Annotated in this window: 114 protein-coding genes and 1 tRNA gene (2 of these 115 only partly in view); 60 read left to right on the top strand and 55 right to left on the bottom strand. The window is 66.9% G+C overall.

What is annotated here, in order from left to right:
- The 3 genes from FHU31_RS29970 to FHU31_RS29960 all read left to right on the top strand — a co-directional run.
- On the top strand, positions 1-321 hold the 3' portion of the coding sequence (locus FHU31_RS29970) for a hypothetical protein (protein WP_234901747.1). The gene continues 138 nt to the left of window position 1, outside the view; only the last 321 of its 459 coding nucleotides appear in the window; its start codon lies off the left edge, out of view; the stop codon is at positions 319-321.
- Positions 318-710, top strand: a complete 393-nt coding sequence (locus FHU31_RS29965; protein ID WP_167164856.1) for an MmpS family transport accessory protein — start codon at positions 318-320, stop codon at positions 708-710. Before FHU31_RS29970 ends, FHU31_RS29965 begins: the two co-directional genes overlap by 4 nt.
- Before the next feature lie 105 nt (positions 711-815).
- Positions 816-1346: a hypothetical protein gene (locus FHU31_RS29960; protein WP_167165172.1), complete on the top strand. Its 531-nt coding sequence runs from the start codon at positions 816-818 to the stop codon at positions 1344-1346.
- 32 nt (positions 1347-1378) lie between these two features.
- Here FHU31_RS29960 and FHU31_RS29955 read toward each other — a convergent pair whose 3' ends face one another.
- Genes FHU31_RS29955 through FHU31_RS29935 form a run of 5 tightly spaced genes read right to left on the bottom strand, consistent with a single transcriptional unit; the run spans position 1379 to position 5933 of the window.
- Positions 1379-2089, bottom strand: coding sequence for an anti-sigma factor (locus FHU31_RS29955; RefSeq protein ID WP_167164850.1), 711 nt, complete (start codon positions 2087-2089; stop codon positions 1379-1381).
- Positions 2086-2670, bottom strand: coding sequence for a sigma-70 family RNA polymerase sigma factor (locus FHU31_RS29950; RefSeq protein WP_167165170.1), 585 nt, complete (start codon positions 2668-2670; stop codon positions 2086-2088). Before FHU31_RS29950 ends, FHU31_RS29955 begins: the two co-directional genes overlap by 4 nt.
- On the bottom strand, positions 2667-3938 hold the full coding sequence (locus tag FHU31_RS29945; RefSeq protein ID WP_167165168.1) for a class I SAM-dependent methyltransferase: 1272 nt from the start codon (positions 3936-3938) through the stop codon (positions 2667-2669). The genes FHU31_RS29950 and FHU31_RS29945 overlap by 4 nt, the downstream gene beginning before the upstream one ends.
- The gene (locus FHU31_RS29940; RefSeq protein WP_167164848.1) at positions 3934-4671 is read right to left on the bottom strand and encodes a DUF1365 domain-containing protein; all 738 of its coding nucleotides are present in this window, start codon (positions 4669-4671) and stop codon (positions 3934-3936) included. Before FHU31_RS29940 ends, FHU31_RS29945 begins: the two co-directional genes overlap by 5 nt.
- Positions 4665-5933: an NAD(P)/FAD-dependent oxidoreductase gene (locus FHU31_RS29935; protein ID WP_263987985.1), complete on the bottom strand. Its 1269-nt coding sequence runs from the start codon at positions 5931-5933 to the stop codon at positions 4665-4667. The genes FHU31_RS29940 and FHU31_RS29935 overlap by 7 nt, the downstream gene beginning before the upstream one ends.
- A gap of 362 nt (positions 5934-6295) precedes the next feature.
- Between FHU31_RS29935 and chvE the strand changes: the two genes are divergently transcribed.
- The 5 genes from chvE to galK are packed head-to-tail and all read left to right on the top strand — an operon-like array spanning position 6296 to position 12502.
- Positions 6296-7384 (top strand): multiple monosaccharide ABC transporter substrate-binding protein, encoded by a 1089-nt coding sequence (gene chvE, locus FHU31_RS29930; RefSeq protein WP_167164844.1) that lies wholly within the window; start codon positions 6296-6298, stop codon positions 7382-7384.
- A 20-nt stretch (positions 7385-7404) separates the two neighbouring features.
- A complete protein-coding gene (mmsA, locus tag FHU31_RS29925) occupies positions 7405-8913 on the top strand; it encodes a multiple monosaccharide ABC transporter ATP-binding protein (RefSeq protein WP_167165166.1) in 1509 nt (502 codons plus the stop codon).
- Entirely contained in the window at positions 8910-10145 is a 1236-nt protein-coding gene (mmsB, locus tag FHU31_RS29920; protein ID WP_409371218.1) for a multiple monosaccharide ABC transporter permease, read from the top strand. The genes mmsA and mmsB overlap by 4 nt, the downstream gene beginning before the upstream one ends.
- A 3-nt stretch (positions 10146-10148) precedes the next feature.
- Positions 10149-11288, top strand: a complete 1140-nt coding sequence (gene galT, locus FHU31_RS29915; RefSeq protein ID WP_263987978.1) for a galactose-1-phosphate uridylyltransferase — start codon at positions 10149-10151, stop codon at positions 11286-11288.
- On the top strand, positions 11285-12502 hold the full coding sequence (gene galK / locus FHU31_RS29910) for a galactokinase (RefSeq protein WP_308206730.1): 1218 nt from the start codon (positions 11285-11287) through the stop codon (positions 12500-12502). Before galT ends, galK begins: the two co-directional genes overlap by 4 nt.
- Here galK and FHU31_RS29905 read toward each other — a convergent pair.
- Genes FHU31_RS29905 through FHU31_RS29880 form a run of 6 tightly spaced genes read right to left on the bottom strand, consistent with a single transcriptional unit; the run spans position 12496 to position 19001 of the window.
- Entirely contained in the window at positions 12496-13428 is a 933-nt protein-coding gene (locus FHU31_RS29905; RefSeq protein ID WP_167164842.1) for an aldose 1-epimerase family protein, read from the bottom strand. The genes galK and FHU31_RS29905 overlap by 7 nt on opposite strands.
- Entirely contained in the window at positions 13429-14433 is a 1005-nt protein-coding gene (locus tag FHU31_RS29900) for a LacI family DNA-binding transcriptional regulator (protein WP_167164840.1), read from the bottom strand.
- Between the two features lie 20 nt (positions 14434-14453).
- Positions 14454-15437, bottom strand: coding sequence for an ABC transporter permease subunit (locus FHU31_RS29895; protein ID WP_167164838.1), 984 nt, complete (start codon positions 15435-15437; stop codon positions 14454-14456).
- Positions 15434-16498 (bottom strand): ABC transporter permease, encoded by a 1065-nt coding sequence (locus FHU31_RS29890; protein ID WP_167164836.1) that lies wholly within the window; start codon positions 16496-16498, stop codon positions 15434-15436. Before FHU31_RS29890 ends, FHU31_RS29895 begins: the two co-directional genes overlap by 4 nt.
- Positions 16495-18006: a sugar ABC transporter ATP-binding protein gene (locus FHU31_RS29885; RefSeq protein WP_234901746.1), complete on the bottom strand. Its 1512-nt coding sequence runs from the start codon at positions 18004-18006 to the stop codon at positions 16495-16497. Before FHU31_RS29885 ends, FHU31_RS29890 begins: the two co-directional genes overlap by 4 nt.
- An 11-nt stretch (positions 18007-18017) precedes the next feature.
- Positions 18018-19001, bottom strand: coding sequence for an ABC transporter substrate-binding protein (locus tag FHU31_RS29880; protein WP_167164834.1), 984 nt, complete (start codon positions 18999-19001; stop codon positions 18018-18020).
- A gap of 341 nt (positions 19002-19342) precedes the next feature.
- On the opposite strand from FHU31_RS29880, the gene araB reads away from it, so the two are divergent.
- Genes araB through araA form a run of 3 tightly spaced genes read left to right on the top strand, consistent with a single transcriptional unit; the run spans position 19343 to position 23222 of the window.
- A complete protein-coding gene (gene araB / locus FHU31_RS29875) occupies positions 19343-21025 on the top strand; it encodes a ribulokinase (protein ID WP_167164832.1) in 1683 nt (560 codons plus the stop codon).
- Complete coding sequence (locus tag FHU31_RS29870; protein ID WP_167164830.1) at positions 21022-21705, top strand: L-ribulose-5-phosphate 4-epimerase; 684 nt, start codon at positions 21022-21024, stop codon at positions 21703-21705. The genes araB and FHU31_RS29870 overlap by 4 nt, the downstream gene beginning before the upstream one ends.
- Positions 21705-23222: an L-arabinose isomerase gene (gene araA / locus FHU31_RS29865; protein WP_234901745.1), complete on the top strand. Its 1518-nt coding sequence runs from the start codon at positions 21705-21707 to the stop codon at positions 23220-23222. The genes FHU31_RS29870 and araA overlap by 1 nt, the downstream gene beginning before the upstream one ends.
- A 3-nt stretch (positions 23223-23225) precedes the next feature.
- Here the strand turns inward: araA and FHU31_RS29860 are convergent, their stop codons facing one another.
- The 9 genes from FHU31_RS29860 to FHU31_RS29820 all read right to left on the bottom strand — a co-directional run bounded on the left by FHU31_RS29860 (position 23226) and on the right by FHU31_RS29820 (position 30187).
- On the bottom strand, positions 23226-24020 hold the full coding sequence (locus tag FHU31_RS29860) for a TIGR03621 family F420-dependent LLM class oxidoreductase (RefSeq protein ID WP_167164828.1): 795 nt from the start codon (positions 24018-24020) through the stop codon (positions 23226-23228).
- A gap of 48 nt (positions 24021-24068) precedes the next feature.
- Positions 24069-25139, bottom strand: a complete 1071-nt coding sequence (locus FHU31_RS29855) for a poly-gamma-glutamate hydrolase family protein (RefSeq protein WP_167164826.1) — start codon at positions 25137-25139, stop codon at positions 24069-24071.
- Positions 25140-26366 (bottom strand): Nramp family divalent metal transporter, encoded by a 1227-nt coding sequence (locus FHU31_RS29850; RefSeq protein ID WP_167164824.1) that lies wholly within the window; start codon positions 26364-26366, stop codon positions 25140-25142. It lies immediately after the preceding gene.
- An 81-nt stretch (positions 26367-26447) separates the two neighbouring features.
- A complete protein-coding gene (locus FHU31_RS29845) occupies positions 26448-26687 on the bottom strand; it encodes a hypothetical protein (RefSeq protein ID WP_167164822.1) in 240 nt (79 codons plus the stop codon).
- A gap of 8 nt (positions 26688-26695) precedes the next feature.
- Positions 26696-26989, bottom strand: coding sequence for a hypothetical protein (locus FHU31_RS29840; RefSeq protein ID WP_234901744.1), 294 nt, complete (start codon positions 26987-26989; stop codon positions 26696-26698).
- Positions 26990-27027: 38 nt separating this feature from the next.
- Positions 27028-28104 (bottom strand): NAD(P)H-dependent amine dehydrogenase family protein, encoded by a 1077-nt coding sequence (locus FHU31_RS29835; RefSeq protein ID WP_090354844.1) that lies wholly within the window; start codon positions 28102-28104, stop codon positions 27028-27030.
- Positions 28105-28117: 13 nt separating this feature from the next.
- Positions 28118-28909: an SDR family oxidoreductase gene (locus FHU31_RS29830; RefSeq protein WP_167164820.1), complete on the bottom strand. Its 792-nt coding sequence runs from the start codon at positions 28907-28909 to the stop codon at positions 28118-28120.
- Positions 28910-29071: 162 nt separating this feature from the next.
- Complete coding sequence (gene ku, locus FHU31_RS29825) at positions 29072-29956, bottom strand: non-homologous end joining protein Ku (RefSeq protein ID WP_167164818.1); 885 nt, start codon at positions 29954-29956, stop codon at positions 29072-29074.
- Between the two features lie 3 nt (positions 29957-29959).
- A complete protein-coding gene (locus FHU31_RS29820; protein WP_208411590.1) occupies positions 29960-30187 on the bottom strand; it encodes a hypothetical protein in 228 nt (75 codons plus the stop codon).
- Between the two features lie 55 nt (positions 30188-30242).
- Between FHU31_RS29820 and FHU31_RS29815 the strand changes: the two genes are divergently transcribed.
- Both FHU31_RS29815 and FHU31_RS29810 read left to right on the top strand, forming a co-directional pair.
- Positions 30243-32507: an ATP-dependent DNA ligase gene (locus FHU31_RS29815; protein ID WP_167164816.1), complete on the top strand. Its 2265-nt coding sequence runs from the start codon at positions 30243-30245 to the stop codon at positions 32505-32507.
- 172 nt (positions 32508-32679) lie between these two features.
- Entirely contained in the window at positions 32680-33633 is a 954-nt protein-coding gene (locus FHU31_RS29810) for a hypothetical protein (protein ID WP_167164814.1), read from the top strand.
- Between the two features lie 57 nt (positions 33634-33690).
- On the opposite strand, the gene rnhA is transcribed toward FHU31_RS29810, so the two are convergent.
- Together rnhA and FHU31_RS29800 are read right to left on the bottom strand one after the other, a co-directional pair.
- Positions 33691-34143 (bottom strand): ribonuclease HI, encoded by a 453-nt coding sequence (rnhA, locus tag FHU31_RS29805; RefSeq protein WP_167164812.1) that lies wholly within the window; start codon positions 34141-34143, stop codon positions 33691-33693.
- Entirely contained in the window at positions 34140-34772 is a 633-nt protein-coding gene (locus FHU31_RS29800) for a VOC family protein (protein WP_167164809.1), read from the bottom strand. Before FHU31_RS29800 ends, rnhA begins: the two co-directional genes overlap by 4 nt.
- A 43-nt stretch (positions 34773-34815) precedes the next feature.
- Between FHU31_RS29800 and FHU31_RS29795 the strand changes: the two genes are divergently transcribed.
- Complete coding sequence (locus FHU31_RS29795; protein ID WP_167164807.1) at positions 34816-35616, top strand: alpha/beta fold hydrolase; 801 nt, start codon at positions 34816-34818, stop codon at positions 35614-35616.
- A complete protein-coding gene (locus tag FHU31_RS29790) occupies positions 35613-36773 on the top strand; it encodes a PP2C family protein-serine/threonine phosphatase (RefSeq protein WP_167164805.1) in 1161 nt (386 codons plus the stop codon). The genes FHU31_RS29795 and FHU31_RS29790 overlap by 4 nt, the downstream gene beginning before the upstream one ends.
- Positions 36774-36788: 15 nt before the next feature.
- Here FHU31_RS29790 and FHU31_RS29785 read toward each other — a convergent pair whose 3' ends face one another.
- Both FHU31_RS29785 and FHU31_RS29780 read right to left on the bottom strand, forming a co-directional pair.
- Positions 36789-37928 carry a fatty acid desaturase family protein gene (locus FHU31_RS29785; protein WP_167164803.1) on the bottom strand — a complete coding sequence of 380 codons (1140 nt, stop codon included), beginning with the start codon at positions 37926-37928 and terminating at the stop codon, positions 36789-36791.
- Positions 37929-37953: 25 nt separating this feature from the next.
- Positions 37954-39027: a ferredoxin reductase gene (locus FHU31_RS29780; protein ID WP_167164801.1), complete on the bottom strand. Its 1074-nt coding sequence runs from the start codon at positions 39025-39027 to the stop codon at positions 37954-37956.
- Positions 39028-39143: 116 nt separating this feature from the next.
- Here FHU31_RS29780 and FHU31_RS29775 point away from each other — a divergent pair, with 116 nt between their 5' ends.
- The 3 genes from FHU31_RS29775 (at position 39144) to FHU31_RS29770 (ending at position 40985) form a co-directional block, all read left to right on the top strand.
- Entirely contained in the window at positions 39144-40334 is a 1191-nt protein-coding gene (locus FHU31_RS29775) for a PucR family transcriptional regulator (protein WP_263987980.1), read from the top strand.
- On the top strand, positions 40331-40453 hold the full coding sequence (locus FHU31_RS31965; protein WP_263987981.1) for a hypothetical protein: 123 nt from the start codon (positions 40331-40333) through the stop codon (positions 40451-40453). The genes FHU31_RS29775 and FHU31_RS31965 overlap by 4 nt, the downstream gene beginning before the upstream one ends.
- Before the next feature lie 130 nt (positions 40454-40583).
- Positions 40584-40985 (top strand): DUF5709 domain-containing protein, encoded by a 402-nt coding sequence (locus FHU31_RS29770; protein ID WP_167164799.1) that lies wholly within the window; start codon positions 40584-40586, stop codon positions 40983-40985.
- A 31-nt stretch (positions 40986-41016) separates the two neighbouring features.
- Here FHU31_RS29770 and FHU31_RS29765 read toward each other — a convergent pair whose 3' ends face one another.
- Positions 41017-42225 (bottom strand): MFS transporter, encoded by a 1209-nt coding sequence (locus FHU31_RS29765; protein WP_167164797.1) that lies wholly within the window; start codon positions 42223-42225, stop codon positions 41017-41019.
- A gap of 98 nt (positions 42226-42323) precedes the next feature.
- Between FHU31_RS29765 and FHU31_RS29760 the strand changes: the two genes are divergently transcribed.
- On the top strand, positions 42324-43481 hold the full coding sequence (locus tag FHU31_RS29760; RefSeq protein WP_167164795.1) for an ROK family protein: 1158 nt from the start codon (positions 42324-42326) through the stop codon (positions 43479-43481).
- Here the strand turns inward: FHU31_RS29760 and FHU31_RS29755 are convergent.
- Positions 43474-44352, bottom strand: a complete 879-nt coding sequence (locus FHU31_RS29755) for an LLM class flavin-dependent oxidoreductase (protein ID WP_090354871.1) — start codon at positions 44350-44352, stop codon at positions 43474-43476. The genes FHU31_RS29760 and FHU31_RS29755 overlap by 8 nt on opposite strands.
- 62 nt (positions 44353-44414) lie before the next feature.
- Here FHU31_RS29755 and FHU31_RS29750 point away from each other — a divergent pair, with 62 nt between their 5' ends.
- Positions 44415-45596: an MFS transporter gene (locus tag FHU31_RS29750; protein WP_167164793.1), complete on the top strand. Its 1182-nt coding sequence runs from the start codon at positions 44415-44417 to the stop codon at positions 45594-45596.
- Here FHU31_RS29750 and FHU31_RS29745 read toward each other — a convergent pair.
- From FHU31_RS29745 to FHU31_RS29735, 3 genes are all read right to left on the bottom strand, one after another.
- The gene (locus FHU31_RS29745) at positions 45554-46759 is read right to left on the bottom strand and encodes a diiron oxygenase (RefSeq protein WP_167164791.1); all 1206 of its coding nucleotides are present in this window, start codon (positions 46757-46759) and stop codon (positions 45554-45556) included. The genes FHU31_RS29750 and FHU31_RS29745 overlap by 43 nt on opposite strands.
- Positions 46760-46939: 180 nt before the next feature.
- Positions 46940-47410: a DUF5078 domain-containing protein gene (locus FHU31_RS29740; RefSeq protein WP_167165152.1), complete on the bottom strand. Its 471-nt coding sequence runs from the start codon at positions 47408-47410 to the stop codon at positions 46940-46942.
- 16 nt (positions 47411-47426) lie between these two features.
- Positions 47427-47780: a DUF732 domain-containing protein gene (locus FHU31_RS29735; protein ID WP_167164789.1), complete on the bottom strand. Its 354-nt coding sequence runs from the start codon at positions 47778-47780 to the stop codon at positions 47427-47429.
- A 285-nt stretch (positions 47781-48065) separates the two neighbouring features.
- Here FHU31_RS29735 and FHU31_RS29730 point away from each other — a divergent pair, with 285 nt between their 5' ends.
- The 7 genes from FHU31_RS29730 (at position 48066) to FHU31_RS29700 (ending at position 54392) form a co-directional block, all read left to right on the top strand.
- Entirely contained in the window at positions 48066-48497 is a 432-nt protein-coding gene (locus FHU31_RS29730) for an MmpS family transport accessory protein (RefSeq protein WP_167164787.1), read from the top strand.
- A complete protein-coding gene (locus tag FHU31_RS29725; protein WP_167164785.1) occupies positions 48494-51379 on the top strand; it encodes an MMPL/RND family transporter in 2886 nt (961 codons plus the stop codon). The genes FHU31_RS29730 and FHU31_RS29725 overlap by 4 nt, the downstream gene beginning before the upstream one ends.
- 35 nt (positions 51380-51414) lie before the next feature.
- The gene (locus tag FHU31_RS29720) at positions 51415-51921 is read left to right on the top strand and encodes a MarR family winged helix-turn-helix transcriptional regulator (RefSeq protein WP_167164782.1); all 507 of its coding nucleotides are present in this window, start codon (positions 51415-51417) and stop codon (positions 51919-51921) included.
- A gap of 14 nt (positions 51922-51935) precedes the next feature.
- Positions 51936-52586 carry a TetR/AcrR family transcriptional regulator gene (locus FHU31_RS29715; protein ID WP_167164780.1) on the top strand — a complete coding sequence of 217 codons (651 nt, stop codon included), beginning with the start codon at positions 51936-51938 and terminating at the stop codon, positions 52584-52586.
- Positions 52587-52650: 64 nt separating this feature from the next.
- Entirely contained in the window at positions 52651-53394 is a 744-nt protein-coding gene (gene cobF / locus FHU31_RS29710) for a precorrin-6A synthase (deacetylating) (protein ID WP_090354876.1), read from the top strand.
- 17 nt (positions 53395-53411) lie between these two features.
- Positions 53412-53792 carry a phage holin family protein gene (locus tag FHU31_RS29705; protein WP_090354877.1) on the top strand — a complete coding sequence of 127 codons (381 nt, stop codon included), beginning with the start codon at positions 53412-53414 and terminating at the stop codon, positions 53790-53792.
- A 132-nt stretch (positions 53793-53924) separates the two neighbouring features.
- Positions 53925-54392 (top strand): nuclear transport factor 2 family protein, encoded by a 468-nt coding sequence (locus FHU31_RS29700; protein WP_167164778.1) that lies wholly within the window; start codon positions 53925-53927, stop codon positions 54390-54392.
- A 31-nt stretch (positions 54393-54423) separates the two neighbouring features.
- Here FHU31_RS29700 and FHU31_RS29695 read toward each other — a convergent pair whose 3' ends face one another.
- Both FHU31_RS29695 and FHU31_RS29690 read right to left on the bottom strand, forming a co-directional pair.
- Positions 54424-54834: an ester cyclase gene (locus FHU31_RS29695; RefSeq protein ID WP_167164777.1), complete on the bottom strand. Its 411-nt coding sequence runs from the start codon at positions 54832-54834 to the stop codon at positions 54424-54426.
- 86 nt (positions 54835-54920) lie between these two features.
- Positions 54921-56507, bottom strand: coding sequence for an FUSC family protein (locus tag FHU31_RS29690; protein WP_308206767.1), 1587 nt, complete (start codon positions 56505-56507; stop codon positions 54921-54923).
- 97 nt (positions 56508-56604) lie between these two features.
- Between FHU31_RS29690 and FHU31_RS29685 the strand changes: the two genes are divergently transcribed.
- The 3 genes from FHU31_RS29685 to FHU31_RS31315 all read left to right on the top strand — a co-directional run bounded on the left by FHU31_RS29685 (position 56605) and on the right by FHU31_RS31315 (position 58651).
- Complete coding sequence (locus FHU31_RS29685; protein ID WP_167164775.1) at positions 56605-57486, top strand: Fpg/Nei family DNA glycosylase; 882 nt, start codon at positions 56605-56607, stop codon at positions 57484-57486.
- 48 nt (positions 57487-57534) lie between these two features.
- Positions 57535-58284 carry an SDR family oxidoreductase gene (locus FHU31_RS29680; protein WP_167164773.1) on the top strand — a complete coding sequence of 250 codons (750 nt, stop codon included), beginning with the start codon at positions 57535-57537 and terminating at the stop codon, positions 58282-58284.
- A 67-nt stretch (positions 58285-58351) separates the two neighbouring features.
- A complete protein-coding gene (locus FHU31_RS31315) occupies positions 58352-58651 on the top strand; it encodes a hypothetical protein (RefSeq protein WP_208411589.1) in 300 nt (99 codons plus the stop codon).
- Positions 58652-58719: 68 nt separating this feature from the next.
- Here the strand turns inward: FHU31_RS31315 and pgi are convergent, their stop codons facing one another.
- Positions 58720-60369 carry a glucose-6-phosphate isomerase gene (gene pgi, locus FHU31_RS29670; protein WP_167164771.1) on the bottom strand — a complete coding sequence of 550 codons (1650 nt, stop codon included), beginning with the start codon at positions 60367-60369 and terminating at the stop codon, positions 58720-58722.
- Between the two features lie 50 nt (positions 60370-60419).
- Between pgi and FHU31_RS29665 the strand changes: the two genes are divergently transcribed.
- The 3 genes from FHU31_RS29665 (at position 60420) to modA (ending at position 63125) form a co-directional block, all read left to right on the top strand.
- A complete protein-coding gene (locus FHU31_RS29665; RefSeq protein WP_167164768.1) occupies positions 60420-61877 on the top strand; it encodes an NAD-dependent succinate-semialdehyde dehydrogenase in 1458 nt (485 codons plus the stop codon).
- A gap of 70 nt (positions 61878-61947) precedes the next feature.
- A complete protein-coding gene (locus tag FHU31_RS29660) occupies positions 61948-62352 on the top strand; it encodes a TOBE domain-containing protein (protein WP_090354890.1) in 405 nt (134 codons plus the stop codon).
- An 8-nt stretch (positions 62353-62360) separates the two neighbouring features.
- Complete coding sequence (gene modA, locus FHU31_RS29655; protein ID WP_208411624.1) at positions 62361-63125, top strand: molybdate ABC transporter substrate-binding protein; 765 nt, start codon at positions 62361-62363, stop codon at positions 63123-63125.
- Here modA and FHU31_RS29650 read toward each other — a convergent pair.
- The gene (locus tag FHU31_RS29650; protein ID WP_090354893.1) at positions 63122-63418 is read right to left on the bottom strand and encodes a chorismate mutase; all 297 of its coding nucleotides are present in this window, start codon (positions 63416-63418) and stop codon (positions 63122-63124) included. The genes modA and FHU31_RS29650 overlap by 4 nt on opposite strands.
- Positions 63419-63618: 200 nt before the next feature.
- Between FHU31_RS29650 and pcrA the strand changes: the two genes are divergently transcribed.
- Positions 63619-65916, top strand: coding sequence for a DNA helicase PcrA (gene pcrA / locus FHU31_RS29645; protein ID WP_167164764.1), 2298 nt, complete (start codon positions 63619-63621; stop codon positions 65914-65916).
- A 10-nt stretch (positions 65917-65926) separates the two neighbouring features.
- On the opposite strand, the gene FHU31_RS29640 is transcribed toward pcrA, so the two are convergent.
- Together FHU31_RS29640 and FHU31_RS29635 are read right to left on the bottom strand one after the other, a co-directional pair.
- On the bottom strand, positions 65927-66490 hold the full coding sequence (locus FHU31_RS29640; RefSeq protein WP_167164762.1) for a hypothetical protein: 564 nt from the start codon (positions 66488-66490) through the stop codon (positions 65927-65929).
- Positions 66483-67553 carry a M23 family metallopeptidase gene (locus FHU31_RS29635; RefSeq protein ID WP_167164760.1) on the bottom strand — a complete coding sequence of 357 codons (1071 nt, stop codon included), beginning with the start codon at positions 67551-67553 and terminating at the stop codon, positions 66483-66485. The genes FHU31_RS29640 and FHU31_RS29635 overlap by 8 nt, the downstream gene beginning before the upstream one ends.
- Before the next feature lie 270 nt (positions 67554-67823).
- Here FHU31_RS29635 and sucC point away from each other — a divergent pair, with 270 nt between their 5' ends.
- Both sucC and sucD read left to right on the top strand, forming a co-directional pair.
- On the top strand, positions 67824-68987 hold the full coding sequence (gene sucC / locus FHU31_RS29630) for an ADP-forming succinate--CoA ligase subunit beta (RefSeq protein WP_167164757.1): 1164 nt from the start codon (positions 67824-67826) through the stop codon (positions 68985-68987).
- 14 nt (positions 68988-69001) lie between these two features.
- Positions 69002-69904 carry a succinate--CoA ligase subunit alpha gene (sucD, locus tag FHU31_RS29625; protein WP_167164755.1) on the top strand — a complete coding sequence of 301 codons (903 nt, stop codon included), beginning with the start codon at positions 69002-69004 and terminating at the stop codon, positions 69902-69904.
- 86 nt (positions 69905-69990) lie between these two features.
- On the opposite strand, the gene FHU31_RS29620 is transcribed toward sucD, so the two are convergent.
- The 3 genes from FHU31_RS29620 to FHU31_RS29610 form a co-directional block, all read right to left on the bottom strand.
- Positions 69991-71070 (bottom strand): MarR family transcriptional regulator, encoded by a 1080-nt coding sequence (locus FHU31_RS29620; protein WP_167164753.1) that lies wholly within the window; start codon positions 71068-71070, stop codon positions 69991-69993.
- Between the two features lie 4 nt (positions 71071-71074).
- Complete coding sequence (locus FHU31_RS29615) at positions 71075-72190, bottom strand: ATP-binding protein (RefSeq protein ID WP_167165148.1); 1116 nt, start codon at positions 72188-72190, stop codon at positions 71075-71077.
- A 91-nt stretch (positions 72191-72281) separates the two neighbouring features.
- Complete coding sequence (locus FHU31_RS29610; protein WP_167164751.1) at positions 72282-72464, bottom strand: hypothetical protein; 183 nt, start codon at positions 72462-72464, stop codon at positions 72282-72284.
- 104 nt (positions 72465-72568) lie between these two features.
- Between FHU31_RS29610 and FHU31_RS29605 the strand changes: the two genes are divergently transcribed.
- Positions 72569-74095 carry an acetyl-CoA acetyltransferase gene (locus tag FHU31_RS29605; RefSeq protein WP_167164749.1) on the top strand — a complete coding sequence of 509 codons (1527 nt, stop codon included), beginning with the start codon at positions 72569-72571 and terminating at the stop codon, positions 74093-74095.
- Between the two features lie 35 nt (positions 74096-74130).
- Here the strand turns inward: FHU31_RS29605 and FHU31_RS29600 are convergent, their stop codons facing one another.
- On the bottom strand, positions 74131-74442 hold the full coding sequence (locus FHU31_RS29600; protein ID WP_167164747.1) for a hypothetical protein: 312 nt from the start codon (positions 74440-74442) through the stop codon (positions 74131-74133).
- A gap of 117 nt (positions 74443-74559) precedes the next feature.
- Entirely contained in the window at positions 74560-75408 is an 849-nt protein-coding gene (locus FHU31_RS29595) for an LLM class F420-dependent oxidoreductase (protein WP_167164745.1), read from the bottom strand.
- 113 nt (positions 75409-75521) lie between these two features.
- Between FHU31_RS29595 and sfnG the strand changes: the two genes are divergently transcribed.
- The 5 genes from sfnG to purH all read left to right on the top strand — a co-directional run bounded on the left by sfnG (position 75522) and on the right by purH (position 81220).
- Positions 75522-76655, top strand: a complete 1134-nt coding sequence (sfnG, locus tag FHU31_RS29590) for a dimethylsulfone monooxygenase SfnG (protein WP_167164743.1) — start codon at positions 75522-75524, stop codon at positions 76653-76655.
- A 60-nt stretch (positions 76656-76715) separates the two neighbouring features.
- Positions 76716-77564 (top strand): DUF5336 domain-containing protein, encoded by an 849-nt coding sequence (locus FHU31_RS29585; RefSeq protein WP_167164741.1) that lies wholly within the window; start codon positions 76716-76718, stop codon positions 77562-77564.
- Between the two features lie 72 nt (positions 77565-77636).
- Entirely contained in the window at positions 77637-78992 is a 1356-nt protein-coding gene (locus FHU31_RS29580; protein ID WP_167164739.1) for a cell division protein PerM, read from the top strand.
- A gap of 10 nt (positions 78993-79002) precedes the next feature.
- The gene (purN, locus tag FHU31_RS29575; protein ID WP_167164737.1) at positions 79003-79635 is read left to right on the top strand and encodes a phosphoribosylglycinamide formyltransferase; all 633 of its coding nucleotides are present in this window, start codon (positions 79003-79005) and stop codon (positions 79633-79635) included.
- A gap of 10 nt (positions 79636-79645) precedes the next feature.
- Positions 79646-81220, top strand: coding sequence for a bifunctional phosphoribosylaminoimidazolecarboxamide formyltransferase/IMP cyclohydrolase (purH, locus tag FHU31_RS29570; protein ID WP_167164735.1), 1575 nt, complete (start codon positions 79646-79648; stop codon positions 81218-81220).
- A 14-nt stretch (positions 81221-81234) separates the two neighbouring features.
- Here the strand turns inward: purH and FHU31_RS29565 are convergent, their stop codons facing one another.
- Positions 81235-82113, bottom strand: coding sequence for an endonuclease domain-containing protein (locus FHU31_RS29565; protein ID WP_167164733.1), 879 nt, complete (start codon positions 82111-82113; stop codon positions 81235-81237).
- A gap of 150 nt (positions 82114-82263) precedes the next feature.
- Positions 82264-83277 carry an alpha/beta hydrolase gene (locus FHU31_RS29560; RefSeq protein WP_167164731.1) on the bottom strand — a complete coding sequence of 338 codons (1014 nt, stop codon included), beginning with the start codon at positions 83275-83277 and terminating at the stop codon, positions 82264-82266.
- A 79-nt stretch (positions 83278-83356) separates the two neighbouring features.
- Here FHU31_RS29560 and FHU31_RS29555 point away from each other — a divergent pair, with 79 nt between their 5' ends.
- The gene (locus FHU31_RS29555) at positions 83357-84742 is read left to right on the top strand and encodes a sigma 54-interacting transcriptional regulator (RefSeq protein ID WP_263988160.1); all 1386 of its coding nucleotides are present in this window, start codon (positions 83357-83359) and stop codon (positions 84740-84742) included.
- A complete protein-coding gene (locus FHU31_RS29550; protein WP_167164727.1) occupies positions 84735-86705 on the top strand; it encodes a VWA domain-containing protein in 1971 nt (656 codons plus the stop codon). The genes FHU31_RS29555 and FHU31_RS29550 overlap by 8 nt, the downstream gene beginning before the upstream one ends.
- Positions 86706-86723: 18 nt before the next feature.
- On the opposite strand, the gene FHU31_RS29545 is transcribed toward FHU31_RS29550, so the two are convergent.
- From FHU31_RS29545 to FHU31_RS29515, 7 genes are all read right to left on the bottom strand, one after another.
- Positions 86724-87317 (bottom strand): DUF1707 SHOCT-like domain-containing protein, encoded by a 594-nt coding sequence (locus FHU31_RS29545; RefSeq protein WP_167164725.1) that lies wholly within the window; start codon positions 87315-87317, stop codon positions 86724-86726.
- Between the two features lie 126 nt (positions 87318-87443).
- Positions 87444-88214: an enoyl-CoA hydratase family protein gene (locus tag FHU31_RS29540; RefSeq protein ID WP_167164723.1), complete on the bottom strand. Its 771-nt coding sequence runs from the start codon at positions 88212-88214 to the stop codon at positions 87444-87446.
- Entirely contained in the window at positions 88214-89371 is a 1158-nt protein-coding gene (locus FHU31_RS29535; protein WP_167164721.1) for an acyl-CoA dehydrogenase family protein, read from the bottom strand. Before FHU31_RS29535 ends, FHU31_RS29540 begins: the two co-directional genes overlap by 1 nt.
- The gene (locus tag FHU31_RS29530) at positions 89368-91335 is read right to left on the bottom strand and encodes an ATP-binding protein (RefSeq protein WP_167164719.1); all 1968 of its coding nucleotides are present in this window, start codon (positions 91333-91335) and stop codon (positions 89368-89370) included. Before FHU31_RS29530 ends, FHU31_RS29535 begins: the two co-directional genes overlap by 4 nt.
- Before the next feature lie 37 nt (positions 91336-91372).
- The gene (locus FHU31_RS29525; RefSeq protein ID WP_167164717.1) at positions 91373-92968 is read right to left on the bottom strand and encodes an acyl-CoA carboxylase subunit beta; all 1596 of its coding nucleotides are present in this window, start codon (positions 92966-92968) and stop codon (positions 91373-91375) included.
- Positions 92965-94116 carry an acyl-CoA dehydrogenase family protein gene (locus FHU31_RS29520; protein WP_263988161.1) on the bottom strand — a complete coding sequence of 384 codons (1152 nt, stop codon included), beginning with the start codon at positions 94114-94116 and terminating at the stop codon, positions 92965-92967. Before FHU31_RS29520 ends, FHU31_RS29525 begins: the two co-directional genes overlap by 4 nt.
- On the bottom strand, positions 94113-95825 hold the full coding sequence (locus FHU31_RS29515) for an acyclic terpene utilization AtuA family protein (protein ID WP_263988162.1): 1713 nt from the start codon (positions 95823-95825) through the stop codon (positions 94113-94115). The genes FHU31_RS29520 and FHU31_RS29515 overlap by 4 nt, the downstream gene beginning before the upstream one ends.
- A gap of 315 nt (positions 95826-96140) precedes the next feature.
- Between FHU31_RS29515 and rpmF the strand changes: the two genes are divergently transcribed.
- From rpmF to FHU31_RS29480, 7 genes are all read left to right on the top strand, one after another.
- The gene (gene rpmF / locus FHU31_RS29510; RefSeq protein WP_024453127.1) at positions 96141-96314 is read left to right on the top strand and encodes a 50S ribosomal protein L32; all 174 of its coding nucleotides are present in this window, start codon (positions 96141-96143) and stop codon (positions 96312-96314) included.
- Between the two features lie 68 nt (positions 96315-96382).
- Positions 96383-97069 (top strand): response regulator transcription factor, encoded by a 687-nt coding sequence (locus FHU31_RS29505; RefSeq protein WP_090354937.1) that lies wholly within the window; start codon positions 96383-96385, stop codon positions 97067-97069.
- Between the two features lie 11 nt (positions 97070-97080).
- Positions 97081-98574 carry a HAMP domain-containing sensor histidine kinase gene (locus tag FHU31_RS29500; RefSeq protein WP_167164711.1) on the top strand — a complete coding sequence of 498 codons (1494 nt, stop codon included), beginning with the start codon at positions 97081-97083 and terminating at the stop codon, positions 98572-98574.
- 173 nt (positions 98575-98747) lie between these two features.
- Positions 98748-100088: a S1C family serine protease gene (locus FHU31_RS29495; RefSeq protein ID WP_167164709.1), complete on the top strand. Its 1341-nt coding sequence runs from the start codon at positions 98748-98750 to the stop codon at positions 100086-100088.
- A 68-nt stretch (positions 100089-100156) separates the two neighbouring features.
- Positions 100157-100651: a MogA/MoaB family molybdenum cofactor biosynthesis protein gene (locus FHU31_RS29490; protein WP_208411586.1), complete on the top strand. Its 495-nt coding sequence runs from the start codon at positions 100157-100159 to the stop codon at positions 100649-100651.
- 668 nt (positions 100652-101319) lie between these two features.
- On the top strand, positions 101320-101943 hold the full coding sequence (locus tag FHU31_RS29485; protein WP_167164705.1) for a porin MspA: 624 nt from the start codon (positions 101320-101322) through the stop codon (positions 101941-101943).
- Between the two features lie 97 nt (positions 101944-102040).
- Positions 102041-102664: a porin MspA gene (locus tag FHU31_RS29480; RefSeq protein ID WP_167164705.1), complete on the top strand. Its 624-nt coding sequence runs from the start codon at positions 102041-102043 to the stop codon at positions 102662-102664.
- Between the two features lie 57 nt (positions 102665-102721).
- On the opposite strand, the gene mscL is transcribed toward FHU31_RS29480, so the two are convergent.
- The 4 genes from mscL to FHU31_RS29460 form a co-directional block, all read right to left on the bottom strand.
- The gene (mscL, locus tag FHU31_RS29475) at positions 102722-103114 is read right to left on the bottom strand and encodes a large-conductance mechanosensitive channel protein MscL (RefSeq protein WP_167164703.1); all 393 of its coding nucleotides are present in this window, start codon (positions 103112-103114) and stop codon (positions 102722-102724) included.
- Between the two features lie 72 nt (positions 103115-103186).
- Complete coding sequence (locus tag FHU31_RS29470; protein WP_167164701.1) at positions 103187-103846, bottom strand: SAF domain-containing protein; 660 nt, start codon at positions 103844-103846, stop codon at positions 103187-103189.
- A 62-nt stretch (positions 103847-103908) separates the two neighbouring features.
- Positions 103909-104259 carry an FmdB family zinc ribbon protein gene (locus FHU31_RS29465; protein ID WP_167164699.1) on the bottom strand — a complete coding sequence of 117 codons (351 nt, stop codon included), beginning with the start codon at positions 104257-104259 and terminating at the stop codon, positions 103909-103911.
- A 73-nt stretch (positions 104260-104332) separates the two neighbouring features.
- The gene (locus tag FHU31_RS29460; protein ID WP_167164697.1) at positions 104333-104923 is read right to left on the bottom strand and encodes a 5-formyltetrahydrofolate cyclo-ligase; all 591 of its coding nucleotides are present in this window, start codon (positions 104921-104923) and stop codon (positions 104333-104335) included.
- A 53-nt stretch (positions 104924-104976) separates the two neighbouring features.
- Between FHU31_RS29460 and FHU31_RS29455 the strand changes: the two genes are divergently transcribed.
- The 6 genes from FHU31_RS29455 (at position 104977) to FHU31_RS29430 (ending at position 110548) form a co-directional block, all read left to right on the top strand.
- Complete coding sequence (locus tag FHU31_RS29455; protein ID WP_167164695.1) at positions 104977-105888, top strand: UTP--glucose-1-phosphate uridylyltransferase; 912 nt, start codon at positions 104977-104979, stop codon at positions 105886-105888.
- Between the two features lie 39 nt (positions 105889-105927).
- Positions 105928-107181 (top strand): molybdotransferase-like divisome protein Glp, encoded by a 1254-nt coding sequence (gene glp, locus FHU31_RS29450; protein WP_090362265.1) that lies wholly within the window; start codon positions 105928-105930, stop codon positions 107179-107181.
- Positions 107182-107252: 71 nt separating this feature from the next.
- Positions 107253-107906 (top strand): GNAT family N-acetyltransferase, encoded by a 654-nt coding sequence (locus tag FHU31_RS29445; RefSeq protein ID WP_167164693.1) that lies wholly within the window; start codon positions 107253-107255, stop codon positions 107904-107906.
- Between the two features lie 208 nt (positions 107907-108114).
- Positions 108115-109188 carry a divisome protein SepX/GlpR gene (sepX, locus tag FHU31_RS29440; RefSeq protein ID WP_167164691.1) on the top strand — a complete coding sequence of 358 codons (1074 nt, stop codon included), beginning with the start codon at positions 108115-108117 and terminating at the stop codon, positions 109186-109188.
- 62 nt (positions 109189-109250) lie between these two features.
- Positions 109251-109326 (top strand) — tRNA-Ala (locus FHU31_RS29435).
- 73 nt (positions 109327-109399) lie between these two features.
- Entirely contained in the window at positions 109400-110548 is a 1149-nt protein-coding gene (locus FHU31_RS29430) for a tyrosine-type recombinase/integrase (protein ID WP_167164689.1), read from the top strand.
- 1 nt (position 110549) lies between these two features.
- Here FHU31_RS29430 and FHU31_RS29425 read toward each other — a convergent pair whose 3' ends face one another.
- Positions 110550-111053, bottom strand: a complete 504-nt coding sequence (locus FHU31_RS29425) for a hypothetical protein (protein ID WP_167164686.1) — start codon at positions 111051-111053, stop codon at positions 110550-110552.
- A gap of 440 nt (positions 111054-111493) precedes the next feature.
- Positions 111494-112318, bottom strand: coding sequence for a helix-turn-helix domain-containing protein (locus tag FHU31_RS29420; protein WP_167164684.1), 825 nt, complete (start codon positions 112316-112318; stop codon positions 111494-111496).
- A 112-nt stretch (positions 112319-112430) separates the two neighbouring features.
- On the opposite strand from FHU31_RS29420, the gene FHU31_RS29415 reads away from it, so the two are divergent.
- The 3 genes in view from FHU31_RS29415 to FHU31_RS32100 are tightly spaced (at most 60 nt apart) and all read left to right on the top strand, a layout consistent with a single transcriptional unit that may run on beyond the window.
- Positions 112431-112736 (top strand): helix-turn-helix domain-containing protein, encoded by a 306-nt coding sequence (locus FHU31_RS29415; protein WP_167164682.1) that lies wholly within the window; start codon positions 112431-112433, stop codon positions 112734-112736.
- Positions 112736-113140, top strand: coding sequence for a GIY-YIG nuclease family protein (locus FHU31_RS29410; RefSeq protein WP_234901762.1), 405 nt, complete (start codon positions 112736-112738; stop codon positions 113138-113140). Before FHU31_RS29415 ends, FHU31_RS29410 begins: the two co-directional genes overlap by 1 nt.
- 60 nt (positions 113141-113200) lie before the next feature.
- On the top strand, positions 113201-113601 hold the start of the coding sequence (locus FHU31_RS32100) for a BRO family protein (protein ID WP_263988175.1). It continues 406 nt past the right edge of the window; 401 of the gene's 807 nt are visible here — the first part of the coding sequence; it begins with the start codon at positions 113201-113203; the stop codon falls past the right edge of the window.

The following is a 113601-nucleotide window of genomic DNA, read 5'->3' as shown; positions in this document are numbered from 1 at the left end:
CTGAACTACAACCCGACGGTCGAGCACGCGGCCGACATCGTCAACCGTTCCACCTTCACCTATCTCGATCACTCTGCCCAGAATGTGCCGGCCGACGGACCGCATCCGACCGCGATCCTCAGGGACCTGGGCATCGACACCGGGAAAGCAATATCTCTTCAAGGCGCGGCGCACGATGAGGCTGACGCGATCAGAGGGCTGCTCCTGGAGGGCCGTGACGTGATCCCTGATTGCTCCTACACAGATTTCGGTGTCAGCCATCTGTACGAGCCGGGTTCGGGTTACCACTTGGCGGTCGCGGTGCTGGTGGGAACGTCATGAACCGCGTAACGCGGGGACAATGCGGCGCGGTGATCTGTGCGGCGGTGAATATCGCTGCGTTCGCTCATCCGGGGTCGGCTGCGGCCGACGAGGTTGTCACCTACGAGGTCGTCTCCGACACCGTTGCCGTGGCGAACATCGAGTACCAGGACGCGACGGGACGCCGGACGGTCGAAGGTGCCACGCTGCCCTGGCGGATTGACGCGCCGGCGCGCGCCGTGCTGGACCCGCCGCCGATGGGCAGCCAAGTGCGGGCTGACTGGCGTCCCAGTGCAGCTCCCACCCGGTGGGTCAGTGTGCGCATCGTCTATCGGGGAAAAGTCATCTGCCAGAACACCTTGGACGTCGGTGACGCCGCGTGCTATGGCGCGACACCTCGAATCACGTAGCGCAAAAAGATGGTTCGTCTCATTCGCGAGGCTATCCGGGTGCGGCGAGAAGAACTCATGTGAGGGTGTGAACGAGTGGTTCGACTACGTGGGGTCATCCCGGCAATGGGCGCGCTGATCGTGGCAATCGTCAGCGCGGCACCGGCGGGAGCCGAGCCGGAGCCTGCGCCGGGTGCGCCGGACCCGTTCCCGGATATCCGCTACTACGATGAACTCGATGCGGGCAGCTTCGCGCAGCCCGGTGGCGTATGGTTCACCGCTCCGGGCGGGCAGAACTGCGGTATCTGGGGTCTGGGCAGCTTCGGCTGTGCGGGAGACATTCCCGGAGCGCCGGCCGGCGTCGACCACATCGGTTGGATAGACGGTGACCGGGCGGTCCACTACGACTGGTCGATGGCGGTGCGATTCCCCGATACACAAGCGCAACGCGTGCTCGATCCGCGTAGCAAGATCACGCACGAGGGCACCACCTGTGCCGCAACACCCGACGGTCGCGCCTACTGCGAGCGTGGCCCGATGCGATTCGTCCTCGAACCCACTAAGACCTGGCTGTCTGCGCCATGGATGGACCTCAGTTGGCGGGAACTGGGGCCCGCCTCATGCGCGCCACCGGGCGGCGGTCCCTGCTACGGGTGAGTCGTGCCCGCGAGCGTCCCCCCCGCATGCTGCTACGTCAGCGGTAGCTCGGCGAAGATCGGTGCGGTCGGCGCGGTCGAGCCCTTGCCCGGCTCCACCGTGAACGCCAGCGCGGTCGCATCCCCGAGATCGGGCAGTACGGCGGTGGTGGACGGTGCCACGGCTGCCTGATCCATGGTGCCCGCCGACTGCGGACCGGTATCGCGCAGCAGCCACATCTGGTAGACGGTGCCGGTGGCCGGCGGGGCGACGTTGTTCATGACCAGCACGCCGGCGTTGCGTTCCCGGGAGAACACCACGGTGGCGGTACCGCCGGTGGGGATCGGGCCGGACACGGTGCGCACATCGGGTGCGGCGAACACCTGCTGCGCGGTCGAGGGAGTCGGTGCAGGGGTCGTCGGCCGCAGTACGGTCCCCACCCCGACACCGGCGGCGGCCACGACGACGGCCGCCGCCGCGGCCAGCGCGGCCGTCCGCCAGCGCTTGGGCCGGAGCTGGTGCACCTGACCTGGTGTCTCGACGGCGGCCAGGATCCGGTCCCGAAGGTAAGCCGGCGGCTCCAATGCGGTCGCGGCCGAAACCCGCGCCATCGACTCGCGCACCGCGGTGACCTCGGCGGCGAACTCCTGGGCGACCGCGGGCGGCGCGTCGGCCAGATGGCGTTCGACCTCGCCGTCATCGACGGCGTGCAACGCGTACGGCGTCGCCAGCGTCATCACCTCGTGCTCGACGGGCCCGGTCATGCGGCACCCAGACAGTGACGCAGCGCGCGCAGGCCGTCGCGCATCCGCGACTTGACGGTGGCGAGATTTGCCGAAAGGCGTTCCGAGACTTGCCGGTAGGTGAGTCCGCCGTAGTAGGCCAAGTCGATGCACTCACGCTGCACGTCGGTCAACGAGCCGAGGCACTCGACGACGCGGCGATGCTCGTCGAGGGTGATCACCGAATCCGCGACGTGGTCGGTGGGGGTGTCCACGCTGGCCGCGCCGTAGCGGGACTCGCGCTGGCTCGCCGACTGCTCGGAACGCACCCGGTCCACCGCGCGGCGATGCGCCAGTGTCATCAGCCAGGCCAGCGGTGACCCCGCTGCCGGGTCGTAGCCTCCGGCGTTGTGCCACACCTGCAGGTAGATCTCCTGGGTGGTTTCCTCGCTGTAGCCGGGATCGCGCAGCACCCGGGTGACCAGGCCGAACACCCTGGCTTTGGTGTGGTCGTAGAACTGGGCGAAGGCCTCGGCGTCACGGCGCGCGACCCGGCGCAACAGGACGTCGAGGTCGGTGGTCACGAGCCGTAGCCTAGCGGCCGGCCGGACCTGTGTGGTCATGTCGGCCGCGATGTCGGTGCGAATGTCCACTGCAGCACGTCGAGGTAGCCCGAGCGGAAGCCGGCCTCGGAGTACGCCAGGTACAGCTCCCACATCCGCACGAACACCTCGTCGAACCCCAAGGCGTGCACTGCCTCGCCGCGGTGCAGGAACCGCTCCCGCCACAGCCGCAGCGTCTCGGCGTAGTGCGACCCCATCCATGACACGTCCACGGTCCGCAACCCGGTGTGTTGCGCGGTGATATCGGCGATCGCGTCTTCGGAGGGCAGCAGTCCACCGGGGAAGATGTACTTCTGGATCCAGGTGTAGGTGTCGCGGCTGGCCAGCATGCGGTCATGCGGCATGGTGATCGCCTGGATCGTGACGCGGCCGTGCGGACGCACCAGCCGCTCCAGCGTCTGGAAATAGGTCGGCCAGAACTGATAGCCGACGGCCTCGATCATCTCCACCGAGACCACGGCGTCGTACTGTCCCTGCACCGAGCGGTAGTCCAGTAGTTCGATACTCACCCGGTCGGAGAGCCCCGCCGCGGCCACCCGCTGTTGTGCGAGGCGCTGCTGCTCGACCGACAGCGTGACCGAGCGGACGTAGGCGCCGCGGCGGGCGGCCCGGATGCACAGCTCGCCCCATCCGGTACCGATCTCGAGCACCTCGCTGCCCACGTGGACGCCCGACGCGTCGAGAAGCCGGTCGATCTTGTTGTGCTGTGCGGCGGACAGTTCGGCCCAGGTGGCCGGCAGGTGATCGAACAGTGCGCTGGAGTAGGTCATCGTCTCATCGAGGAACTCGGCGAACAGTTCGTTGGACAGGTCGTAGTGCGCGGACACGTTCTCCCGTGCCTGGGTGGGGTGGTTGCGTTGCGAGCGTGGCGCCCGAACCACCGCGAACCGCCGAAACCGTTGCAGGGCAGGAGGTATGAGATCAGCCAAGGATCGTCCGAACTCGGTGAGCAGTCCTGCGAGGTCAGCGGAATCCCAGTCCCCGGCCATGTAGGACTCGCCGAAGCCGATCAATCCGTACCGGCCGATCCGGCGGGTCAGTGCCTCCGGCCGATGAATCACCATGGTGGGCAGGGTCGGATCCGCGGCGCCCACCACCGAACCGTCGGGGTAGACCAGCCTTACCGGCAGCCGGGTGACCGCTCGCCGGAGCAGCCGGTCGGCGATCGCCGCCGAGACGGTGTTGAGTGGACCGGACGGTACGGTCGCCACGTCCGGCCAGCGAACCGAATCAACGACGTGGTCGGCTTCGAAACCTTCGACATCAATGCTCACGGGCAGGTATTCCTTCGCGGGTGACGGTGTGGGGCCGGGGAGTCAGGGGAACGCGGCGTAGCCACAGGTAGATGCCATGCATGCGGATCGCCAGCGCCCCGGTCAGCGGTGCCAGCGGCGCGGCGAACTGCAGGCGCACCACCTCGGCGACCGTGACCCGTCGTCGCATGCCGTGCAAGGTGGCCACGAATGTCGGATGGCCCTCGCGGTGCAAGGAGATCGCCACGTCCAGCAGTGGTCCCGGCAGGGGTGCCCGCACTCGGTAGTGGCCGTCCATCCCGTTGAACGGGGATACGTACATCTGTTTGTCGACCGGCTCCGAGCTGTCCGGATCCAGCAGGTAGGCGTGCCGATCGCCGTAGGTGTTGTGGACTTCGGCGATGACGCAGCGTAGGGCGCCGTGCCGATCGTGGCACCAGAACAGGCTCAGCGGATTGAACACGTAGCCCAGCACCCTGGCCTGCAACAGCGCGGTGATCGTGCCACCCTGCAGATCGATGCCCTGCTCATCCAGAAAGGCGTCGACCCGTTGCCGCAGTGAATCTTTCGGGCCGCCCCGCAGGTGGTCGCGCGCGTCGAACCGGGCGAACGGCGCCAGCCAGCGCGGCAGCCGCGGCGGCTGATCGATATCGATGTACCAGCTGTAGCCGCGGTGTTCGAAGAAGTGGTGCACGGGCGCCCGGCGCACATGGGTCACCCTGGTGCGGTATAGGGCGGGCGTCAGCATGTGAGTGCCTTTTCGGTGGCTCCGGTCGGCCAGCCGGCACCGAGTCGCTGCGCGGCCCGTAGCCCCGCCGCTGCGCCGTCCTCGTGGAATCCCCAGCCGTGGTAGGCCCCGGCGAACACCACGCGGTCGTCGTTGAGGGTCGGGAGAAGGGCCTGGGCAGCAACGGATTCCGTGGTGTAGGTCGGGTGGCTGTACATCATCTCGGCCAGTACGCAAGACGGGTCGACGCGGCCGTGCCCACCGAGGGTGACCAGGTAGCGCTTCTGGCCGCCCAGGCGCATCAGCCGGGTGATGTCGTAGGTCACCGTGACGGACTCGTGGTCCGGCCCGGTCAGATAGTTCCAGGACGCCCGGGCTCGCGGATGCTTGGGCAGGATGGACGTATCGGTGTGCAGCTGGGCCTGATTCAGGCTGTACGGGATGGCGCCCAGCACGGCCCGCTCCGCTGCGGTGGGTGCGGCCAGCATCAGCAGGGCCTGGTCGGGGTGGGTGGCGATGACGACGGCGTCGAACAGGCGCGCCGGCCCGTCTGCCGCGGTGAGGAGCACCCCGTCGTCCCTGCGGAGCACCGACACGATCGGCGCATTGGTCAGCGGCTCGTCGACGCGCGCCACGATCGCCTCGACATAGGTGGCCGAACCGCCGGTGACAGTCCGCCACACCGGGGAACCGAACACCGACAGCATTCCGTGGTGCTGCAGGAAGACGAACAGGTAGCGGGCCGGGTAGCGCAGTGCGTCGCCTGGCGGGCAGGACCAGACCGCCGCAATGAGTGGCTTCATGAAGTGCTCGGTGAAGTAACGGGAAAAGCGGTGCCGCTCGAGGAACGCGCCGACGGTCTCGCCGGTGTCGTCGGCGTCCAGCAGCTCGGTGGCCGATCGGTGAAACCGCCTGACCTCGGTCAACATCCGCAGGTATTGCGGCCGGGTCAGGTTGGACCACGACGGGAACAGTCCGCCGAGACCGCGCGCCCCGGCGTACTCCAGCCCGCTGGCGTCATCCCGGACCGACATCGACATATCGGTGTCCTGGACCGCGATGCCGAGCTCGCCGAACAGCCGGCACAGCGTCGGGTAGGTGCGGTCGTTGTGCACCAGGAAGGCGGTGTCGACTGCGACGGTGCCGCCCGCACCGTCGTCGACGTACTGCGTGTGGGCATGTCCACCGAAGCGGGCATCGGCTTCGAACAGGGTGACGTTGTCCCGGTCGGACAGTACGTAGGCGGCGGTGAGTCCTGCCACGCCGCTGCCGATGACCGCGATGGACCGGCCACCTGGAGGTATGTGTGTCACATCCGGTATTCGGACCCGGACACTGCGTGGATGGGACGCTGCCCGGCGCATTGCGGATATCACATGCGGATCAGCCCCGGGGTCGCGGCGGCGCCCGAAGTGTCGCGATGTTAATGATCACATCGTGGTTCGAACGGTAGGGCCGCCGCCCCGGTGGTTTGACCCCAAAAAATTCGCGCTCACCTGGGTAATTGGTGCGGCAGTGCAGCATCCCATTGACATCGAGTGAACTGGCTCACATACTTTCGGTGGAGTGTTAATGTTCACATTTGGAGAGAACGCGGGAATGGCTGGGTCTCGGAACCCCCGCCCGCGTGTCGGCAGGAGGAAAGATGCGGTTGCTGAGATGGTGTGTCGCCCTGTTGGTGATGGCCACCGTGGTGTTGGTCGGCTGCGGCCGGTCCACCGAGGCCGCCAAGGGTGGCAGCCCCGAGAAAGGCACGATCGGTATCGCGATGCCGACCAAGTCCTCGGAGCGATGGGTCGGCGACGGCCAGAACATGGTGAACCAGTTCCAGGCATTGGGATACAAGACCGACCTGCAGTACGGCGATGATGTCGTGCAGAACCAGGTCTCGCAGATCGAGAACATGATCACCAAGGGCGTCCAGCTCCTGGTGATCGCACCGATCGACGGTTCCTCGCTGACCAATACGCTGCAGCGCGCCGCCGATGCCAAGATCCCGGTCATCAGCTACGACCGGTTGATCAAGGGCACCCCGAACGTGAACTACTACGCCACCTTCGACAACTTCAAAGTCGGAGTGCTCCAGGCCAACTACATCGTCGACAAGCTCAAACTCGCCAGTGGCGCCGGACCGTTCAACATCGAACTGTTCGCCGGATCGCCCGACGACAACAACGCCACCTTCTTCTACGACGGCGCGATGAGCGTGCTGAAGCCCTACATCGACAGCGGGAAGCTGGTGGTGCGCAGCGGGCAGACCACCTTCGACCAGGTCGCCACGCTGCGCTGGGACGGCGGACTGGCTCAGTCCCGGACCGACAACCTGCTCAGCCAGGCCTACACCACGGCCCGCCTGGACGCCGTGCTCTCGCCGTATGACGGCATCTCCCGCGGGGTGCTCTCGGCGCTCAAGAGCGCCGGCTACGGCAACGCGGCCAAACCGCTGCCCATCGTCACCGGCCAAGACGCCGAACTCGCCTCGGTGCAGTCGATCGTCTCCGGTGAGCAGACCCAGACCGTCTTCAAGGACACCCGCGAACTCGCCAAGGCGGCAGTCCAGGAGTCCGACGCCGTGCTGACCGGTGGTACCCCGATGGTCAACGACACCAAGACCTACAACAACGGGGACAAGATCGTGCCGTCCTATCTGCTGGACCCGGTGAGCGTCGACAAGTCCAATTACCAGAAGGTCCTGATCGATTCGGGCTACTACACGCCGGACCAGGTGAAGTGACCGCGACACCGCTGTTGGAGATGCGGGGAATCACCAAGGAGTTTCCCGGTGTCAAAGCGCTGTCCGGAGTGGACCTCACGGTGCAGGCCGGTGCCATCCACGCCATCTGTGGCGAGAACGGGGCCGGCAAGTCGACGCTGATGAAGATCCTCAGCGGCGTGTACCCGCACGGCAGTTACGACGGGGAGATCCGATTCAGCGGGCAGCTGTGCGCATTTCGGGATATCCGGTCCAGCGAGCGGTGTGGTATCGCGATCATCCACCAGGAGCTCGCCCTGGTGCCCTACCTCTCGATCGCCGAGAACATGTTCCTCGGCAACGAGATCTCACGCCGCGGGGTGATCTCCTGGGACCGGACGCTGCAGAAGGCGCAGACACTGCTGGATCGAGTGGGTCTGCGCGAAAGCCCGCAGACCCGGGTCTCCGATATCGGCGTCGGTAAACAGCAACTCGTCGAGATCGCCAAGGCGCTGTCCAAGGATGTCCGCTTGCTCATCCTGGACGAACCGACCGCGGCACTCAACGATTCGGACAGCAAGCACCTGCTCGAGCTGATCGTCGGCCTGCGTGAGCAGGGCATCACCTCGATCATCATCTCGCACAAGCTCAATGAGGTGCTGCAGGTCGCCGACACCGTCACCACCTTGCGGGATGGTCGCACCATCGACACCGTGCCGGTCGACGAGAACCTCACCGAGGACGCCATCGTGCGGGCGATGGTCGGCCGTGACCTGTCCGACCGGTTCCCGTCCCGGCAGGGCTGCGAGATTGGCGATGTGGTGTTCTCGGTGGCCAACTGGACCGTGCTGCACCCCATCGACCAACACCGCAAGGTGGTCGACGATGTCACGCTGAACGTCCGAGCCGGGGAGATCGTCGGAATCGCCGGGCTGATGGGCGCCGGTCGTACCGAGCTCGCGATGAGCGTGTTCGGGCGATCGTACGGGCGCTACGAGAACGGCAAGGTGTTCAAGGCCGGCCGCGAGATCGACACCAGCACGGTGCCACGCGCCATCGGCAACGGAATCGCCTACGCCACCGAGGATCGCAAGAGCCTGGGGCTCAACCTGATGGACAGCATCGCCACCAGTATCAGCCTGGCCTCCCTGGACAAGGTCAGCCACCACTCGGTCATCGACCACCACGAGGAGACCCGGATCGGGGAACAGTTCCGGGCCTCGATGCGAATCAAGACCGCGTCGGTGCAGACCGCCACCGGAAAACTGTCCGGTGGCAACCAGCAGAAGGTGGTGCTCAGCAAGTGGCTGTTCACCGACCCCGATGTGCTGATCCTCGACGAACCGACCCGCGGTATCGACGTCGGCGCCAAGCACGAGATCTACGTCCTCATCAACGAGCTCGCCGCCCGTGGCAAGGCCGTCCTCGTCATCTCCTCCGAATTGCCTGAGCTGCTCGGGCTTTGCGATCGCATCTACACCCTCAGTCAGGGCCGGTTGACCGGAGAGGTGCCGCGCGCCGACGCGACACAAGAGACCCTGATGCACCACATGATGAAAGGATCCGCGTGACCATCACCGCGAAACAGCCGGCGCCCGATATCAACAAGGGCGGAACGCCGCCGTCCGGACGCGGCGGCAACGCGGTGACGCGGTTCCTGATGTCGCACGTGCGTCAGTCCGGAATGGTGGTCGCGCTGATCGCGATCTTGCTGCTGTTCCAGGTGTGGACCGGCGGTATCGTCCTCAAACCACTCAACGTCACCAACATCATCCAGCAGAACGGCTACATCCTGGTCCTGGCGATCGGGATGGTCATCGTGATCATCAACGGTCACATCGACCTGTCGGTGGGCTCGGTGGCGGCCTTCACCGGGGCGATGGCCGGCGTCCTGATGGTGCGCAACGATATGCCGTGGCTCCTGGCCGTGCTGCTGTGCATCGGGATGGGCGCGCTCATCGGCGCATGGCAGGGCTTCTGGATCGCCTACGTGGGGATTCCGTCGTTCATCGTGACGCTCGGCGGCATGCTGGTGTTCCGCGGCGCCACCCAGTACGTGCTCGAAGGACAATCGATCGCGCCGATGCCCCGCGGGCTGGAGCAGGTCAGCAGTGGCTTTCTGCCCGAACTCGGCAATGCCGCGCTCTACCACTGGCCGACGGTGATCCTCGGCGGCATTGCCGTGGTCGCCACCGTGATCATGCAGATCCGGCGCAGACGCGCACAACTGCAGTACGGCCAGGAGGTCTCCAGCCGAGCCCTGTTCATCGCCAAGTGCGCAGGGATCGTGGTGGCGCTGGGCGCGGTGACCCTCTTGCTGGCCAGCTACCGCGGTGTGCCGATCGTCGGCATCATCCTCGTCGTGCTCACCCTGGTCTACGCATTCCTGATGCGTAACACCGTGTTCGGGCGCCAGGTGTATGCCGTCGGCGGCAACGCCGCGGCCGCCAGCCTGTCCGGTGTCCGCAACAAACGGGTCACCCTGCTGGTGTTCGTCAACATGGGGATGCTGGCCGCGGTCGCCGGGCTGCTGTTCGCCGCGCGGCTGAATTCGGCCACCCCGCAGGCCGGGATCAACTTCGAGCTGGAGGCGATCGCCGCGGCCTTCATCGGCGGAGCATCCTCCAGCGGAGGCGTGGGCACCGTGTTCGGCGCCATCATCGGCGGTCTGGTGCTCGGTGTGCTGAACAACGGGATGTCGATCGTCGGCATCGGCAGCGACGTGCAACAGGTCATCAAAGGTCTCGTGTTGCTCGCGGCCGTCGGCTTCGACATCTACAACAAGCGCAGGGGCGGTCGCTGACCCGTGCCCACACCGCCTACCGTCACGCCCACCACCGTCCGCAAGACCGTCACCACCCTGGCAGACGGCCGCCGGCTCATCTACTTCGACGAACTCGACAGCGGAGGGCGGATGCGGCGGACCGGAGGGCTCACCGACACCAGGCCGCTGGAGCCTGCGGTGTCGGAATCGCAGCTGCGCTATGACGTGCTCACCGGCGAATGGGTCACCATCGCCGCGCACCGCATGGACCGGACATTCCTGCCGGGCCCGGACGAATCGCCACTGGCGCCGACCCGGCCGGGCCGGCCGGCCACCGAGATACCCGCCGCCGACTACGACGTCGTCGTCTTCGAAAACCGTTTCCCCGCATTGTCCTCCCGTGCAGCGGCGACCGACACCCACGTCGACGGTGAGCCGCTGTGGCCGCAGATACCGGGTACGGGCAGCTGTGAGGTGGTGTGCTTCACCAGCGATCCCGATGCCAGCTTCGCCACCCTGGGGCATCGGCGGGCGCGCACCGTCATCGAGGCGTGGGCGGACCGCACCGCCGAACTGTCGGCGGTACCCGGTGCGCAACAGGTGTTCTGCTTCGAGAATCGCGGTCGCGAGATCGGGGTGACGCTCACCCATCCGCACGGCCAGATCTATGCCTATCCGTTCCTGCCGCAGCGGACCCAGGCAATGGTTCGGCAGGCCCGCCGCCACGCCGCCACCACCGGTCGCAACCTGTACGACGACATCCTTGGCGCGGAACGCGATTCGGGCCGCCGGCTGCTGGTGGCCGCGGAGCACTGGACCGCGTTCGTCCCCGCCGCGGCGCGCTGGCCGCTGGAGATACACCTTATGCCACATCGTGATGTCCCGGATTTCCCCGCGCTGACCGATGCCGAACGGGACGAGCTGGCCACGATATATCTGCAGTTGCTCGGCAGGGTCGACCGCTTCTTCGACGGGGTGGACCAGACGCCGTACATCGCGGCATGGCACCAGGCGCCGGTCGGACCCGACCGTGCCCACGGACGGCTGCACCTTCAGTTGTTCTCCCTCATGCGGGCACCCGGCCGGATGAAGTATCTGGCCGGTTCGGAATCCGCGATGGGGGCATGGGTCAACGACACCACTCCGGAACACATCGCCGACCGGCTTCGGGAGATCGCATGAGGGCACCGACGATGAACAACCTTGATCTGGTGGCTCCAGCTGCGCCCGACGAACTCTGCGGCCGGGTCGACGACCTGTTCCGGCAGCGCTTCGGCGGGGCACCGGACGGGGTGTGGATGGCGCCGGGCCGGGTCAACCTGATCGGCGAGCATATCGACTACATCGGCGCCTCGGTCATGCCCTTCGCGCTGCCCTACGCCACCGCCGTCGCGGTCCGGGTACACAACGAGGACCGGGTCCGGCTGGCATCGACCGGTCACCAGGACCACTGGGAGGGCGGCGGTGCGGATATCGGGCCACACCGGCCGAACGGCTGGGCCGGGTACGTCGCCGGGGTGCCGTGGGCGATGACCTACCACGACACCATCGCCCGGATACCGGGTCTGGATATCGCCGTGCACTCGTCGGTGCCGCAGGGCGCCGGCCTGTCGAGCTCGGCCGCGCTGGAAACGGCGACCGCGCTGGCGATCGCCGAGTTGTTCGGTGCCGCTACCGACGATTCCGGGCGCCGCACGCTGGCCCGCGATTGCATCACCGCCGAGAACGTCGTGGTCGGTGCCGCCACCGGTGGCATGGATCAGTCCGCCGCGCTGCGTGCCCGCGCCGGCCATGTGATGCTCCTGGACTGCAACACCTTTGGTGTGGAACACCTGAAACTCGACTGCCGGCCTGCGGGAGTGGTCTTTCTGGTGATCAACACCAACGCACCGCACCGGCTGGTCGAAGGATCCTATGGGCTGCGGCGGTCTCGGGTGGAGCGGGTGTGCGCGCGCATCGGCCGTTCGGCCCTGCTGCACACCGACGATGTCGACGCGGTGTTGAACTGCGCCAGAACCGACGACCCGCCGCTGCGGCGCGCGTTGCGGCATGTCCTGACCGAGATCCGTCGGGTCAGCGCGGTCGCCGATCTGCTGCGCGCGGACGAGATCGCGGCCATCGGACCACATCTGAGTGCCTCGCACGCGTCACTGCGCGATGATCTGGTGGTCAGTTCGCCGGAGCTGGACACCGCGGTGGACGCCGCCCTGGATGCGGGTGCACTGGGTGCGCGGATGATCGGCGGCGGGTTCGGCGGTTCGGCGCTGGCGTTGGTCAGGACCGAACGACTGCCGGACGTCATCGAAGCCGTCGGCCGGGCCGCCCTGGACCACCGGCTACCGAAACCGGATTTCCTGTGCGGTATCCCCAGCGGGGCGGCGCGCCGCGTCTACTGAACGGTGCCGCGGTACCGGATCGACCAGGATGCCGACCAGTCCTGGCCGGGCTCAAGCCACCGCAGGCCGGCCCCACTGTTGAGGGCGTCGGCCGGAGCGGTCATCGGTTCCACCGCGATCGCGGTGACGAACCCGTCACCGACCGGGTAGCGGCGGGTGGTGAACACCTGGAGATAGCCGAATTGTTCATCGGCCCACAGGGATAACGTCCGACCGTCGGGTGCGCTCAAGGTGTGTGTGCTACCGCCGTCGCTCATGTGCAGACCCGTCCAGGCATCGTCCAGGTCAAGATCGGCCACCAGACGCCCGGCCCGCAGATCCCAGTAGCCGCCGCGCACCGGGCTGACCCCGACGGGGTTGAGGCGGTCGTCGACGTCGATGTGGTCATCGGCGGCGACAGTCAATGTCAGTGCGGCCGTGGGCACATCGCCGATGCACAGGAACGGGTGGGTGCCGATGCCGACGGGTGCGGTCTGCGGTCCGGTGTTCGCGACGGTGTGCGTGACGTGCAGACCGTCGTCGACCAGGGCATAGCGGACCCGGGTGTCCAGCTGAAAGGGGTACCCGTGTTGCGGAAAGACCTGCGCCCCGAGGACCGCACACGAATCTGTGTGCTCCAGCAGCCGGTACTCGGTGAAGCACAGGAGTCCGTGCAGGGCGTTGGCGCGCCGCGGTTCGGTGATATCGAGATACTGGGTGACACCACGGTGAGTCCAGCGGCCGTCGCGCACCCGATTGGGCCATGGCATCAGCACCGTGCCCGAGTAGAACGGCCGCAGTACATCGGGCCGGTAGCCCGGGGTGAGATCGACACCGTCCACCGACAGCTCCCGGATCGCCGCTCCCACCCCGGTGAGCACCGCGCGCACCGTTCCGCCCAAGAGCTCGTATTCGAGGCCGTGGGCGGTGACCTCGGCGGTACGCACCTAAGCCGTCCTCGGCGGGGGCGCCGTGCTGTCCCGCACCACGAGATCCGCGCCCAGCAGCGCCGTCTCGCATTCGGTATCGGACAGTTGAGCTTTCACCAGGGCAATGGCGCGATGGCCGACCGCGGCGAAGTCCTGGCGGATGGTGGTCAGCGCGGGGATGAGATAGGGCGCTTCGGGGATGTCGTCGAAACCCACCACACTGACCTCGTCGGGTACCCGGCGGCCGGCCTCGGCCAGCGCGTGCAGCACCCCGATGGCCATGTGGTCGTTGGCGACGAAGATCCCGGTGATATCGGGATCGGCGGCGATCTGCTTGCCGAGCTCGTACCCACGCCCCGCGCTCCAGTCACCGCGCCACTGTGGGCGCGGCGCCAATCGCGCGGCGAGCATCGCGTCGAGGTACCCCTTGGTGCGCGCCGTCGCCTCCGGCCAGCCATCCGGGCCACTGACATGGGCTATCTCGGTGTGGCCGAGATCGATCAGATGCTGCGTAGCCGTGCGGGCGGCACCGATCTGGTCGACCCCGACCGACAACCCGGACCCGGACAGATCACCTTCCACCACGATCACCGGCACCCCGAAATCCTCGGAGCTCACCACGTTGAGGGCGTCCTGCTGTGCCACGATCATCACGATGGCTTCCACCGCCAGCCGCGACAGATGATCCAGCGCGCTGCGAATCTCCTGTCGTGTCAACGATGCCAGTGTCACCGAGCTTGAGAAGAAACCCGCCTCCCGGGCCGACTCCTCCACCGAGCGTTGGGTGCTCGCAGGACCGTACTGGGCGGTGCTGCTGCCGATGATCCCGATGATGCCCGACCTGCTCGTGACCAGCGCGCGGGCCACGCTGTTGGGGCGGTAGCCGAGTTGGGCGATGGCGTGCTCCACCCGTTCCCGGGTGGCGGGCCGGATGCTGGGGGAGCCGTTGATCACCCGCGACACCGTCTGATGGGACACCCCGGCGAGCCGGGCAACGTCGGACATGACTGGCTTGCGGCTCATCGACCTATTATTGCCGGGGCTCATGACGTCGGCCGCACCAAGACACGCTGGACCAGAACGAATATCAGCAACAGCGCGCCGGTCATGATGCGGGTCCAGTAGGAATCGAGATTGGCCGCGGTGACGAACGTCTCGATGGTGCCCAGCACCAGCACCCCGATCAGGGCGCCCGCGACGTAGCCCACGCCTCCGGCCAGGATGACACCGCCGATCACCGCCGCGGCGATGGCGTCCAACTCCAGCCCGATTCCGTTGTTGCTGTAGCCCGAGAGCTTCTGCACGGCCAGCAGAACGCCCGCCAGCGATGCACAGAATCCGCTGATGACGTACACCGATATTCGGGTCGCCGCCGCGTCCAAACCCATCAGCTGGGCGGACTGCCGGTTACCGCCGACCGCGTACACGGTTCTGCCGAACCGGGTCAGGTGCAGGACGTACAGCGCGACCACCACCACGACGAGCGCGATGACCACCGGCCAACGGATGAACTTGTCGTCGTAGAGGTACAGGTAGTCCAGACCCAGGGTGCGCACCGCCGGATCCTTGATGGGCAGCGAATCGACGCTGACGACATAACACATCCCGCGCGCCAGAAACATGCCGGCCAATGTCGCGACGAACGGCTGGACGTCGAAGCGTTCGATCATCACGCCCATCACCAGTCCCAGTGCGGGACCGACGAGCATGACAGTGATGATGGCGACGGAGGTGGGCCAGCCCTGTTGCAGGGTCTTGGCCAGGATGACCGTCGACAGCGCGACCACCGACCCGACGCTCAGATCGATACCGCCGGTGAGGATCACGAAGGTCATCCCGACGGCCAGCACGATGAGATACGAGTTGTCGACGAACAGATTGAGGAAAACCTGTGTGGGGCTGGCAAAATCGTAACGATTGAGGACGCCGCCGAACATCACGGCGAACAGTGCCAACGTGGCCAGCGGTCCGGTGTATTTTCCGGTCGCGAGCTTACGGATCCGGGGTGGGGCGAGGGTTGTCGTCATGCGAGCACCTTCGGCTCGGTCCGGCGGGCACGTGTCGGTGCGGTCGGGGACCCGGACGGGGGACGTCGGCGGCCGCGGGTGAAGGACCCGCGGAACTTCGCCGACTGCATGAGACAGACCGCGACCACCACAACGGATTTGAACACCAGCGTGACCTCAGGTCGGATACCCAGGGTGTAGACGGTGGTGGTCAGTGCCTGAATGATCAAGGCGCCGAGCAGGGTCCCGGTGAGGCTGTAGCGGCCGCCGAGCAGTGAGGTGCCGCCGATCACGACCGCCAGGATGGCATCCATCTCGATCCACAGCCCGGCGTTGTTGGCGTCGGCGGCGGAGATGTTCGAGGCGATCATCAGGCCGGCGATGCCGGCGCACAGCGCGCAGAACAGATACACCGCGAAAACGATGGTCCGGCTGCGTACCCCGGCCAGCCTGCCTGCCTCGGGATTGATCCCGACGGCCTCCAGCAGCATGCCCAGCGCCGTGCGGCGGGTGAGCAGGCCGATCAGCACGAATATCGACAGACTCACCAGGATCGCGACCGGCAGGCCCAGAAAGTAGCCCGCCCCCAGCATCTTGAACGGGGCGCTGGTGACGGTGACGATCTGGCCTTCGGTGACGAACAGGGCGATACCGCGACCCGCGGTCATCAGGACCAGCGTGGCGATGATGGGTTGGATACCCAGCACCGCCACCAGGGTGGCGTTCCACAGGCCCAGCACGGCGGCCGCCAGGACGGCCAAGGCCATCGCCGTCAGCACCGTGGCGACGCTGTCGGGCTGGGGTGAGCCGGCGATGTGGGCGCACACCACGGCGCCGGCGATCGCCACCACCGCGCCGACGGACAGATCGATGCCGCGGGAGGCGATCACCAGCGTCATGCCCAGTGCGACGAGGAGCGTCGGCGCACCGTTGCGCAGGATGTCGATGAGGCTGCCGTACAGGTGTCCGTTCTGAACGCGCACACTGAGAAAGCCGGGGGACAGCACGGCGTTCGCGGCGAGCAGTGCGATGAGCGCCAATGCGGGCCAGAACAATTGGTGTGCGGCGATCCGTCTGGTCATGACGGGCTCGCCGCGATCAGTTCGTGCAGGTCGGGCTGCTGGTCGGTGTCGACCTGGGCGACGTTGCGACGGTCCCGCATCACCGCGATGCGATGGGACACCCGGGTCACCTCCTCAAGCTCGGCGGAAATGAACAGCACCGCCATCCCGCCAGCGGCCAACTCCGTGACAAGTTTTTGGATCTGGGTTTTCGCGCCGATGTCGATACCCCGGGTGGGCTCGTCGAGGATGAACAGCTGCGGCTCGGTGATGAGCCAGCGGGCCAGCAGCACCTTCTGCTGATTGCCGCCGCTCAGGTTCTTCATCAGGGCATCGGGCCGGCGCGGCCGGATGTCGAAGGCCTCCATGTACTTGTCGACCAGTTCGTCCTTGGCTCTGGCCGACAACGGCCGGGCGAAGCCGCGGCGGGCCTGCAGCGCGAGCACCAGGTTGTCCCGCACGGTGAGCTCCCCGAAAACACCGTCTTCCTTGCGGTTCTCGGAGGTGAACGCGAACCGGTGATCGATGGCGGTGCGCGGCGTCCGCATGATCACGCGTGTGCCGTCGACACACAGCTGACCGGCGGTGGCGCGGTCGGCCCCGAAGATCAGCCGGGCCAGTTCGGTGCGGCCCGATCCCAGCAGCCCCGCCAGCCCGATGATCTCTCCGCGGCGGATATCGAGGGTGACCGGTTCCACCGCGGGCACCCGGCCCAAACCCTGCAGTGACACCACCGGCGTGCCGGTCACCTCGATTGCCGCCGTAGTATCGGCGACCTCGTCGAGAGCGTCGACCGCGCGGCCCAGCATGGCGGTGACCAGGCCGACTCGGGGTAGCTCGGTGGTCAGGTACTCTCCGACCAGTTTTCCGTTGCGTAGCACCGTGATCCGGTCGGAGATCGCATAAACCTGATCCAGGAAGTGCGAGACGAACAGGATCGCCGTCCCGGCGTCGCGCAGCCGGCGGATGACACCGAACAGTTCGCTGACCTCACCGGCGTCCAGGCTGGAGGTGGGTTCGTCGAGGATGAGTACCGCCGACCGCATGGCGGTGGCCCGCGTGATCGCCACCAACTGCTGCACCGCGATGGGATGGGCGCCCAGCCGCGATCGGGAGTCGATGTCGAGTTCGAGCTGGGCGAGGAGTTCGCCGGCCCGACGGTGCAGGGCGCGGTAGTCGATATGCCCCCACCGTCGCGGTTCTCTGCCGAGCAGGATGTTCTCGCCGACCGAGAGGTTCGGGCACAGGTTCACCTCCTGGTAGACGGTGCTGATCCCGGCCTCCTGGGATTGGCGCGGCCCCGTGAAGGACCGTGGCGTGCCGTCGACGATGATCTGCCCGGAGTCGACGGGATACACCCCGGTCAACGCCTTGATCAGGGTGGACTTGCCGGCGCCGTTCTCGCCCATCAGGGCGTGCACCTCGCCGGGCAGTAACCGGAAGTCCACGGCATCAAGCGCTTTGACCCCGGGGAACTCGACACAGATGTCCCGCATCTCGACGACGGGTACGGGCTCCTTCGAGGTCATATCCCCGCCGCTCAGTACTGACGTCCGGGCAGCGCTTTGATGGCCTGCTGCTGATCGAAGGCTTCGTCGGGAACGACGACCCGGGCCGGTACCTGCTCACCCGCGGCCACCTGCTTCACCAGATCCATGAGTTTCGGCCCGAGCAGTGGGTTGCACTCGACGATGTAGTTGAACTTGCCGTCGGCCAGCGCCTGCATCCCGTCGTGGGTGGCGTCGACCGCGACGATCTTGATGTCCTTGCCGGGGACCTTGCCGGCGGCCTCGATGGCCTCCATGGCACCCAGGCCCATATCGTCGTTCTGCGCGAACACCACATCGATCTTCGGGGTCGATTTCAGCAGGGCTTCCATGACCTGCTTGCCGCCGGAGCGGGTGAAATCACCGGTCTGCGAGGCCACGATCCGCAGGTTCGGGTTCGACGAAATGCCTTGCTTGAAACCGGTGTCGCGGTCGATGGCCGGGTCGGCGCCGGTGGTGCCCTCCAGTTGAACGATGTTGACCTGTCCCGGTGCGCCGGCGTACTGATCGGCCACCCACGTGCCGGCCCGCTTGCCTTCCTCGACGAAATCGGCGCCGATGAACGTCTTGTAGACGTCCTTCTCCTGGGTGTCGATCGCCCGATCGGTGAGAATCACCGGGATCTTGGAGTTCTTGGCCTCCAGAAGCACTGCGTCCCAACCGGTGCGAACCACCGGGCTGAAGGCGATGACATCGACGCCCTGCTGGATGAATGAGCGGATGGCCGAGATCTGCTTCTCCTGTTCGCCATTGGCATCGGCGAACTTCAAGTCGATGCCGGCGGCCTGCGCGGCGGTCTTGATAGACTGGGTGTTGGCGGTACGCCAACCGCTTTCGGCGCCGACCTGGGCGAAGCCCAGCGTGGTCGCGCCGCCGGCGCCACCGCCACCGCCTTCGGGGGCCTTCCCGCTCCCGCAGGCCGCCACGGCGGCGGTGACGGCGGCGATGCCGATGACGGCCGCAAAGGTTCTCTTCACACCTGACTCCTGTTCGTTCCCGGGTTCTGCCGCTCGGCCGCGCGCCGATGGCCGGCATCGCCGGCAGGGGCGAAAGTGGCCGGCATCACATTTTGGATGTTAACGATCACCTAGCGGCGGGTCAACCCCGCTTCGGCGCTGGTGTGAGTGGTGCCAGTCGCTGGTCTCAGCCCACATGAGCAGCACGCACGGCCGCGCCCGTGGGGGGTGGTGACGACATAAATCGTGCGTTGACCGATCGCGAATGTTCACGTTAACATTCGTAGTGTGATGCAGGGCACAAGATCGGTAGGGGTGGTCGTGATGGTCCGTCTCCGCACCATGACGGAGAGGGTGGCTCGATGACCACGAGTAGGTATGTCGTCGGTATCGACTTCGGGACGTTGTCCGGGCGTGCCTTGGTGGTGCGCGTCTCCGACGGGCAGGAACTGGCGTTCGCCGACCACGTGTACCGCCACGGTGTGATCACCGAGGCGCTACCGGGCGTTGCCGACGTCCGGCTCCCACCGGACTATGCGCTGCAGGTGCCCGAGGACTATGTCGACGTGCTGCGGTTTGCGGTGCCGGAGGCGGTCGCCGCAGCGGGTATCGACCCCGCCGACGTCATCGGAGTGGGCACCGATTTCACCGCCTGCACTATGGTGCCCACCCGTGTCGACGGCACTCCGCTGTGTCAGCTCGCCGAATTCGCCGACCGCCCACACGCTTACGCGAAACTGTGGCGTCACCACGCCGCGCAACCGCAGGCCGACCGCATCAATACCCTGGCCGCCGTGCGGGGAGAGACCTGGCTTCCGCGGTACGGCGGATTCATCTCCAGCGAATGGGAATTCGCGAAGGGCCTGCAGATCCTGGAGGAGGACCCGCAGGTCTATGCCGCCATCGACCGATGGGTGGAGGGCGCCGACTGGATCGTCTGGCAGCTCACCGGAACCTATGTGCGCAATGTCAGCACCGCGGGCTACAAGGCGATCCGCCAGGACGGCGCCTATCCGTCCAGGGATTTCCTGGCCGCGCTCAATCCGGACTTCGTCGATTTCGTCGCCGACAAGATCGAACAACCGATCGCCGCGCTCGGTGCTTCGGCCGGTCACCTGACCGCGCAGGCTTCGGCATGGACCGGGTTGCCCGCCGGAATCCCGGTGGCCGTGGGCAATATCGATGCCCATGTCACCGTGGCCGCTGCAGATGCCGCCGAGCCTGGTCGCCTGGTCGCGATCATGGGTACCTCCACGTGCCACGTGATGAACGCCCGTGAGGTCCGCGACGTACCGGGCATGTGCGGAGTGGTCGACGGCGGCATCACCATGGGGCTCTGGGGCTACGAAGCGGGGCAGTCCGGCGTCGGCGACATCTTTGCCTGGTTCACCAAATCCAGTGTGCCCGAGCCGTACACGCGGGAAGCGCAGCAGCGCGGTATATCGGTACACGAACACCTGTCGGAGTTGGCCGCCCAGCAGGAGATCGGTCAACACGGACTGGTCGCCTTGGACTGGCACAGCGGTAACCGCTCGGTGCTGGTCGACCATCACCTGTCGGGGGTGATCGTCGGGCAGAGCCTGGACACCACCTGTGTCGACCAGTACCGCGCACTGCTGGAGGCAACCGCATACGGCACCCGGATGATCGTCGAGACGTTCAACCGCGCGGGAGTCCCGGTCGAGGAGCTCGTCGTCGCCGGCGGGTTGATCAAAAACCGTCTGCTGATGCAGATCTACGCCGATATCACCGGATTACCGCTGTCCTGTGTGACCTCGGCGCAAGGGCCCGCCCTCGGTGCCGCCATCCATGCGGCAACCGCGGCCGGTATCTACCCCGATGTGCCCACCGCGTCGGCCCAGATGGGCGGACGCACCCGAAGTGCATTCCTGCCGATCCCGGAGAACGTCGAACGCTACAACGCCCTCTACGCCGAGTACGTGGCGCTGCACGACTGGTTCGGTCGGGGAAACCCGATGATGCGCAGGCTGCGGGCGATCCGCGCGGCGGCCGGCCAACCCGATATGGCAAGGATTGCCCAGTGACCGTGACATCGGAAGTGTCCCAAGTGATTACCCAGCTTCGGCGACAGGTGTGCGAACTGCACGCCGAGCTGACCCGCTACCAGCTGGTGATCTGGACCGCGGGCAACGTCTCCGCCCGCGTTCCCGACCGGGAACTCATGGTCATCAAACCGTCCGGTGTCTCCTATGATTCGATGACACCGGAGCAGATGGTGGTCTGCGACCTGCACGGTGAACTGGTCGACGGGGAACTCGCGCCATCCTCGGACACCGCGGCGCACGCCTACGTCTACCGGCATATGCCGGAGGTCGGGGGCGTGGTGCACACCCACTCGACCTATGCCACTGCCTGGGCGGCGGTCGGGGAGCCCATCCCGTGCATCCTGACGATGATCGCCGACGAGTTCGGCGGTGAGATACCCGTCGGCCCGTTCGCCCGCATCGGGGACGACTCGATCGGGCGCGGGATCGTGGAGACGCTGCGCGGCAGCCGTTCTGCGGCCGTGCTGATGGCCAATCACGGCCCCTTCACCATCGGACCGGACGCCCGGTCGGCCGTCAAGGCCGCGGTCATGCTTGAAGACGTCGCGCGCACCGCCTACCTCAGTCGCCAGCTCGGCCGCCCGGCGGAACTCTCGGCCGGCGATGTCACCGCGCTCTACGAGCGCTACCAGAACGTCTACGGACAGAAAGAGGGCTGATGTCCAAGATCATGGAAAGTCCTGCCAGAAAAGAGATCTGGTTCGTCACCGGCAGCCAGTCGCTGTACGGTCAGGAGATCCTGGACCAGGTTGCCGAGCAATCACGGATCATCGCCGACCGGCTGGACGCCAGTGCGGACCTGCCGGTCCCGGTGGTGTGGAAGCCCGTCGTCACCACCGGTGATTCCATCTACCGATTGCTCAGCGAGGCGGGCACCAGCGATGAGTGCGTGGGTGTGATCGCCTGGATGCACACCTTCTCGCCGGCCAAGATGTGGATCCGGGGGCTGAACGCGCTGCGCCAGCCGCTGCTGCACTTCCACACCCAGTTCGGTGTCGAGATCCCTTGGGACACCATCGACATGGACTTCATGAACCTCAACCAGGCGGCGCATGGGGATCGCGAGTTCGGCTATATCCAGACGCGGCTATCTGTGCCGCGCACCACGATCGCCGGCCATGTCGGTAATCCCGATACCACCGCGCGGATCGGTTCGTGGGCACGGTCCGCGCTGGCCGCCGCGGACCTGCGCGGCCTGCGGCTTGCCCGGTTCGGCGACAACATGCGGGATGTCGCGGTGACCGAAGGCGACAAGGTGGAAGCCGAATCCCGGTTCGGCATCTCGGTGAACTCGTACTCGGTCAACGATCTGGTGGCCTCGGTCAACAGCGCCGCCGATACCGATATCGACAAGCTGGTGCAGGAGTACCAGGACCGATACGTCGTCGCCATGGAGCTGCGCCCCGGCAACGAGCGACACGACACCCTGCGCGAGGCCGCACGCATCGAGATCGGTCTGCGGCAGTTCCTCGAAGAGGGTGGATTCAGCGCGTTCACCACCAACTTCGAGGATCTCGGTGGCCTACGCCAGCTGCCGGGCATCGCCGTGCAACGGTTGATGGCCGACGGCTACGGCTTCGGCGCGGAGGGTGACTGGAAGACCGCCGCCATGGTGCGTGCCGTCAAGACCATGGCTACCGGGCTGCCCGGTGGTACGTCGTTCATGGAGGACTACACCTACGACCTCACCCCCGGTGCGGAGTCGATCCTCGGGGCGCACATGCTCGAGGTGTGTCCCAGCATCGCCGCGCATACCCCGACCGTGGAAGCGCATCCACTCGGCATCGGTGGCCGGGAGGACCCGGTCCGGCTGCGTTTCACCGCCGCGCCCGGTGATGCCGTGGTGCTGGGTATCTGCGACGTCGGTGGACGGTTCCGCTTGGTGGCCAACGAAGTTCAGGTCATCGAGCCTCCTGCCGCCCTGCCGCGGCTGCCGGTCGCATGTGCGGTGTGGGAACCCCTGCCGTCATGGTCGACCTCGACCGAGACCTGGCTGATGGCCGGCGGGCCGCACCATACCGTGCTCACCACGGCGGTATCGGTGTCCGCCATTCGGGATCTGGCGCTGATCACCGGCACCGAACTCGTGACCATCGACGCCGGTACCGTCACCCATGACTTCCAGCGCGAACTGCGGTGGAATTCGGTGTACTACCACCTTGCCGACGGGCTGTGAGGCCTACCTGAGTTCGGCGATCACCTTCCCGAACGCCTCGGCATGCGCGGACTGCACCACGAAGTAGGTGACGCCGTGTTCGTCGCGCAGCCGGCGCAGCTTGTCGGCCTGGTCTGCGGGCGTCCCGGACAGCACGCCCGGGTTGTCGAGCAGTTCCTCGTCGGTCGCATCCGGTGCGAACCGGCGCGTCATCTTGAGGTCCGGAATCCCGGACCCGTCGGTCGGCACCGCGGTGATGGCCACGTTGAGTTCCAGCGCGTCGAAACGGTCGCCGGCGACGGTGCGCAGAAACGCGAGGCGATCGGCCAGATCGCCGGTGACACCGATGGTGGTGGCCCACCTGGCCGCCACGGTGAGCAGCCGGTCGCCGCCGCCGGCGATCACGATCGGCGCGTCCGGGACGTGCTCGGCCAGATAGGCGGTGACGTGTGCCAAGTAGTCGACGCGCTTCCCGGCGCTGGGGAACGGCAGCTCGGCGGCGTCGAACTCCTCCTTGACGTACCCCGCGCCCAGGCCGACCTCGAACCGGCCGCCTGAGATGTCGTGCAGGGTCTGCACATCGCGGGCCAGCAGGGCCGGCTTGTAGAAACAGGCATTGAGCACGAACGTCCCGAGGTGCAGCCGCTCGGTGGTGGTGGCCGCGGCGGTCAGCGCGGGAAACGGAGCGGCGATCCCCAGATGGTCGGGAACGAGCAGGACGTCGTAGCCGAGCTGCTCGGCGCGCCGGGCCTCGTCCTGGACGAACCCTGCGGAGGTGGCGTCGCGCATGCTGAAGCCGAACCGGAAGTCAGATGCCATACCGCGATCGTAAGCGCCGAGCCGGACAGCCCGGCGAAACGGCGAGGCTCAGCCCGTGCGTGGGGGCCAGGAGCGAGCGGCCGCGACCAGTCCGCGGACCAGGGCCACGGTGGCGGGGGTGAGTCCGTCGGGTCCCGCCATTCCGCTGCGCGGACTGAGTCCGCGCACGCGCGGCGGTAATTCGAGTTGAGTGCCGCCCTGCCGGGCGAGGTTCACCGGGTTCTGCGGATGCAGACCGCGCAGTTCGCGAGGCATCGCCTCGAGATCGGTCACGAGGTGATGGCCCGGTATCGACAGATGCCGGGCCAGGTGTGCGGCCAGCGCCCGGTTGCCGCCCCCGGCGAGCAGTTGGTTGCTCCGGCCGATGCGGCCGTAGCCGTGCAGGGACACCACGATGTCGACGTGGTCGAGAAATGCCGCAAGGTGTTCGGACTGCTCGGGCAGATACCGGGCGGAGGCCAGGTGGTGCGGGTATTCGGCGGGATGACGCACGACATAGGACGACGCCCCGCTGGCGTGGGCGGCGCGTTCGGCGATGACGTCGGTCATCCGCTCCAGCCCGCCGCCGTGGATGGCCAGGAAGCCGAACCGCGATCGCAGGGTCACCGCCTCGGACACCTCCGGGTGGGCCAGGAGCGCGGTGAGTGATTGCGGCGCCGACGCGTGCGCGCCGCGGTCACGGTGGGGCCAGCCGGCGGGGTCCCATCGGTGCAGGAAGTCGATCCACGTCTGTGGCAGCCCGTGGTGGACGGCGCCGGTGATGATCCGTTCCAGGTAGCCGGGCCGCGGCGGTCCGGGCTCGACGCGCGGGTCGATGTAGACCCAGGCGTCGCGCGGGCCGTCCTCGGTGAACACCACCCGGCGGTCGCGCCGGTACCGCACCGGGACTCCTTCGGCGCTGTCCAGGGTGGACAGATCACGGGGGCTGACCCGCCACAGCACACCGTGCACCAGTGCGCCGTCCAGCGGTTCTATCGTGGCCACGCCCCGTTCGTTGATCAACCAGTCGTGATCGGGCAGCGTCGCGGGCCGGGGGTCGGTGGCATCGGGGCAGCGTCGCGCCATCTGGTCCACGCACAGGTTGGACCCGTACGCGAAATAGATGTGCGACAACGTCATTCAGCCTCGCACAGTCAGGTAGATGAGCACGATATTGAGCACGGTGATGACGGCCGCCACCAGCCAGCCCAGTCCGGTGGTGATGCGGTGGTTCACGTCGGCGCCCATCAGGATGCGGTTGCTGGTCAGCCGGACCAGTGGGATGAGCGCGAACGGGATCCCGAACGACAGCACCACCTGGGAGATCACCAGGGCGCGGCTTGGGTCGACACCGATGCCCAGGATGACCAATGCCGGGATGAGCGTCACCAGCCGGCGCAGCAGCAGGGGATAGGTGCGGCGCAGCAGACCCGACATGATCATCGCGCCGGCGTAGGCGCCGACCGAGGTCGAGGCCAGGCCCGAGGCCAGCAACCCGATCGCGAAGAACAAGGCCACCACCGGTCCCAGGGTGTCGGCCACCGCGGCGTGCGCGCCTTCGATCGAGTCGGTGTTGGCCATGCCCTGCAGGTTGGTGGCCGCCACGAGCAGCATGGCGAGGTTCACCGCGCCGGCGATCAGCATCGCGATGCCGACGTCGACGCGTGTGATGCGGAGCAGGCGCCGCCGGGCCGGGCCGGCGGCCGGCTGGCCGTGCCGGTCGCGGGCCAGCCCGGAATGCAGATACACCGCGTGCGGCATGACGGTGGCGCCCAGCATGGCGGCGGCCAGCAGCACGCTCTCCGGGCCGTCGAACCGGGGAATCAGACCCGAGGCGACGTCTGCGGGTGCGGGTGGTTCGACGAACAGGCTGGTGAGAAATCCGATGGCGATGACCAGCAGCAGTCCGGTGATCACCCGCTCGAAGACCTGTTGTCCGCGGCGGTTCTGCACGGCGAGCAGCAGCATGGAGACAAGGCCGGTGATGATCCCGCCGACCAGCAGGGGCAGGTCGAAGAGCAGGTGCAGGGCGATGGCGCCGCCGACAACCTCGGCCAGGTCGGTGGCCATCGCGACCGTCTCGGCCTGCAACCAGAAGGCGATCCGGGTGGGAGTGCGGGTGTTGTCGGCGATCGCTTCCGGCAGCGAGCGGCCGGTGACCAGCCCGAGTTTGGCCGACAGGTACTGCACCAGCCCGGCCATGATGTTGGCCACCAGGATCACCCAGACCAGCAGGTAACCGAACTGGGCTCCGGCACTCACATTGGCCGCGACGTTGCCGGGATCGACGTAGGCGATGGAGGCGACGAAGGCGGGTCCGAGCAGATACCAGCCCGGCCGCACCCGTGCCTGCGTGTCCTGCAACAACTGACCCTCTCTTCTATCCGGGGCTGCGAATAAAGAAGTTAGGGTAGCCGAAACCTTGCGATCGCCACCAGTCGGGTCGGCTCAGCCGAGGCCGATGACGATCCCGCCGCCCCCATAGGGCCAACCGTAGAACGGGCCGTTGTTGGTGGCGGGAGGGGATGTGACGATCTGGGTGTGCCCGGGCGATGCGCATTGCGTCGTCATCGGGCCGGTGTGCACGCATTGGGGTGCGGCCGCCGCGAGCGGCGCAGAAAGCACTGCCGCCACCGGCGCGCCGAGCATCGCGGCGGCGAGCAGGGCCGGTATCACGGCGATGCGCATGTGGCCTCCTAGCGGTGACCGCCACCGCCGCCGTGGTAGCCACCCCCGCCGTCGCCACCGATGATCAGGGCGGGTCCGTAGAACTCGTCGTCCCAGGGGTACGGGTAGGTGGGCTCCGGCGGGGAGGCGTTGAGTTGAACGTTGCCGGGCGTGGCGCATTCGGTTGCGGCGCCGCCCATTTCGTTTCCGCCGACGCTGGTACACGACGGCAGGTTGGAATCGGACGTGGAGTCCGGGTCGGCTGCGGCGGCCGGTGCGAGCACCACGGCGGCCGCAGCAAGGAGTGAAGGCAGAACGAACATTGACCGCATCCGCGGGCCCCTCTCATCGAACTCCGGCGTCACGCGCCAGCGTACAGCCCTTTCCCCGTGATGAGAGGCAGGTCCAATGTGGTGACGATGCCCGCCGGCGCGGCCACCACGGCGGGAATGGCATTGACGACGCGGGCGGCCGTGGCCACCAGTCCGGCGTGGTTGTGGTCGCCCTTGCGGCTGCTCAGGCAGAGATCGAGGGCGTAAGACGGCTCGCCGGTCACTTCGACGCGGTAGGACCCACCCTCCTGTGCGGGCTGGGGCCATTCCGGGCACAGATCGTCGCGCAGCCGGGTGACATGTTCGAGGACGACGGCGGGATGACCTTTGACCATGCCGCGTACCTCGAACCGCATGGCCGCTGTGCTGCCCTTGGGGATGTGCCCCGAGGCGATGTCGAAGTCCTCCGGCGCGGGTACCCGCACGTGGGTCTCGGTGACCTCGTCGAGTTCGATGCCCAGGCCGGCGGCGAGCTGGCGCACCACCGACCCCCAGGCCAGGCTCAGGACCCCCGGCTGCAACAGCATCGGCAGCTCGTCGAGGGACTTGCCGAATCCCATCACGTCGAACATCACCGTGGGGCTGTCGTAGGTGGCGTAGTCGACGATCTCCATGCACCGGATCTGTTCGATGCTCTGACACGTACCGGCAAGAGCAAGGGGCAGAAGGTCATTGGCGAATCCGGGGTCGATCCCATTGATGAAAATGGACGAAGATCCCGCCCGTGCCGCCTCCTCGATGGGGCTGATCAGCTCGACGGGCAACACCTGCCACGGGTACTGCAGGAACACGGCCGCGCTGCCCACCACGTTGACGCCGGCGGCCAGGATCCGGCGGTAGTCCTCCAGGGCCTCGGGCAGCCGGTTGTCGGCCATCGCGGTGTAGACGACACATTCGGGTTCGGTGGCCAGCACGTCGCCGAGGTCGTTGGTGGCGATGACGCCGGTGGTGACGTCGAGACCGGCAAGCGTTCCCGCATCCTGGCCGGCCTTGGCGGCCGAGGACACCCACACGCCGGTGAGCTCGTAGGCCGGGTCGGTGATGAGCTGGCTCAGGGCGTGCCTGCCGACGTTTCCGGTGCCGATCGCGGCGACTTTGATGGCCATTCTTGCGTGCTCCTCAGAGATCCGGGATGGGCAGGTCGAGGTTCGGGAAAGTGAGGCCGCCGTCGACCTCGAGGGTCTTGCCCGTCAGGTAGGAACCGGCCGGCGATGCCAAATAGACTGCCGCAGCGGCAATATCGACGGGATCCCCGAGCCGGCGCATCGGGGTGGCCTTCTCCATCGGATCGCGCAACGCCTCGTTCGAGGCCACGATGTCCAGCGCCGAGGTGAGGATCGATCCCGGTGCGATGGCGTTGACCCGGATCCGCGGGCACAGGTCGAGCGCGGCCAGCCTGGTGTAGTGGGCAAGGGCGGCCTTGGCGGTGCCGTAGGCGACGAACGCGCGTCCGGCGAGCCGGCCCATCGTCGAGGTGATGTTGATGATCGACCCGCCGCCGGAGTGCTCCAGCATGAGCGGTACGGCCGCCTGGGTCAGCGCGTGTGCGGTCCCGACGTTGAACGTGAACGCATCCTTGAGGTCTTGGGTGGAGGTGTTCAACAGCGGGCCGGGCATGGTGCCGCCGACGTTGTTCACGACGATGTCTAGTTTCCCGAACGCGCCGACCGCCTGTTCCGCGAGCGCGGCGGTGGCCTCGGGGTGAGCGAGGTCGGCCACGACGATATGAGCCCTGCGGCCGGTGGCGGCGATCTGTGCCGCGACCTCCTCGAGTTGAGCCTGCGTACGCGACGCGATCAGCACGTCCGCACCGGCTTCCGCGAAGGCGACCGCGATCGCCGCGCCCAGTCCGCGTCCCGCTCCGGTGACCATCGCGACCTGATCGTCGAGCCGGAATCTGTCCAGAATCATGCCTGCCTCGTTTCTCTCTCCGGCGCCACGGTAGCAAGGCTGACTAAGCTTCGGAACCACTTTCTGAAACACGTTCTAATTTGTCGGGGACTGCCACATCGAGGCAGGTTTCGGCCACGGCGCGAGCCGGCGGTCCCGGGGTGAGGAACGGGATGCTCGCCGCTAGTTCTTGGCGGCGGCCTTCTTGGCCGGGGCTTTTTTGGCCGCCGGGGCCTTCTTGGCGGCAGCTTTCTTCGCGGGCGGCTTCTCGCCATCGCCTTGTCTGGCCTTCACGCTGGCCTCGAGTTTGGCCAGCAGGTCCGAGACATCCTCTGCCTCATCGAGGTTGGCCGGCTGCTCCTCCGTGGTGAAGGCCTCGCCACCCTCGAGTTTGGCCGTCACCAGCTCGCGGAGCTCGTCCTGATAGGTGTCGTGGAACTGTTCGGGGTGGAAATCGTCGGTCATCGACTCCACGACCTGCCCGGCCATCTTCAGTTCGGCGGGTTTGATCTCGACTTCCTTGTCCAGCACCGGAAAGTCCGGGTCGCGGATCTCGTCGGGCCACAGCAGGGTGTGCACCACCATGACCTGCCGCTTGCTGAAATCCTTGACCCGCAGCGCCGCCAGCCGCGTCTTGTTGCGCAGGGCGAAGTGGACGATGGCGACCCGGTCGGTCGATGCCAGCGTCTGTGCCAGCAGCACATAGGATTTCGACGATTTGGAATCGGGTTCCAGGTAGTAGCTCTTGTCGTACATCAGCGGGTCCAGCTGCTCGGCGGGAACGAACTCGACCACCTCGATCTCGCGGCTGCGTTCCTCCGGCAGGGTGGCGATGTCCTCGTCGGTGATCACCACCGTCTGCCCGTCGTCAGATTCGTAAGCGCGCGCGATATCCCGGTACTCGACCACCTCGCCGCACACCTCGCAGGTGCGCTTGTAGCGGATGCGCCCGTTGTCCTCCGCGTGCACCTGATGGAACTTGATGTCGTGGTCCTCGGTGGCGCTGTACACCTTCACCGGGACGTTCACCAGACCGAAGGCGACCGAGCCTTTCCAGATCGACCGCATCGGCTACACCGCCGGTACTTCGTCGGGCGTGAGACCTAGCGGTGTCTCGGGATTCGCGCCGGAGTGGTCGTGGGTGAAGACCTGCGACGGCGCCACCCGGCAATTGCTGTCCATCGGCGTCTGATCGCCCGAGCAGTACGGCACCAGGTCGGCCGGATCCGCGCCGGCGGCCGGGGCCCCGGCGGCCGCGGCCACGACCATCAGGCACGCCACGCAGAATCGCCTCACCATCCCAAGGTAACAGCGAGTAATGCTGTCGGGGGGTATGCGGGAATAACCTGAAGGGGTGGAGCGCTACGGCCGCGTCAAATTGACCAACCCCGACAAGGTGCTCTATCCGGCGACCGGCACCAGCAAAGCCGAAGTCTTCGAGTACTACCTGGCCGTCGCCGACGCGATGGTGCCGCATATCGCCGGCCGACCGGTGACCCGGAAACGGTGGCCCAACGGGGTCGACGAGGCCTCGTTCTTCGAGAAGCAACTGGCCTCCTCGGCGCCGGACTGGCTGGGCCGCGGGGCCATCGCGCACAAGTCGGCGACCACCGTGTACCCGATTATCGATAGCCGGGAAGGCCTGGCGTGGATAGCCCAGCAGGCGGCGCTGGAGGTACACGTCCCGCAGTGGAAGTTCGTCGCCCAGACGGTGGGGCCGGCCACCCGCATCGTGTTCGATCTCGACCCCGGAGACGGGGTGCAGATGGGCCAGTTGTGCGCGGTGGCCCGCGAGGTGCGCGATCTGATGGCCGATATCGGGTTGCCGACATTCCCGGTCACCAGCGGAAGCAAGGGTGTGCACCTGTATGTGCCGTTGACCGAACCGGTCAGCTCGCACGGCGCGTCGGTCCTGGCGCGCCGGGTGGCCCAGCAACTGGAGCAGGCGATGCCACAGCAGGTGACGGCCACCATGACCCGCAGCCTGCGCGCGGGAAAAGTGTTCCTGGACTGGAGCCAGAACAGTGCCGCCAAGACCACGGTGGCTCCGTACTCGCTGCGTGGCCGCGAGCACCCGACCGTTGCGGCGCCGCGGACCTGGGATGAGCTCGACGATCCGGCGTTGCGGCAGTTGAGTTTCGACGAGGTGCTGGCCCGCCTCGACCGCGACGGCGACCTGTTGGCCGGACTCGACGACACCGTGGTGCTGCCGGACAAACTCACCACCTACCGCAGCATGCGGGACCCGGGTAAGACGCCAGAGCCGGTGCCCAGCGCCCCGCCGGTGGTAGGGACCACCGCAGAAGGCCGCCTGGGTGGCTCCGGCGACCGGTTCGTCATCCAGGAGCACCACGCCCGGCGCCTGCACTACGACTTCCGGCTGGAACGCGATGGCGTGCTGGTCAGCTGGGCGGTGCCGAAGAACCTGCCCGGTGAGTCCTCGGTGAACCACCTCGCGGTGCACACCGAGGACCACCCGTTGGAGTACGCCACCTTCGAAGGCTCGATTCCCAAGGGTGAATACGGTGGCGGCGAGGTCCGGATCTGGGACTCCGGACGCTATGACACCGAGAAGTTCCGCGATGACGGCGATCCGAGCGGCAAGAAGGGTGAGGTGATCGTCAACCTGCACGGTTCGCGGATCTCCGGCCGCTACGTGCTGATCCAGACCGAGGGCAAGAACTGGATCGTGCAGCGCATGAAGGACCAGCCGGGCGAGATCGCGCCGATGCTGACCACACACGGCTCCGTCGCCGAACTCGATCCGTCGCTATGGGCGTTCGAAGGTAAGTGGGACGGCTACCGGCTGCTCGTCGACGCCGATCACGGTGTAGCGCAACTACGTTCGCGCAGCGGACGCGATGTCACGGCCGAATTCCCGCAGTTGCAGACCGTGGCCGCCGATCTGGCCGACCACCACGTGACCCTCGATGGCGAGGTCGTCGCGCTTGAGGGTGGGGTGCCCAGCTTCCAGGCCATGCAGAACCGCGGACCCGACACCCACATCGAGTTCTGGGCGTTCGACCTGCTGGCACTCGACGGCCGGATGCTGCTGCGCGCCACCTACCGGGATCGGCGGAAGTTGTTGGAAACTCTGGCCGCCGGCGGCGGGCTGATCGTTCCCGACCTGCTCCCGGGCGCCGATGCGCTGGACGAGGCGCGCCGGCGCGGGTTGGAAGGGGTGGTGGCTAAGAAATGGGACTCGACCTATCAGCCCGGCCGTCGGTCCACGGCCTGGATCAAGGACAAGTTCTGGAACACCCAGGAAGTGGTGATCGGCGGTTGGCGCGCGGGCGAGGGCGGGCGCACCAGCGGCATCGGGGCACTGTTGGTCGGTATTCCCGCCCAAGGTGGATTGCACTTCGCCGGCCGGGTCGGCACCGGCTTCACCGACAAGATGCTCAGCGATCTGCGGAAGACGCTGAAGCCGCTGGAAACCCGTGAATCACCCTTCAATGCAGAGCTTTCCACTCTCGACGGGCGTGGCGTGACGTTCGTTCGGCCGGAACTGGTGGGTGAGGTGCGCTACAGCGAACGCACATCGGACGGTCGATTGCGCCAGCCCAGCTGGCGGGGGCTGCGGCCGGACAAGATCCCTGCCGAGGTGGTCTGGGAGTAGGTCATCCCCGCTCGACGGTGTTGTGCCCGCCTGGTCCGGGAAAACCTGCCAATCCGCTGTGAAGTTAGTTCAGCTGTGCAAAATCACAGAAATTTGCTGGACGTCGTGATTTGCTCACCAGGCGGCAAACGCATGGTTGCTGACAATGTTGAATCCGACTGACGGGGGAAGAGTGGACGCTCTGATCGATATCCGTGAACGTATGACGCCGATGATGGCGTTGACCGGTGCCATGGCCATAGCGACCGCGGCGGTGGTGAGCGCACCGTCGGTGCAACACGCCGCAGAACGCGTGGTACCGCTGGCGGTGCACGAGGTGAAATCGCTGCCGTTGCAGCTGACCAGCGGCGTGGACTTCTTCGCGCCGTACTACTACCAACCGGCCGGCCCGTTGGGGACGGCGGTCACCGTTCCGCTCTACGTCGTGACCTATGCGGCGGACACTTTGGTGAAGGGCGTGACGCAGGTCCTCACCGGCCTTCACGTGGATAACCGGCTGGCTCAGCAGCCGAGCCTGTTGACCCAGGGACTCCTGTTTCCGATCGCCACCGGTGTGCAAGGTGCCTTGGCCAGCGCGCTGGACGGCACGTTCGTCCTGGGCAAATTCACTCCGGCCCAGGCCATCAACTTCGCCCTCAACGCCATCAAGACGGCCATCGAAGGGTTCATCGCCGCGGAGAAGGCACTGTTCACCCCGTCGCCGACGCTGGCGGTGACGACCAAGACCGATGCCAAGACCGATGCCAAGACCCAGGATGTGGCGTCCCCGGCGATCGCCGACTCGACTCCGACCGTGACGCTGTCGACGGCGAAGGTGGACACGGCGCCGAAGACGGTGCCCAAGCAGAAGGTGGCGGCTGCCACCGCGGACGGTGCCGCGGAGTCGTCGACGGACGCCGCCGGCGATACCAAGAAGGCAGACCCGGCCGACACCGTCACGGCGGCGAAGCCCGCGTGGAAGAAGCCGACGCTCAAGCTCCCCACGTTCAAGCTGCCGACCCTGAAGTTCTCCGTCCCGAAGAAGGCCACAGCGGGCGCCACGAAGCCGGATAGTGCATCGAGTTCCGATACCCCGAAGGCGTCCCACGAGTCGAACGACGGTGGCTCACAGGGTCCTTCGAAGTAGCGTGCGACCATCGGCTCGGGCGGCGGCGTCGACCGCTGCCCGAGCCGGGGCGACGACTCAGCCGGCCACGCCCATCGCTTCCTGCATCCCGCGGGTGGCCAGCACATCGGCCAGCTCGTTGTCGGCGACGCCGGCGTGGCCCTTCACCCAGAACCACTCGACCTCGTGCCGAGAGCACGCGGCCTGCAGGCGTTGCCACAGGTCGACGTTCTTCACCGGTTGCTTCGCGGCGGTCAGCCAGCCGTTGCGTTCCCAGCCCAACACCCACTTGGTGATGCCATTGCGTACATACGTGCTGTCGGTGTAGAGGTGCACCAGCACGGGCCGGGTGAGCGCCTCCAGCGCCATGATCGGCGCGGTCAGTTCCATCCGGTTGTTGCTCGTCTCGCCGGGCTCGCCACCGCACATCTCCCGGACGTGCTCGCGGTGGCGCAGTACCGCACCCCAGCCGCCGGGGCCGGGGTTGGGGCGACACCCACCGTCGGTATGGATGATCACAGGGTCGGTCATGCGCTGAGGATATGCGGCGAGATCAAGGCCGTCCGGACCGACATTCCGAGGGCCCGGTGATCGAGTGTCGTGATCCGGCGGCCGGGCTGCACCGCGTCCTTCACGGGCGTGCTGTGGTCAGCGAAGAACGCGGCGCTGGTATCGATGTCGGCGACGGTGTAGGTGATCCCCCACAGCGACGACGGACCCGCTCCGGCGACTCCGGGTGAACCGACCACCTCGATGATCACGTCCGCGAACCGGAAGAAGATCTGCCGGATCGCCCGGCCGCCGAGTTCGCCGTCGCGTTCCCGGCGCGGCCGCACGCCGGCTAAGGCCAGCGCCGCGACCGTCCGGTTCAGATCGGGTGACAGGAGCACGATGTGGTCGATCGCGGTGACGCCGTTGGCGTGCGTGCCCGGCGCCGCAGCCACCACGTCTGAGATCTTCGTCGGGATGCCGTCGAGTGCGCCGTCGACCCGCACGCCGTGCAACGACCACCCGAGGATGCCGGTGCCGCCGTCCCGCCCGACCAGACGGATGCCGACACCGCCGACGCGGCACACACCGTCGGCATCGACACCGAACCCGGCCCGCGTCCAGGCGTCCGCCGGATCGGCGACCTCAAGCTCGTCGACGGTCACGGTCATGGACGCGAGACTACTTCGATGTCGGGCCTCCTAAACTGACCCGGTGGATGTACGCACGCGCAACAACGTCACCGTCCTCGGTGCCGAGCGCGGGCCGGTGTTGTTCCTGGCGCATGGCTTCGGTTGCGATCAGAACCTGTGGCGCCCCGTTGTGCAACGACTGCAGTCCACGTTCCGGATCGTGTTGATCGACCACGTCGGCTCCGGAGCAGCGGACCCGGCGGCGTGGGACGAGATCAAGTACTCCGCGCTGAGCGGGTACGCCGAGGATGCCGTGGAGGTCGTGCGCGCCCTCGACCTGCGCGAGGTGGTGTTCGTCGGGCACTCGGTGTCGGCCATGATCGGCGTCCTGGCCACCATCGCCGACCCCACGCGGTTCGCCAAGCTGGTGATGGTCACCCCGTCGCCGCGGTACCTCGATGACGAGGATTACCGCGGTGGCTTCTCCCGAGCCGATATCGACGAGCTGCTGGAGTCGATGGAACTGAACTACCTGGGCTGGTCGGCAGCGATGGCGCCACAGATCATGGGTAACGCCGAGCGTCCCGAACTCGCCGAGGAACTCGAAGCGTCGTTCTGCCGCACCGACCCGGCGCACGCCCGCGTCTTCGCCCGGACCACCTTCCTGTCCGACAACCGCGCAGACCTGGCGCACGTCACGGTGCCCACCCTGGTCATCGAATGCGCGCATGACGCCATCGCGCCGACCGGCGTGGGCGCCTACGTGCACAGCCAGATCGCGGGCAGCCGATTGGTGACCCTCGACGCCACCGGGCACTGCCCGCACGTCAGCCACCCCGAAGCCACCGCCGCCGCGATCACGACGTTCGTCACCGCGCCGTGAGCCCCCTCGACGTCGACGATCTCTGGGAGCACGCGCCGTGCGGGCACATCGTCACCGACGGCGCAGGCCGAATCCTGCGCGTGAACGCCACCGTCCTGGCGTGGCTGGGTCATGAGCACGACGCGCTGCGCGGCACCCTGATCACCGACCTGTTGAGCGTCGGTGGGCGTATTCACTACGAGACGCACTTCGCGCCCCTGCTGGCGATGACCGGTGACCTGCAGGGTGTCACGGTCGACATGGTCGGTGTGGACGGAACACGGCGACCGATGTTCTTGACCGCCAATGTGAAAACGGATGCGGAGGGGAATTTCGAGCTGCTGCGCATCACGGCGGTCGACGCCACGGACCGGCGGGCCTACGAGCGCGAACTGCTGGCTGAACGCACCCGGGCCGAGGCCGAAAGTGCACGGGCCCGAGCGTTCGCCGAGACGCTGCGCCGTTCACTGCTGCCGCCGGTGCTGTCACCACCACCGGGGCTGGATGCCGCCGACTACTACTACGCCGCGTCCACCGATGACATCGGCGGCGACTTCTACGACCTGTTCCCGGTGAACCGGTCGACATGGGGCTTCTTTCTGGGCGACGTCATCGGTAAGGGCGTCGACGCAGCGGTGGTCACCGGGTTGACCCGCTACGTGCTGAGGTCGGCGGCCGTCTCGAACGAGGACCCGGTGGCGGTGCTCGGGAATCTGAACTCCGTTCTCGCCCAACACCTCGGCCTGGCGCCCAAGCGCACGCTGAGCACCCTGATCTACGGCAACATGGTCCGAGCCGGAGACGGGTTCGACATCGAATTGGCAAGCGGCGGCCACCTGCCGCCGTTGCTGCTCGGCGCCGATGGCAGCGCCTACTACGCCGACACCCTCGGGGGTCAGGCGGTCGGGATGGTGGAACGACCACGGTTCGTGGCGCACACCCTGCACCTGAATCCGGGCGACACGATGGTGCTCTACACCGACGGGCTCACCGAGGCCCTGACCGGAACCGGCCGGGAGCGCTTCGATGATGACGGCGCGCTGTTGGCGAGCGCGAAGGGGTGGGCACCGGCGAGCGCACAGGAGGCCGTCGACGAGATCCGCGCATTGCTCGACGGTCTGGGGTCCGGCGTCCAGGACGACGCCGCGGTGCTGGCGTTCGGGGTGCCGGTGACGTGAACTGTGGACAGTTCGTCAGGCCGCCACAGCCGCCGGTTGCCGCGGCGTGGACGAGCGCGAACCCAGCAGATCGTTGGGCAGCGAGAGCCGAATGACCTTGCCCCAGGCCGAGGCAACCTGCTTGATCAACGGGCCGCTGGTGTAGGTCAGCCCGTAGCGCTCGAAGATGTCGCGCACCTGCGGGGCGACCTCGGCGTACCGGTTGCTGGGCAGGTCGGGGAACAGGTGATGCTCGATCTGGAAGGACAGGTTGCCGCTCATCAGGTGCATGAGCCGGCTGCCGGTGATGTTCGCCGAGCCGAGCATCTGGCGCAGGTACCACTGGCCGCGGGTCTCGCCGTCGATGCTGTCGTAGGTGAAAGTCTGCACGCCCTCTGGGAAGTGGCCGCACATGATGACCGAGTGTGTCCACACGTTGCGCACGAGATTGGCGGTGAGGTTGGCGGTCAGGGTGGTGACCGCGCTGGGGCCCGACAGCAGCGGGTGCACGACGTAATCGCGTAGACCCTGCGTGCCGACCTTGCGCAGCGTGGCCTTCACCCGGGCCCGGAAATCGGGGTTGTTGCGGCGTTCCGCGGTCTTCAGGTTCTTGCCGAGCTTGAGGTCATACGCGGCGATCCCGTACTGAAAGATCAACGCGTTGATCGCATTCCATACCGGCTGGCCCAGGTGGAACGGGCTCCAGCGTTGTTCTTCGTCGACCCGCATGATCCCGTAGCCGAGGTCGCCGTCCTTGCCGAGCACGTTGGTGTAGGTGTGATGTTCCTCGTTGTGTGCATGCTTCCACTGCTCGGCGGTGGAGGCGTGATCCCACTCCCAGGTGGTGGAGTGAATCTTGGGATCGCGCATCCAATCCCATTGACCGTGCATGACGTTGTGCCCGATCTCCATGTTCTCCAGGATCTTGGCGGCCGACAACCCGGCGGTGCCCAGCCACCAGGCGGGCGGGAACAGCGAGAAGAGCAGTACCGCGCGGCTTCCCGCTTCCAGGCCGCGTTGGGTCTTGATGACGGTGCGGATGTAGCGGGCGTCGTCCGCGCCGCGGGCGTCCAGGACGCTCTGGCGGATGGCATCCAATTCGCGGCCGAGGTTCTCGATATCGTCGGCGCTCAAGTGGGCGACCGGGCTGGTGGACTGGTTCTGGATGGCGGTCATGATGTCTTCCCGTCGATGTGGGTGGTCAGATGTCGAGTTCGCAGGAGCCGGCGACGGTGGAGACGCAGGTCTGCACCAGGACGCCGGCGTCCGGGGCGCCGATGGTGACGGCGCCGTTGCGCACGTCACGGACCGCGCCGCTGCGCAGGGGCAGGACGCAGCCGAAGCAGACGCCCATCCGGCAGCCCGACGGCATGAGCACGCCGGCGCTCTCGCCGGCCTCCAAAAGCGTCGTCGCGGGGGCAGTGTCGGCGGTGATGCCGGTTCTGGTGAAGCTGACCGGCCCGCCGTCTCCGCCTTCGACCGACGGCATCGTGAAGCGTTCGGTGCGCAGTGCATCGGCGAGGTCATGGCGTGCCCAGTGCGCCTCGAGGTCGTCCAGCAGGCCCGCGGGCCCGCAGGCCCAGGTCTGCCGCTCGGCCCAGTCCGGCACCACGGCGCCGAGATCGGCGGCGGTCAGGCGCACCGATGTGCCGGTGTGGTGTTCGACGAGACGGATGGCACCCGAGTGGGCGAGACGGCGCAGTTCGGCGCCGAACACCACATCCTCGGGGGTGCGGGCGCTGTGCACCACGACGACGTCGCCGAGGTCGGCCAGATGACTGCGCAGCATCCCCATCACCGGGGTGATACCGCTGCCGGCGGTGACGAACAGCGTCTTGGCCGGGCGCGACCGCGGCAGGGTGAAGTCACCGGTGGCCTGGTCGAGATGCACGACGGTGCCTCGCTCGGCTTGGGACACAAAGAAATTCGAGACGATCCCGCCGTCGATCGCCTTGACCGTGATCGCGAGGCGGCGGGTCTGGGTGACCGGTGAGGTCAGGGAATAGGTACGCCACTGCCGGACGCCGTCGATGTCGACGCCGAGGCGGACGTACTGGCCGGCGAGGTGTCCCTGCCAGCCGCGCCCCACCCGGATGTGCACCGTCACCGTGTCGTCGGTCTCGGAGGTGACGGCGTCGATGCGGCCGCGCAGGTCACGCGAACTGCCGAGCGGGTCGACGAGGTCGAGAAAGTCCCGCGGCACTAGGGGAGTGGTCACCATGTGGGCGACAGCGCGCAGCGGTCCACGTCGGACCTTGGCGATGGCTGAAGTCATGTCTCCATCATGGTTGTAAAAATGCGCAGGTTCTCGACAGAATTGTGTGAAACTGGATGCCGATATTGTTCGAAAAGTACAAATAGAACGGCGGGCTGGTGGGCAAGGATGATCGGGTGGGGTGGGCACCGCTACCTGAAGCGGTGTCGGCCGCCATGCGGTCGGTACTGCCTGTCGTTGCCGAGCGGACCGTCGCCGCCGTGGTCAGCGATGTACCGAGCTACGCCGACGCCTTCAGCGGGCGGACCGGGCAGAACATCGAACGCGCCGTCCAGCAATCCCTGGCTGCCTTCTTGCAGCTGGTGTCCAAGGGGGACGACCCGGACACCTCGCCGTCGATCCAGCCGGCGCTCGACGGTGCCTTCGCCCTGGGTCAGGGCGAAGCTCGCCAGAACCGGTCCACCGATGTGCTGCTCGCCGCGTTCCGTAGCGGAGCCCGGACCGCGTGGCGCGAATGGAGCGCCGTCGCCGTCGCACACGAGGTACCGGGGGACCAGTTGGCGGTGTTCGCCGAGAAGGTGTTCGCGTATATCGATCGCCTCTCGGCCGCCAGCGTCGCCGGCCACGCCCACGAACTCGCCAAGTCCGGACTGGCCAGGCAGCGCCACCGGGAAACCCTTGCCCGCCAACTACTCCGCGGCGCACCCCTGGAAGATCTGCTGGCCTGCGCCGAACGCGCCGAGTGGCGTGCGCCCGCCACCTTGACGGCCGTCGCCGTACCGCGCGGGTCGGAACGCCGGGTGGCCGGTGTGCTCGCCGCCGCCAGCCTGGAAGTGCCTGAGGATGCGCTGCCCCCGCTCACCCGGCCGGTGACGGTGCTGTTGTGTACCGACGGCTCCGCGCTGCGCCGGCAGCTGGACATCCCCGGTGTGGTCATCGGGCCGGAGCGGCCGTGGGCGCGGGTGGCCCAATCCGTGGCCCGCGTACTGCGCGCGGTCGATCTCTGCGCTGACGACGCGGATCCGTTCGACACCGAGAAGAACCTCAAAGTCCTGGTCTTGCAGGCCGATCCGGACGCGCTCGCCGACCTGCGGGCCGCGGTGCTCGCACCGCTGGACTCGCAGCGCCCCGCGGTGCGGGACAAACTGGTCGAAACCCTGCGGGCATGGTTGCTCCATCAGGGCCGCCGCGACGATGTCGCCGCCGCGCTCTTCGTGCACCCGCAGACGGTCCGTTATCGCCTCGGGCAACTGCGCGAGCTGTACGGTGAGACGCTCACCGACCCCGACGTCGTCGAACAACTGGTCATCGCGCTGGCCGGTGATACCGCGCGGGCCCGCCGGCCGATTGCCGATCTCCGCACGTGATTCGCCTGCTGGCACTGCCCACCGCTGTCCTGGCTGCATTCGGGGCGAGTGCGCTCGCCACCGCCGAACCGCAGGCCGGCACCCCGGTGTTCGCGATCGGCAGGGCACCCGACTGGTGAACCCCGTTGTCGTGCACGCGTGGAATCCCCAGCCTGCCAAGGATGCCGCCTGCCCGGCCGATGTCCGGTACTTCAGCGATGTGCGGGCGAAGGGTGGCAGTCGGGCGCGGTCAGTGCCATCGTGGTGTCCATGAGTAGTCCGGATAGCCCCGAAGAGACCGCAGGCCTGTACAGCGTCGACGATGACGATCAGCTGACGCAGGAGGACACCCTGCTCGACCGCGGTGTCAACGATCTCCTGGACGAGGGCTACTCGCCGCCGGAGAAATGGCAGGAACCGCGCGATCACGACACGCTCGACGAGTTCCTGGCCGCGGAGGTCCCGGACCCCGCGATGCAACTGGACGAGGCCTTCGTCCCGGACGAACAGGCCGGAGACGACGAGGTGGGCGGTGTCCGGTCGGGCCGGTTGGTCGCACCCAACGGGGGCTCCGGCGAGGACGACGAATCGGATCTGATCGGTACCGATGTCGGCATCGACGGCGGGGCGGCTTCCGCGGAAGAAGCCGCCGTGCACGTCATCGACGAGTGATCCGGCGGGCAGGAGCGGAAGCGACCGGGGGTCAGCGGCGGCGCTGCAGCAGAACCGACAGCGTCAGCACCACCAGACCTGCCACCGCGAGCAGTGCACCGGCCACCGCCGGAGCGGTGTAGCCGTACCCTGCGGCGATCACCACCCCGCCGATCCAGGCTCCGGCGGCGTTGGCGATGTTCAGTGCGGAGTGGTTCAGCGCCGCGGCCAGCGTCTGGGCATCGTGCGCGACGTCCATCAGCCGGGTCTGCAGTGCCGGACCGATGGCGGCTCCCGCGGCCCCGATGAGGAACAGCCCCGGCAGCGCGGTCCACGGATTGTGGGCGGCCAGCACGAACAGGGCGAGCACCACGCCGAGCGCGCTGATCGACAGGTACAGCCCACGGACCACCGAGATGTCGGCCATCCGGCCCCCGGCCAGATTGCCGATCACCATGCCGAGGCCGAAGGCCATCAGCGCCAGCGGTACGAGGGCGCGCGGCAACCCGGCGACGTCGGTCATGGTGGTGGCCACGTAGGTGTAGACGGCGAACATGCCGCCGAAGCCGACCATTCCGACCAGCAGGGCCAGCCACACCTGCACCCGGCGCAGCGCTCCGAGTTCGGTGAGCGGGCTGGTGATGTGCATGCTGCGCAGGGTCGGCACCCAGAACCAGATGGCGGTCAGGGTGACCAGCCCGATGCCCACCACGAGGCCGAAGGCGCTGCGCCAGCCGAAATGCTGGCCCAGAGCCGAGGCGGCCGGGACGCCCACGACGGTGGCCACGGTGAGACCGGTGAGCACGTGTGCGACGGCCTTCGCGCGGTTCTGCGGGCCCATCAGGTGCGCGGCGATCAACGCGGCGATTCCGAAGAAGGCGCCGTGCGGGATACCCGCGACGAATCGGGCGGCCATCAGGGTGCCGTAGGTCGGGGCGAACACGCTGGCCAGATTGCCGAGTGTGAACAGCACCATGAGGGCGAGCACCAGGGTCTTGCGGTTCATCCGCGCGGTCAACGCCGCAATCAGCGGGGCGCCGATCACCACACCGAGGGCGTAGGCGGAGATGACATGCCCCGCGGTCGGCTCGGAGATGTGCAGGCTCGCGGCGATATCGGGCAGCAGCCCCATCGCCACGAACTCGGTGGTACCGATCGCGAAACCACCCAGGGCCAGCGCGAACACCGCCAGCCAGCGCACGGTCGGGTCGGGCGCGACGACGGAGTGGGGCCGGTGTGGCCGGGCAAGGGTGGGGGTCACCTGATCAGCCTAGAACCACTTACGCCTACTGGCCACCTAACTTTTGTCCAAATCCGGTCAAAGTGGCGGAACTTACGTTTTCGGTGTTCAATCGGGGCATGGCCACCGCCGGCGATGTGTTCACCCAGATCAGGGAGCGCGGGGAAACCACGCGCGCCGACATCGCCACCGCGACGGGGCTGTCCCGGACCGCCGTGGCGGCGCGCATCGCGGCGCTCACGGCAGCCGGTCTGGTACTCGAAGGTGAGCAGGTGCCCTCGACCGGTGGGCGACCGGCGACCCCGGTGAGCTTCAATGTCGACGCGGGCGTCGTGCTGTCGGTCTCCGTCGGTATCAGCCGGACCCGGCTGGCGGTCTGTGACCTGGCGGGCACCGTCCTGCGGCTGTCGGATATCGACCAAGAGGTGGCCCTGGGTCCCGACGACCTGATGCCCGATGTCGCCAAGCGTCTCGACGCTCTGCTCGAGGAGTACCCCGATGCCGAGGTGTTCGGTATCGGGTTGAGCCTGCCCGGCCCGGTGGATCGCGAACGGGGTTGCAGCCGGGATTCGCCGATCCTGCGCGGCTGGGACGGGGTGGCGCTGCGCCCGTATTTCGACGACGTGATCCGGCTGGGCAACGTCCCGGTGATCCTGGACAACGACGCCAACGCGATCGCACTCGCCGAGCGCGGCGGAGAGCTCGAGGGGCACAGCGACCTGTTGGTGCTCAAGGCCTCGACCGGTCTGGGCGCGGGCATCATCGCCGGTGGTGCGCTGCAGCGGGGGGCCTCCGGGGCCGCGGGCGAGTTCGGCCACAACAAGATCGCCGTCGCGGCCGGTCGCGCTTGCCGGTGCGGCGACACCGGATGCCTGGAGACCGTCGCCGGCGGCTGGGCGATCGTGCACGAACTGCAGCAGCAGGGCTACGCCGTGCGGCATCTGCGCGATGTCGTCGAGTTGGCCAACGGCGGCGACCCCGAGACCCGCCGGATGATCCGCGACAGCGGGCGCTACGTCGGTGAAGGCATCTCACCCGCGGTGAACCTGCTCAACCCGAAGGTGCTCGTCATCACCGGCGATATGGCCGGTGCCTATGACATCTTCGTCGCGGGCTTGCGACAAGCGTTGTACGGCAACGCGACTGCGATGGCAACTCGCGAGCTGGAGGTGGTGGCCTCGGTGCACGGCGGTGCGGCGGCACCGGTGGGCGGTGCCGTCATGGCGCTGGACGAGGTGCTCAGCGCCCGCGCCGTCGACGCGCTACTGGCTACGTAGCTTTCGCGATGACGTTCTCGGCGAACCACTCCAGGTTGCGGATCTTGGCGTCCAGCGGCTCGGTATCGTCGCCCATGATGTAGGGGACCCGGAAGCCGACGATCACATCGGTGACCCCCTTGTCCTCCAGGCGTTTCACCCCGTCCAGGGAGAACCCGTCGATCGAGATGACGTGGACCTGGAATTCGTCGGCCAGCCCGATCCGCTCCTCGGTCTCGCGGTACTGCTGGAGCTTCTTCAATAGCGGGTCGAGTTCGTCGGGATCTCCGCCGCCGTGCATCCAGCCGTCATTGCGCGCGGCGCGTTTGAGCGCGGCGTCGGCGTGCCCGCCGACCAGGATGGGCACCGGCTTGGTCGGCGCGGGTGTCATCTTGATGCTGGGGATGTCGTAGAACTCGCCGTGATACTCGAAGTAGTCGCCCGAGGTGAGGCCGCGAATGACGTCGATGCACTCGTCGATCCGCTTGCCGCGCCGGGCGAACGGCACACCCATGATCTCGTAGTCCTCGGGCCACGGGCTGGTGCCGACGCCGAGGCCCAGCCGGTTGCCGAACAGTGCGGCCAGCGACCCGGCCTGTTTGGCGACCAGTGCCGGCGGCCGGATGGGCAGCTTCAGCACGAAGATGTTGAAGTGCAGCTTGGTGGTGACGGCCGATAGTGCGCCGATGAGCGAGAAGGACTCGATGAAGGATTTGCCGTCGAGGAATTCGCGGTTGCCGTCCGCGGTGTACAGATATTTGGAGTCCGACACCTCCGGGTACGCGATGCTGTCAGGAATGGTCATGGCGTGGTAACCGGCCTCATCGGCCGCCTTGGCGAGCGGGATGTAGTAGGTCGGGTCTGTCATCGCTTCCGCATAGGTGAACCGCATGCACCGATACTAGAACGTGTTCTAGTTCTGTGTGCCGGAATGGTTCGGAGGATGATGTCCGGATGGGCACCTGGCTGACGCGCAATGTCCGGGTGCTCTCCGCGGTGTCGTTCCTTCAGGACACCGCCAGTGAGCTGCTCTACCCGCTGTTGCCCATCTACCTGACCGCCGTGTTGGGCGCCCCACCCGCTGTCGTCGGCGCGATCGAGGGTGCCGCCGAGGGGGCGGCGTCGCTGACCAAACTCGCCTCGGGGCCGCTGGGCGACCGGTTCGCGCGACGCCCACTCATCGCCACCGGGTACGGGATGGCTGCCCTCGGCAAGGTGATCGTCGCCGCCGCGGGCGCCTGGCAGGGAGTTCTCGCAGGTCGGGTCGTCGACCGGCTGGGAAAGGGATTGCGCGGGGCCCCGCGTGACGCCCTCCTGGTCGCCGATATCGATGAGCGCCACCGCGGCCGGGTGTTCGGCTTCCATCGCGCCATGGACACCTTCGGCGCGGTCGTCGGGCCACTCCTGGGGCTGGCCGGGTACGAGCTGCTGGACCATCGGATCGCGCCGCTGCTGTGGGTGGCCGTCGTACCCGCCGTGCTCAGTGTCGCGCTGGTGTTCCTGTCCAAGGAGCGCAGACGTCCCGCACCCACGACGCGGCCACCGCTCTTCGCGCGCGTCAAGGACCTTCCGCGCCGGTACTGGCGCACCACGGGCATCCTCGTTGCGTTCGGAATCATCAATTTCCCCGACGCCCTGCTGCTGTTGCGGCTCAACGAGATCGGCTTCTCGGTCGTCGAGGTGATCCTGGCCTATGTCGGTTACAACGCGGTCTACGCGCTGAGCAGCTATCCGGCCGGGCTGCTGGCCGACCGGATCGGCCGGGTGCCGGTGTTCGGTATCGGGCTGATGTTCTTTGCCATCGGCTACACCGGGCTGGGGCTGACCACCGATCCGCTGGCCGCCTGGCTGCTGATCGGTGCGTACGGACTGTTCACCGGCTGCACCGACGGCGTCGGCAAGGCGTGGATCTCCACCCTGGTCGGTGCCGATCTGCAGGCCAGTGCGCAGGGTGTCTTCCAGGGTGCGAGCGGGTTCGCGATCCTGATCGCCGGCGTATGGGCCGGGCTGGCCTGGGGGAAGGACGGCACCGTGCCGCTGTTGATCTCCGGCAGTGTCGGTGCGGTGTTCGCGATCGCGATGCTGACGGCCGGCTACCTCAGGCGGAACGGCGGAGCCCCGGCCCCGGCGATCTGATAACCGCCCTGTTGGGTGCGCTCGGTGCACCGGCCCGTCACGGTATTGCCGTCGATGACGACCGGCACCGCGCCGCGTGGGGTCTCGGCCGGCGCGTCGAACACGGTGCCCTGCCAGTGGTACCTGCCGTCGATCGGATCGAGATGTCCTGTCAGCCGGACCCGTACCGCGTGGCCGTCCACGGTGGCGGGTCCGTCGTAGACGTCTTCTACGAAGGTTCCGCAGTCGTCATCCTCGGCGTGTGCGACGGCGGGACCCTTCGCGGGCAGAAACCCGGTGCGCCGCCAGACCCGCCTCGCGATCGGGCCCATCAGGCCGACCTCCTCGAGGAACGCGGCCAACGGGGCGAACCCGGCGATCTGCACCTCGCGCCGGTGCGCGGACGCGCGAGCCATCCTGCGCGCCGCCCGCGCCTCCAGGCCGACCCGGCGGTACTGCACCTTGTTGGTGAACAGGAATCGGAAGAACAGGCCGCCCGCGCCGTTGAGATTGCCGACCCAGAAGCGCTTCCAGCGCGACATCGACGGGGTGCGCTTGCGCAGGCCGTCGCGCGCGAACTGGATGTGGCGGGCCTCCTCGGTGACGTGAATCCGCATCAGCCGCTGCACCATCGGCTGCAGCTCGGGATCGTCCATCATCTGCCGTTGCAGCGAGTCGAAGATCTCCTCGCCGATCAGGGCTGCCACCCAGAGCACCGATCCGCGGAAGACGAACGGCAGCCCGTTGATGATGACGCGCTGGTACAGCCGGGGCAGGATCGGGTCCGCACCGACCTTCGCGATGGCCTTGCCGAACATCACCATGTGCCGGGTCTCGTCGCCCAGTTCGGTCAGCTCATAGTGCGTGGTGGCCGCGGTCGGGTCTTGATGCATCATCTTGCGCAGCAGCGACTGATTGAGGATGTTCTCGAACCAGATGCCGGCGGACAGCGTGTTCACCAGCTCCTGCCGGGACAGCTCGATCTGCTCGGCCCGGCTCATCGCCTCCCACAACGAGGTGCCGTAGAGCGAGACCACCTTGGGGGGCAGGAAGAATTTGTCCGCCTCCAGCGGGGCATCCCAGTCGATATCGACGATCGGGGCGTAGGACTTGCGTACCGACCCCTTCAGTAGCCGCTCGGCGAATTCCGCACGCGTGGTCTGGGATTTCAGCGAAGCCGTCATCGTCGCCACCTTTCGGGTCGGTGAACTCGAAGCTACGTCCGCCCCCGCAGGTAGTCAATACCCCTGGTACCGGATACCTGAGGTTTGGGGCGATGGCGAATTCGGGATTCTCGAGACGATGTGCCGCGACAATGCTCGGCGGAATCGCTGTTGGACGAAACGCGATTGGCCGGCTGAGCGTTAGTGCCAGTCCCAGACGGACATGTCGCCTGCCGGGTAGTTCTGGCAGATGTCGGTGGTGTGGGCGGCGACGCCTTTGTTGTTGAAGAACAGTTTGGCCCAGTTGGGCCAGCGCCAGGACATTTGTTCGTAGAAGGCGTTGGTGGCGGTGTCTTCGGAGTATTGCCGGCGGCCGGCGTAGTCCATGGAGAAGAACCAGTGGATGCGGTCTTGGGCGCCTTGTTGGTCGGCGGCGGGTTTGTTGTTGTAGTCGATCATGTAGCGCTCGTAGTAGACGGGTTCGACGTCGCGGGCGGCGGCCATGATCTGTTCGGCGGTGCACGGGGTGCGCAGGATGCGGTTGGGGATGGGGTAGTCGTCGGTGGCATCTGCTGAAGAGACTGCGGAGGTGGCGATGCCGGTGGTGATGGCGCCGGCCAGGGCGGCGGCGGCCAGGCCTATCCGGGCGGCGTTCCGAAAGTTGGTGCGCATCATGATGATTTCCCTCCTAGGCGGCGTGGTCGATGTCGCCGCGTTTTTCGGGGCAGTAGTAGTCGACGGCCAGCCCCACGAACTGCCACACCTGCTCGGTGCTGCTGTCGCGGTCCAGTTGATTCCGTACGAACGTCGCCGTCTGCGCCGCATCGGTGTCGACGTTGTTGTACATCCGCTTGCACATGATCTTGCCGATCCAGGCGTTGTAATCCTTCTGCCCGTAGATCCCCACGGTGTGCAGCTGATGGGCGAAGTTGGTGTCGGGATCCCGGTCGAACGACGGATCCGCGGCCGCCGGGGCCGCGCCCGCGGTGCCGACAACAAGTGCCGCCGCAACCAACCCGGTGGTGGTGATGGCGAGTTTCATTCTGACCTGCTCTCTTCTTGCAACCAGCCCGCCAAAAGTGCGGTGTTGACGCCGCCGTGATCACGAATTCCGCGCTGCCACTGCAGATTCGTGGTCACGGCCGGCGTCATTGTTAGTTGTGTTACACAAGTCTCTCGCCGTACCCCGTGGTGGCGAAACGGTGGTGTAGAGTCCTGCCCGTGCCTAGGCGGAACCGCGGTTCCGTCCAGGGGAATGATAACCGAATGTTCGGCCCCGTGTGCATCGGCGTGCGCGGTCGTCGTGAAGGTCCGAATGCAGAGGTGCATGGTGTACGCAGTACTGAAGCGGTTCTGGGTGCCGCTGCTCTTGACGGTGGTTGTTGCCATCGGCGCCTACGCGATAGTGCGGATCCGGGATTCGGGCCACCACACGCCTGCCGTCGCTGAGCAATCGGGGATCACCGCCAACTTCAACCCGAAACACATCACCTACGACGTCACCGGTTCGGGGGGAACGGTGACGGTCAACTATCTCGATGAGAACGGGCAACCGCATCTGATCGAGAATGCGCCCCTGCCATGGTCTTTCACCATCGTCACGACGCTGCCGTCGATGTCGGCCAACATCATGGCCCAGGGTGATCGCGACGTCAGCGATCTCAAGTGCCGAGTCACCGTGGACGGAAACGTGCGAGATGACCGGACGAGCACCGACACCGTCAAACCGTTCATCTACTGCTTGGTGAAATCCGTATGAGCACAGCACATTCAGCACCGCATCGCCCGCGCATCGCACACCTGATCCGGGTGCTGGCCATTCCGGTGATCCTGTTTTGGATCGCCCTCGCGGTCATCTTGGCTGTCGTAACACCGCCGCTGGACACCATCGCCGATCAGCATGCGGTGTCGTTGAGCCCCAAGGGCTCGGCGGCGTTTCAGTCGATGCTGAATATCGGCAAGAAGTTTCAGCAATTCGACTCCGACTCGACGGCGATGGTCGTGCTCGAAGGCCAGGACAAGCTGGGGGCCAGCGCCCACGACTATTACAACGAGATCGTCAAGAAACTCAACGCCGATCACCAGCACGTGCAGAACGTGCAGGATTACTGGAGTGATCCGCTGACCGCGGCGGGTTCGCAGAGTGTGGACGGTAAAGCTGCCTACGTTCAGCTCTTCCTCAGCGGTGCGCAGGGCACCACCCCGAGTCACGAGTCGGTGGCCGCGGTGCGCGACATCGTCAACTCGGTTGCCGCCCCGCCAGGGGTGAAGGCCTACGTGACAGGCAACACCGTCTTGGTCACCGACACTTCGGTTGCCGGGCATAAGAGTATGGCGGTGATGGCGCTGCTCTCGATCGCGGTGATCATCGTGATGTTGCTCATCATCTATCGCTCGATCGTGACGATGCTGCTGTCGCTGGTGATCATCGGTATCGAACTGTTCGCCGCCCAGGGTGTGGTGGCCACTGCGGGCAACCTGAACATCATCGGTTTGACCCCGTACGCGGTGAGCATGGTGGTGATGCTGACGATTGCGGCAGGTACGGACTATGTCATTTTCCTGCTGGGTCGCTACCACGAGGCCAGGTCGAACGGGCTGGACCGCGAAGACGCGTTTTACTGGGCCTACCATGGCGTTTCGCACGTCATCATCGGTTCCGGCCTGACCATCGTGGGTGCGACGATGTGCTTGTCGTTCACCACGCTGCCGTACTTCAACACCATGGGTCTGCCGTGTGCCATCGCCATCTTGACCGTCATCGCCGCCGCGCTGACGCTGGCTCCGGCGGTGCTTGCGGTGTCGTCGCGCTTCGGCCTGCTGGACCCCAAACGCCCCATAGACGCCCGTGGGTGGCGCAAAGTTGGCACCACCGTGGTGCGGTGGCCGATCCCGATCGTGGTGGTCACCACGGCCATCGCGATCATCGGCTTCCTGAGCCTGATGACCTATGTGCCCCAATACAACGACGACAAATTCACCCCGGCAGACATGCCGTCCAACCAGGCCATGGCTATCGCCGAGAAACACTTCTCCAAAGCGCGGATGAACCCAGAATTGCTGATGCTGGAAGCTGATCACGATCTGCGCAACCCCGCCGACATGCTGGTGATCGACCGCGTCGCCAAGGCTGTGGTGCATATGCGCGGTATCGATCGCGTACAGACCATCACCCGCCCCCTGGGCGCGCCGATCGAGCACAGCTCGCTGCCCTACCTCATGGGCGCCCAGAACGCCGGGACGCTGCAGGCTGCGCAGTTCAACAACGACAACTCGGCCCAGATGCTGGAGCAGGCCGACGAGATGAGCAAGACCATCGCCAGCATGCAACGCATGCTGACCATCACCACCGAACTGGTCGACACGACGCACACGATGGTCGGAGACACCCACGACCTGGTGTCCACGACACAGCAGTTACGGGACAACATCGCCGATTTCGACGACTTCTTCCGGCCGCTACGCAACTACTTCTATTGGGAACCGCACTGTTTCGACATCCCGATGTGCCATTCACTGCGATCCATCTTCGATGCGCTCGACGGTATCGACGCGCTGTCGGACAAGTTCGGCAACATGGCTGCGGATCTGGACAAGATGGACCAGTTGATGCCCCAGATGCTGCCGGTGCTGCGCTCGACCATCGACTCGATGACCAGGATGCGTGACTTCATGGTCGCCACCCACAGTGTGATGGCCGGAACCCAGGCCCAGCAACAGGAGCTGGCCAAGGGCGAAACCGAAATGGGTCTGTACTTCGACCAGGCCAAGAACGACGACTTCTTCTACCTGCCCCCGGACGTCTTCCAGAACCCCGACTTCCAGCGCGGCTTGAAGATGTTCGTCTCCCCGGACGGCAAAGCGGTGCGCTTCATCATCACCCATCAAGGTGATCCGGCATCGGTGGAGGGAATCAAGCACGTCCAGGATATGCGGGCCGTCGTCGCCGACGCCGTGAAAGGCACACCGCTGTCGAACGCCCAAGTGTCCCTTGCCGGTACCGCCTCGCTCTACAACGACATGCAAAACGGGGTGACCATCGACCTGGCGATCGCCGTCATCGCCGCGATGATCCTGATCTTCGCGATCATGTTGCTCATCACCCGCAGTGTGGTGGCAGCGTTGGTCATCGTGGGCACCGTGGCCGCCTCTTTGGGTACCGCCTGCGGGCTTTCGGTGCTGCTGTGGCAGGACATCCTGGGTCTGGGTGTGCAGTGGATCGTCATCCCGCTGTCCATGGTGATCCTGCTGGCGGTCGGCTCGGACTACAACCTCCTGGTCGTATCGCGACTGAAAGAGGAAATCCACGCCGGGCTGAACACCGGCATCATCCGCGGCATGGGCGCCACCGGACGCGTCGTCACCGCCGCTGGTCTGGTGTTCGCCTTCACCATGATGTCGATGATCGTTTCGGAGCTGCGCGTGGTCGGTCAGCTCGGCATGACGATCGGTATCGGGCTGATCGTCGACACACTGATCGTGCGCTCGTTCATGACCCCGTCCATCGCCGCCGCGCTGGGACGCTGGTTCTGGTGGCCACTGAACACCATCAAAATCACCCATCCGGCCGCCACACCGCCGGCAGGGCCCGATCCTGACGAACCCCACACCGCGCCCATCCCTGCGCCCAGCGCGCCGTGACACCGCTCGCGCACCCCAAGCCCGACCCAGCCGAAGTGGCCGAAGCGCTGCTGAGGGTCCTGACCAAGCTCTACGTCGCGTCACGGCACACCGACATGGCGCGGCGGGCGGCAGGGCAGCTCACCACGGCGCAGTATGAGGTGATGCAAATCGTCGTCGAACGAGGGCGTGCCCGAGTCTCGGAACTGGCGCAGGCCGCAGGTGTGACCCTGCCGACGATGTCGGTTGCCGTCAGTCGGCTGACGCGACGTGAGTTGATTTGCCGCACATCACCCACCGTCAGTCGGCGCAATTCCTACGTCGAGTTGACCGCTCGCGGTGCGCAGTCCTTCGACGCCTTCCTGGAGGCTCATCGGCGCGCCATTGAAAGCCGGTTGCAGTGTGTGAGCGGCGAAGACCAAGCGAAGTTGCGTGCAGCCGTCCCCGTACTCAGACGAATGGTCAGCGGGATCAGCGGCCCGGCCGACCGAATCACGCTGTCGATCACCGCGGGGGGTCACACCTCGACGACGCCGTCTGAGAAGCTGTGGGAAAACGGGTAGAAGGAAACGGGTAAGTGACCGAGCGCGAGTCGAAGCTTCGCCAGCGCACCGACGGGCGGTTGGATCGCTCGCGCGACCCGATCATTCTCGACGCCGCGCTGGCAGAATTGACCGAACACGGGTACGCCAAAACCAGCATGAATGACATCGCTGCACGCGCCGGTGTCGGCAAGGCGGCGATCTATCGCCGATGGTCGTCCAAGGCGGCGCTGATGACCGACGTCGTCGTCTACTGGCGACCCGAACTTCTGCACGACGACGTGCCGGACACCGGCACCCTGGAGGGCGACTTCGATGTCATCATCGAACGCGCAGCTCGCAACGACAACGAACTCGTCTCCAACGATCTGGTCTTGCGGGTCGCGCTGGAGGCCGCCCACGACCCCGAACTGGCTTCGGCATTCGACGAGTTGATGCTGTTCAAGGGGCGCCGTCTGGTCAGGGCCATCCTTGACCAGGCGGTAGAACGCGGCGATGTGGCCCAGCGGGACTGGTCCATCATCGCCGACACCCTCATCGCGATGGGGCTGATGCGCGTGATGAGCGGGCTCACTGTCGATGCCAGGTTCCTGCGAGAAGTGATCGACACGTTGATCCTCCCCGCTGTATACGCACCCAACGATGCGGCAGGCAATCGGCGCCAGGAGGGTAGTCGCCGCCACTGAGACGGATGCGGGCGCTTCACCGCTCTTGACCCGCGCTCCATGCCCGGTCGGCTAACCTTCTGCGGTGCGCACCCTTCATGTCATCGGTATCGGCGCGGGCGACCCCGACTACGTGACGACGCAGGCGATCTCGGCGCTCAACGACACCGATGTCTTCTTCGCGATGGACAAGGGCGAGACGAAAGACGACCTGGTCGCGCTGCGCCGCCTGATCTGCGACCGGTTCATCACCGAACCCGGCTACCGGTTCGTCGAACTGCCGGACCCCAAAAGGGCCGCCGCCGCCGACAGCGCGGCCTACCGGGACAATGTGAACGAATGGCACGCCGCCCGAGCCCGGCTGTGGGCCCAGGCCATCCAGGACGAACTCGGACCCGACGGTGTCGGCGCGTTTCTGGCCTGGGGTGACCCGTCGCTCTACGACAGCACGCTGCGCATCCTGGAGCGGGTGGCCGAGCACGTCGAGTTCGACTTCGACGTCGTCCCCGGGATCACCGCCATCCAGGCGCTGACCGCACGACATCGCATCGCGCTCAACGACATCGGTGCGCCCGTGCTGATCACCACCGGCCGCCAACTCCGGGAGAACGGCCTGGACACCGACGCCGTGGTGATGCTGGACGGCGAGTGCTCGTTCCTGAGCTGTCCGCCGGACACCCGGATCTGGTGGGGCGCCTACCTGGGGACGCCGGACGAACTGCTGGAGTCCGGCAGGGTGGGTGACGTCGGTGACCGGATCGTGGCGCGCCGGGCCGAAGCCCGGCAGCGGCACGGCTGGATCATGGACATCTATCTGCTGCGCGCCTGACCTGGCAGGATCACAGCATGGGATCATTTCTGCTGCGCGCCACCCTGACCGGCCTGGCGCTGTGGGTGGTGACGCTCTTCGTGCCGGGCATGACGTTCGTCGGCGGTGCCACGACCCTTCAGAAGGTCGGCATCATCTTCGTCGTCGCGGTCATCTTCGGACTGGTCAACGCCGTCATCAAACCGATCGTGCAGATCATCTCGATACCGCTCTACGTCCTGACCCTCGGCCTGTTCCACGTCGTGGTCAACGCACTCATGCTGTGGATCACGTCATGGATCACCGAACACACCACACACTGGGGGCTGTTCATCGACCACTTCTGGTGGACCGCGATCTGGGCGGCCATCATGCTGTCGATCGTCAGCTGGCTGCTCTCCCTGGTCGTTCGCTCCTGACGCCGAAGGCGTTGGGCATGATCGGTTTTCTTTTGCGCTCGAGCGCAGGCAACCTGGTGGAGGCGGCACAGAAGGTTCGTCGACAGGTTCGTCGACAGGTTCGTCGACGCGTACAGAGGGAGGTCCCATCCGATGGGTGCAGACGAGGAGCGTCCACCGCTACCACCGTTCGATCTGCAGTCGGCACTCCAGAAAGTCCAGGCCGCGGAGGACGCGTGGAACACCTGTGACCCCGAGCGGGTGAGCAAGGCGTACACGCGCGACAGCGTGTGGCGTAACCGGAACGTCTTCGTCACCGGCCGCGACGAGATCGTCGCATTCCTGACCGCCAAATGGCAGCGAGAACGGGACTACGCGCTGCGCAAGAGTCTCTGGGATTTCCACGGGAACCGCATCGCGGTGCGCTTCCAGTACGAGTGTCGCGACTCCGCGGGCCAGTGGTGGCGCAGCTACGGCAATGAACTGTGGGAATTCGACGACCACGGGCTGATGCGTCGACGGGAGGCGAGCATCAACGACCTCGCGATCGACGAATCCGAACGCCGCTACTTCGGGCCCCGAACCGACGCCGAACGCGGTCAGGACATACCACTGCAGTGACCTCGATCTGCCCTTCGGTTGACGCGGGGCGTCACTGCGTTTCGGTGGCCGTGATCTGTTCCAGCACCGCGTCCATATCGGTGATATCCCATACGTGGGTGAACTTGTCGCCTTCGACGCGATAGAGCGTGAATTCGGAGGTGACCACCCGACGGCCAGTCGCCGCGATCCCGCGAAAGTCACCGAAGTGGGTGCCTGCCACCGAGAAGTGCAGTGCGACAAGGTCTCCCTCGACGAGTTCGTGCCGCACCTCCCACCGCCAGTCGGGGAAGGCCGACACCAGGGGGACGAACTGCTCGGTGACCCTCGTGGGATCCGTGGGGGTGTCGTTGATGCTGATGGGCGACGCGTAGAACGTGCTCATCCGTGTGAAGTCGTGCTCGTTGCATGCCTCCAGATACGACTGATACAACGCGCGAAGCCGCTCCTGCTCACCACCCACCGAAGGGCCTCCCTTCACACGACGCCACGGTCGACCCTAGCAACACGGGCACTGCCGCGGCGTGTCGCCAAAGATAGTGGCAGCGGCTACTCTTGGCGCGGGCGCCGGTGCTCGGTCTGCCAGCAGGCGGCCAACGTGCGGTACGCGTCGTGCTCGGTGGCCGCCACTGTCGGCCACAGCCGTTCAGCGGCCTCGCGCTGGGAGGCTGATCCGCCGACGGCACCCTGGTACGCGTCGAGCATCGCCATCGCGTGCAGCTGCAGATCGCGGCGGTCGGCCCGGGCCTGCGCGGTGGTGACGGAGCCGGCCTCCAGATGTGTGGTGGTGGCCGCCATCGCCGCCAGGGTGGCATCGATGGCCTCGGTCACCGGTGCGGGACCGCGCGTACGGATCGCCGCCCGGTACACCAGAAGAGCTGCGGCGCATCCGATCACGGTGTCCAGTCCACGGGCCAGCAGCAGACGGCCCAGATCGTCCACCGGATGGCCGGCGGAGGCAATGGTCAGCGCGATCGGGGTGATGAACACGACGGCGATCGCATAGTTGCGCAGCACGAACATCTCAATGATGAACTGCAGCAAGGCGATCACCGCGACCAGCCACAGTCCCTGGGGGTGCCAGGCCAGGATGGCCCCGGCCAGCCCGAGCCCCAGCCACGTGCCCACCAGGCGCTCGACCCCACGCTGTACGGTGCGCGTCCAATCGAAACCCTGATACAGCACGAGCACCGCGGCTGCCATTGCCCAGTAGGCGTGATCGATGGACAACGCCGAGGCGACGGTGCCCGCCACGGCGACCGCGATACCGACCCGCACTGCCAGCCGCAGGGAGTCCGAGCCCGGTGTCAGGGCGCGCCGCAGCAACGTGAGATTCCCCGGACGGCCCAGGGGGATATCGGGGGCGGTGTCGGCGAACGACGGGTCGTCGATATCGGGTAGTGGCTCGCCGCGATCGACGGCAGCCATCGCCGCGGCGAAAACCCGGTGCAGGCGGTGGTTTTCGGCCCGCAGACGTTGCAACGTGCCGTCCCGACGGGGACGAGCCGGCTCGAAGTTGACCAGTGTCACCCACGCCTGGTGTAACGCCCGGGCCGCCTGGTGGCGGTCGGTGCCGTCGCCGGATTCGAGGTAGCGCAGGACAGCGGCGCGTGCGGCGCCCACCGCCGCATACTCCGGTGCGCGGGGCCGCCACAGCACCGCCACCATGTGCGCCAGCCACGCGAACACCCCGCCGGACAACACCAGGGCGCCGATATGCCACGGCGTCAGATGAGTGGCCGCCGTCGCGGTCCCCGCCGCGCAGCCCAGCATGAACATGTACGCCCCGGGCGGCCCGACGCTCAGCGCGTGGCACACCAGCACCGCCACCATCGCGATCGCCGTGATGGTCACCAGACCCAGCAGCGGGATCCGCGCCGCCCAATCACCGAGGGCCACCGCCGCGGCGAAGCTCAGCGCGATGATCGCCAGATAGCCCGCACGGTTGAGGTACGGGCGGCCGCTGCCGTACAAGGCGGTGAATCCGCCGATGGTCGCGATGAGCCCGGCCGCGGTATCGCCCGACAGCCAACCCGCCAGCACCGGCACCGCCATACAGATCCCGGCCCGCAGCGCGAACGGCCAGCGCCTCGGGGCCGGATTGAGGATGAGCAGGCGGCGCAGGAACGGCGGCACGTACCGACGATATCGGTGTGGCGGTTTCCCCCGTCGCTGCGCTCGCCCTGGTACTTTCCCCCGTCGCTGCGCTCGCCCTGGATGTCACACTGGACCCATGCCCGAACTGCCCGAGATCGAGGCACTCGCCGATCACCTGCGCCGGCATGCCGTCGGACGGCCGGTCACGCGGGTGGACGTGGCGGCCCTGTCGGTCCTCAAGACCTTCGATCCACCCGTCACCGCCCTGCACGGGCAGACCGTGACCGGGGCGTCGCGGTGGGGCAAGTACCTCGGTCTGCAGGTCGGTGAGCTGTTCTTGATCACGCATCTGTCCCGCGCCGGCTGGCTGCGTTGGTCCGACAAGCTGGCACCGACCCCGCTCAAACCCGGCAAAGGGCCGATCGCCCTGCGCGTGCACCTGGGAGCCGCCCCGGCGGCGACATCGGACGGGGGCGGCGTGGGTTTCGACCTCACCGAAGCCGGCACGCAGAAGCGGCTCGCGGTATGGGTGGTGTCAGATCCGCTGGCCGTCCCGCAGATCGCCGCGCTCGGGCCGGATGCGCTGTCACTCGGACCTGCCGAACTCGCCGAGGTGCTCGCCACCCAGACCGGCCGGATCAAGACCGTCCTCACCGACCAGAAGATCATCGCCGGTATCGGCAACGCGTACAGCGATGAAATCCTGCATGTGGCAAAGCTTTCCCCGTTCGCCACCGCTGCCAAGTTGACGCCCGATCAGCTCGGCGCCCTGCACGACGCAATGGTGTCGGTGCTCACCGATGCCGTGACGCGGTCGGTGGGGCAGGGGGCTGCCACCTTGAAAGGCGAGAAGCGTTCCGGTCTGCGGGTGCACGCGCGCACCGGACTGCCGTGCCCGGTGTGCGGGGACACCGTGGCCGAGGTGTCCTTCGCCGACAAGTCGTTCCAGTACTGCCCGACGTGCCAGACCGGTGGCAAGAAACTGGCGGACCGCAGGTTGTCCCGGCTGCTCAAGTAGCAACCTCAGGTTTCCGGTCAGTTATCTAACTGGGTTATTCTGCTCGGCATGACTCGCCAGAAGATCCTGATCACCGGCGCCAGTTCCGGACTGGGCGCCGGCATGGCCCGCGCTTTCGCCGCCAAGGGCCGTGACCTGGCCCTTTGTGCCCGCCGCACCGACCGGCTGGAGGAGCTCAAGGCGGAGATCGCCGCGAAGCACCCGCATGTGAAGGTGGCCGTGGCCGCGCTGGACGTCAACGACCATGAGGCCGTCCCCCGGGTCTTCGGTGAGCTGTCCGACGAGCTGGGCGGTATCGACCGGGTCATCGTCAACGCCGGTATCGGCAAGGGCTGGCCGCTGGGCGAGGGCAAGCCCTGGGCCAACAAGGCCACCATCGAGACCAACCTGGTCGCCGGGCTGGTGCAGATCGAGACGGCACTGGAGATGTTCAAGAAATCCGGGGGAGGGCACCTGGTGCTCATCTCGTCGGTGCTGGGCAACACCGGTGTTCCCGGTACGAAGGCCGCATACTGCGCCAGCAAGGCGGGGATGACCTCACTCGGTGAGTCGCTGCGCGCCGAGTACGACAAGGGACCGATCCGGGTCACCGTCATCGAACCCGGGTACATCGAATCCGAGATGACGGCCAAATCCGGGTCGACCCTGCTCATGGTCGACAACGAGACCGGGGTCCGCGCGATGGTCAACGCCATCGAGAAGGAGAAGGGCCGCGCCGTCGTGCCCGGGTGGCCGTGGGCGCCGTTGACGCAGATCATGCGGCTGCTGCCGCCGAAGTACACCAAGCGTTTTGCGTGATTTTTCGGATTGGCTGGTTTAACCCTGCGCAGCGGTCGGGTAGTCGAACCACATGATGGTGAAACTGATGAAGATGACGCCCCTACTGTTCGCAGGTGCTGCGGCTGCTGGAGCCATCGCACTTGCCCCGGCCGCGATGGCCGAGCCGGCCCCCGGCTGCTACAACCCGGACGGCACGCCGTGCACGCCGTCGGCGGGTCCGCAGGGCGCAGGTGCCGAGGTTCCCGGTGGTCCCGGTGCTCAGGCCAGCCCCGACGGCCACGTGTCGGCGCAGGTCCCCGGTGGTCCGTGGGCCGAAGCCGGTCCCGGCGGCGGGATCGCCTGCGTCCCGGGCGGTCCGTGCCGCACGATCCAGCTCCCGGGCTGATCCACGTTGGTGATTTCGGCGCGCTCACCTTCGCTCAGCGAGCGTGAACGCGCCGAAATCGCGGTGGCTCAGGCTGATCGACCGCGCTCGGTGCGGTAGCGGCGCACCAGGGCGTCGGTGGAGGTATCGGTCTGCTCAGCGGGTGACGCGTCGCTGGTGAGCACCGGCAGCAGTGCCTTGGCCTGAGTCTTGCCGAGTTCCACCCCCCACTGGTCGAACGAGTCGATACCCCAGATGACGCCCTCGGTGAAGACCTGGTGCTCGTAGAGCGCGATGAGCTGACCGACCACCGACGGTGTCAGTTTGGTGGCCAGGATCGACGTGGTGGGCCGGTTACCCGGCATCACCTTGTGCGGCACCACGTCGGCGGGTGTGCCTTCGGCTGCGATTTCCTGGGCGGTCTTACCGAACGCCAGCACCTGGGTCTGTGCGAAGAAGTTGCTCATCAGCAGGTCATGCATGCTGCCCGTGCCGTCGGCCGTCGGCAGATCGTCGGTGGGCTGGCTGAACCCGATGAAATCGGCGGGGATCAGCCGGGTGCCCTGATGCAGCAATTGGTAGAAGGCGTGCTGGCCGTTGGTTCCCGGTTCGCCCCAATAGATTTCACCGGTACTGGTGGTCACGGGTGAGCCGTCGGCCTGCACCGACTTGCCGTTGGACTCCATGGTGAGCTGCTGCAGATACGCGGCGAACCGGGACAGATCGTTGGAGTAGGGCAGCACGGCACGCGACTGGGCGCCGAAGAAGTTGTTGTACCAGAGGCCGATCAGGCCGAGCAGTGCCGGGGCGTTCTCGGCCAGGGGTGCGGTGCGGAAATGCTCGTCGACGAGGTGGAAGCCGGCCAGGAACTCCGCGAAGCGTTCCTTACCGATGACGGCCATCACCGACAGCCCGATCGCCGAGTCGACCGAGTAACGGCCCCCGACCCAGTCCCAGAACCCGAACATGTTCGCGGTGTCGATGCCGAACTCGTCGACCAGGCGCTTGTTGGTCGAGACCGCCACGAAATGCTTGGAGACCGCGGCATCGCCGAGCACGTTGGTGAGCCAGCGTCGGGCGGCGGTGGCATTGGTCAGCGTCTCCAGAGTGGAGAAGGTCTTGCTGGCAACGATGAAAAGCGTTGTGGCGGGATCGAGTCCGTCCAGCTTGGCCACCAGGTCGGCCGGATCGACATTGGAGACGAACCGCGCGGAGATGCCCGCGTCGGCGTAATGGCGCAGCGCGTCGTAGACCATCACCGGCCCCAGGTCCGAGCCGCCGATGCCGATGTTGACCACCGTGGTGATCCGCTTGCCGGTCGCGCCGGTCCACTCGCCAGAGCGCAACCGGTCGGTGAACGCACCCATCGCGTCGAGCACCTCGTGCACATCGGTGACGACGTTCTGGCCGTCGACGGTGAGTGCGGCACCGCGCGGCAGCCGCAGTGCGGTGTGCAGGACCGCGCGGTTCTCGGAGGTGTTGATGTGCTCGCCGGAGAACATGGCGTTCCGGCGGCCTTCCAGGTCAGCGGCTTTGGCGAGATCGACCAGCAAATCCAGGGTTTCGCGGGTGACGCGGTGCTTGCTGTAGTCGATGTAGAGGTCGCCGACGGTCAGTGTCAGTTCGGTGCCGCGGGCCGGATCCTCGGCGAAGATCTCCCGAAGATTCTTCGACGCGAGGGCGTCATGGTGGCGCGCCAGCGAATGCCATGCGGCCGTAGCGGTGATGTCAGCACTCATTCTTCAGACCTTAGTGCGGTATGCGTGTCGAGGGTGTACATGATGGATGTATGCGCACCGAACACTTGGCAGAGCTGATTTCATCCGTGCCCACCGGACTGTGGATCGGCGGCGAAGAGCGCGCCGGCTCGTCCACCTTCGAGGTGCACAATCCCGCGACCGACGAGGTGATCACCTCCGTCGCCGATGCCACGCCGGAAGACGGTATCGCCGCGCTGGACGCCGCGGTGGCCGTGCAGGCCGAGTGGGCTGCCACCGCACCCCGCGAGCGCGGCGAGATTCTCCGGTCGGTCTTCGAAACGCTCACTGCGCGTGCCGAAGACGTCGCCACGCTGATGACGCTGGAGATGGGCAAGGTCATCGCCGAGAGCCGCGGCGAGGTGAAGTACGGCTCCGAGTTCTTCCGCTGGTTCTCCGAGGAGGCCGTGCGCATCGGCGGCCGCTACACCCACAGCCCCGCCGGTACCGGCCGCATCGTCGTCACCAAGATGCCGGTCGGCCCGTGCTACGCCATCACGCCGTGGAACTTCCCGCTGGCGATGGGCACCCGCAAGATCGGCCCGGCCCTGGCCGCCGGCTGCACCATGCTGGTCAAGCCCGCGCAGGAGACCCCACTGACCATGTTGCTGCTGGCCAAGCTGATCGACGAGGCGGGCCTGCCCAAGGGTGTGCTCTCGGTGCTGCCCACCTCGAACCCCGGCGCGCTGACCACCGCGCTGATCGACGACGGCCGGCTGCGCAAGCTGACGTTCACCGGCTCCACCGGCGTGGGCAAGGCGCTGGTGAAGCAGTCCTCGGACAAACTGCTGCGCACATCGATGGAACTCGGCGGCAACGCCCCCTTCGTGGTGTTCGACGACGCCGATGTCGATGCCGCCGTCGAGGGCGCCCTGTTGGCCAAGATGCGTAACGGCGGCGAGGCCTGCACGGCGGCCAACCGGTTCCACGTCGCCAACGCGGTGCGCGCGGAATTCACCGAGAAGCTCGTCAAGCGGATGAGCGAGTACCAGCTGGGCAACGGGCTCGATGATGCGTCCACGCTGGGGCCGCTGATCTCACCGAAGCAGCTGGGCATCGTCAACGCGCTGGTGTCGGATGCGGTGGACCGCGGTGCAGAGGTCGCCGTCGGCGGGGAGGCCCCGGCCGGCCCCGGCAACTTCTTCCCGGCCACGGTGCTGGCCGGGGTGCCCGCCGATGCCCGCATCCTCAAGGAGGAGGTGTTCGGGCCCGTCGCGCCGATCGCCGGGTTCGACACCGAGGAAGAGGGCATCGCCGCGGCCAACGCCACCGAATACGGCTTGGCGTCCTACATCTACACCCAGTCCCTGGACCGTGCCCTACGGGTGGCCGAGGCGATCGAGTCGGGCATGGTCGGGGTGAACCGCGGGGTCATCTCGGATCCCGCCGCACCGTTCGGCGGCGTGAAGGAATCCGGGTTCGGCCGCGAGGGCGGCACCGAGGGTATCGAGGAGTATCTGGAGACGAAGTACATCGCCTTCACCCCGTAGCCTTCACCCCGTAGCCGCATCTTCGGTGCTATCTGTGTGAATTATCCGCAGATGCGGATACGATCCTGCCGTGCCGACACTCCGTATCCGCGAGGCCGCCGAGCTGCTCGGGGTCAGCGATGACACCGTCCGGCGCTGGATCGACGACGGCAGCATCGCGGCGAGTACGGACGAGTCGGGACGCAAGGTGCTCGACGGCGCCCAGCTGGCTGGCTTCGTCCGCGAGCATGCCGGCCGGGTGCCGCAGGATCCGGTCGCGATCGGCAGTTCCGCGCGCAACCGATTCGCCGGGCTGGTCACCAAGGTCGTCTCGGACACGGTGATGTCCCAGGTCGAGATGCAGTGCGGACCGTTCACCGTCGTCTCCCTGATGAGCACCGACGCCGTGCGCGATCTTCAGCTCGAGCCCGGCAGCGTCGCCGTGGCCGTCGTCAAGGCCACCACCGTCATCGTCGAGACCCCGGGAGACACGTAGTGAAGCGCATGAGGGCGTGGGCGGCTGCCGGACTGGCCACGGCGGCAGTGGTCAGCGGCTGCGGGTCGGACACGTCGCCCGGCGGCGCGGCGCCCGCGCAGCACCTCGTGGTGTTCGCCGCGGCCTCGCTGAAGCAGACCTTCACCCAGATCGGCGATCAGTTCAAGACCGACAATCCGGGGGCGACGGTGGAGTTCTCCTTCGCCGGATCCTCGGACCTGGTGACGCAGCTGACGCAGGGCGCCACCGCCGATGTGTTCGCCTCGGCAGACGCCAAGAACATGGACAAGGCGGCCGCGGCCGGGCTGCTGGCCGGGGACCCGGTGACCTTCGCGACGAACGTGCTGACCATCGCGGTGGCCCCCGGTAACCCCAAGGGCATCAAGACTTTCGGCGATCTGGCCAAACCCGGTCTGAACGTGGTGGTGTGCGCGCCGCAGGTGCCGTGCGGGTCAGCGACGAAGAAGGTCGAGGACACCACCAAGGTGACGCTGGCGCCGGTCAGCGAGGAAACCTCGGTGACCGATGTGCTGGGCAAGGTGTCCACCGGCCAGGCCGACGCGGGGCTGGTGTACGTCACCGATGTCGCGGGATCGGGCGGCAAGGTCGACGGCGTCGGGTTCCCGGAGTCCTCCGGTGCGGTGAACACCTACCCGATCGCCACCCTGAAGAGTGCCGCGAATGCGGACCTGGCCCACAAGTTCATCGACCTCGTGACCGGTGCGGCGGGTCAGAAGGTGCTGGAGCAGGCGGGCTTCGGTAGGCCGCGTTAGTGGCCGAGCCGGCCGCGGCCCATGCGCAGCAGCAGCATCGCGAGGTCCTTGCCCTCGGGACCCAGCTCGCTGTAGCGCTCGATCACCTTCATCTCGCGGCTGTGCACCAGGCGGGTGCCGCCGGAGGCCATCCGGATCTTGCCGATGGTCTGGGAGACCTCTTTGCGGCGTGCGATGGCGGCCAGGATCTCGGCGTCGAGGCGGTCGATCTCCAGGCGCAGATCGTCGATGTTCGGCAGCTCGCTGGTTTCGATGGTCATGGGTTCCTCGCTGTTGGTGGGTTTTGGTTTCATCCGGTTTCGGGCCTCACACAACAGACGAGCCCCGGATCCGGATGCGGACCGCGGGGCTCTGGGGAAGCAGCTAGACCACGGGCACCGCGGATCGGTACCCGTAAAAAAATCGTCGCTGCTGATGGAGCACAAATCGAGTGTGCCACTAACGGCCGGGCCAGCGCAAAGTGTCTGCCCGCGGTTGTAGGTTTGACTGCGATATGACTCTTGCTGCTGACACCGACAACTTGCTGGACGGCCTCAACCCGCAGCAGCGCCAGGCCGTGCTGCACGAAGGTTCGCCGCTGCTCATCGTGGCGGGCGCCGGCTCGGGTAAGACGGCGGTGCTCACCCGGCGGGTCGCCTACCTGCTGGCCGCCCGCGACGTCGGCGTCGGCCAGATCCTGGCCATCACCTTCACCAACAAGGCCGCCGCGGAGATGCGCGAACGGGTGGTGCAACTGGTCGGGCCCCGCGCGCGCAACATGTGGGTCTCGACGTTCCACTCCACATGTGTGCGCATCCTGCGCAACCAGGCCTCCCTGATGCCCGGGCTGAACTCGAACTTCTCCATCTACGACGCCGACGATTCCCGGCGGCTGCTGATGATGATCGCCAAGGACATGGGACTGGACACCAAGCGGTATTCACCGCGGGTGCTGTCCAATGGCATCTCCAATCTGAAGAACGAGCTGATCGACCCGGAGCGCGCGGTCGCCGAGCTGACCGATTCCTCCGATGACATGTCGCGCACCGTGGCCTCGGTGTTCGGCGAATACCAGCGGCGCCTGCGCGCGGCCAACGCCCTGGACTTCGATGACCTCATCGGTGAGACGGTCTATGTGCTGCAGGCGTTCCCACAGGTGGCGCAGTACTACCGCAGGCGCTTCCGGCACATCCTGGTCGACGAGTACCAGGACACCAACCACGCCCAGTACATGTTGGTGCGTGAGTTGGTGGGCCACGATCCTGACGATCAGGTGCCCCCGGGTGAGCTGTGTGTGGTCGGTGACGCCGACCAGTCCATCTACGCGTTCCGCGGCGCCACCATCCGCAACATCGAGGACTTCGAGCGCGACTACCCGAACGCGACAACCATTCTGCTGGAACAGAATTACCGCTCCACCCAGACCATCCTGAACGCTGCCAACGCGGTCATCTCCCGCAATGCCGGGCGGCGCGAGAAGCGGCTGTGGACCGATTCCGGCGAGGGTGAGCTGATCGTCGGTTTCGTCGCCGACAACGAGCATGACGAGGCGCGGTTCGTGGCGGGCGAGATCGACGCGCTGGGCGACCAGAACCAGATCAACTACAACGATGTGGCGGTCTTCTACCGCACCAACAACTCGTCGCGTGCGCTGGAGGAGGTGTTCATCCGCTCCGGCATCCCGTACAAGGTCGTCGGCGGCGTGCGGTTCTACGAGCGCAAGGAGATTCGCGATATCGTCGCCTACCTGCGGGTGCTGGACAACCCCGGCGACTCGGTGAGCATGCGGCGCATCCTCAACACCCCGCGCCGCGGCATCGGGGACCGGGCCGAGGCCTGTGTGGCGGTGTACGCGGAGAACACCGGCACCAACTTCAACGACGCGCTGCAGGTGGCCGCCGAGGGCAAGGTCCCGATGCTCAACACCCGCTCGGAGAAGGCTATCGCCTCCTTCGTGGGGCTGCTGGACTCGTTGCGGGCCGGGCTCGACGGTGAACTCGGCGATCTGGTCGAGGCGGTGCTCGACCGCACCGGATACCGCCGCGAACTCGAATCGTCGAACGACCCGCAAGATCTCGCGCGGCTGGACAACCTCAACGAATTGGTCAGCGTCGCACACGAATTCAGCATCGACCTGGCCAATGCGCATGCGCTGCGCGAGGAAGAGGACCTAGTCGACGAGGACATTCCCGACACCGGGGTGCTGGCCCAGTTCCTGGAGCGGGTGTCGCTGGTGGCCGACGCCGACGGCATCCCCGAAGAGGGTTCGGGTGTGGTCACCATGATGACCCTGCACACGGCCAAGGGCCTGGAATTCCCGGTGGTCTTCGTCACGGGCTGGGAGGACGGCATGTTCCCGCACATGCGCGCCCTCGGCGACCCGACGGAGCTGTCCGAGGAACGCCGGCTGGCTTATGTCGGTATCACCCGGGCCCGGCAACGGCTGTATCTGAGCCGCGCCAAGGTGCGGTCGTCCTGGGGACAGCCGATGCTGAACCCGGAGTCCCGGTTCCTGCGTGAGATCCCCGAAGACCTCATCAACTGGCGCCGCGTCGAGACGCCGGCATCAGTGCTGAGCGCCCCGCGCAGTGTGGGGCGGTTCGCCGACAGCGCACGCCCGGCGCCGGCCAAGGTGCGCAACCGCACGGTGATCACCCTGGAACCAGGCGACCGGGTGACCCATGACAAGTACGGGCTGGGCCGGGTCGAGGAGGTGTCCGGCGTCGGCGAATCGGCCATGTCGCTCATCGACTTCGGTAGCGCCGGCCGGGTCAAGCTGATGCACAACCACGCGCCGGTGAGCAAGCTCTGACCGGGACGGCCTAACCCTTCGCCCACCGCGCCGTCGCGGGCAGCAACGCCAGCACGATCGCGGCGACCGGTAACGCCGGCATCGCGTACACGACGGGGTGCAGCCGCGCGCCGGCGAGGAACAAGCAGCCGAAGATCAACAGGCCGATGGTGGCGCCGACGACGATCAGCAGCCGTCCCATCCGGCGCTGAAGCAGCAGCACGATCAAACCCCCGATGCCGGCGGCCGCCGAGATCGCGGTGAGAAAGCCGATCGCGACGCAGAACAACCGGTCGGTGCGCCACCACCCGGCGATCAGATCGGTGGCGATGACGGCGGTGGCCCAGCCGGTCAAGATGCTCAACACGGCGGCGGCGATGGCCGCGGCCGGGCCGGCCTCGCGGCGCGGTGCCACGGCCTGCGGTGTGGGCCGGGGGATATAGCTGGTTTGGTCCCGCTCGGCAGGGGTACGCACGAACATGGTGGGGTCGGTGCCGAGGGCAGGCGAAAGCGCCGGGAACGAACCGGTGGGGTTCCGGCGGATGATACTGGTGCGGGGATCCTCAGGGACGTGCTCGGGACTCACGTCATCCAACGTAGGTGCCGGGGCTAAGCCCCCGCTGAGCGAGCCACGGCACCGGGTCGATGCGGTTGCTGCCGTTGAGCAAGACTTCGAAGTGGCAGTGCGGTCCGGTGGAGTTGCCGCGGTTGCCGATGGTGGCGATCTGGTCACCGGCCATCACGCGCTGGCCCACGGACACCAGCCAGGTGTTCACGTGGCCGTAGAGCGTCACGGTGCCGTCGTTGTGGCGGATCTTGACCCATGCGCCGTAACCGGCGGTCGGGCCGGCGTCGATGACGGTGCCGTCGGCGACGGCCACGATGGGCGTGCCGATCGGCCCGGCGATGTCGATTCCGGCATGCAGTACGCCCCAGCGGTAGCCGAAGCCCGATGTCCACACGCCCTTGGTGGGCATGACGAACAGCGGCCGGTTCAACCGCGCTTCACGCTCGGCACGTTCCTGGGCGAATGCGGCGGCCTTGGTGATCTCCTCGGCGTGCACGGCCGAGCTGGCGGCCGGCTCGACGGTCACGATCTGCATCCCGTCGGCCGACCCGGTGATGACGCCGCCGCTGATCCCGGCTTGGGCGCCGGTCAGCACGGTGTCCGAGGTGGCCGTGGACGAGTCGGCGGTGCTCAGCGTGTAAGCACCCGAGGCGGTGGCGCCGGCGGCCATGGCGGCGATCAGGAGCCGGCTCTTGACCGCACCCACGGTCTGCTTGCGGTGCGCACCACCGATGCGCTGGCCGCGGATATCGATGACATCGGTCTGGGCCAGGCCGTCGCTCAGGTCGGTGTGACTGTCGCGGTAGCCGCGGGCCGAGGGCCGGGGCTCGTGGGATTCGAACTCGGTCGGCACGGCGAGCCGCAGCGGGACCAGGTCGTCGGTGTCGTGCAGATCGTCGAGTTCGGGAGCGGCGATGACGCGCTGCTCCTTGTCGAAGGCGGAGCTGTCGCGGAACTCGAGTTCGTGCAGGTCACCGAACTCGTTGAACGGGATGATGTCGGTGATTTCGGCGGCCGAGAGTGGATTCTTCGCGGTGCGAGCGTTCGTCGGTGTTCCCTGGGGGAACCGGGACGAACTGTGCTCAGGCAACCTGCGATGTCCTTCTTTTCGTGACCTTGCCGTGATCTGGACCAGTAGGCACGTTAACCAAACCCCAATGTTGGTGGCAACCTAAGCGCGTATTCCGGGCGGGATTGTGACTTGTCTCACTGGACCCTCTCGGTGAGATTTAGCACAAGTCAGGTGGGCGATGGGGGAGCCCGCGCCAAGGGTCGATAAAGTGCCCAGCGAGCCGGTCAGGCCTACACGCTGAAGTGAAACCAATCGTCAACGCAGACAGACAGGGATTTCTCAGAGCTCATGGATCTCTTCGAATATCAGGCGAAAGAGCTGTTCGCCAAGCACAACGTCCCCACCACTCCCGGCCGGGTCACCGACTCGCCCGAGGACGCCAAGGCGATCGCCGAGGAGATCGGTAAGCCGGTCATGGTGAAGGCTCAGGTCAAGGTCGGCGGCCGCGGCAAGGCCGGCGGCGTGAAGTACGCGGCCACCCCCGAGGACGCCTTCACCCACGCCCAGAACATTCTCGGCCTCGACATCAAGGGCCACGTCGTCAAGAAGCTGCTCGTTGCCGAGGCCAGCGATATCGCCGAGGAGTACTACATCTCCTTCCTGCTGGACCGCTCCAACCGCACCTACCTGGCCATGTGCTCGGTCGAGGGCGGTATGGAGATCGAAGAGGTCGCCGCGACCAAGCCCGAACGGCTGGCCAAGGTGCCCGTCAACGCCGTCAAGGGTGTCGACCTGGCCTTCGCACGCGAGATCGCCGAGAAGGGCCACCTGCCCGCCGAGGTGCTCGACGCCGCGGCCGTCACCATCCAGAAGCTGTGGGAGGTGTTCGTCGGCGAGGACGCCACCCTGGTGGAGGTCAACCCGCTGGTCCGCACTCCCGACGACCAGATCCTGGCCCTGGACGGCAAGGTCACCCTGGACGCCAACGCCGACTTCCGCCAGCCCGGCCACGCCGAGTTCGAGGACAAGGACGCCACCGATCCCCTGGAGCTCAAGGCCAAGGAGAACGACCTCAACTACGTCAAGCTCGACGGCGAGGTCGGCATCATCGGTAACGGCGCCGGCCTGGTCATGTCGACCCTGGACGTCGTCGCCTACGCCGGTGAGAAGCACGGCAACGTCAAGCCCGCCAACTTCCTCGACATCGGTGGTGGCGCCTCGGCCGAGGTCATGGCCGCCGGTCTGGACGTCATCCTCAACGACGCTCAGGTCAAGAGCGTGTTCGTGAACGTCTTCGGCGGCATCACCGCGTGTGACGCGGTGGCCAACGGCATCGTCAAGGCGCTGCAGATCCTCGGCGACGAGGCCAACAAGCCGCTCGTGGTGCGCCTGGACGGCAACAACGTCGAAGAGGGCCGCCGCATCCTGGCCGAAGCCAACCACCCCCTGGTCATCCAGGCCGAGACCATGGACGCCGGCGCCGACAAGGCCGCCGAGCTGGCCAACAAGTAAGGGAGCCAACAAAGATGTCTATATTCCTGAACGCGGATTCCAAGGTCATCGTCCAGGGCATTACCGGCGGCGAGGGCACCAAGCACACCGCGCTGATGCTCAAGGCCGGCACCCAGGTCGTCGGCGGCGTCAACGCCCGCAAGGCCGGAACGACGGTGTCGCACAAAGATAAAGATGGCAACGATATCGAGCTGCCGGTGTTCGCGTCGGTGGCCGAGGCCATGAAGGAGACCGGCGCCGACGTGTCGATCGCCTTCGTGCCGCCGGCCTTCTCCAAGGACGCCATCATCGAGGCCATCGACGCCGAGATCCCGCTGCTGGTGGTCATCACCGAGGGAATCCCGGTGCAGGACAGCGCCTACGCGTGGGCCTACAACGTCGACAAGGGTGAGAAGACCCGCATCATCGGGCCCAACTGCCCCGGCATCATCACCCCCGGTGAGTCGCTGGTCGGCATCACGCCGAACAACATCACCGGCAAGGGCCCGATCGGCCTGGTGTCCAAGTCCGGCACCCTGACCTACCAGATGATGTACGAGCTGCGCGATCTCGGGTTCTCCACCGCCATCGGCATCGGCGGCGACCCGGTCATCGGCACGACCCACATCGACGCCATCGAGGCGTTCGAGAAGGATCCCGAGACCAAGCTGATCGTGATGATCGGTGAGATCGGTGGCGATGCGGAGGAGAAGGCGGGGGCCTACATCAAGGCCAACGTCACCAAGCCCGTCGTCGGCTATGTCGCCGGCTTCACCGCACCCGAGGGCAAGACCATGGGCCACGCCGGCGCCATCGTCTCCGACGGTGCGGGCACCGCACAGGGCAAGAAGGAAGCCCTCGAGGCCGCAGGTGTGAAGGTCGGCAAGACGCCGTCCGAGACCGCCAAGCTGGCCCGGGAGATCTTCGAAACCCTGTAGATCGTTTCTACCGAAGGGCCCCGGAATCGGTTGATTCCGGGGCCTTTTCGTATGTCAGACCTGTTCGGCCGGCCTGAGTCTGAACCTCACGGAGTCCACCGTCCCTCCCGATAGCGCACCACGTGCCGCACGAGCGGTTCGGTGAGGTCATACCAGGTGGCGCGGCGGTCACCCGCATCGGATTTGGTGGCCACCACCCAGCGAGCGGTCACCAGGCGGCCCAGGGCCGCCGACGCAGTCTGGCTCGAAACGCCCACCGCTGCAGCCAGATCGGATACCGTGCGTGGCCCGTCGCCGCGGGCGATCTCGACCACCAGGCGCTGTTCGCCCGCCGGTAGTTGCCAGAGTCGCTGCTGGTAGAGGGGGGAGAGCCGGTCCAGCAGGGCGGTGATCACCGGTGTCACCGCGCACAAGCTGTCGCGGTCGGCGACCTCGGCGACCAGGCGCCACAACCGCGGTGTCCCGCCGGCCGTCGCCGCGACCTCGCCGAGGCGGTACAACCCGTCTGGCGATATCGCATAGCCGGCCAGTTCGTCGTCCCCGCGGTCATGGGCCGCCCGGGCGATGAGCTGGGCTCCCTCGGCGGTGTCCAGATCGCCCAGCTCCTCGATGATGAAAGAGCCGTACCACGGCAGTGTGCGCGACGAGACCCCCGGGAACAGTGCCGGCGTGGTGGCGAAAATTGTTACCGCGGTGGAGGTTTCGACCCAGGCCCGCAAGCTGCCCTGACCCGCCTCGCCGATCGCATCGAACACGCGGTCCAGATTCTCGATGACCGCCAGTACCATCCTGCCGTCGGCGATGTCGAGGATGGCCCGCTCGAGGGCGACGACGTCACGTCTGAGGTTCTTGGCGGTCGGATCGTGTGTCCGCAGCAGTTCGACGAGTAGGTCGCCGTAGTTGCCGATGGCCAGGGCGTCTTCCGGGATGATCAGGGGCAGTACATCTTCGGCGTGTGAACCCAGCGTGCGGTGCAGAGCGACGCGGACGGTGTGCGTCTTACCGCTGCCGCGAGGCCCGACGAGCAGGGTGTGGGGGCGGGATCCGTCGGTCGAGGCGGTACCGAAACGCTGGACCAGCCGTGACAACAGGGCTTGGCGGCCGACGGTCCGCGTGTCGAGGTCTCCGGCGTCGGCGGCACCCGGGCTGTAGAGGGGAGCGCTCATCGCGTCATCTCCGCAAGGCCCGCCAGGCGCGCTGGACCAGTCCGGAGGCGAACGTGTCGTCATCACCGCGCCTGCGCAGGTAGTGATCCTGCTCCAGGCGTTCGATGAAGGACACCAACTGATCGCGCTCGCGCACCGGGGAGCCCTCGCTATGCAGCAGCTGCAGCACCGCGTCGACGCCCAGAGGTTCTGGTGCGTGCGCATAGATGTCGAGCAGGCCGGCGATGGCCGGTGCGTCCTCGCCGTAGTAGTTGCGCAACCGGTCCCGGTAGTGGCGCAGATCCCAAGGGTCGTGCGGGTCGGTGATGGCGGAGTCCAGGAGCAGCGGGATGCGGTCGGCGTTCACTGGTTCGCCGAGCCGTGCGGCCGCGGCGACCAGATGCTGGATGTAGTACGGCCCACACTCGGCTGCGGTGGCGATGGCGGCCCCGACCTGTGGCCGGTCGCTGACCTCGACCCGAGCCCCCAGCAGCAGGCATTCGGCCAGGTATGTGGCGTGGTCGTGGCGGATCGGCCCGACCGTGACCTTGCGGATGTCGTTGACCGAACTCAGGGCTTCGCCGGAAACATGGTGGAACCCAATCGATCCCGAGAGTACGGTGGCCAGCCGGCCGGCATGGTCCTGCCGCAGTCGGCGCAGGAGATGCAGGAAACCGTCACCGCCACCTACCTTTTCGCGCTCCAAGTTGCGGGCCAGTACCGTGACCTCGTCGATGAACAGGACCAGCGGCCCGACTCGGGTGCGGCTCACCGCGCGTTGCAGCAGGTCGTCGAGCGCGGCTTCGGCGCGGGCCCGCTCGAATCGCACCGGGCCTGTGCCGAACGCGATCCTCCAGCGCTCGACCTCCTGGCGCAACGTGGTGTCGAGGCGGCCGAGTTCACCCGCCAGGGCGGAGATGAACTCGGCGTACGACTGCCGTTCGGCGCTCACCGATATCACCGTCAGACCGCTGTCGCGGGCGGTGCGGGCCACCAGGCGGGAGAGGGAGGTCTTCCCGTGCCTACGGTCGCCCACCAGCGCGGCACCGCCGTCGGGGAGGCTGGTCAGGATCTCCTGCTGCTCCCGGATGCGGCCGACAACGTTCTCGGGCGGCACCACGCCGCCCACCACCAGGGACATCGGACGAATCGGCCACGACACCCAGTGAGTATACGTCGAAAGCGATGTACGTCGAAGTAGGCGTACATCAATGGCGACGTAAAAACTCTGCTCAGCCGTAGTCGCGCAGCGTCATGACCACGCCGACGCAGGCCGCGGCCGCCGCCGCCGCGTAGATCAGGGCCGATACCCAGGCGATGTGCACGGAGGCTGCCAGCCAACAGGACAGGAATGCGGCCAGGAGCAGGCATGCCCCGTAGAACGGGGTGCGTTGTGGGTGCTCGCCGCGGGCCATGGTCCAGGGATACCCGGTTCGTCGGCAATGTCACCGGTGACGAACTGGAACGTGTTCCCGTTTTCCATTAGCCTGGCGAATTAACACGTGTCAGGAGAATCGTCATGGTCGATCCACGCACCCCCGTCATCGTCGGCGTAGGGCAGTTCACCGAACGCCTCGGCGATTCCGGATACCGCGGGATGTCCTCGGTGGACCTGGCCGCCGCGGCCGCGCAGGCTGCCGTGGAGAACACCGATGCCGACCCCGCGACCGTCGCCGCGGCCATCGACATCATCGCCGGAACCCGCCAGTTCGAGATCTCCGGGCGCACACCGGCACCGCTGGGCAAGTCGGACAACTACCCACGCTCGGTCGCGGCCCGGATCGGCGCCGACCCGGCCCGCGCCGTCCTCGAGGTCATCGGCGGCCAGAGCCCGCAGCACCTGATCACCGAGTTCGCCGCCGCCATCGCCGCCGGCGAGGCCGATGTGGTCTTGGTGATGGGATCCGAGAACACCTCCAGCCTCCGGTATTTCGCCGACCGCGAGGACAAGCCCGACCATTCCGAGGTCGTCGGCGGGCAACTGGAAGATCGCGGCTACGGCTATGACGGCATCTTCGACGAGTACACCGTCACACACGGCCTGATCGGCGCCCCGGTGCAGTACGGGCTGCTGGAGAACGCGCGGCGGGCCCGGCTGGGTCTGTCGGTCGCGGACTACCGGCAGGCGATGGCCGAACTGTTCGCGCCGTTCTCCAAAGTCGCCGCCAAGAACCCGTACTCGTCGGCGCCGACGGAGCGTTCCGTGGACGAACTGGCCACCGTCACGGCCGCCAACCGGATGATCTGCGACCCCTATCCGCGGCTGATGGTGGCTCGCGATCAGGTGAACCAGGGGGCTGCGGCACTGATCATGTCGGTGGGCTCGGCCCGCGAACTCGGTGTGCCCGAAGACAAATGGGTGTACTTGCGCGGACACGCCGATATGAAAGAGCAGAAGCTGCTCGAGCGGGCCGACCTGGGTGCCAGCCCTGCCTCGATTCTCGCGGTGCACGAGGCACTGCGGGTGGCCGGTATCGGTATCGACGGCATCGCGGCCTTCGACCTCTACAGCTGCTTCGCGTTCCCTGTGTTCAACATCTGCGACGGCGTCGGCCTGTCCACCGAGGACGAGCGCGGCCTGACGCTGACGGGCGGGCTGCCCTTCTTCGGTGGCCCCGGCAACAACTACTCACTGCACGGTATCGCCGAGGCGGTCAATGAAATGCGCGATACACCAGGACGGTTCGCGCTGGTGGGCGCCAACGGTGGCATCGCGAGCAAGTACTCGGTCGGGATCTACTCCACCGAACCCGCCGACTGGGTGGCCGATCGCAGCGCCGACCTGCAGGCCGAGGTCGCCGCGTTTCCGGCCGTCGCCGTCACCGAACAGGCCGACGGGGCCGCGACCATCGAGACCTATACGGTGCGCTACGACTGGACGCCGCACACCGGCGTCATCGTCGGCCGCCTGGACGCCGACGGCTCTCGATTCCTGGCCACCACCACGGATGAGGCGCTGGTGGCGCTGCTGTCCGGGGGTGAGCCCCTGGGTGCCCGGATCTCGGTGCGACCGACCGAGAAGGGCAACCGCGCAACGCTGGCTTGAGGCGCCGAATTCCATTCCCGCTGATCCGAATTCGCTCAGCTGAGCAGGAAACGCTCCGTCAACGCGGCCAGCAGTCGGCGAGCCTCGTCGACGCGGGCGTGCTGGCGGGACAAGCCGTCCGGGCGTTTGGCCTTGGCCGGGTGGCTGCGCATCCACTTCGCCTCGGCGGCGATGGCATAAGCACTGAGTTCGGCGATCTCGGCCTCCAGCAGCGCCGCGAACAGGCGCGCCTGGGCGGCATCGGCCGTGCCGGGATGCGACCTCCGGGCGGCCACGAGCACCGGCCGGGTGGGGGCACTGGTCTTGTGCCCGTACTCGTGTTCGTCCGGGAGCGCGGCGACTGACATGCGAGCATCGTCTGACCTCAACCAGTGAATATCCTGTGAGTCCGGCCATGCCCCGGTTCGCTCGGGGGCCACCGAAAAGTCGGCGCTGGAATACCTTCTGGCGGCCTCCGACAACCTCTAGACGAGCGCGGCGAGCTTGCCTGCGAGGCGCTCGACGTAGGCGCCGACTTCCGCCTCGGGCTTGTCGGGCAGGCCGAACAGCACCTCGGTGACGCCGAGGTCGCGCCAGTGTGCGAGCTTGTCGGCATCCGGCTTGAAGTCGAGCGCGACGATCTGGGGTGCCCCGTCGCGTCCGGCCGCGGCCCAGGTGTCCTGCAGCAGCTTCACCGGCGCGTCGATGTCGAAGTCGCGCGGCGTGGTGATCCAGCCGTCGGCCGACTTCGCGATCCACTTGAAGTTCTTCTCGTTGCCCGCGGCGCCGACCAGCACCGGGATGTGTGACTGCATCGGCTTGGGCCACGCCCAACTCGGTCCGAAGTTGACGAACTCGCCGTCGTACTCGGCTTCTTCCTGCGTCCACAGCGCGCGCATCGCCTCCAGGTACTCGCGCAGCATCGTCCGACGCCGGCCCGGCGGCACCTTGTGGTCGGCGAGTTCGTCTGTGTTCCAGCCGAACCCGACGCCCAGGCTGACCCGTCCGCCGGACAGGTGGTCCAGCGTGGCGATCGACTTGGCCAGCGTGATCGGATCGTGCTCGACGGGCAGGGCCACCGCGGTGGACAGGCGCACCCGCTCGGTCACGGCCGCCACCCCACCGAGGGAGACCCACGGATCCAGGGTGCGCATGTAGCGGTCGTCGGGCAGGGACTCGTCGCCGGTGGTCGGGTGCGCGGCTTCCCGCTTGATCGGGATATGGGTGTGTTCGGGCACATAAAAGGTGGTGAAACCGTGGTCGTCGGCGAGTTTGCCGGCAGCCGCCGGGGTGATGCCGCGGTCACTGGTGAAGAGTACGAGCCCATAGTCCATGGCAAGAATTAGAACGTGTTCTAGTCTGCCAGCGCAAGCGCGGGGTGGATTCTCAGGTTCACGCAGATCATTACTCGTGACGTCGTGGTCGCGGCGAGATGGAATCAGACGCCATGACCACTGAACGGATTGCCGATCACATCAAGTTCGCCTATTGGGTGCCCAATGTCAGCGGTGGTTTGGTGACCAGTGATATTGAGCAGCGCACCGACTGGAACTACGAGTACAACAAGAAGCTGGCTCAGACCGCGGAGAACAACGGGTTCGAGTACGCGCTGTCGCAGGTGCGATACGAGGCCAGCTACGGCGCGGAGTATCAGCACGAGTCGACAAGCTTCAGCCTGGCGTTGTTGTTGGCCACCGAGCGGTTGAAGGTGATCGCGGCGGTGCATCCGGGGCTGTGGCAGCCGGCGGTGCTGGCCAAGCTGGGTGCCACCGCCGATCACCTCTCGAACGGACGGTTCGCCGTCAACGTCGTCTCCGGCTGGTTCAAGGACGAGTTCACCCATCTGGGTGAACCGTGGCTGGAGCACGATGAGCGCTACCGGCGCAGCGCGGAGTTCCTGCAGGTGCTGCGGGCCATTTGGACGAACGACGACCCGGTTGAATTCCGTGGCGACTTCTACCGCATCCACGACTTCACCCTGAAGCCCAAACCGCTCAACACCCCGGAGCGTCCGAATCCGGAACTGTTCCAGGGCGGCAACTCCACTGCCGCTCGGCGTAACGGCGGCTATTACGCGGACTGGTACTTCTCCAACGGTAAGGACTACCAGGGCCTTACCGAGCAGGTGGTCGAGGTGCGCGATCATGCCCGCGAGGCCGGACGGGAGGTGAAGTTCGGCCTGAACGGGTTCATCATCGCCCGCGATACCGAGAAGGAGGCGCGCGAGACCCTGCGCGAGATCATTGCCAAGGCCAACAAGCCGGCGGTGGAAGCGTTCCGCGGGGCGGTGCAGCAGGCCGGCAACTCGACCGGCGACAAGAAGGGTATGTGGGCCGATTCGTCGTTCGAGGATCTCGTTCAGTACAACGACGGGTTCCGCACCCAGTTGATCGGAACTCCCGAGCAGATCGCCGAGCGGATCGCCGAGTACCGCAAACGCGGCGCCGATCTGATTCTCGGCGGTTTCCTACACTTCCAGGAGGAGATCGAGTACTTCGGCAAGCACGTGCTGCCCCTGGTCCGCGAAATCGAAGCATCCGAACAGGACACAATCGATGCTCCGGTGCTCGTATCGGCTTAGGTGTCGCTCACACCTCGGTGCGCTAGCGTGGGTGGTCGAGATCGCTGACACAGGAGAGTCATGACCTACCCACCCGGTAGTCCCGGATATCCGCCCGCCCAGCAGAGCAGCCAGTACGGTGCTCCGACCCAGCAGTACGGAAGGGTCGCCGAGCCGGCCGGGCCGTCCAAGTTGCCGGTCTACCTGTTCGCCGCGGTCACCGTGCTCGGACTGGCGACCTACGCGTTCAACTTCGGCCCGCTGCTGACCATCAAGAGTTCGGACTTCCCGCAGTTCGGCAGCGCCAGCGGAAGCACCATCGGCATCGGCCTGGCCGTCGCCGCCTCGGTGCTCGCCGGTCTGATCGTCGCCGTGGGTCTGCTGCCCAAACAGAAGGTGTCCACCGGAGTGGTGGCGGCCATCGCGCTGCTGTCGTTCCTGCTGGTGCTCGGCGAGGTGATCAATGCGCCGCGGGGCGTCTCGATCGGCTGGGCGTTGTACCTGGTGATCATCAGCACCGTGCTGCAGGCCAGCGCCGCCATCGCGGCGCTGCTGCTGGAGTCCGGAATCATCGCCGCGCCGGAACCGCGCCCGCGTTACGAGCAGTCCTACGGCCAGTACGGTGCGCCGTATTACGGCCAGCCGGGCCAGCCCGGTCAGCCTTATGGTGCGCCCCAGGCGCCGCCGCAGCAGGGCCGGCCCGGCTACGCACCGCCGGCGCAGTACGGCGGTTACCAGGGATCGAACACCGGTGGCTTCTCCGCCGTCCCCGCACCCGGCCCGCAGAGCGGACCGCCGACCCCGCCCACCGGGTTTCCTGCGTTCGGCCAGCCCCAACCAGCGGGCTCGTCCGAGCCGACCACCGCGGTCCCGACACAGCAGCAACCCCCGGCCGCGTCCTCACAGCAAGCTGGGCCGCCGCCGTCGTAGTCTGGGCGTCGCGCGCCCGAGCAATGTGGACACGGCGTGCGTAGGCCCAGCGCGCGAGGAGCGACCCAGCTAGTGGAGAACCGATCAGTCGGCACCCGGCAGGCGCGTGACCTGCTACGGGTCGCCTTCGGTCCGTCGGTCGTCGCCCTCGGGATCATCGCCGCGGTGACGCTGCTGCAGTTGCTCATCGCCAACAGCGATATGACGGGCGCCTTCGGTGCCATCGCCAGCATGTGGCTGGGGGTGCACCAGGTGCCGGTGTCCATCGGCGGCCGCGAGCTCGGTGTCATGCCGTTGCTGCCGGTGTTGCTGATGGTCTGGGGTACCGCGCGCACCACCGCGGCCGCCTCGGCCCGGGCGTCGTGGTTCGTCATCCGCTGGGTGGTGGCCTCCGCGCTGGGTGGTCCGCTGTTGATCGCGGCGCTGTCCCTGGCGGTGATCCACGACGCGTCCTCGGTTCTGACCGAACTGCAGACGCCGAGTGCGGGGCGTGCCTTCGCCGGTGTGCTCATGGTGCACGCCATCGGTGCGGCCATCGGCGTCCTGCTCACCGGGAAGGTGCAGACCGTTCCCTGGATCCCGCGTTGGGTGTCCGATGCGCTGCGCGCCGCCGGCGCCGGGGTGCTGGCATTGCTCGGCTTGTCCGGTGTGGTCGCGGTCGGATCGCTGGTGGTGCACTGGGGCACCATGCACGACCTGTTCGGGATCACCGACTCGATGTTCGGCCAGTTCAGTCTGGCCCTGCTCTCGATGCTCTATATCCCCAACGTCATCGTCGGCACCGCGGCGGTGGCGGTCGGGTCGACCGCACATGTCGGGCTGGCCAGCTTCAGCTCGTTCGTCGTGCTGGGGGGTGACATTCCGGCGGTCCCCGTGTTGGCGGCCGTCCCGACGCCACCGCTGGGACCGATCTGGGTCGCTCTGCTGATCGTCGCCGCGGTCTCGGCGGTGGCACTCGGCCAACAGTGTGCGCGGCGTCCGCTGCCGTTGCCGACGGCCGCCGCGAAGCTGGTGGTGGCGGCCGGACTCGCCGCAGCGGTGATGGCGCTGCTCGGCTACGCCGGCGGCGGCCGGCTGGGCAACTTCGGCGAGGTCGGGGTGGACCAGGTCACCTTCGGGCCCGCGGTGTTCCTGTGGTTCTTCTCGATCGGCGGTCTGACCGTGGCGATGGCCGGCGGTCTGGCGCGCCGGCCGAAACCGGTCACACCTGTCGCGGTGCCCGAACCGGAACCCGAGATCGCAGCCGATGACGACGCCATCACCGATGTGGTCGTGCTCGGCGACCCGATCGACGCCGAGGTGGTCGAGTCCGTCGAGTCCGTCGAGGTGGTCGACGAGCCGCCGCTGGATGCGCCACTGCTGGATCCTGAAGAGCACTTCCTCACCGACGGGGATCCGGTCGAAAAGCCCCGCGAGCAGGCCGACTAGGCTGCTGGGCGTGCAGCCCACGCTTCGAGTGCCCCCGACTGCACCGTCGCGGCTGGTGGTACTGGCCTCGGGGACGGGTTCCCTGCTGGAATCGCTGCTGGCCGCCGCTGCCGCTGACTTTCCGGGTGAGGTGGTCGCGGTGGGCACCGACCGGCCGTGCCACGCCCTGGAGATCGCCGCCGGGGCCGGGGTGCCGTCGTTCACCGTGCGGCTGGGTGATCATGCCGACCGAGCCGCCTGGGACGCCGCGCTGACCGAAGCGGTCGCCGGCCACGAGCCGGACCTCGTCGTCAGCGCGGGATTCATGAAAATTCTTGGACCCGAGTTTCTTTCGCGATTCTCCGGCCGTGTGGTCAACACCCATCCGGCGCTGCTGCCGTCTTTTCCCGGTGCGCAGGGCGTGGCCGAGGCACTGGCCTACGGCGTGCGGGTGACGGGCGCCACGGTGCACCTCGTGGATGCCGGAATGGACACCGGGCCGATTCTGGCGCAGGAAGCCGTCCCCGTGCTCGATGATGACAACGTAGAGACTTTGCACGAACGCATCAAGGTGGTCGAACGTCGACTGCTGGTGGACGTGCTCGCCGCGGTGGCTACCCGCGGCCTCACCTGGAACGGGCGAAAGGCGACCTTCGGATGTTGAGGAGACTGTGGTGACCGATGAAGGACGCAGGCCGATCCGGCGCGCGTTGATCAGCGTGTACGACAAGACCGGTCTGGGGGCCTTGGCCCGCGGCCTGCACGAGGCGGGTGTGAGCATCGTCTCCACCGGCTCGACCGCGAAAGCGATTGCCGAGGCCGGTGTTCCGGTGACACCGGTGGAGGACATCACCGGGTTTCCCGAGGTGCTCGACGGCCGGGTGAAGACCCTGCACCCGAGGGTGCACGCCGGGCTGCTCGCGGATCTGCGCAAGTCCGAGCACGAGTCGGCGCTGGCCGACCTGGGTATCGCCCCCTTCGAACTCGTCGTGGTCAACCTGTACCCGTTCAGCGAGACGGTGTCCTCCGGCGCCGGACCGGATGAGTGCGTGGAACAGATCGACATCGGCGGCCCGTCCATGGTGCGTGCGGCCGCCAAGAACCATCCCAGCGTGGCCGTGGTCGTCGACCCGCTCGGCTACGAGGGTCTGCTGGTTGCGGTGCGTGGCGGCGGATTCACCCTCGCCGAGCGAAAGCGTCTGGCGTCGTTGGCGTTCCGGCACACCGCCGAGTACGACGTGGCGGTGGCCAGCTGGATGGGTTCGGTGCTCTCACCGGAAGCGGGCGCCGCGCCGGATGCTCCGCCGCAATGGGTCGGTGCGACCTGGCGGCGCGCCGCGGTGCTGCGCTACGGCGAGAATCCGCACCAGGGTGCGGCGCTGTACCGCAACGACGCGGGCTGGCCGGGCTTGGCGCAGGCCGAGCAACTGCACGGCAAGGAGATGTCGTACAACAACTACACCGACGCCGATGCCGCGTGGCGGGCCGCGTTCGACCACGAGCAGACCTGTGTGGCCATCATCAAGCACGCCAATCCGTGCGGGATCGCGGTCTCGTCGGTCTCGGTGGCCGATGCGCACCGCAAAGCCCATGAGTGCGACCCGCTTTCGGCCTTCGGTGGCGTGATCGCCACCAACACCACCGTCAGCGTGGAGATGGCGCAGACGGTGGCCGACATCTTCACCGAGGTGATCGTCGCCCCGGCCTATGAACCCGGTGCGGTGGAAGTGCTGTCGGGCAAGAAGAACATCCGCATCCTGGTGGCGTCCGAACCGCAGGAGTCCAGCGTCGAATTCCGTCAGATCAGCGGCGGGCTGCTGCTGCAGGAACGCGACGTGCTGGACGCCGAAGGTGACAACCCGGCCAACTGGACGCTGGCGACCGGTACGCCCGCCGATCCCGCGACGCTGGCAGATCTGGTGTTCGCCTGGCGCGCCTGCCGTGCGGTGAAATCGAACGCCATCGTGGTCGCGTCCGACGGCGCCACCGTGGGCGTGGGTATGGGACAGGTCAACAGAGTGGACGCCGCCCGGCTGGCGGTCGAACGTGGCGGTGACCGGGTCAAGGGCGCCGTCGCCGCGTCCGACGCCTTCTTCCCGTTCCCGGACGGGCTGGAGACACTCACCAACGCGGGCGTGAAAGCGATTGTGCATCCCGGTGGTTCGATGCGTGACGACGTCGTGACCGAGGCTGCGGCCAAGGCCGGTATCACCTTGTACCTGACCGGGGCGCGGCACTTTTACCATTAGAGTCGATTGGCCAGTTATTGCACACCAGATTCGAGAATGCGTGCAATAACTGGCCAATCGGCGCCCGCTTCCGCGAGCGCTGCGCACGTTCGCGCCAGGATGACGCGCCGGCGGTAGCGCAGGATCTGTGCGCTGACGCGAATAATCCGCCACCCGAGAGCAGCAAGATCGGCCAACCGGTCGATGTCACGGGCATGCTGTGCCGGGTCTTTCCAGTGCTGATCGCCGTCGTACTCGACGCCGACTTTCAATTCCTCCCACCCCATATCGATTCGGTAGCGCGCAACCACGATCTGTGTCGTGGGTCGCGGCAACCCAGCGTCGTTGAGCACCAGGCGGGTTCTGGTTTCCTGCGGCGATTCGGCACCGCCATCGACGAGGTCGAGCACTTTGCGTAGCTGGACCATGCCGCGTAGGCCAGGGTGGCACTCGAGGAGAGGCTGCATGTCGCTGACTCGCAGCCCGGTCGACTGGGCGAGCGCGTCGATGCGTATCACGGCGAGGGTGCGGCCAGGTCGACGTCCGAGATCGAATGCCGTACGAGCAGGCGTGGTCGCCGGGATGCCCGATGCGGAGCCGATCTCCCACGGCAGAAGTGTGTCGCGGTGGATGAGGATTCCACTTACGGGTTTTCCGTTGGTCCGGTACAACTCGGCGGGCTCGGTGGCGTCGACCCATCGCGTGCCATAAAGTGCCGCCGCCGACAGTCCTGCGGCGATTGCCTTTCGGCCGGACCACAGCCAGGCGGCCTCAGCGCGGGTTGCGGCAGTCAGCTCGGTTTGTACAGGCAGATAGACATTTCGGTACACCGGACGATATTCCCCGCGAAGCCCTCGCCGGGTAGCGGTGCCGGCTGTCAATGCCTCAGTGCCGAGAATGGGACGTGTCGTCATGACGCCACGGTGTCGGTGCGGGCAGACAAATCTCCGGCGTCGGCCCGCCACAACGTCCGGGCTGTGGATGGATCCTCAGGTGTGGATAACCCGTTGGCCAGTTATGACCCGCGAAAGTCGAGAACGCGTGTCACAACTGGCCATTCGACGCTAGGACACCGCCTCGTCGCGAGCCGCCATCGTCACATACTCCACGAACGACGCAATCTCCTCGACCGCCCGTCGCGCGTCCGGGTTCACGTCGAACGACAGCTGGAACATGTGCATGGCCTTGTCCCACACCTGAACCCAGACCGGGACACCGTCGGCGCGCAGCCGGTCGGCGAGCGTGAAGGTGTCATTGCGCAGCATCTCGTTGGTGCCGATCTGCAACAGGAAGGGGCCCAGACCGCTCATGTTCGCCTCCGACGGCATGACCGGTACCGGCCGCGTGCCGTTCACGGTGGCGAATACGTCGTAGATGAACTTCACGGTCATGAACGGGAACAGCACGTCCATGTGTTCCTTGAGGGCCTCGTACTTCAGCTGCATATCGGCCGACGTCAGGGCTGACAGCAGCACCTGACCTGCGGGCACCGGCAGGCCGGCGTCCCGCGCGGCGAGCGCAGTGTCGGCCGCCATCAAACCGCCGGCCGAATCACCGGCGAACACCACCCGGTCGGGGGAGAAACCCAGCGCGAGCACATGCCGGTAGGCGTCCAACCCGTCTTCGACGGCCTCGTCGATGCTGGCCTGTGGGGCCAGCCGGTAGCCGACGTTGAACACCTGCGCGCCCGTGGCCTCCGACAGCTTGGAGGCGAACCGCCGGTGCGAGTTGAGCCCCAGGGTGACCAGGGCGGACCCGTGGAAGTAGACGATGACGCGCTCGGAGTCCCGCGCGTTCGGGGCGACGAGCCACTCGGCCGTGCAGTGCGGCAGCGCCTCTTTGGTCACCGCCGTACCGGGCAGGGGCCTGATGACTCGAAGCGGGCGGTCGACGACATCGAGGTGTGCCCGTTGCAGCCCGGCCGGCCACACCTTGTTGAAGATCAGGCCGATGACGGTGAGTGCGCCGAGCACCGGCCGGACGAAGATTGCGGTCAGCAGACCGAGCAGCTTGGATTGCCTGGATGCCGGGCCGAACTGCACGGTATCGGGCCGATCGCGCCATTCGAGCAAATTCACGGTACCCATGGTACCGGGTATCTCGTCGGTGGAAATCACAGGTGGCCATGCCGCTGCCCGGGAGCAGTCGTAGCGTGGAGTGGTGACGTCACCTAACAATCTGCCCCGTACCGTCGGCGAGCTGCGCGCAACGGGTCACGTCGAGCGTGGAATCAAGCAGGAGATCCGGGAGAATCTGCTGACTCGCCTCGCTGACGGCGACGATATCTGGCCGGGTCTGTTCGGTTTCGAGGACACCGTGCTGCCGCAGGTCGAGCGGGCCCTGATCGCCGGGCACGATTTCGTGCTGCTCGGCGAACGCGGGCAGGGCAAGACCCGCCTGCTGCGTTCACTGGCCGGACTGCTCGACGAGTGGACGCCCGTCATCACCGGCTCCGAACTCGGTGAGCACCCGTACAGCCCCATCACCCCGGAGTCGATCCGGCGGGCCGCCGAGGTCGGCGACGACCTCCCGATCTCCTGGCGTCACCGCAGCGAGCGCTACACCGAGAAGCTGGCCACCCCCGACACCAGCGTCGCCGACCTGGTCGGCGATATCGACCCCATCAAGGTGGCCGAGGGCCGCAGCCTCGGTGACCCGGAGACCATCGCCTACGGCCTCATCCCGCGCGCCCATCGCGGCATCGTCGCCGTCAACGAACTACCCGACCTCGCCGAGCGCATCCAGGTGTCGATGCTCAATGTGATGGAGGAGCGCGACATCCAGGTCCGCGGCTACACACTGCGGCTGCCGCTGGACGTCCTCGTCGTGGCCAGCGCCAATCCCGAGGACTACACCAACCGCGGCCGCATCATCACCCCGCTCAAGGACCGGTTCGGCGCCGAGATCCGCACCCACTATCCGCTGGAGCTGGAAGCGGAGGTGGCCGTCATCAAGCAGGAGGCGCACCTGAGTGCGCCGGTGCCGGACTATCTGCTGCAGATCGTCGCCCGCTTCGCCCGCTCACTGCGTGAATCCACCGCCATCGACCAGCGTTCGGGTGTGTCGGCCCGGTTTGCGATCGCCGCGGCCGAAACGGTCGCCGCCTCCGCACGACACCGCGGCGCGATCCTCGGCGAGCAGGAGCCGGTGGCCCGCGTGGTCGACCTCGGCACGGTGATCGACGTGCTGCGCGGCAAACTCGAATTCGAATCCGGCGAAGAGGGCCGGGAGCAGGTGGTGCTGGAGCACCTGTTGCGGCGGGCGACCGCCGACACCGCGTCGCGTGCGCTCGGCGGTATCGACGTCGGCCCGTTGGTCTCCGCGATCGAGGGGGGCTCCCCGGTCACCACCGGGGAACGGGTCAGTGCCAAGGATGTGCTGGCGGCTCTGCCGGATCTGCCCGTACTGGATGCGATCGCCGAACGGCTCGGGGCGAGCACCGACGGGGAACGCGCCGCCGCGGTGGAACTGGCCCTGGAAGCGCTGTACCTGGCGAAGCGGATCGACAAGACCTCAGGTGAGGGCGAAACCGTATATGGATAAACACCTCTCGCGTTATTCGCCGTACACCGGCGGCCCGGACCCCCTGGCGCCACCGGTCGACCTTCGGGAGGCACTCGAACAGATCGGCCAGGACGTCATGGAGGGCAGCTCGCCGCGGCGCGCCCTGTCCGAACTGCTGCGCCGCGGCACCCGCAATATGACGGGCGCGGACAAGCTTGCCGCCGAAGCCAACCGCAAGCGCCGGGAATTGTTGCAGCGCAACAACCTCGACGGCACCCTGCAGGACATCAAGAAGTTGCTCGACGAGGCGGTGCTGGCCGAACGCAAGGAACTGGCCCGTGCCCTCGATGACGACGCCCGCTTCGGCGAGCTGCAGATGGAGGCCCTGTCGCCGTCGCCGGCCAAGGCGGTGCGGGAACTCGCAGACTATGACTGGCGCTCATCGGAGGCGCGGCAGAAGTACGAGCAGATCCGGGATCTGCTCGGCCGCGAGATGCTCGATCAGCGTTTCGCCGGGATGAAGCAAGCGCTGGAGAATGCCACCGACGAGGACCGCCGGGCCGTCAACGAGATGCTCGACGACCTCAACAACCTGCTCGACAAACACGCCAAAGGGCAGGATTCCGAGCAGGATTTTCAGGACTTCATGGCCAAGCACGGTCAGCACTTCCCCGAGAACCCGCGCAATGTGGAGGAGCTGATCGACTCGCTGGCCAAGCGCGCCGCGGCAGCCCAGCGCTTCCGCAACAGTCTGTCCGCGGAGCAGCGTGCAGAGCTGGATGCCCTGGCGCAGCAGGCTTTCGGATCGCCGTCGCTGATGAATGCGCTGGACCGGTTGGACTCGCACCTGCAGGCAGCGCGGCCCGGCGAGGACTGGACGGGCTCACAGGAGTTCTCCGGCGGCGACCCGCTGGGTATGGGGGAGGGCGCCCAGGCGCTGGCCGATATCGCCGAACTGGAGCAGCTGGCCGAGCAGCTCTCGCAGAGCTATGCGGGCGCGACGATGGAAGACGTCGACCTGGACGCCCTGGCCCGTCAGCTCGGCGAGGACGCGGCGGTCAATGCCCGCACGCTCGCCGATCTGGAGCGCGCACTGATGAATCAGGGCTTCCTGGACCGTGGGTCGGACGGAAAGTGGCGGCTCTCACCGAAGGCCATGCGTCAGCTGGGCCAGACCGCCCTGCGCGATGTGGCGCGCCAGTTGTCCGGGCGCAGCGGGGAACGCCAGACCCAGCGCGCCGGCGCGGCGGGGGAGTTGACCGGGGCGACGCGGCCGTGGGAGTTCGGCGATACCGAACCCTGGAACGTGACAAGGACGTTGACCAATGCCGTGCTGCGCACGGCCGGAACCACTGCCGAAGGTCCCCTGCGCATCACGGTCGACGATGTCGAGGTGTCCGAAACCGAGACCCGCACGCAGGCCTGCGTGGCGCTGTTGGTGGACACCAGCTTCTCGATGGTGATGGAGAATCGGTGGTTACCGATGAAGCGCACCGCGTTGGCGCTGAATCATCTGGTGAGCACCCGGTTCCGGTCCGACGATCTGCAGATCATCGCGTTCGGACGGTATGCCCGCACGGTGAGTGCGGCCGAACTCACCGGGCTGGAAGGTGTCTACGAGCAGGGCACCAACCTGCACCACGCGCTGGCGCTGGCGACTCGGCACCTGCGCCGGCATCCGAACGCGCAGCCGGTCATCATGATCGTCACCGACGGCGAACCCACCGCGCACCTGGAGGACTACGGCAGCGTAGAAGGAAGTTCTGCCGTTTTCTTTGATTACCCGCCGCACCCGCGCACCATCGCGTTCACGGTCAAGGGTTTCGACGAGGTGGCCCGGCTCGGTGCGCAGGTGACCATCTTCCGGCTCGGCAACGATCCCGGACTGGCACGGTTCATCGATCAGGTTGCGCGCCGCGTGCAGGGCCGGGTGGTCGTCCCGGATCTGGACGGACTCGGTGCCGCGGTGGTCGGCGACTACCTGACCTCACGGCGTCGGTGACGCCGGATCGCCGGTAGCTCAGCCGTCAGATTCGGAACTCGGGCTGCGCCGCTTCTTGCGTTTCACACCGACGGAGCCCCACAGCGAGAAACCACGGACTCGCACCCGGGGACCGCCGGGTGTCCCGCTGCCCGCGATGTTGTGGTCGAAGCTGCCCATCACGCCGACGCCGGCGATGTCGACATTGACCTCCGGTGGCACCAGGATGGTCTGCCCACCGAAGATCGAGTAACTGCGGATCTCCACATCGGCGGTGGTGAAGTCGGCGTAGCGCAGGTCGACCACGCCGCCGCCGAACAGGGCGAAGGTGGTCAGCTTCTTGGGCACGTTCCAGCGACCGCGGCGTTCGTAGCCGCTCATGATGGCCAGCAACAGCGTCGACGGCGCCGGACGACAGATACCCTTGCCGGTCGCGCTGCCCCCGGGGAGGTCGGCGCTGAGGCGGTCCAGTTCGGCACATGTCTGCGCGGCATACGCCTTCGCCAGCCGGGTCTCGTACTCCTCCAGCGACAGGCGGCCCTGCGCGGCGGCATCGGTGAGCAACTGCGCAACCTGGATCCGGTCGGTGTCGGCAGCCCGCATCGATCCGCTCCGCGGCGCTGAAGTGCTCATCGGGGCCATCTGTTCTTCGCGCAGGCGCTCATCAGAGATGAGCCTACGGCCAATGGCGGTACATGCAATACCGTCAGCCAAATATTGTCCGGCTCAGCGATGTTTGCTGTATCGCCCTGGCCTGGTTTATTTCGGCCAGTTCGGGGTGCGCTTCTGCAGAAAGGCGAGCATGCCTTCGCGTGCCTCGTCGGAGACGAAGAGCCGTGCCGACTGCACCGCCAGGCCGTCGGCGTGCGTGTCGAAATCGGCCAGGATGCTGGCCGTGGTCAGGGCTTTTGAGGCTGCCAGCCCCTGCGGCGAACCCTTGGCGATCTCATCGGTGAGGGCTGCCACGGCGGCACTGACATCGTCGGCGGCGATGCTGATGAGCCCGATGGCGGCGGCCTCGGCGGAACCGAACTTCTCACCCGTGACGAAGTAGCGGCCCGCCGCGCGAGCGGTCAACTTCGGCAACAGGGTCAACGAGATGATCGATGGCGCCACCCCGATCCGGGCTTCGGTCAGGGCGAACGTGCTGGCCGGCCCCGCCACCGCGATATCGCACGCACCGATCAAGCCCATACCGCCGGCGCGGACATGCCCGTCGACCGCCGCAACGACCGGGATCGGCAACTCCAGGATCGAGCGGAGCACCACCGCCATCTCGCGGGCCCGATCCACGGCGAGGTCACCCGGGTCCCGGCCGGTGGCCTCACTCAGGTCGGCGCCCGCACAGAATGTCTTACCGGTGTGCCCGAGCACGACGGCGCGTATCCCGGGTGCGGCGGCCGCTTGTGCCAGCCCATCCCGCAGCTGGCTCACCAGTGCGGTGGACAGGGCGTTGTGGTTGTGCGGTGAATCCAGCGTGAGCCTCGCGACGGCGTCGTCGACGTCGTAGCGGACGAGTGTGCCGGACATCAGTACGACCGCGGCAGGCCGAGCGACGTCTGGGCGACGAAGTTCAGGATCATCTCCCGGCTGACCGGGGCGATGCGGGCCAGCCGCGAGGCGGTCAGTACCGACGCGATGCCGTACTCCTTGGTCAACCCGTTGCCGCCGAGGGATTGCACGGCTTGGTCGACCGCCCGCACCGACGCCTCACCCGCGGCGTACTTGGCCATGTTCGCCGCCTCGGCGGCCCCGAAATCGTCACCGCTGTCATACAGCGAGGCGGCCTTCTGCATCATCAGCTTGGCGAGTTCGATCTCGATGTGGTTCTGCGCCAAGGGATGTGAAATGCCCTGATGCGCACCGATGGGCGTCTTCCAGACCTGGCGGGTCTTGACGTACTCGGTGGCCTTGTTGATGGCGAAGCGTCCCATGCCGATCGCGCTGGCCGCACCCATGATGCGTTCGGGATTGAGCCCGGCGAACAGCTGGGCAATGGCCGCGTCCTCGGAGCCGACCAGCGCATCGGCGGGCAACCGGACGTCGTCGAGGAACACCTGGAACTGGAACTCAGGGCTGACGATCTCCATCTCGATCTTGGTCCAGTGCAGCCCGGGGGTGTCGGTCGGCACCACGAACAGGGCCGGCTTGAGGTTGCCGGTCTTGTGGTCTTCGGTGCGTCCCACCACCAGCACGGCCTGCGCCTGGTCGACACCTGAGATGTAGACCTTCTGTCCCGACAGGATCCAGTCGCTGCCGTCGCGGCGCGCCGTGGTGGTGATGCGGTGGCTGTTGGACCCGGCGTCGGGTTCGGTGATCGCGAAGGCCATGGTGATCGAGCCGTCGGCGATGCCCGGGATCCAGCGTTTCTTCTGTTCCTCGGTGCCGAACTTGGAGATGATGGTGCCGTTGATGGCGGGGGAGACCACCATCATCAGCAGTGCCGACCCGGCCGCCGACATCTCCTCCATGACCAGGCTCAGCTCGTACATGCCCGCGCCGCCGCCGCCGTACTCCTCGGGGAGGTTCACCCCGATGAAGCCGAGTTTTCCTGCTTCACTCCACAATTCGGTGGTGTGCTGGCCCGCCCGGGCCTTTTCCAGGTAGTAGTCCTGGCCGTAGTTGGCGGCCATCGCCTTGACGGCGTCGCGCAGCGCCCGCTGTTCCTCGGTTTCGATGAAGTTCACGGTTGTTCTCCTTCGGGGGTGTCTACACGGGCAAGTACGGCGCCGACGTCGACCTGCTGGCCGGTCGCGACGTGGAGTTCGGCGAGCACGCCGGCATGCGGGCTGGCGATGGTGTGTTCCATCTTCATGGCCTCCAGCCAGATCAGGGGTTGGCCCGCCGTGACGGTGTCGCCGACGGCGGCGCCGACGCGCACCACCGACCCGGGCATGGGGGCCAGCAGTGAGCCGTGCGCGACCGCGGCGTCCGGGTCCGGGAACCGCGGCAGCACCGTCAGTCGCGCGGCGCCCAGCGGGGAATCGACGAAGACCTCGTCTCCGTAGCGGGCCACGTCGAACGGCAGCTCCACCCCGTCGACGGCCAGCACCACCCGGTCCGGTGTCGCGGTGACGACGGACAGCCCGGCGTGGTCGGGAAGCTCGGCCCCGGTCCGGGTGAACCGGTAGCGAACCACGTGCTCGGTGCCACCGGTATCCCGATACCCGCGGGTCTGGTAGCCCGACGCGAGATTGCGCCAGCCGCTCGGCGACGGCGCGAAAACCGTTGCCGTGGAGCGGTTATATGCGGCCTCGGCCAGTGCGGCAGCCACCGTGGACGGGACGGTCGCCGTGGCGGGCGCCGTCGCCAACTCGGAAAGGCCGTAGGTGTCGAAGAACGCGGTATCGGTATCGCCGTCGCGGAATGCCCGGTGCCGCAGCACATTGACCAGCAGATCGCGGTTGGTCCTGATGCCGTGCAGCTGGGTGCGGGCCAGGGCGTCGGCCAGGATTGCTGCGGCGCGGTCGCGGGTCGGTGCGTACGAGATGACCTTGGCCAGCATCGGGTCGTAGAACACCGAGACCACCGAGCCGTCGACGATGCCGGAGTCCACCCGCACCCCGCTGCGCCCGCCCAGCGGGCTGAACTGCGTGCGGGCGGCGGGGACGCCGAACCGGTACACCGGGCCGGCCTGTGGCTGCCAATTCTCGGCCGGATCCTCGGCGTACAGCCGGGCCTCGATCGAATGGCCATGGGCGGCAGGGGGATCCGGGTCGAGGCGGCGCCCGTCGGCGACGTCGATCTGCAGTTCGACCAGGTCCAGGCCGGTGGTCTCCTCGGTCACCGGATGCTCGACCTGCAGGCGGGTGTTCATCTCCAGGAAGAAGAAGTCGCCCCGGTGGTCGGCCATGAACTCGACGGTGCCGGCGCCGGTGTATCCGATCGCGCCGGCGGCCAACCGGGCCGCTTCGTAGAGCTTGTCGCGCATCCCGGGCGTGCGTTCCACCAGCGGTGACGGTGCCTCCTCGATGACCTTCTGATGGCGGCGCTGGATGGAGCATTCGCGTTCCCCGACCGCCCACACGGTGCCGTGCGCGTCGGCCATCACCTGCACCTCGATGTGGTGCCCGGCGGCCAGGTAGCGCTCGCAGAACACCGTCGGGTCGCCGAACGCCGATTGCGCCTCCCGCTGGGCCGCGGCCACCTCGGCGGGCAACGCCGACAACTCGCGCACCACCCGCATCCCGCGGCCACCGCCACCGGCGGAGGCCTTGATCAGCACCGGGAGCTGGTCGGCGGTGACGGTGTCCGGGTGCAATTCGGTCAGCACCGGCACGCCGGCGGCGGACATCAGCTTCTTGGCCTCGATCTTGGAACCCATGGCCTGTACCGCGGGCACCGGCGGGCCGATCCAGATCAGCCCGGCCTGCTCGACGGCGTCCGCGAAGTCGGGGTTCTCCGAGAGGAATCCGTAGCCGGGGTGGATCGCGTCGGCACCGGATACCTGCGCTGCGGCGATCAACTGGGCGCTGTCCAGGTAGCCGTTGCGGCCGTCCAGACGTACCCGGGTGTCGGCTTCGGCCACATGCGCTGAGCCGGCGTCGGGGTCGGTGTACACCGCGACGGTGCCGATACCGAGCCGACGGCAGGTGGTGAAGACACGGCGCGCGATCTCACCGCGGTTGGCAACGAGAACTTTGGTGATCATGTGCCGTGCTTTCTGTTCTTCGCGCAAGCGCTCATCACTACATCCTGAAGACGCCGAAGTTCGACGTCCCCTCGATCGGGCCACTGGCGATGGCGGACAGGCACATTCCCAACACGGTGCGGGTGTCGCGGGGATCGATCACGCCGTCGTCGTAGAGCCGGCCGGACAGGAAGGCCGGCAGTGATTCGGCCTCGATCTGTGCCTCCACCGCGGCCCGCAGAGCCGCATCGGCGTCCTCGTCGACCGTCTGTCCGCGGGCCTCGGCGGCGGCCCGGCTGACGATGGAGAGCACACCGGCCAGCTGGGTACCGCCCATCACCGCGGATTTAGCGCTGGGCCAGGCGAACAGGAACCGCGGATCATAGGCCCGCCCGCACATGCCGTAATGGCCCGCGCCGTAGGACGCTCCGATCAGCAACGAGATGTGCGGCACGGTCGAGTTGGAGACCGCGTTGATCATCATCGAACCGTGTTTGATCATGCCGCCCTCTTCGTACTGCTTGCCCACCATGTAGCCGGTGGTGTTGTGCAGGAACAGCAACGGGGTGTCGGCGCGGTTGGCGAGCTGGATGAACTGGGTGGCCTTCTGGGATTCCTCGCTGAACAGCACGCCCCGCGCATTGGCCAGGATGCCGACCGGGTAGCCGTACAGCCGGGCCCACCCCGTCACCAGCGAGGAACCGTACAGCGGTTTGAACTCGTCGAAATCGGAGTCGTCCACGATCCGGGCGATCACATCGCGCGGATCGAACGGGATGCGCAGGTCGGCGCCGACCAGGCCGATCAGCTCCTCCGCGTCGAAGCGTGGTTCGACCACCGGGGCGGGTGCGGGGCCTTGTTTGCGCCAGTTCAGCCGCGCCACGATGCGCCGCCCGATCCGGATGGCGTCGAGTTCGTCGATGGCCAGGTAATCACCCAGACCGGAAGTGCGGGCGTGCATCTCGGCGCCGCCGAGGGATTCGTCGTCGGACTCCTCGCCGGTGGCCATCTTCACCAGCGGCGGACCGGCCAGGAACACCTTGGAGCGTTCCTTGATCATCACGACGTGGTCGGACATGCCGGGGATGTAGGCGCCGCCGGCGGTGGAGTTGCCGAAGACCAGCGCGATGGTGGGAATGCCGGCGGCGGACAACCTGGTCAGATCCCGGAAACCCCGGCCGCCGGGGATGAAGATCTCCTTCTGGGTGGGCAGGTCGGCCCCGCCGGATTCGACCAGGGAAATCAGTGGGAGCCGGTTCTCCAGCGCGATCTGGTTGGCCCGCAGCATCTTTTTCAACGTCCACGGATTGGTGGTGCCGCCCTTGACCGTCGGGTCGTTGGCGACGATCAGGCATTCGACGCCTTCTACCGCGCCGATCCCGGTCACCACGCTGGCGCCGACGGCGAAATCGCTGCCCCACGCCGCGAGCGGGCTCAGTTCCAGGAACGGCGAATCCGGATCCACCAACAGTTCGACCCGTTCCCGCGCGGTCAGCTTGCCCCGGGCATGATGGCGGTCGACGTATTTCTCCCCGCCGCCGGCGAGCGCCTTGGCGTGCTCGGTGTCGAGCTCGGCGAGCTTGGCCGTCATCGCCTCGGCCGCCTCGGCGTACGCGGGCGAGCGCGGGTCCAGGGTGGATTTCAGTGTGGTCATGCCTGATACCCCAACGTCTTGGCGGCCAGTGCGGTGAGGATCTCCGTGGTACCCCCGCCGATGCCGAGGATCCGCATATCGCGGTATTGCCGCTCCACCTCGGACTCGGCCATATAGCCCATGCCGCCGAACAACTGGACGGCCTGGTTGGCCACCCACTCGCCGGCCTCCACGGCGGTGTTCTTGGCGAAGCACACCTCGGTGATCAGGTTGTCATCCCCGTTCAGTTGCCGCTCCACCAGCCGGCGCGTGTACACCCGGGCCACATCGATCCGGCGCGCCATCTCGGCCAGCGTGTTCTGCACGGCCTGGCGGGTGATGAGTGGCCTACCGAACGTCTCGCGGTTGCGGCACCAGTCGACGGTGAGGTCGAGGCACCGCTGCGCACTCGAATAGGCTTGGGCGGCAAGACCGACCCGTTCGGACACGAATGCGCCCGCGATCTGCAGGAAGCCGGTGTTCTCCACGCCCACCAGATTGGTGATGGGGACCCGCACATCGGTGTAGGACAGCTCGGCGGTATCGCTGGAGCGCCAGCCCATCTTGTCCAGCTTGCGGCTGACCTCGAATCCCGGTGTGCCCTTGTCGACCACGATCAGGGACACCCCGGCCGCGCCCGGGCCGCCGGTGCGCACGGCGGTCACCACGTAGTCGGCTCGCACGCCCGAGGTGATGTAGGTCTTGGCGCCGTTGACGACGTAATGGTCGCCGTCGCGGACAGCTTTGGTGGTGAGGTGCCCGACATCGGAGCCACCGCCGGGCTCGGTGATGGCCAGCGAGCCGATCAGGTTGCCCTGCAAGGTGGGTCGCACGTAGGTGTCGATCAGCCGCTGGTCGCCCGAGGCGATCATGTGCGGCACCGCGATCCCGCAGGTGAACAGGGAGGCGAACACGCCGCCGGGGGCGCCGGCCTGGTGCATCTCCTCGCAGATGACGACGGCGTCGGCGCCGTCGCCACCCCCACCACCCACCGATTCGGGCATGCCGGCGCCGAGCAGTCCCGCGGCGCCGGCCTTGAGGTGCAGATCGCGCGGCAGCTCACCGTCGCGTTCCCACGCCGAGGCGTTGGGCAGGATTTCGCGTTCGGCGAAGGTGCGCACCGTCTTTCGGAGCTCGTCGCGTTCTGGGGTGTGCCAGATGTCGGTCACAGCAGCCTTTCCGGGATGTCGAGACAGCGGGATCGCAACCATTCGCCGAGGCCCTTGGCCTGCGGGTCGAACCGGGCTTGATAGGCGACACCCTTGCCCAGGATGCCGTCGATGACGAAGTTGAGTGCGCGCAGATTGGGCAGCACGTACCGGGTGACCTCCAGTTCGGCAGTCTCCGGCAGCAATTCGCGCAGCTTGTCCACCGTCAGGGTGTGCGCCAGCCACTGCCACTGCGGGTCGGTGCGCACCCACACGCCGACGTTCGCCGATCCGCCCTTGTCGCCGCTGCGGGCACCCGCGACGCGGCCCAGCGGGGCCCGCACCGTCGGCCCATCGGCAGGTGGTGGCGGCGAGGGAGGTTCGTCGGCGGGGGCAAGTACCAGCGTCTCGGTGGCGGCGGGGATATCGACCCGGTTGCCGTCGGCGTGCACCGCGATATGTGGCACCAGCCCGGCGTCGACGTAGCCAGGGGTGAACACGCCGTACACCTGACCTTCCCCGGGGGGTGCGGTCGAGGTGAAGCCGGGGTAGCTGGCCAGTGCGAGTTCGACTGCGGCCGAAGAGAACTGGCGGCCCACCGTGGCGGGATCGGGGTCGCGGACCGCGCAGTGCAGCAGGGCGCTGGCGGCTTCTTCGGTGTCGGCATCGGGATGGTCGGTACGGGCCAGGGTCCATTCCAGTTCGGCCGGTCGCTTCGTGAGACTGCTCTCCAGCTGGCGCTGCAGCAATTCGGCCTTGGCCTCGATGTCCAGGCCGGTGAGCACGAACGACGTCGCGTTGCGGAACCCGCCGATGCTGTTGAGCGACACCTTCAGCGTCGGTGGCGGTGCCTCGCCGCGCACGCCGTCCACCCGTACCCGGTCCGGCCCGTCGGGGGACAGCGATATCGAATCCATCCGCAGCGTCACGTCCGGGTTGGCGTACCGCGCACCGGTGATCTCGTAGAGCAGTTGCGCGGTGACGGTATCCGGGCTGACCAGGCCGCCGGTCCCGGCGTGTTTGGTGATGATCGAGGATCCGTCGGCGGCGATCTCGGCCAGCGGGAAGCCGGGCCGGAACACCCCGTCGGTCGCCGGGATCTCCGTGAAGAAGGAGAAGTTGCCGCCGGTGGCCTGCGTGCCGCATTCGATGATGTGGCCCGCGGCGACGGCACCGGCCAGCGCGTCGTAGTCGGTCCTGCTCCAGCCGTGATGTGCTGCGGCCGGCCCGACGATCACCGAGGCGTCGGTGACGCGGCCGGTCACCACGATGTCGGCGCCGGCGTTCAGGCAGTCGACGATGCCCCACGCGCCGAGGTAGGCGTTGGCGGCGAGCACATTCCCGAACCCCAGTTCCTCGGCGCGCCCGACGAGGTCGTCACCTTCCACATGGGCGACGTTGACGGTCAGGCCCAGGCGGTCGGCGAGTTCGCGCACCGCGGTGGCCAGAGCCGCGGGGTTCAGGCCGCCCGCGTTGGCCACGATCTTCACGCCCCGGTCGAGCGCGATGCCCAGGCAGTCTTCGAGCTGACGCAGGAAGGTCTTGGCGTAGCCCAGCCCGGGGTTCTTCGCGCGGTCGCGCGCCAGGATGAGCATGGTGAGTTCGGCGAGATAGTCGCCGGTCAGAAAATCCAGCTCACCGCCGCTGAGCATCTCCCGCATCGCCGCGAGGCGATCGCCGTAGAAGCCCGAACAGTTGCCGATCCGGACCGCACCAGCTGCAGGCGTCACGCATTCTCCCTCGAACTGGACGCGATCTGACCGCGACCAACCAACCGGTAGGTTAATGGGTACCGCCGGTCTCGAGTCAAGGGGTCGGGTGGACCCGAGCCTGAAGCGAGGCATCGATCCGGAAGCCGGCGTCGCCCTGGGTTCAGTCTCGGCGACGAGGTGTCGCGTGGTGGGCCGATTGCGCGAGGAAACGGCGTCCGGTGACCGCCGACCGTCCAGCGGTTTGGAGGCAACCGGCGGCCCGGGCTATCCTGGATGCCAATTGCCGCCGCTGTGCTCTGCGCGTCGGTGCCCCCTCAAGAGGAGATCTCGATCATGGCTGTGCCCAAGCGCCGGATGTCGCGCTCGAACACCCGTAGCCGCCGCGCGCAGTGGAAGACCGAGGCCACCGGCCTGGTCAACGTCAATGTCGCCGGTCAGCAGCACAAGGTGCCGCGTCGCCTGCTCAAGGCTGCCCGTCTCGGCCTCGTTGACCTCGACCGCAAGTAAGCGTCCGACAGACACGTCTCCGGCGCGCCTCTCAGGTCGCTCTCAGACGCGCGGGTGACACTGTGGCAGTGCGCATTCTTGTCGTTGACGACGATCGCGCGGTGCGCGAATCACTGCGCCGGTCGCTCTCTTTCAACGGGTACTCGGTCGAGTTGGCCCAGGATGGTGTCGAGGCACTGGATCTGATTTCCAGTGACCGTCCGGACGCCCTGGTCCTGGATGTCATGATGCCGAGGCTCGATGGCCTGGAGGTCTGCCGGCATCTTCGGAGCACCGGTGACGATCTGCCGATCCTGGTGCTGACCGCCCGTGATTCGGTATCCGAACGGGTGGCCGGCCTCGATGCGGGCGCCGATGACTACCTGCCCAAGCCGTTCGCGCTCGAGGAGCTGCTGGCCCGGATGCGGGCGCTGCTCCGGCGCCGGGTGCCCGACGACAGCAGCGAATCCCGCGCACTGACCTTCTCGGATCTGAGCCTGGATCCCGTCACCCGCGAGGTCACCCGCGGTGAGCGGTCCATCAGCCTCACCCGCACCGAGTTCTCCTTGCTGGAGATGCTGATCGCCAATCCGCGCCGGGTGCTCACCCGCAGCCGCATTCTCGAAGAGGTGTGGGGATTCGATTTCCCGACATCGGGCAATGCTCTCGAGGTGTATGTCGGATACCTACGGCGCAAGACCGAGGCCGAAGGAGAACCGCGGCTGATCCACACCGTGCGCGGGGTGGGTTATGTGCTGCGTGAAACGCCACCCTGATGCCCGGTCGGATGAACGCCGTGAAAGCGCCTCATCGTCGTTACAGCACGGTTCGCAATGTCAGTTCGGTCTCGCTGCGCTGGCGGGTGATGCTGCTGGCGATGTCGATGGTGGCCATGGTCGTGGTCCTGATGGCCGTCGCCGTCTACGTGGTGGTGTCGCGTTCGGTGTTCGCCGATATCGACAATCAGCTGCACAGCCGGGCCCAGCTGCTCATCGAGAGCGGGTCGCTGGCCGCGGATCCGGGTAAGGCCATCGAGGGCACCGCCTATTCGGATGTGAACGCCATGCTGGTCAGCCCCGGCCGCTATATCTACACGGCCAATCAGCAGGGCCAGACGCTGCCACTGGGCGCGCCCGAGAAGGCGGTGGTGCAGGGCGAGCTGCTCATGTCGCTGCGCACCGTCAACAACCAGCGGGTGCTGGCCGTCCATCTCGCCGACGGTAACTCGCTGCTGATCTCCAAGAGTCTCGCGCCGACGCTGGCACTGCTCAAACGGCTGGGCACAGTGCTGGCCATCGTGGGCGGCGCGGGGATGGCGGTGGCCGCCATCGCCGGCGGGATGGTGGCCCGCGCCGGCCTGCGTCCGGTGGGCAGGCTGACCCAGGCCGCCGAACGGGTGGCTCGCACCGACGACCTGCGGCCGATCCCGGTGGTGGGCACCGACGAACTCGCCCGGCTCACCGAGGCTTTCAACATGATGCTGCGCGCCCTGGCCGAATCCAGGGAACGCCAGGCCAGACTCGTCACCGATGCCGGACACGAACTGCGCACGCCGCTGACTTCGCTGCGTACCAACGTCGAGCTGCTGATCGCCTCCATGGCGCCGGGGGCGCCCCGGCTACCCGACGACGAGATGGCCGGCCTGCAAGCCGACGTGGTCGCTCAGATCGGCGAATTGTCCACCCTGGTGGGCGATTTGGTGGACCTCAGCCGGGACGACGCCGGTGTCGTCATCCACGAGGCGGTGGACATCTCCGAGGTGGTGGAACGCTCGTTGGAGCGGGTGCGCCGCCGCCGCGGCGATATCGAGTTCGACGCCGACGTCATCTCGTGGCAGGTCTACGGCGATGCCGCGGGGCTGTCCAGGGCAGTGCTCAATTTGCTGGACAACGCAGCGAAATGGAGTCCGCCCGGCGGCCGGGTGTCGGTACGGCTCCAGCAGCGCGACGCCGTGCACGCGGAACTGGTGGTGGCCGATCGCGGGCCGGGCATTCCGCCCGAGGAGCGTGACCTGGTCTTCGAACGGTTCTACCGGTCGACGTCGGCCCGGGCCATGCCCGGCTCCGGTCTCGGCCTGGCGATCGTCAAACAGGTGGTGCTCAAACACGGTGGGACTCTTCGGGTCGAGGACACCGTGCCGGGTGGCGACCCGCCGGGCACCTCGATCCGGGTACTGCTGCCGGGTCGGCGGGCGATCCCCGAAAGCACTGTCGACATGCCCGCCGCGACACGCGCCGTCAATTCAGTGGACGGTGCGGTGGCCGGCGCGGAGAATAATTGACGCTCGGCCTGAGGGTACTGCGGCGCATCGGGGTGTGATCTGAGACGCGAGGGGGATCTCTTCGTGTTGTCCTGGACGTTCTCTAAGTGGATTCTCAGCCCAAGTGGGCACTGTGTACGTGACGGATGCGTTGACCAGGTAACAGGATCTCGACAGAAAGAACGCGGAGCCACATGACGAACCACCCCAGGTACACGCCCCCGCAGCGCCCCGGCGGGTATGAACCGGGGGCCGGGTACTCCCCGCCGCACGGTGTTCCGCAAACCGGCTACCAGCAGTCGTACGACTGGCGATACGCGCAGCAACCCCGTCAACAGCACCCGCCGCAGCCTCAGTACGACCCGTATCGACCCGCCGGAGGGCCGGGTCCGGTGCCCGGACGTCGTCCGGAAAAGCGTTCGCGCACAGGTGCTTTGGTCGCCGGAGCGATCGCCGTCGCGGTGGTGTCGGCCGGAGTCGGCGGCGGGGTGGCCGTCTTGGCCCAGCCGGACCGGACCACGGCCACCACCTCTTTCGGTGGCGCCACCCCGGGTGTCCCGGCCGCCAACCTGCCGGTGGGCTCCGTCGAGCAGGTCGCCGCCAAGGTGGTGCCCAGCGTCGTCAAGCTGGAGACCGATATGGGCCGGGCGTCCGAGGAGGGCTCAGGCATCATCTTGAGCACCGACGGGCTGATCCTCACCAACAACCATGTGGTGGCCGGCGCGGGTCCAGGGGGCCCCTCCGCACCCGGGGCGCCGTCCGCCGGTGGTGCCGCACAGACCAAGGTGACCTTCGCCGACGGCCGGACCGCGACGTACAGCGTCGTCGGGACCGATCCCAGCAGCGATATCGCGGTCGTGCGCGCACAGGGCGTGTCCGGCCTCACCCCGATCACGGTGGGCTCCTCGGAGAATCTGCGGGTGGGCCAGGACGTGGTGGCGATCGGCTCGCCACTCGGACTGGAGGGCACCGTCACCACCGGCATCGTCAGTGCGTTGAACCGGCCGGTGGCCGCCGGCGGCGATGCCAAGAACCAGAACACCGTGCTCGACGCCATCCAGACCGATGCCGCGATCAATCCCGGTAACTCCGGCGGCGCGCTGGTCAACATGAACGGTGAGCTGGTGGGCGTGAACTCGGCCATCGCCACCCTCGGTGGCGATTCGGGCCAGTCCCAGAGCGGTTCGATCGGGCTCGGCTTCGCGATCCCGGTGGACCAGGCGAAGCGGATCGCCGACGAGCTGGTCCAGAACGGGACCGCCACACACGCCTCGCTGGGCGTGCAGGTCGGTAATGACGCGGGTGTCGACGGTGCCAAGATCGTCGAGGTGACCGCGGGCGGCGCGGCCGCGTCGGCGGGCCTGCCCAGCGGTGTGGTGGTGACCAAGGTCGATGACCGGGTGATCGGCAGCGCGGACGCGTTGGTGGCGGCGGTGCGATCCAAAGCACCCGGCACCAAGATCACCCTGACCTACCTGGATCAGTCCGGGAAGCCGGCCACGGTGGACGTCACCCTGGGCAAGGCCGCGCAGTGACCCGCACACGTGGCGACGCGCGGCTGTCGGCTGCTCCGTTGTCTGTGGCCGGATATACGGTGGCACTCATGGAACAACCTGGGTCGATGGTAGGGCGTGCACTCGTCGTCGTGGTCGACGACCGGACTGCACATGGGGAAGAAGATCACAGCGGGCCGTTGGTCACCGAGCTGCTCGGAGAGGCCGGATTCCTGGTCGATGGCGTCGTGGTGGTGTCCGCCGATGAGGTGGAGATCCGCAACGCGCTCAACACGGCGGTGATCGGTGGGGTGGATCTGGTCATCTCTGTCGGTGGCACGGGTGTGAGTCCGCGCGATGTGACCCCAGAGGCCACCGTCGACATCCTGGACCGCGAGCTGCTCGGCATCTCGGAGGCGCTGCGGGCGTCGGGACTGTCCGCCGGCATCATCGACGCCGGTGTCTCGCGGGGTCTGGCCGGTATCTCGGGCAGCACCCTCGTGGTGAACATCGCGGGTTCGCGGGCTGCAGTGCGCGACGGAATGGCCACCCTGGGCCCCCTCGCGGGCCAGATCATCGGCCAGCTCTCGAGCCTGGACATTTAGCAGCGTTTGTCAGATCCGAAATATGCTCGTTCGCGCACGTGAAGGAAGAAATCGCAGGCCCGTTGCGTTACATGCGTGTGAACAGCACCGGGCCTGCGATTGTGATCTTAGTCACACCTGGAGAATGATGTGAGCGGTCCCCCGAAGCCTTCGCGAGATGTAGTTAACGCCATCTTCGGCGACGAGCTGCCGAGCACGACGAGCGATGAGCGCGGTGACAATTTGCCGGCGGAGGCATCTGATCGCGATCGGTGGCTGCGCGACAACGTGCCGCCGCACCACGGCTGAGCTGTGTTTTCGTTCTGATCGGCTGAAATCTCTTTGATTTCGGCGCAAATCTCTGTGCGCCTTGACGCGTGAGGCAAATACGAACCCGTTGTGGTGCGCTGCCACTGGTGCGCCCGATCGTTGCTGCATCTGCATGACCCAGCAAACTCCCGTCGCGGTGTAGGGGGGTGCCGGATGTCGCCATGTACGCGTTGCCGGGTGGATGCCTCCCCGTTATGTTCCTCGTGTCAACGATGAGCAAAGAGTAAGAGCAACATGTGGGCTTTCTAATTTGGTTCACATGGAGGTCTTGCAAGGTGTGAGGTTGCGTGAGGGCCGGGCCACACATCGACAGATACGGTGTTCCACGCCAGAACACCGTCGGCACAGCTAGGGAGAACATGAAGGCATTCAGTCGGGTGCTGCTCGCGATGGTGGCGGCTTTTGCCGCGCTGTTCGTGGGTACGGGCACTTCTCACGCGGGTCTGGACAACGAGTTGAGTCTCGTGGACGGCAAGGACCGGACCCTCACCATCCAGCAGTGGGACACGTTCCTCAATGGTGTGTTCCCGTTGGACCGCAACCGGCTGACCCGTGAGTGGTTCCACTCGGGTAAGGCCAAGTACATCGTCTCGGGCCCGGGCGCGGATGACTTCGAGGGCACGTTGGAGCTGGGTTACCAGATCGGCTTCCCGTGGTCGCTCGGTGTGGGTATCAACTTCAGCTACACCACGCCGAACATCCTGCTCGACGATGCGACGCCGTCGAACCCGCTGCAGGTGATCACGCCGAACCTGTTCCCGGGTGCGTCGATCAGCGCGGATCTGGGTAACGGCCCGGGTATCCAGGAAGTGGCGACCTTCTCCACCGATGTTTCGGGCGCCAATGGTGCGGTGGCGGTGTCGAATGCGCATGGCACGGTGACCGGTGCTGCCGGTGGTGTGCTGCTGCGTCCGTTCGCTCGGCTGATCGCCAAGGAGGGTGACTCGGTCACCACCTACGGCGAGCCCTGGAACATGAACTGACGTTTCGGCGATAAACGGCGCGGGGGTGCCGTCTGGGCTTCGGCTCCGGACGGCACCACCTGCGTATTTAGGCCACCACACACAGGTAAGGGAGAACATGAAGGCATTCAGTCGGGTGCTGCTCGCGATGGTGGCGGCTTTTGCCGCGCTGTTCGTGGGTACGGGCACTTCTCACGCGGGTCTGGACAACGAGTTGAGTCTCGTGGACGGCAAGGACCGGACCCTCACCATCCAGCAGTGGGACACGTTCCTCAATGGTGTGTTCCCGTTGGACCGCAACCGGCTGACCCGTGAGTGGTTCCACTCGGGTAAGGCCAAGTACATCGTCTCGGGCCCGGGCGCGGATGACTTCGAGGGCACGTTGGAGCTGGGTTACCAGATCGGCTTCCCGTGGTCGCTCGGTGTGGGTATCAACTTCAGCTACACCACGCCGAACATCCTGCTCGACGATGCGACGCCGTCGAACCCGCTGCAGGTGATCACGCCGAACCTGTTCCCGGGTGCGTCGATCAGCGCGGATCTGGGTAACGGCCCGGGTATCCAGGAAGTGGCGACCTTCTCCACCGATGTTTCGGGCGCCAATGGTGCGGTGGCGGTGTCGAATGCGCATGGCACGGTGACCGGTGCTGCCGGTGGTGTGCTGCTGCGTCCGTTCGCTCGGCTGATCGCCAAGGAGGGTGACTCGGTCACCACCTACGGCGAGCCCTGGAACATGAACTAGCAATTCGCCGAACCAACGAAATCAGCCCCCGGTCATCACCGGGGGCTGATTTCGTCTCTACGCCTTGTCGAGCGGATTGCCTTCTGGGTGGCCGGCCAACAGGTCGCGGATCTCGGTGAGCAGGACCACCTCGGCGTCGGCGACCTCTTCCTTCTCCTTACGGAACTTGCTGTAGGGCAGCACGATCAGGAAGTAGACGACACCCGCGACGAGGACGAAGTTGATCATCGCCGACAACAGCAGGTTGAAGTCGATGGTCTGCCCGCCGCCGATGTTGACGCGCAGGATGCCGTAATCGGAATCACCCGCGCCGATACGGCTGATCAGCGGAGTGATGATGCTCTCGGTGAACTTCGTGACCAGCGCAGTGAAGGCGGTGCCGATGACGACAGCCACCGACAGATCGATGATGTTGCCGCGGAGCAGGAACTCTTTGAAACCTTTGAGCATGCGGGGACCCTTCCAGCAGTTCGATGAGGTAATCGGCCACGCAAACTTTACCGAGCACAGGCGATCACGACGTCAGTGGAAGGTGACCGTGATCTGCCTGGTCAGTGCCGTCCCGGCCACCTGGTGGGCCGCTGTCCGGGGCAACGTCACCAGCACGACCCGGTCGGCATCGGCCGACGGACCCGTCGCGCGCGGTGACACCAGGGTCACCACGGCGTCGGTGGCGATCACTTCGGGGCGGCCCTCGGTCCCGGCCGAGGTGCTGTCACCGGCCAGCACGTCGACCACATCACCGGGCCGGATCAGATCGACCAGCGCATCATCGGCCAGGTGCAGCGAGACGATGCGGGCGTCCGGCCCAGCCGTGGCCTCGGCCAGACGCGAGCCGAGCAGCCGCACATCGGTGAGCACCTCACCCCGGCGCGCCGGGCCGGCCAGCGTGGCGTCCAGGACGGCCGCGACATCGCTCTGTGCGCCGTCGGGGACGGCTGTCACCGAGCGGGTCTCGACCCGGACGTCGGAGGGGGTGAGAGCGGTGCCGGGCGCCAGATCGCGCGCCGCGACGAGAACCGGACGTCGCGCGGTGTCCGGGTCGGGACGCAGCGCCGCGATGGCCGCGAGGACCACGAGCAAACCCGCCGCGATACGACGGGCAGTGACGGTCTGGGTCCACTCGGGGCGCAGGGCCTGGCGTACGCGTGTCCACAGCGCAGGATTCAGTGATTCCCCCACACGGCCACGCTAGGCCGCCGATGAGGGCGTGCACAGCCCGCGGTCGGCGGGCCTGTGGATAACTAGCTGGACGCGGCCGCAGCCGGTGCTGAGCTGCCCGAACTGGAGCTCGACGATGTCGATGACGAGGTGCCGGACCCCGACGAGGACGTGCTCGACGAATCCGACGAGGACGAGGTCGACGAGCTGTCGCTCTTGGCCGACGACGTCGTGCTGCCGCTGGACGACTTCGAAGCATCGCGGCTGTCGTTGCGGTAGAAACCGCTGCCCTTGAACACCACTCCCACCTTGCCGAACAGCTTGCGCAGGCGGCCGGAGCACTGGGGACAGGTGGTCAACGCATCGTCGCTGAACGCCTGTACGGCATCGAAGCGGTTGTCGCATTCGGTACACGCATAGGAATAGGTAGGCACGAAAACCTCCGAGACAGTCAAAACTTTCTAGCACTCTAGCGGTCCAAGTGCTAGAACCGCTATGTGGGTCAGGTCATTCCCGGCTCGGCAGCGCCACGACGCCCCGCTCCGGGGTGAGGGCGTGCGTCATCGGCACGTCATGGGGTTCGACGGGCACCTCGTCGACCAGTTCGTCATCGCGCACCACCGCGATCAGCTGAGCGTGCGGATCGGCCAGTGGCAGCGCTCGATCGTAGAAACCCGCGCCGCGGCCGAGTCGCGCCCCGCGCCGGTCGACCGCCAGCGCGGGCACCAACACCACCGTCGCGGTGCTGATCGCCTCGGGTTCCCGCCACGGCGGCGCCGGTTCGCGCAACCCGAACGGCGCCGCGACCAGTCGGCCGGGCACGTACTCGCCCCACTGCATCGGCTCTCCGTTGCGGGCGACCGGCAGCAGCACCCGCACTCCGGCGTGGGTGAGCGCGTCGAGCATCGCCACCGAACCCGGTTCCGCCCCTACGGGTACGTAGCCGCACACCGTGTCGCCGGGCCGGGCTCGCGACGACAGGTGGGCGGTCAGATGAGTTTGCAGAGCGGCCGACTCGGCCCGCTTCTGCTGCGAGGTTACTGTGCGGCGAGCCGCCAGAATTCGCATCCGGAGCACGGGTTTTGTCAGGATTGCCACGATTGCGCCGCTATCCCTTCGCCTTCGATCGCGCGGGCATTAGTGTGTCAACGATGACACAGGCACAGGTCAAGATTCCGCGGACGGCCGTCGTACCCGCCGCTGGTCTGGGGACGCGCTTCCTCCCGGCCACCAAGACGGTTCCCAAAGAATTGCTGCCGGTGGTGGACACCCCGGGGATCGAGCTCGTGGCCGCTGAAGCCGCCGAGGCCGGAGCCGAACGACTGGTGATCATCACCTCCGAAGGCAAGGACGGTGTCGTCGCGCATTTCGTCGAGGACCTGGTCCTGGAGGGCACGCTGGAAGCCCGCGGCAAGCACGTGATGCTGGAAAAGGTCCGTCGTGCACCGGCCTTGATCAAGGTCGAGTCGGTGGTGCAGGCCGAACCGCTCGGGCTGGGCCACGCGGTCGGCTGCGTCGAGCACAAGTTGCTGCCCGACGAGGACGCCATCGCGGTGCTGCTGCCCGATGATCTGGTGCTGCCGACCGGGGTACTGGAGACGATGTCGAAGGTGCGGGCCAAGCGAGGTGGCTCGGTGCTGTGTGCCATCGAGGTACCCGAGGACGAGATCAGCGCCTACGGTGTCTTCGACGTCGAGGTGGTGCCCGACGCGGCCAATCCGAACGTGCTGCGGGTCAAGGGCATGGTGGAGAAACCGAAGAAGGAAGATGCGCCGTCGCTGTTCGCCGCCGCCGGACGCTATGTTCTGGACCGGGCCATCTTCGACGCGCTGCGGCGGGTCGACCGCGGTGTCGGTGGCGAGATCCAGCTCACCGATGCGATCGCGTTGTTGATCGAGGAGGGGCATCCGGTGCATGTGGTGGTGCACCGCGGGTCCCGACACGACTTGGGAAATCCCGGCGGGTACCTCAAGGCTGCGGTTGACTTTGCGTTGGAACGCGACGACTACGGACCGGAGCTGCGGCGCTGGTTGGTCGAGCGATTGGACCTGGTCGAGAAATAGCGACTGCGCGGCCGGTCCTGGACAGGAGAAAGGCGTGCCGTGCGTTCGGTTGAGGAGCAGCAAGCTCGAGTAGGGGCTGCTGCGGTGGCGCCCCGGCCGGTACGGGTGGCGATCGCCGAATCACAGGGCCTGATGTGTGCCGAAGAGGTGGTCACCGAGCGGCCCCTGCCGGGCTTCGATCAGGCTGCCATCGACGGGTACGCCGTCCGTAGCGTCGACGTGGTCGCGGTCGGCGGTACCGACGACGACGGCGTGAGCCGCGAGGTGAGCCTGCCGGTGGTCGGTCACGTGGATGCCGGTGCGCGGACTCCGAGCAGGTTGCAGCCGCGCCAAGCCGCCCGGGTGCAGACCGGTGCGCCGATGCCCACCCTGGCCGATGCGGTGTTACCGCTGCGCTGGACCGACGGCGGTCAGTCGCGGGTGCGGGTGCTGCGCGGGGTGCGCTCGGGTGCCTATGTGCGCCGGACCGGCGACGATGTCCAGCCGGGCGATGTGGCGGTGCGCGCGGGCACGATCATCGGGGCGGCTCAGGTGGGTCTGCTGGCGGCGGTCGGCCGGGACCGGGTGCTGGTGCATCCGCGCCCCCGGATGTCGGTGCTCTCGGTGGGCGGCGAACTGGTCGACGTGTCGCGGACGCCGGGCAACGGGCAGGTCTACGACGTCAACTCCTATGCCTTGGCCGCGGCCGGGCGCGATGCCGGTGCCGAGGTCAATCGGGTCGGGATCGTCAGCGCCGACCCGGGGGAGCTGCGCGAGGTCGTCGAGGGGCAGATCAGCAGGTCCGAGGTGGTGGTCATCGCCGGAGCGGTGGGCGGGGCGGCCGCGGAATCGGTCCGCTCGGTGCTCTCCGGGCTGGGGGAGATGGAAGTGGTGCGGGTGGCCATGCACCCCGGTTCGGTGCAGGGCTTCGGACAACTCGGGCGCGACGGTGTTCCGGTGTTCCTGCTGCCGGCCAATCCGGTGAGCGCCCTGGTGGTCTTCGAGGTGATGGTGCGTCCGCTGATCCGGATGTCGCTGGGCAAGCGGCAGCCGATGCGCCGGGTGATCCAGGCCAGGACCTTGGCGCCGATCAGTTCGGTGGCCGGGCGCAAGGGTTACCTGCGCGGGCAGTTGATGCGGGATCAGGACACCGGTGAGTATCTGGTGCAGGCCCTCGGTGGCACGCCCGGCGCGTCCTCACACCTGTTGGCCACCCTGGCCGAGGCGAACTGTCTGGTGATCGTGCCGAGCGAAGCCGAGCAGATCCGCACCGGCGAGGTCGTCGACGTTGCATTCCTCGCACAGCGCGGCTGACGTCGAGTGAGCGAAGCTTGCGGAGCGAATCGACTGATGGCACGTGGGAGCCGAGCCTGCGAGGCAACCACGTGAGCCGCTGGCGTACGAGTGCTGTCCATCCTGGATGGCCGATACCCGTAGGGCCCATCCGGGTGCGGGCCGGCCTGGTGAGCCTGCGCCCGATCCGGCTGCGCGACGGCGCTCAGTGGAGCCGCCTGCGCCTGTCCGACCGTGCCCACCTGGAGCCATGGGAGCCCAGTGCCGAGGTGAGCTGGGAAGTGCGCCATGCCCTTTCGTCGTGGCCGGCGGTGTGTTCGGGACTGCGTGGGGAGGCCCGTAAAGGTCGCATGCTGCCCTATGTCATCGAACTCGACGGGCAGTTCGCCGGGCAGATCACCATCGGCAATGTGACGCACGGCGCGCTGCGCTCGGCGTGGATCGGGTACTGGGTGGCCAAGGAGTTCACCGGCGCCGGGGTGGCGACGGCGGCGCTGGCGCTGGGGCTGGATCACGCCTTCGGCCCGGTGATGCTGCATCGGGTGGAGGCGACGGTGCGACCGGAGAACGCGCCCAGCCGCGCGGTACTGGCCAGGGCCGGTTTCCGTGAGGAGGGCCTGCTGCGGCGCTATCTCGATGTGGACGGGGCGTGGCGGGACCATCTGCTGGTGGCGATCACCGTCGAAGAGGTGCAGGGTTCGGTGGCCGCCCAGCTGGTCCGCAACGGCCGGGCCAGTTGGACCTAGCCAATTTCCGCCCAGATGATCAAACAGGCGGAGAAGTGCGAGTGAAATCCGACATTTCGTCGACCTCGGTGACGCGCCGTGTGGCAAATGTGACGCGTGTGACTGATGGTGCTTGTATCCAGCGAATTACAGGTGTGTAATTGTGTCGGCGCGCCGCGGACGGATGCGCTGGTCACAGACCTAGCCTGAAGGGGAAAGGAAAGGCGTCATGCCAAGCATCCCCCAATCTCTGTTGTGGATCTCCCTCGTCGTGCTCTGGCTCTTTGTTCTGGTGCCGATGCTGGTGAGTAAACGCGACACCGTCCGCCGCACCAGCGATGTCGCCTTGGCGACGCGGGTGCTCAACACGGGCCGTAACGCGCGCCTGCGGCGGCGCGGGCGCCCCGCCGGCGGGCACCACAGTGACCCCGAATGGCAACCGGCCGAGGACGAGTACGTCGGCGACCTGGACGGCGCGGACGACCTGGAAGGCGACCGCGCCGAGCAGCCCGTACGCCGCGCGGTGGTGCTGGCCGCGGCAGCGCCGGAGGTTTCCGAGTCGGACTATCTGGACGTGGACATCGTCGAAGAGGACTCCGGCGCCCTGCCGATCGGGAAGTCGTTCGGCAACGAGTCGTTCGGCAAAGACGAGCCCCAAACCGAGGAATTGCCCTTGGATTTCGGTGACTCCGTCGCCGAGCCTGCGGACGAACCCGTCGCCGAGGCAGCTGAGGGCACGGAGGCCGCCGAGGATGAGGTCGAGGACGAACCGGCCGACGATCTGTCCGACGGTGCCGACGACGACTACGAGTACATCGACGACACGTCGGGACTGGAAGCCGAGGCCGAGACCGGGGCCGACTCCCTGTCGGCGGCGCGGCGCAACCGCTTCGAGTCGAAGACCGCCCAGGCGGTCAGCGCCCGCAAGTACACCTTCCGCAAGCGCGTGCTGTCGGTCATGGCGGTGCTCCTGGTGGGGACCGCATTGCTCCCGTTCCTGCTCGGCCCGAGTGCGTGGTGGCTGTGCGGAGCGGTCGGCGCGGTGACCGTGCTGTATCTGGCCTACCTGCGCCGCCAGACCCGCATCGAGGAGCAGCTGCGCCGCCGGCGTGCACACCGGATGATGCGGTCGCGGTTGGGTGTGGAGAACACCACCGACCAGGAGTACGACGTGGTGCCGGCCCGGCTGCGCCGTCCCGGTGCGGCGGTCCTGGAGATCGACGACGAGGACCCGATCTTCGAGCATCTGGAGTACACCAGAGCCGCCCGGAGCTGGGATCTGCCCCGCGCGGCGGGGCAATGATCGCTCGCTAGCGGCCGGTTTCAGCCGTCGCCGGTGTTCCTGGTAACGTGCTACCGGCACAAGGGGCTATAGCGCAGTTGGTAGCGCGTCTCGTTCGCATCGAGAAGGTCAGGGGTTCGATTCCCCTTAGCTCCACCATAATATGCAGGTCGCAGCACTGATGTAAACAAGCAACACCGTAAATCAACAGAACGTCCTTTAGACTGCCGTCATGGCGTCCATCCGCAAGGTCGACCGCAAGGACGGCACCGTCGCGCACACCGTCCTGTTCCGACTCGAAAACCGCCAACGCGCACTCGCCTTCAACGACACCCTCTCCGCCGAAGCCTTCCGCGCCGCCATCGAAGCCCACGGCCCACTACGCGCCATGGAGATGCACGGACTCAACCCCACCCCGCGACGCGAAAACCACAAGACCGAACTCACCGTCGCCGACTGGGTACGCACCCACATCGACGCACTGACCGGAATCGAGCAGTACACCCTCGACAAATACGAGGAATACCTGCGCTCCGACATCACCGCCCGGCCGATCGGATCCATCCCCCTGGCCAAACTGCGCGAGTCCGATATCGCCACCTGGGTCGACTCACTAGCCGCCGGCGGCGGCACCGGCCGCCGCGCGCGCCCCAACGGCCCCAAGACCATCGCCAACAAACACGGCTTCCTGTCGGCAGCCCTGAACACCGCGGTCAAAGCCGGCCACATCCCATCCAACCCGGCCGCCGGCCGGCGCCTACCCAAGCGCAAGGCCAGCCAGGACCACGAGATGCGGATGCTCACCGTCGACGAGTACGACGCGCTGCGCACCGCCACACCACCGCCCTGGCAGCCCATGCTCGAGTTCATGGTCGCCTCAGGAATGCGATGGGGCGAAGTCGCCGCCCTGCAACCCAAGCACGTCGACATCCGGCAGGGCACCGTACGCGTCCGGCAGGCATGGAAGTACTCACCCAGCAGCGGCTACACCCTCGGCCCACCGAAGACGAAACGGTCCCGCCGCACCATCAACCTGCCCGCCGACGTCATCGATGCCCTGGACCTCTCCGGGGACTGGGTGTTCACCAACCAGCGCGACGGCGGCCCCGTGCGGTACTGGGCGTTCCGCCGCTACGTGTGGGACTCCGCGGTCGCCGCAGCCGGACTCGACCCGGTACCCACCCCACACGACCTCAGGCACACCTGCGCCTCATGGATGCTCGCCGCCGGACAACCCATCACCACCGTGTCGAGGGTGCTTGGCCACGAGAACATCTCAGTGACCGCCGACATCTACACCGACGTCGACCGCACCTCATTCAAAGCCGCCGCCGACGTCATGGCCGCACTCCTCAAAGGCCGCTCCGACGACGATCAGTAGGTCACTGCAGCAGAACCATCATCACGCCGGGGTCGATCTTCCAGCTGGGCGTCCCGTTGTCGTTGAACACGTGCACGGGGATATCGTGCGGTGGGTTGCCGAACGCTGTCATCGTCGCGATCCCCTCGAACGTGGTGGGGCCCGTCTGCGTCAGCGACACCCGCTGCACTCTCACGTTGGCCTGCGCGTTTTCCGGGTTGGCGTCGAACGTGTTCTGGATGCTGGACATGACCCAGGTGGCGAGCGTGTCGATCGGGTTCGGCGCGGCGTCGGGCGGTATCGCGGGGGCGGCCGGCTGGGTGTATGTGGGCACCCACGGGACATTGCCGCCGGTGAACACCTCGGGGCCTTGGTAGATCGGCGTCAAGTCGTGGCCGCTGACGACGCACTTCTGATACCCGGGCCCGGTCTTGAAACAGAACGGGGCAGCTGAGGCGATGTCGCTTGACACCACGATTGCTCCCCCGATGACGACGGACACCGCCAGGTTGCGCGTCCTGCTCATTTGGCGATCGTAGGTGCCGTTGATGACCTTCATCAGGCGCCCGCTCGAATGTCATCCGAACAGACGACGGGCCGAACGCCATCCTGGACTGAGTCCAAACTGCGGAACCCGTTATTCGCACAGGTGTTTTCGACTGAAACCGCAGGAACCTTACAGGCACTCGGTGCGGGTTCCGTGTTTGTGACCCATACTGCTAGCGAAGCGAACTGTTGCTAGGGCAAAGTCTGACATCAGGCGCTGTCATCTTTGCTAAACAGCCAGCAAGGCAACGCTTTCGCAAACCATGTCTTGACGCGACGACCTGCGGGGGAGTTAGTCGCACCCACAGCAAGGGGGAATCTCTGATGGGCGCGCCTCGCATCCAACGCCAACCCAGCATCCACGTGCTTCGGAGGGAGTTGGCTAATCGCCTCGACCACTACCCGGTGCAGACGTGGCCCTCATCCGTGATCACGGCTGTCATCGGTGTCCTCGACGGGTACGGCGTTTGGAGAGAGTCGAGCTTGCAGGCGTCGGAGGTTACGCGCCCGTTCCGCCTCGTTCAGTAACTCCTCCTCGGCTTTGTCGCCTTCCGTCGATGCTCCCGTCGACGCTTCAGTTTCCACGACATCACTCTTCTCCTTCGGTTCGAAAAACCGCTGCTGTCCCGATTCCCGATCGATCTCATCCACTCGGGCCTGCGCCAATGCCTGCATGCGTGAGTAACCGCCAACTGCCTGCTCCGCATAGGACGACACCTCACGGGCCAAGCTGACCGCGGCATCAGTTAGTCCGTCGATGTCGCTCGTGGCTAGGAAGATGTCTGGCTGTGAAAGTGGGCGCGCCTGACGCCACAGGTCAACCAACTTGCGTGTCTGGATGTCGACCGTCCGGTCGCGCTCGGCGAGCTGCCGTAGCGCCTCGGTCTTAACCGCCTCGAACTCATCGGACATATTCGGCCCGCGATCATCAGCGGTGCCCCCAGTACGCACGATTGGGACGCCCCCGCGTAGTACTAAGTCGGCGCTCCCGGGGGCCCATTGAAAAGCAGTCTCGAGCTTGCCCAGGGTATCGGCGACGCTACGTTTCGGGCGCCATTTTCCGTGTTCGATCTTGCTGATCGTCTCGTCCGACGGACCCCCGTTGTCACTGATGTCCTTCTGGGAGCGGGTACCGCGAGCATCTCTGACGAATCTGCCGAGCCGCTCCCAATCCATACCTGATTCCATGCGGCCAACAATGCCCGAAAACTTTGGCAAACAATACCCACGCTTGGCAAACATCACAGATGTAGTTCTACCTGCGCATTTAGTTACGCCAATGTTCTTCCGCATCTAAACCGATGTAATCCACACCAAACGCTGGACGAGAGCCAATGTTTGCCGTACTCTTGGCTTCATGCCCAAGCCAACTCCGATCAAGTCCGGTCGGTACGCCAAGCAAAGGCCGGCGGTGCCAATCCCGATGGTCACGATCGCGACCCTCCGGAAGGCCAAGGGGCTCACATTGCAGGCCATCTGCGACCACATCAATGAGGAACTGGGGCTCAAGGTTGACCGGGGGACGATTTCAGCGATCGAGCTCGGGCACCGGCGCGCCAGCACTCAGATGCTGGCCGCGATAGCGGAGGCGCTCGGAATCCACCCCACTGATGTTGATACCGCCTACGAGCCTCGTGAGCGACGCTCTGGGGTGGTGGCGTGATGGCCCCGCACTACGTCTATCGGGTGTACGACGAAAACGACCAGCTCATCTATGTGGGTTGCACCGTCAATCTCTTTGGCCGGCTGAAGTCCCACGAGCTGAACTCGTGGTGGGCATACCAGGCGCGCCGGGTGGTCAGCAAGGTGTATGCCGACAAGTGGAGTGGCCGTGCTGCCGAGAATGCAGCGATCCGCGCCGAGAAGCCTCGTTGGAATCTGTTTGGCCGCGGAAGTCGTGAGAACTGGACCGCAGCTGAGTACGTCGACTACGTCACTGCGTCTACGAACCTCTCCGAACCGATGACTCCATCGCGGCTCAAGCGCCTTGAAAAACTCGGGCGCCACTACCGCTTTCGTTTCGGCCACGACATCCCCGTGCAGATTCCCGATCTTCAGACCGCCTGATCAAAAGAAGCCCCCACCCGGCTAGGGGTGAGGGCCACCGACAACCGAGAGGAAAGCTCAGTGTCAGAACTCAATGGTAAGGGATCGCTCGTTCCGTTCAACTACGGAGACACCCAGGTACGCGTCGTCGTCATCGACGGATATCCAGAGTTCGTGCTCGCCGATCTGTGCAAGGTGCTCAGCCTGAGCAATCCGAGCGTCGTCGCTCAGCGTCTCGACTCTGATGCCCTAAGGCACGCTTACCCCATCGCGGACGCGAAGGGTCGCATCCAGCATGCAACTCTCGTCAACGAATCGGGCATGTACGAGGTCATCTTTCGCAGCGACAAGCCAGAAGCCATCACCTTCCGTCGCTGGGTCACTGGAACGCTCCTCCCTGAGGTTCGCCGGACCGGATCTTTCAACGCACAACCCGCCCTTGCCGGTCCTGAGTTGATGGCAGCCGGATATGCCGAGGCGAT

The organism is Mycolicibacterium fluoranthenivorans (assembly GCF_011758805.1).
Lineage (GTDB): Bacteria > Actinomycetota > Actinomycetes > Mycobacteriales > Mycobacteriaceae > Mycobacterium > Mycobacterium fluoranthenivorans.
The sequence above is the reverse complement of the archived record's forward strand: the minus strand, read 5'-3'. Positions and strand labels throughout refer to the sequence as shown.

Bases quoted from the DNA above. Each gene is read 5' to 3' on its own strand.
- pcrA (WP_167164764.1), top strand. From the start codon at position 63,619: ATGACTCTTGCTGCTGACACCGACAACTTGCTGGACGGCCTCAACCCG.
- FHU31_RS29425 (WP_167164686.1), bottom strand. From the start codon at position 111,053: ATGAGCAGGACGCGCAACCTGGCGGTGTCCGTCGTCATCGGGGGAGCA.
- FHU31_RS29705 (WP_090354877.1), top strand. From the start codon at position 53,412: ATGGGATCATTTCTGCTGCGCGCCACCCTGACCGGCCTGGCGCTGTGG.
- FHU31_RS29950 (WP_167165170.1), bottom strand. From the start codon at position 2,670: ATGACCACACAGGTCCGGCCGGCCGCTAGGCTACGGCTCGTGACCACC.
- sfnG (WP_167164743.1), top strand. From the start codon at position 75,522: ATGACCACTGAACGGATTGCCGATCACATCAAGTTCGCCTATTGGGTG.
- FHU31_RS29845 (WP_167164822.1), bottom strand. From the start codon at position 26,687: ATGCGCATCGCCGTGATACCGGCCCTGCTCGCCGCCGCGATGCTCGGC.
- FHU31_RS29855 (WP_167164826.1), bottom strand. From the start codon at position 25,139: ATGACGTTGTCGCACATCTATTTCGCGTACGGGTCCAACCTGTGCGTG.
- FHU31_RS29860 (WP_167164828.1), bottom strand. From the start codon at position 24,020: ATGGCATCTGACTTCCGGTTCGGCTTCAGCATGCGCGACGCCACCTCC.
- FHU31_RS29685 (WP_167164775.1), top strand. From the start codon at position 56,605: ATGCCCGAACTGCCCGAGATCGAGGCACTCGCCGATCACCTGCGCCGG.
- FHU31_RS29900 (WP_167164840.1), bottom strand. From the start codon at position 14,433: ATGAGCCGCAAGCCAGTCATGTCCGACGTTGCCCGGCTCGCCGGGGTG.
- FHU31_RS29620 (WP_167164753.1), bottom strand. From the start codon at position 71,070: ATGAGCGCTCCCCTCTACAGCCCGGGTGCCGCCGACGCCGGAGACCTC.
- FHU31_RS29485 (WP_167164705.1), top strand. From the start codon at position 101,320: ATGAAGGCATTCAGTCGGGTGCTGCTCGCGATGGTGGCGGCTTTTGCC.
- FHU31_RS29540 (WP_167164723.1), bottom strand. From the start codon at position 88,214: ATGTCCGGCACACTCGTCCGCTACGACGTCGACGACGCCGTCGCGAGG.
- FHU31_RS29755 (WP_090354871.1), bottom strand. From the start codon at position 44,352: ATGCGGTTCACCTATGCGGAAGCGATGACAGACCCGACCTACTACATC.
- FHU31_RS29585 (WP_167164741.1), top strand. From the start codon at position 76,716: ATGACCTACCCACCCGGTAGTCCCGGATATCCGCCCGCCCAGCAGAGC.
- galK (WP_308206730.1), top strand. From the start codon at position 11,285: ATGAGGGCACCGACGATGAACAACCTTGATCTGGTGGCTCCAGCTGCG.
- FHU31_RS29725 (WP_167164785.1), top strand. From the start codon at position 48,494: ATGAGCACAGCACATTCAGCACCGCATCGCCCGCGCATCGCACACCTG.
- FHU31_RS29680 (WP_167164773.1), top strand. From the start codon at position 57,535: ATGACTCGCCAGAAGATCCTGATCACCGGCGCCAGTTCCGGACTGGGC.
- FHU31_RS29615 (WP_167165148.1), bottom strand. From the start codon at position 72,190: ATGTCCCTGGTGGTGGGCGGCGTGGTGCCGCCCGAGAACGTTGTCGGC.
- FHU31_RS29410 (WP_234901762.1), top strand. From the start codon at position 112,736: ATGGCCCCGCACTACGTCTATCGGGTGTACGACGAAAACGACCAGCTC.
- FHU31_RS29650 (WP_090354893.1), bottom strand. From the start codon at position 63,418: ATGAAACCAAAACCCACCAACAGCGAGGAACCCATGACCATCGAAACC.
- FHU31_RS29595 (WP_167164745.1), bottom strand. From the start codon at position 75,408: ATGGACTATGGGCTCGTACTCTTCACCAGTGACCGCGGCATCACCCCG.
- FHU31_RS29760 (WP_167164795.1), top strand. From the start codon at position 42,324: ATGGCCACCGCCGGCGATGTGTTCACCCAGATCAGGGAGCGCGGGGAA.
- FHU31_RS29665 (WP_167164768.1), top strand. From the start codon at position 60,420: ATGCGCACCGAACACTTGGCAGAGCTGATTTCATCCGTGCCCACCGGA.
- FHU31_RS29965 (WP_167164856.1), top strand. From the start codon at position 318: ATGAACCGCGTAACGCGGGGACAATGCGGCGCGGTGATCTGTGCGGCG.
- FHU31_RS29740 (WP_167165152.1), bottom strand. From the start codon at position 47,410: ATGCGCACCAACTTTCGGAACGCCGCCCGGATAGGCCTGGCCGCCGCC.
- FHU31_RS29735 (WP_167164789.1), bottom strand. From the start codon at position 47,780: ATGAAACTCGCCATCACCACCACCGGGTTGGTTGCGGCGGCACTTGTT.
- FHU31_RS29730 (WP_167164787.1), top strand. From the start codon at position 48,066: ATGGTGTACGCAGTACTGAAGCGGTTCTGGGTGCCGCTGCTCTTGACG.
- FHU31_RS29495 (WP_167164709.1), top strand. From the start codon at position 98,748: ATGACGAACCACCCCAGGTACACGCCCCCGCAGCGCCCCGGCGGGTAT.
- FHU31_RS29415 (WP_167164682.1), top strand. From the start codon at position 112,431: ATGCCCAAGCCAACTCCGATCAAGTCCGGTCGGTACGCCAAGCAAAGG.
- FHU31_RS29940 (WP_167164848.1), bottom strand. From the start codon at position 4,671: ATGCTGACGCCCGCCCTATACCGCACCAGGGTGACCCATGTGCGCCGG.
- FHU31_RS29550 (WP_167164727.1), top strand. From the start codon at position 84,735: ATGGATAAACACCTCTCGCGTTATTCGCCGTACACCGGCGGCCCGGAC.
- mscL (WP_167164703.1), bottom strand. From the start codon at position 103,114: ATGCTCAAAGGTTTCAAAGAGTTCCTGCTCCGCGGCAACATCATCGAT.
- FHU31_RS29480 (WP_167164705.1), top strand. From the start codon at position 102,041: ATGAAGGCATTCAGTCGGGTGCTGCTCGCGATGGTGGCGGCTTTTGCC.
- chvE (WP_167164844.1), top strand. From the start codon at position 6,296: ATGCGGTTGCTGAGATGGTGTGTCGCCCTGTTGGTGATGGCCACCGTG.
- sucD (WP_167164755.1), top strand. From the start codon at position 69,002: ATGTCTATATTCCTGAACGCGGATTCCAAGGTCATCGTCCAGGGCATT.
- FHU31_RS29785 (WP_167164803.1), bottom strand. From the start codon at position 37,928: ATGACCGCCATCCAGAACCAGTCCACCAGCCCGGTCGCCCACTTGAGC.
- FHU31_RS29430 (WP_167164689.1), top strand. From the start codon at position 109,400: ATGGCGTCCATCCGCAAGGTCGACCGCAAGGACGGCACCGTCGCGCAC.
- sepX (WP_167164691.1), top strand. From the start codon at position 108,115: ATGCCAAGCATCCCCCAATCTCTGTTGTGGATCTCCCTCGTCGTGCTC.
- FHU31_RS29840 (WP_234901744.1), bottom strand. From the start codon at position 26,989: ATGTTCGTTCTGCCTTCACTCCTTGCTGCGGCCGCCGTGGTGCTCGCA.
- FHU31_RS29600 (WP_167164747.1), bottom strand. From the start codon at position 74,442: ATGTCAGTCGCCGCGCTCCCGGACGAACACGAGTACGGGCACAAGACC.
- FHU31_RS29895 (WP_167164838.1), bottom strand. From the start codon at position 15,437: ATGACGACAACCCTCGCCCCACCCCGGATCCGTAAGCTCGCGACCGGA.
- FHU31_RS29820 (WP_208411590.1), bottom strand. From the start codon at position 30,187: ATGGTGAGGCGATTCTGCGTGGCGTGCCTGATGGTCGTGGCCGCGGCC.
- FHU31_RS29955 (WP_167164850.1), bottom strand. From the start codon at position 2,089: ATGACCGGGCCCGTCGAGCACGAGGTGATGACGCTGGCGACGCCGTAC.
- FHU31_RS29745 (WP_167164791.1), bottom strand. From the start codon at position 46,759: ATGACGGCTTCGCTGAAATCCCAGACCACGCGTGCGGAATTCGCCGAG.
- FHU31_RS29530 (WP_167164719.1), bottom strand. From the start codon at position 91,335: ATGATCACCAAAGTTCTCGTTGCCAACCGCGGTGAGATCGCGCGCCGT.
- FHU31_RS29490 (WP_208411586.1), top strand. From the start codon at position 100,157: ATGGAACAACCTGGGTCGATGGTAGGGCGTGCACTCGTCGTCGTGGTC.
- FHU31_RS29750 (WP_167164793.1), top strand. From the start codon at position 44,415: ATGGGCACCTGGCTGACGCGCAATGTCCGGGTGCTCTCCGCGGTGTCG.
- pgi (WP_167164771.1), bottom strand. From the start codon at position 60,369: ATGAGTGCTGACATCACCGCTACGGCCGCATGGCATTCGCTGGCGCGC.
- FHU31_RS29455 (WP_167164695.1), top strand. From the start codon at position 104,977: ATGACACAGGCACAGGTCAAGATTCCGCGGACGGCCGTCGTACCCGCC.
- ku (WP_167164818.1), bottom strand. From the start codon at position 29,956: ATGCGGTCGATCTGGAAAGGCTCGGTCGCCTTCGGTCTGGTGAACGTC.
- FHU31_RS29885 (WP_234901746.1), bottom strand. From the start codon at position 18,006: ATGACCTCGAAGGAGCCCGTACCCGTCGTCGAGATGCGGGACATCTGT.
- modA (WP_208411624.1), top strand. From the start codon at position 62,361: ATGAGGGCGTGGGCGGCTGCCGGACTGGCCACGGCGGCAGTGGTCAGC.
- mmsA (WP_167165166.1), top strand. From the start codon at position 7,405: ATGCGGGGAATCACCAAGGAGTTTCCCGGTGTCAAAGCGCTGTCCGGA.
- araB (WP_167164832.1), top strand. From the start codon at position 19,343: ATGACCACGAGTAGGTATGTCGTCGGTATCGACTTCGGGACGTTGTCC.
- FHU31_RS29700 (WP_167164778.1), top strand. From the start codon at position 53,925: ATGGGTGCAGACGAGGAGCGTCCACCGCTACCACCGTTCGATCTGCAG.
- FHU31_RS29800 (WP_167164809.1), bottom strand. From the start codon at position 34,772: ATGACCGTGACCGTCGACGAGCTTGAGGTCGCCGATCCGGCGGACGCC.
- FHU31_RS29835 (WP_090354844.1), bottom strand. From the start codon at position 28,104: ATGGCCATCAAAGTCGCCGCGATCGGCACCGGAAACGTCGGCAGGCAC.
- FHU31_RS29770 (WP_167164799.1), top strand. From the start codon at position 40,584: ATGAGTAGTCCGGATAGCCCCGAAGAGACCGCAGGCCTGTACAGCGTC.
- rpmF (WP_024453127.1), top strand. From the start codon at position 96,141: ATGGCTGTGCCCAAGCGCCGGATGTCGCGCTCGAACACCCGTAGCCGC.
- FHU31_RS29565 (WP_167164733.1), bottom strand. From the start codon at position 82,113: ATGACGACACGTCCCATTCTCGGCACTGAGGCATTGACAGCCGGCACC.
- FHU31_RS29605 (WP_167164749.1), top strand. From the start codon at position 72,569: ATGGTCGATCCACGCACCCCCGTCATCGTCGGCGTAGGGCAGTTCACC.
- FHU31_RS31315 (WP_208411589.1), top strand. From the start codon at position 58,352: ATGAAGATGACGCCCCTACTGTTCGCAGGTGCTGCGGCTGCTGGAGCC.
- FHU31_RS29780 (WP_167164801.1), bottom strand. From the start codon at position 39,027: ATGACTTCAGCCATCGCCAAGGTCCGACGTGGACCGCTGCGCGCTGTC.
- FHU31_RS29500 (WP_167164711.1), top strand. From the start codon at position 97,081: ATGAACGCCGTGAAAGCGCCTCATCGTCGTTACAGCACGGTTCGCAAT.
- sucC (WP_167164757.1), top strand. From the start codon at position 67,824: ATGGATCTCTTCGAATATCAGGCGAAAGAGCTGTTCGCCAAGCACAAC.
- araA (WP_234901745.1), top strand. From the start codon at position 21,705: ATGTCCAAGATCATGGAAAGTCCTGCCAGAAAAGAGATCTGGTTCGTC.
- FHU31_RS29545 (WP_167164725.1), bottom strand. From the start codon at position 87,317: ATGAGCACTTCAGCGCCGCGGAGCGGATCGATGCGGGCTGCCGACACC.
- FHU31_RS29830 (WP_167164820.1), bottom strand. From the start codon at position 28,909: ATGATTCTGGACAGATTCCGGCTCGACGATCAGGTCGCGATGGTCACC.
- FHU31_RS29525 (WP_167164717.1), bottom strand. From the start codon at position 92,968: ATGACCACACTGAAATCCACCCTGGACCCGCGCTCGCCCGCGTACGCC.
- rnhA (WP_167164812.1), bottom strand. From the start codon at position 34,143: ATGACCGACCCTGTGATCATCCATACCGACGGTGGGTGTCGCCCCAAC.
- FHU31_RS29890 (WP_167164836.1), bottom strand. From the start codon at position 16,498: ATGACCAGACGGATCGCCGCACACCAATTGTTCTGGCCCGCATTGGCG.
- FHU31_RS29610 (WP_167164751.1), bottom strand. From the start codon at position 72,464: ATGGCCCGCGGCGAGCACCCACAACGCACCCCGTTCTACGGGGCATGC.
- FHU31_RS29960 (WP_167165172.1), top strand. From the start codon at position 816: ATGGGCGCGCTGATCGTGGCAATCGTCAGCGCGGCACCGGCGGGAGCC.